The sequence below is a fragment of the Lysobacter sp. Soil_C_15 genome, assembly GCF_057657315.1.
Genome location: NZ_JBDGIR010000006.1, coordinates 245990 through 347273, shown reverse-complemented (window position 1 = coordinate 347273; position 101284 = coordinate 245990). Strand labels below are relative to the sequence as shown.

Sequence of the window (101284 nt, the reverse complement as noted above, 5' to 3'; positions counted from 1 at the left end):
AGGCCATCCCTGGCCTGGCTGCGCACGGCCCGCCTCCCTGCGGGCCGCCCTCCGGGGCTTCAGGGCGTTCTCGCGAGATCGAAACCGCGCCAAGCTTTTCACAGCAACAGCAACAGCAATCGTCACAGGCTCTTCTGCTGCCCGGCTAATGCTGCCCGGCTAACGCAGATCGTCAGCAGTCGTCGTTCTCGTAATGCACCTTTTCCAGCGTGTCCTCGATCTCCGTACGCTTCTTGGCCGAGGTCGGGGCCTGATCGAATCGCGCCGGCAGCAGGCGCTCGCCGTCGGGGCTGATCCACTTGCCTTTCAGCACCGAGCCGTCGCGCACCAGCATCAGCGCGCCGCTGACCCCGGCCGCGAGCCCGGATTCGACCATGGCCAAGTGCCCGCGCTCGTCGTTGCTGACCCGCAGCTCCAGCCATTGCGACACGCCGTCGTAACGATAAGCGGCGGTGATCAGGCGCGCCGTGCCGCCGCAGGGGGCCGGCTCGTCCTTGAGGTACATCGTCACCGCGCGCTCGCCGACCCGGCCCGCGTACTGCAGCACCGAGGTCTGGTCGCCGGCGCTGGCGGCGCGCGGCAACAGGGTCGCGGCCAACAAGGCGGCGGTGGGCATCCATGTCCTGAACGTCATGCGGTCACCTGAAGGTTTCATCGGAAAGGAATTGCGGCGGCGGCGAGCATGCCACAGCCGACGCGCCGTCGCCTTACACTGCCGGCATGGCCTCCTCCGCACGCGCCGCCCACGCCGCCGAAGCCGCAGCCGTCGCCGGCCAGATCCGCGACGCCTTCGCCGATTACCATGCCCGCTTCGCCGCGATCACACGCCGCGCCAAAGGCCGGTTCGAGCGCAGCGACTGGGGCGGCGCGCGCGACGACGCGGTCGAGCGCATCGAGCTGTACGACCGCTGCATCGCCGAAGCCAGCGACGCGCTGGAGGCGCGGCTGGGCGAACGCGATCGCGACCGGGCGCTGTGGTCGGCGGTGCATGCCGCCTACGCCGAAGCGGTCGCGCCTTTGCTCGACGGCGAGTTGTACAAGACCTTCTTCAACACCCTGACCCGGCGCTTCTTCAAGACCCGCGGCGTCGATGCGGCGATCGAGTTCGTCGCCCTCGACATCGAGCCGACCGACGCCATCACCCATCCGGTGGCGCGCCACAGCTATGCGGTGTCGGAGGAGCGGCTGGTCGACACCTTCGTGCGCGTGCTCGGCGACTATCCGTTCGCGGTGCCCTACGCGCACCGCACCCGCTGCGCGGCCGGGATCGCGGTGCGGCTGCAGGAAGACCTGCAGCACTGGGGCCCGCACCCGGTGCGCGCGGTCGAGCTGCTGGACACGGTGTTCTACCGCGAGCGCCGCGCCTACCTGGTCGGGCGGGTGTTCGGCGAGCGCGCGTTCTCGCCCTGCGTGATCGCCCTGGTCAACGACGGCGGCGCGCTGCGGGTCGACGCGGTGCTGACCCTGCGCAGCGAAGTGGTGCAGTTGTTCAGCTATTCGCGCAGCTATTTCCATGCCGACCTGGCCACGGTCGGCGATGCGGTGGTGTTCCTGCGCACCCTGCTGCCGGGCAAGCCGATCGACGAGCTGTACACCGTGCTCGGCCGGGCCAAGCAGGGCAAGACCGAGCGCTACCGCACCTTCTTCCGCCAGTTCGCCGCCCAGCCCGGCGAGCGCCTGATTCGCGCCGAGGGCGAGCGCGGCATGGTCATGGCGGTGTTCACCCTGCCCAGCTATCCGCTGGTGTTCAAGCTGATCCGCGACCGCTTCGCCTACCCGAAGGAGGTCGCGCGCGAGGATGTCGAGGCCAAGTACGCGCTGGTGTTCAAGCACGACCGCGTCGGCCGCCTGGTCGATGCGCAGCCGTTCCGGTTCCTGCGCTTTCCGCGCGCCCGCTTCGAGCCCGGCCTGCTCGACGAACTGCTGAGCACCTGCGCCAGCGGCATCAGCCTGGACGGCGACGACCTGGTCGTGCACCTGTGCTACGTCGAACGGCGGCTGCGGCCGCTCAACCTGTACGTGCGCGAGCAGACCCCGGAGGCCGCGCGCGCGGCGGTGATCGACTACGGCCAGGCGATCCGCGACCTGGCGCTGAGCAACATCTTCCCCGGCGACCTGCTGCTGAAGAATTTCGGCGTCTCGCGCCACGGCCGCGCGGTGTTCTACGACTACGACGAGCTGTGCCTGGTCACCGACTGCCGTTTCCGCCACGTGCCGCAGCCGCGCAACCACGAAGAGGAAATGGAGGCCGGGGCCTGGTTCTATGCCGCCGGGCAGGACGTGTTCCCGGCCCAGTTCCCGCGTTTCCTGGGCTTGTCGCCGCCGTTGCTGGGCGCGCTGATGCACGCGCACGCGGACATTTTCCGGGTCGAGTGGTGGCAGCAGGTGCAGGACGGGCTGGTGCACGGCCGGATCAACGACATCGCGCCGTATCCGTCGGAGCGGCGGTTGCCTTAGCGGCGGTCGGGACGCTGCGCGGGCGTCGGCGGGAAGAGCAAATCCCCCGCGCTGCCGGCCGCCGCCCGACTTCGTGCCCGCGCCGGGCGCTGGCCCCCTTTTCCAAAGGGGGCAACTTACCGCGTTCGGTCGCGTGCAAGCTTAGCGACCGCGATCCCCTTCGAGCTCTTGCTATTCCCCCTTTGAAAAAGGGGGCAGGGGGATTTGCTCTTGCTGTTCTCGGTCCAACCGATCTCAAGCGCACCCATGCGCATCGCCGCAGCCGTCGGCGCGCTGCGCGCTTTCCGGGGTGCGGGCGAACGCGGACCACCAGCGCGGCGCGGCGGCGGCCTTGGCCGCGACCTGCGGCGCCGCGGCCGGCGCGACCGGCGCGGCGGCGACGGCCTCGTCGTCGGCATCGCGCGGGTCGACGAAGTGGCCGTGCAGGAACATCAGGTTCTTGTAGACATTCATGGTCGGACTCCCGGTCCAGGGCCGTCGCGACGCCCCGTCGCGCACTGGCCAATTGAGTGATTCGCAAGGTACGCTCGCCCGGTACGGCGAAAAAGCGCGCCGTTTGCAAGCCAGACTTGAAGGGTGCTCAAGATGAACCGCCCCCCGCTGCATGCCCTGCTGGGCTTCGCCACCGCCGCCCGGCTGGGCAACCTGACCCGTGCGGCCGAGACCATGAACCTCACGGTCAGCGCGCTCAGCCACCAGATCCGCACCCTCGAAGACCGGCTCGGCCGGCGCCTGTTCGAACGCGGCCCGCGCGGGGTGCGGCTGACCCCGGACGGCGACCGGCTGCTGTCGGTGGTGGCGCCGCACCTGGATGCGCTCGACCACGCCCTGCGCCCCTACAGCCCGCGCCGCAACGACGTGCTGACCCTGAGCCTGATGGCCTCGATGGCCTCGTCCTGGCTGGTGCCGCGGCTGGGCGGCTTCGTCGCCCGCCATCCGCAGCTGGAACTGAACCTGTTCTCGACCTCGGCCCTGGTCGACTTCGATCGCGAGCCCGGCATCGACGCGGCCATGCGCGGCGGCTACGGGCGTTGGCCGGGACTGGTGATCGAGCATCTGTTCGACGAGACCCTGGTGCCGGTGGCCAGCCCGGCCCTGGTCGAACGCATGGGCGGCCTGCCGGCGCAGGAGGACCTGCACCGCTGGCCCCTGCTCGGCGATCTGTCGACCTATTGGCAGGACTGGTTCGACCGCTACGGCGGCAAGCGGCCGAACCGTTTCGTCGCCCACTTCGACGACTCCGAGACCATGCACCGCGCCGCGGTCGAAGGCCTGGGCGTGGCCCTGGGCCGGTTGGCGCGCACCCGCCTGCTGATCCAGAACGGCCAGCTGATCCCGCTCAGCCAGGGTCGGCTCAAGATCGATTGGGGCCATTACCTGGTGTATCCGGAGCGCTCGGTCGACCATGCCGGCCTGGAAGCCTTCCGCAGTTGGCTGCACGAACAGGCGCGCGACTACGTCGCGGCGATGGACTCGGACCTGGCCCAGCGCGGTGCGGCGCCCCCTGCCGCACTCGCCGCTGCACCGGCGAAAGCCGCACGCAAGCGCCGTTGACCTCGGCGCGCGCCGGCGCGTTTGCGGCACTGCGGTACCCGGCGCCGGAAGGCTTGCGGTAGGCTGGCGCCCTTTCCCGTTGCCCCGGAGTCCGTTGCATGGAACGTAACCGCCCCGCCCGCCTGTTGCTGTTGGCCGCGCTGCTGCCCGGCCTGAGCCTGGTCGCCCACGCCCAGAAGCCGGCCAAGGCCGACGCCGCCTCCCCCAAGGCGACGACCGCCGCCGAACCGGCCGCCAGCGCCGCGCTCAAGGCCGCCGTCGCCGGCAGCTGGCGCGACCCCAAGAACGTCGCCCGCGACGGCGCCCGCCATCCGCTGGAAACGCTGCAGTTCTTCGGCGTACGCCCCGACCAGACCGTCATCGAGATCACCCCGGGCGGCGGCTGGTATTCGGAGATCCTCGCGCCTTATCTGCGCGACCGCGGCCGCTACGTCGCCGCGGTCGTCGACCCCGACACCCAGTCCAACGCCGACTCGCGCAAGTACTACGCCAACGCCAAGAAGAACCTGGAAGCCAAGTTCGCCGCCGGCCCGGCGCAGTACGACAAGGCCGCGTTCGCGGCCTACGACAGCTACAAGCCGGCGTTCGGCGCGCCGGAATCGGCCGACGCGGTGCTGACCTTCCGCAACGTCCACAACTGGCGCAGCGCCGGCCAGGCCGAGGTGATGTTCAAGGGCTTCTTCGACGTGCTCAAGCCGGGCGGCACGCTCGGCGTGGTCGAGCACCGCGCCAAGGGCGACGTGCCGGCCGACGACAAGAGCGGCTACGTCGGCCAGGCCCAGGTGATCGCCCTGGCCGAGGCGGCCGGCTTCAAGCTCGAGGCCAAGAGCGAGGTCAACGCCAACCCGCGCGACACCAAGGACCACCCCAACGGGGTGTGGACCCTGCCGCCGGTGAGCCGTCACGACGCGGCCGACGCCGCCAAGTACCAGGCGATCGGCGAAAGCGACCGCATGACCTTGCGTTTCCGCAAGCCGCGCTGACCGCGACGCCGGCGGCGGTCCGAGCCGCCGCCGGCGCGATGTCCCAGGTCGCTCCGTGCTGATCGCGTTCAACAAACCCTATGGCGTGCTGTGCCAGTTCACCGACCGCAGCCAGCCGCCGCGGCCGACCCTGGCCGGCTACGGCCTGCCGCCCGGCGTGTACGCCGCCGGGCGCCTGGACCACGACAGCGAAGGCCTGTTGCTGCTGACCGACGACGGCGGCCTGGCGCATCGGCTCACCGACCCGCGCCACAAGCAGCCCAAGGTCTACTGGGTCCAGGTCGAAGGCGATCCCGACGAGGAACAGCTGCAGGCGCTGCGCAGCGGCGTCGAGCTCAACGACGGCCGCACCCTGCCGGCCCGGGTCGAACGCCTGGATACGCCGGCGCTGTGGCCGCGCGATCCGCCGGTGCGGTTCCGCAAGACCGTGCCCGACGCTTGGCTGGCGATCACCCTGCGCGAAGGCCGCAACCGTCAGGTGCGGCGGATGACCGCCGCGGTCGGCCTGCCGACCCTGCGCCTGGTGCGGGTCGCGATCGGCGGCCAGCGCCTGGACGGGCTGGCGCCGGGGCAGTGGCGGGTCTGCTGAGCGCGGCCCGGTGGGGCGCGGCTCAGTCGCGGCAATGCTGCCGCGCTTGCTCCATCGAGCGCACTTCGACCCCGCGGCAATGCGGGTACGGCAACACGCAGTCCAGGTAGGGCCGGGCGATCCGGCGCGAGGCCTGTTTGCTGGCGATGAGTTCCGGCGCGCCTGCCGCCGCGCGCGCGGCGCAGGCCGGATGACGTCCGCCGACGATATCGCGGCAGGCCTGCGGCGCGAGGTTGTAACGCTCCGGCGCACGCGCGCACTGCCCCAGCGCGGTGTCGCGCCACAACTCGATCAGGACCGCCTTCGGGATCGGCCGCTGCTCGATCTCGGCAAGGCGGTAGTCCTCGCGCCCGGGCGCGGCGAACCAGTGCAGGTAGACGAAGCCGCCGCCGGCGGCGAGGGCGATCAGCAGCAGGATCCGTTGCATGCGCGCGGCGGTGGGGACGGCGCGGCAGTATGACCGCCGCGCCGCGCGCATGCGCCGGTGCGACTCACTTGCGCTCGATCGGCACCGAGTTCGCCCCCGGCCGCGACACCAGCACCACCCCGCCCAGCACCACCGCGGTGCCGATCAGCTGGATCGCGCTGATCCGCTCGCCCAGCACCCAGGCGCCGAGAAACACCAGCGACACCGGCCCGATCACCGAGAACTGGGCCGCGGCGCCGGCGCCGAGCCGGCTCACTGCGGCCATGGTGAAGGTCACCGGCAGGAAGGTGCAGAACAGCGCGTTGGCAGCGGCGAAGGCGTAGACCTGCCAGGGCAGGCCGAACAGCGCCGAGGCGTCGCGCGCGAGCAGGTAGTGGACCAGCGTCGCCGCGGTCGACACCACCATCGCGCAGGCCACCAACTGCAGCGAGCCCAGCCGTTTCACCAGTTCGCCCGACATCGCCAGGTACAGGGCGTAGCTGACCGCCGCGCCCAGCACCAGGGCGCTGCCGAGCAGGACGTGGTCGCCCTCCACGCGCAGGTTCTCGACCATCACCAGGGTCACCCCGGCGTAGCAGACCGCCAGCGCGATCCACTCGCGCGCGGCGACCTTGCGGCCGTAGGCGAACAGGCCGATCAGCAAGACGATCGTCGGGTTGAGGAACAGGATCAGCCGCTCCAGCGACACCGGCACGTACTCCAGGCCCCAGAAGTCGAGCAGGCTCGACAGGTAGTAGCCGAGCACGCCGAGCACCGCGATCAGGCCCAGGTCGCGCCGGGTCGGCAGCGCGCCGCGGGCCTGGGCGCGGCGGGTTTCGCGCAGGCCCAGGGCCAGGAACAGCGGCAGCGACAGGCCCATCCGCAGCGCCAGCACGTCCAGCGAATCGACCCCGTAGCGGTACTGCAGCTTGGCCAGGATGGCCTTGGCCGAGAACAGCACCGCGCCGGTCGCCGCCAAGGCGATGCCGACCCGGCGCCCCCGGGCCGCGGCGTCGCCGGGCTCGGCCAGCGGCGTGGCCGATGCGCTCATGCCGGCGCGCTCGCCGCGTCGAGCGCGGCGATCTCCTCGGCGCTCAGCCGCAGCTGCGCCGCGGCCAGCAGTTCGCGCAACTGGGCGACGCTGGTCGCGCTGGCGATCGGCGCGCTGATCGAGGGCCGCGCCAGCAGCCAGGCCAGGGCGACCTGGGCCGGGGTCGCGGCGTGGCCGGCGGCGACCTGGTCGAGCGCGGCGAGAATGCGCAGGCCGCGCGGGTCGAGATAGCGCTCGACCTTGCCGGCGCGGACCCGGCTCTTGTCCAGGTCGGCGCGACTGCGGTACTTGCCGGTCAGAAAACCGCCGGCCAGGGCGTAGTAATTGAGCACCCCGAGCCCGCGCTCGCGCACCAGCGGTTCCAGTTCGGCCTCGTAGCCGGCGCGGTCGGCCAGGTTGTAGTCCGGCTGCAGGGTCTCGTAGCGCGGCAGGCCGTGGCGTTCGGCCAGGTCCAGGGCCTGCGCCAGGCGCGGCGCGCTGTAGTTGGAGGCGCCGATCGCGCGCACCTTGCCTTGTTCGATCAGGCGCGCGAACGCGCCCAGGCTGTCCTCCAGCGGCACCGAGGGGTCGTCCTCGTGGGCCTGGTAGAGGTCGATGGTCTCCACCCGCAGACGGCGCAGCGATTCCTCGGCCGCGGCGCGGATGTTGTCCGGCGCCAGGCCGCGGCGCGGGCCCCACTTGCCGACCTTGGTCGCGACCAGCAGCCGCTCGCGACGGCCGCCGCCCTGCGCCAGCCAGCGCCCGATCAGGGTTTCCGATTCGCCGCCGGCGTGGCCGGGCGCCCAGGACGAATACATGTCGGCGGTGTCGACCAGGTTGAAGCCGGCTTCGCTGAATGCGTCGAGCAGGGCGAAGCTGGTCGCGGCGTCGGCGCTCCAGCCGAACACGTTGCCGCCGAACGCGATCGGGGCCACGGCGAGGGGCGAACGGCCGAGCGGACGCAGGCGCATTGCGGATTCCTTAATCGAAGGACGTCCATGATGCGCCGCCGCAAAAGTCGCTGCGATACCCGGGTCGCAAACCGGACGTGCCGGCTGCGGCGTTTGGTCGCGCCGGCGGGGTGAACGGTTCATTTTTTTCGCCCGCAACTCCGCTTTTGGCATTGGGTTTCTGTTAACTTTCGGAACGCTCACGCGGGTTCATTTATGCGAATTCCACGTGAAAAACCCGCTCCTGGGGATTTTCGGACGTAATGAGCACTGCCGCGACATCCACCGGCCGGATCCTCGTCGTCGACGACCAAGCCGCCAACCTGCGCGTGGTCACCGCGCTGCTTTCGCGCCAGGGTTACGAAGTGATCGCCGCCGCCACCGGCGACGAGGCTTTGCGCCTGTACGCGCAGTCGCCGCCGGACCTGATCCTGCTCGACGTGATGATGCCGGGCATGGACGGCTTCGAGGTCATGGCCGCTTTGCGCGCCGATTCGCCGTTGCGCGTGCCGGTGGTGTTCGTCACCGCCGCCCACGACCGCGACCTGTTGCTGCGCGCTTTCGACGCCGGCGTGGTCGATTACGTCACCAAGCCGTTCCTGCCCGAGGAACTGCTGGCCCGGGTCAACGCTCACGTCGGCCTGAAACTCACCCGCGACCGCCTGGAACGGGTCGCGCGCGAGCGCGAGGAACTGGTCAACCTGGTCGCGCACGATCTGAAGAACCCGCTGACCAGCGTGCTGTTCGCCAGCGACCTGCTGCTGCACGACGGCTGCAAGCCCGAGCGCGTGCCGCGCTATCTGCAGATGATCCATGAGAGCGCCGACGATGCGCTGGGCTACATCCGCCACTACCTGGAAAGCCAGGCCGGCACCCGCGACCAGGCCGGCGCGCAGGGCCGCGCCGATCTCGGCGAGACCCTGGAGTGGCTGGTGCGGCGCTACGAGATGCAGCTCGACGCGCGCGGCATCCGGATCCAGGTGGTGCCGCCGCCGGCCAACGGCGCGGCGCTGGTGGCGATGGACGCGCGGGTGTTGCGCCAGGTCAGCGAAAACCTGGTCACCAATGCGATGAAGTACGCGCCCAACAGCGAACTGCTGCTGGCGGCGCGCAACAGCGCGCCCGGCTTCTGGCAGCTGATCGTCGCCGACCGCGGCCCGGGCATTCCGCTGGCGCGCCAGCGCGAACTCTTCAAGCCCTTCGTGCGCCTGCACGACGAAGCGCTCGACGACGGCCTGTCCAGCGGCCTGGGCCTGTCGCTGGCCAAGCAGATCGTGGTCAATGCCGGCGGCCAGCTGTGGTACGAGGAGCGCCGCAACGGCGGCTCGCGCTTCATCATCGAGTTGCCGGAAGCGGCCAAGTAGGCGCCGACCGCGCCGCCGCCCCCTGCAGGAGCGGCGTCCTGCGACGACCGCAGGCCGGGAGCCCCGCGCTCCACCCGACGAGGGCGAAGGAGCGGCGGGGATCGACCGGCCTGCGGCGTGCAGAAGGCGCGCAGACGAAGCGGGGCGCGCTTACTCGGCCGACTCTTCGCCGTTGCGCTGCGCGCTGCGGCGCCGGCCGCTGCCTGGCTCGGCGCGACGCGCATCGATGCGGCGCGCGCTGCCTTCGATCGGATCGCCCTCGGCCTGCTTGCGCGCCTTGCGCCGCGCGGCCGCGTACCACAGCAGGCCGGCGCCGGCGACCGCGGCCACCGCGATCACCGGGTTGCGGCGCACGAAGCCGCCGGCGGTGCGCGCACCGGCCTTGAGCGCGCCGAGCTTGGCGCCGGTTTCCAGCCACTGGCCGGCCTTCGGCGCGGCGTCCTTGAGGTTGGCGCTGAGCGCGTGGACCAATTCCATGGCGCGGTCGGGCAGGGATTCGAATTTGCTCATCGTTGCAGTCCTGTGATGAGGGAAAGGGGATCAGTGTCGATGCGATGCCGTTGAAATTCTGTGAGCGCAACCGCGCCGGTCCCGGCTCGCGGCTGAATGCCGGGCCGTCGCCGCGCACGGTCCGGGCCGCGCCGGCGACGCGCAGCGATCGCGCTGGATGATAAGCACCGGGCCCGGCGCACGACAGCCGTCGCGCCCGCGGCGGTCATGTGCCGCGCGGCTTGGCGCGATGGGTCGCGGTAGCGGTCCAGGGGTCGTCCGGCCAGGGGTGCTTGGGGTAGCGCCCCTTCATTTCTTTTTTCACCTCCGGATAAGTGCGCTCCCAGAAACCGCGCAAGTCCTGGGTGACTTGCAGCGGCCGTCCCGCCGGCGACAGCAGGTGCAGGGTCAGCGGCACGCGGCCGTCGGCGATGCGCGGGGTGTCGGCCAGGCCGAACAGTTCCTGCAGCTTGACCGCGAGCACCGGCGGCTGCGCCGCGCCGCGGCTGCCGTCGCCGCGGCCGCTGTCGGCCTCGTCGTCGTAGGCGTACTCGATGCGCCGCTCCATGCCCGAAGGCACCACGATCCGGGTCGGCGCCAGCGCCTCCAGCCGCTGCCGCCACGACCAGTCGGCGAGCGAGCGCAGGGCTTCGCCGAAGCCGGCCTCGTCGAGCGCGTCCAGCCGCGTCTTGCCGCTCAACGCCGGTTTCAACCAGCGCTCCAAGCCGTCGAGCAAGGCCGCGTCGGACAGATCCGGCAAGCCCTGCTCGCCTTCGGCCAACTCCGGCATCCACGCGCTCAGGCAGCGCATGCGCGCGCGCCATTGCTGCAACGACTCGGTCCACGGCAGCGCCTGCAGGCCGAGCTGGCGCACCGCGTCGACCAGGGCATCGGCGTAACGCGAAGGATCCGGCCGCGCCAGCGGACGGCTGTCGAGCACGATGCGGTCGTAGCGGCGCTCGCGCACCGCGGCGATGCCGCGCGCGGCGGCGTCCCAGACCACCCGGTCCTCGCTGACGAAACGCTGCGGAAATTCCCGTTCCAGCCGCGCCTCGTCCAGCGGCGCGGCGCGCAGGATGCGCGCGTCGCGCGGGTCGTCGCGCAACTCGGCGATCACCAGCCAGGGCTCGCCGTACACCGCGCTGTCGTCGAACAGGCGCGCGCTGCGGCCGTTGGCGAGCTGGTAGCGGTAGGGATCGCTGGGGTGCTGGCGCGCGATCCGGTCGGGAAACGCGTGCAGCAGCAGATCGCCCAATGCGTGCGCCGGCACCGAAGCCGGCGGCGCGGCGTCGACGCGCAGGCGTCGGCGCCATTGCTTGGCCGCCTGGTCCAGCGCGGCCAGGGCCGCGCGCGAGGCGTCGGCCGGCGCACGGCCGGCGCGGAACGCGGCCAGCGCCTGCCAGCGCGCAGCCAACGCGTCGCCGCCGCTGCGCAGCGGATCGCGCGCTTCGATCAAGGCCGCCAGATCGCAGGCCAGGGCGCGTTCGCGCGCGTCGCCCGGCGCCAGCAGCATCGCCGCCAGGCGCGGGTGGGTGCCGAGCGCGAGCATGCGCCGGCCGAAGGCGGTGACGGTCGCGCTCGCGCCGGCGCCCTCCAGCGCGCCCAATCGCAGCAGCAGCTCGCGCGCCGCCGCCATCGCCCCGCCCGGCGGCGGATCGAGAAAGCGCAGGCCGGCGTCGCCCCAGGCGGCCAGTTCCAGGCACAGGCCGGCCAGTTCGACCTGGGCGATTTCCGGCCGGCGCTGCGGTTCCAGGCGCTGCGATTCCGGCCACAGCCGGTAGGCCCAGCCTTCGGCGACGCGGCCGGCGCGACCGGCGCGCTGGTCGGCCGAGGCCTGGGCGATGGCGACCACGTCCAGGCGCGAAAAACCGCTGTTGGGGTCGTAGCGCGGTTCGCGCGCCAGGCCCGAGTCGATCACCACCCGCACCCCGGGCAGGGTCACGCTGGACTCGGCGACGTTGGTCGCCAGCACCACCCGGCGGCGGCCGTCGGGATCGGCCTGCAGCACCCGGCTTTGCTGCTCGACCGGCAACTCGCCGTGCAGGCTCAGCACGTCGATGCCGCGCAAGGCCTCGCTGCCGGCCAGGGCCGCGTCGGCGCGGCCGATCTCGCGCTGGCCGGGCAGGAACACCAGCACGTCGCCGGGGTGCTGCGCGGCGGCCTGGTCGACCGCGCGCCGCAACTGGTGTTCGAGTTTTTCCTCGCGCCGCGCCGGGTAGTGCGCGATCGTCACCGGATAGCTGCGTCCGGCGCTGCTCAGCCGCGGCGCGTCGAGGAATTGCGCCAGCCGCTCGCCGTCCAGGGTGGCCGACATCGCCACGATGCGCAGGTCCTCGCGCAGCGAGGCCTGCACGTCCAGGGCCAGGGCCAGGCCGAGGTCGGCGGCCAGGTGGCGCTCGTGGAATTCGTCGAACAGCAGCGCGCCGACCCCGTCCAGGGTCGGGTCGTCCTGGATCATCCGGGTCAGGATGCCTTCGGTGACGACTTCGATCCGGGTCCGCGCGGAGACCTTGTTCTCGAAGCGGATCCGGTAGCCGACGGTGTCGCCGGCGGCCTCGCCGCGCTGGCGGGCCATGAAGGTCGCGGCGGCGCGGGCGGCGACCCGGCGCGGTTCCAACATCACGATCTTGCGTCCGCCCAGCCACGGCGCGTCGAGCAGGGCCGGCGGCACCTGGGTGGTCTTGCCGGCGCCGGGCGGGGCTTCCAGCACCAGCCGCGGGTGCTCGGCGAGGCTGGCGCGGATCTGCGGCAGCAGGGAATCGATCGGGAAGGCGGGACTGTTCACCCGCGCAAGGATACGGACCGGCGGCGGCGCCCGGAATGGCGCGGCCGCCGGCGCCGGTCGCGCTAGTCCTTGAACTCGCCGCAGCCCATCAGCAAATGGGTCGGGTTCTTGACATCGTCGATCACCACGATCACCGCGTTGGCGTAGGTGTTCTCTTTGGCGTCCTGGCATGGTTCGCCCGGCCTGCTCGGCGCGATCAGCACGCTCATCGGCCGGGTCTGCATGCCGACCGTGATCGTGCCGGCCAGGGCGTAGCGCCCCTTGAGCAGGCCGAGCACCGGCAGGTCCAGCACCGGCACGGTCGACTTCAGGCCGCCGGCGGCCAGCAGCACGCCGCGCGGCTTGGTCAGACGGAACTCGGCCGCACCGGGCACGGTGCGCTGCAGCTGGATGTTCCACAACAGCTTGCCGACGTTGCCGCCCTCGAAGGGCTGGGCGGAGAAATCGAACTTGGGCTTGGCCGCTACGGCCGCTGCGACGGTCTGCTCGGCATGGCCGGGAACGGCCCAGCCCAGGATCGCGGCCAACAGCAAGGTGACGATACGCATGAGGATTTCCCTTGGCGGCCGGACGGCGCCTTCTACGCAACAACGCGGCGCAACGCAGGTCGTGAAAGTGCGGCTGCAGAAAAGCGCGCGGCGAATCGGCGCGGGCAAAGCGCGGACGTCGCCGGTGCGAACGCGATCGCTGTGCGGCTCCCGTCGGAGCCGGGGGCCGCGCGGCGCCGCAACGCCGCCGGGTTGGGTCGGGCGCGGCGAGCCTCTACACTGCGCGCTGCTCCGTTCCCGCTGTGCCCGCCCCATGCAACTGATCGACATCGGCGCCAACCTCACCCACGACAGCTTCGACCACGACCGCGAGGCGGTGCTGCAGCGCGCGCGCGAGGCCGGGGTGGCGCGGATGGTGATCACCGGCGCCAGCCGCGAGCATTCGCCCAAGGCGCTGGAACTGGCCCGCCGGCACCCGGGCGAATTGTTCGCCACCGCCGGCGTGCATCCGCATCACGCGGTCGAGTACACCGCCGAGTGCGACGCCGAAATGCGCGCCCTGTTGGCCCACGACGAAGTGGTCGCGGTCGGCGAATGCGGGCTGGACTATTTCCGCGACTTCTCGCCGCGCCCGGCGCAGCGGCGCGCGTTCGAAATGCAGCTGCAGACCGCAGTCGACACCGGCAAGCCGCTGTTCCTGCACCAGCGCGACGCCCACGCCGACTTCGTGGCGATGATGAAGAACTTCGACGGCAAGCTCGGCCCGGCGGTGGTGCATTGCTTCACCGGCACGCGCGAGGAGCTGTTCGACTACCTCGACCAGGACTGGCACATCGGCATCACCGGCTGGCTGTGCGACGAACGCCGCGGCCTGCACCTGCGCGAACTGGTCAAGCACATTCCGGCCGAGCGATTGATGATCGAAACCGACGCGCCCTACCTGCTGCCGCGCACGGTCAAGCCGGCGCCCTCGCACCGGCGCAACGAGCCGATGTACCTGGCCCACATCGTCGAGGAGCTGGCCCGCGACCGCGGCGAAGACGTCGCCGTCACCGCCGCCCGCAGCACCGCCGCCGCCAGCGCCTTCTTCCGCCTTCCCGCCTGAGCGCAATCCCCGCTGCGGTTGCGGTCGCTGCTGCCGTTCCGAATCCCCAATCCCCATTCCCAACGAAAAAGCCCCGATCGCCGGATCGGGGCTTTTCGTTACGCATCCGCTCGGATCAGTACTTCCATTCGAAGGCCAGGTTGTAGCGCCGGCCGAGAATGTCGTAGGTGCTGAACAGGTTCGCCGAAGTCTGGGCCGGGAACGGCGGGTCCTTGTCGAACAGATTGCTGACCGCCAGGCGCACCGTGGTGCGGTCGTTGAAGCGATAGCGCACGCCGCCGTTGAACAGCCAGTAATCGCCGACCTTGAGGATGTCGCGGGTTTCCGGCGTGTTGAGTACGTCGAACTCGGCGCTGCTGAGGTAGTTGGCCGACAGGTTGGCGCCGAACTTGCCCTTCTCCCAGGCGCCGCTGAACTGGTACTGGCGCTTGGAGGTGCCGATCTCGCCGACCGCCGGGTTCGGGCTGACGCCGGTGTTGTCGACGGTCAGTTCCTTCGGGAAGTAGCCGGTCACGCCGAAGGCGAAGCGGCCGAAGCGGTCGGTGTCGAAGCGGTACGACACTTCGGCCGAATACGCTTCCATGTTGAGGTACTTGCCGTTGACGAAGCCGCTGAGGAAGGTCGTGGCCTGGCCGGCGTTGGCCGGGCCGGTGCCGGGCGCGTTGCGGGTGATGCGGCTGCAGAACGCGTTCGCGTTCGGCACGTTCGAGGCGTCGAAATCGGGTGCGTCGAAGCAGGCGGTGGCGATTTCGGTCGCGGTCAGGTTGCTGATGACGTCGGTGATCTTGATCTTGTAGTAGTCGGCGGCGACGGTCAGGCCTTCCAGGAACGACGGCGCCCAGGTGAAACCGTAGGTATGCGAATCGGCCGACTCGTTGCGCAGGTTCGGATTGCCGCCCGAGATGCCCTGGATCGACGCGCCGTTCGCGTTGGAGTTGAAGCTGGTCAGGCCGTAGTAGCTGAGGAAGGCCTGGCAGTTGCGCGCGCGCACCGCCGGGTTGTTGCCGCCGGTGATGAAGCGCGAATCGCAGGGGTCGCCGGTGACGAACTGGAACGAGGTCGCCTGCGGCAGGAAGGACTCGGTGATCGCCGGCGCGCGCAGCGAGCGGGTGAAGTTGCCGCGGATTTCCAGGTCCTGGAACGGCTTCCACTGCAGGCCGTAGGTGTAGGTGTCGAACTTGCCGTTGACGCTGTTGTCGACCTGGCGGTACTTGCCGACCACGTCCAGCTTCTTCAGCAGCGGGATGTCGGCCTCCGGATTGACCAGCGGCAGCACGAACTCGCCGAACCATTCCTTGGTCGAGTACTGGCCCTGCAACGGGGTGATCGGCACCGAGCGGCCCAGGCCCTGGGTCAGGAAGGTGCCCGGATCGAACAGGCCGCTTTCCTTGCGGTATTCGTAACCGATGTTGTATTGCAGCGGGCCGCTCCACAGGTCGAACAGAGTGCTGGACAGGTTGACGTTGAAGACCTTCTGCTCCTGCAGCGCCTGCGACTCGGTGCGGGTGGTGACGTAGTTGCGCGCCGCCGCGCTGGGACGGCCTTCGCCGAACAGATCCAGCGGCACGCAGTTCGGGTCCGGACGCGGCGCGATGCCGCCCGGCACGACCACGCCGGCCACCGGCGCGCCGTTGCAGACCAGCTGGCCCTGGGCGTTACGCACCACATGCAGGGCGTTGACGAAGTTCTGCTGCACCAGCGAGGTGCCGTAGGCGCGCGAGTCGCTGCGGCCGTAGTTGGCCGAGGCTTCCCAGTAGAACACGCGTTCGGCGAGTTCGAAGTCGCCTTCCAGGCCGACCACGATGCGGCCGAGCTCGGTGGTGGCGCTGCCGTTGTTGGTGACCAGATCGCGCGAGGCGCGCGACAGGTTGAACGAGGTCACGCCCAGCCCCTGCAGGGTGGCGCGGGCCTGGTCGGACAGTCCGGCGTAGGTGGTCGGGAAGCGGATCATGCCGCTGGCGCCGGCGAACAACGGCGAGTTGTAGGCCCACTGGTCGACCAGCTCGGTGCTCTCGGCCGAGTAGAACGAGCCCTCCAGGAACACGTCGATGTTGTCGGTCAGGCCCCAGCGCGCGGTGGTGTTGAACGACATGCGCTTGAGGTCGGAGGTGATCTGGCCGGCCTCGACCAGGCTCAGGCCGTCGCCGCCGCTGGCGTCGGTGGCCGAAAACGGCGTGCCTTGGTTGTACGGCACCAGGTTGCCGCTGCGGTCGAAGCCCAGCACGGTGGCGGCGCCGGGGCCGAAGCCGTTGGCGATCAGATTGCCCGATCCGGGGCGGAACGCGCCGGTGGTCGGCAAGATCAGGCCACCGAACGGCGTGGTCCAGATGCGCCGGTCTTGGATCAGCACGCCGTTGGGGATGCCGTCGGTCGGACCGGTGTTGAACGGAATATTGGGGTTGTAGCGACCGTCGTTGGCCGGGGTGCGGCCCGGGAACAGGGTCGCCATCTGGGTGGCGTTGGGGTTGGTGGTGTTGAAGAAGCCTTCGCGGAAGTAGTCGCGCTCGCGCTGCAGCACGCCCTTCACGTTGTCGTAGGTCAGCGAGAAGGTGACGTTGCCGCGGCCGTCGTCGAAGTTGGCGCCGACCAGGGCCCAGACGTTGTAGCGCTCGTTGTCGCCCTCTTCGGTGACGCCGTAGTTGCCGCCGAACTGGACGCCTTCGAAGTCCTTGCGCAGGATCACGTTGACCACGCCGGCGATGGCGTCGGAACCGTAGGTCGGCGCGCCGCCGATGGCGATGTTCTCGACCCGCTCGACCATCGCGGTCGGGATCGCGTTGAGGTCGACCTGCACGCCGGGCGCGGCCGGTCCGAACAGGGTGGTCGGCGAGCTGGACACGTAGCGGCGGCCGTTGACCAGGGTCAGGGTGCGGTTGCTGCCGATGCCGAAGCGGTTGACGAAGTTGACGCCGGTGCCGAAGGTGGCCTGGCCGCCTTCCGGGGTCACGCCGACGCCGAAGCCGGGGATCTCGTTGAGCGCATCGGCGACGTTGGTCAGGCCGCGGTCGGCGATGTATTCCTTGGTTACGACGGTGGCCGGCTCGAGGGTGTCGAAGCCGGCGCGGCGGATGCGCGAACCGGTGACGACCATGCGGTCCAGGTCGGTCGGCGAACCGTCGGCAGCGGCCGGCTTGGACGTGGTCGCGGTTTGCGGAGCGGGCGCGGGCTCCTGCGCGAACGCCGGTGCGGCGATCACGGCGAGGATGCCGAGCAAGAGCGGACGGCGGCGCAGGGACGCGCGACGGGCCTGAGTCGTAACCATAAGTTTTCCCCCGGATGGACGGCCGACCGGACGGGTCGGAAGCGCATTAATAGATCGTTAAGTGGAAACTGCGCAAGCATCCGCTCGAAACGGCCGATTTATCTCCACAAGTAATTGATTTCATTGATCTAAAGACAGGTATCGAACGGTCGTTCTCTCAATCCATGGCAAACAATTGCGCCAAATACGGCAAACAAAAAGGCGGCACCCGCTCATTGTGGGCGCCGCCTTTTCCTGGCTAGCCGACGGGCCGCCCGGCGCAGCCGGCCGCGCCGACGGTCACTGGATAGCGAAGTAGCCGCAGCCGTACCACAGCGGCATCTTCGAGCTCTTGCCGGTGTCGAGGATCTGGATCGCGTAGGAGTAGGGCTGACCGTTCGGGCCATGCGAGCTGCCTTTGTTGTCCTTGCAGACTTCGCCCAGCTTCACCGGCGCCAACTGCACCGACACGTTGACCGTGGTTTTCAGCGCGACCTTGCCAGCCAGGGTGTAGCGGCCGTAGCCCTCGGCCTTCTGCTGCTGCAGCGGACCTGTGAGGACCTTGGACGCCTGCGGCACCTGCAGCTCGTAGCCGACCGAGTAGTCCTGGGCGGTGGTCAGCTTGACCTTCCAGTCGGTGTTGCCGCCACGGAACACCGGCGCGGGAAAGGTGATCTGTTGGGCCGCGACGGGAGCGGCGGCGAGCGCCGCGGCCAGGCCCAGGGCCGCGGCGGCGGCGACGGACGAAATACGCATCTAGGACTCCTCGTGGGTGGCGACAACCAGTCGCCGTAACGCAGCAAACGGCGCGCGGCGGCCAACGTGAAGCGCCGCCGGGTGCGGGACTGCGACCGATGCCGCGTCCGCACCCGCCGCGAACGCCGGCCCAGTCGCTAAGCTAGGCGCCGCACCGACGCCGGCTCGCGGCGCGGCGCTCCCCCGATCGCCCTGGATTTGCGCATGTCTCTCGCTCCGACCGCAGCGGCGCGTTCGCCGCTGCTCGTGCCGCTGGCGCTGGCCGCCGCCTTGTTCGCCGCCTCCGCGCTGTTCCTGCTGATCGGACTGATCGCGGTGCCCGAGGCGGTACGCGGCCAGCTCAAGCTGGCCCCGATCGTGTTGCAGTGGTTGTGCAAGGACGGCCTCCTGGTCGGCCTGGGCCTGGCCGCCGCCTGCGTGCTGACCCAGCGTCGCGGCGGTCCACGACGACCGATCGGCGCGGCGATCGGCGCGCTGTTGCTGGTGTTCGCGATCGGCCTGCTGTGGTCGGTCACGGTCGACGCCTGGCTGTACGGCCGCCTCGCTGCGCAGCGGCGCGAACTGGAGGCGGCGTTCGCGGCGTCGGGCGTGCTCAAGGCCGCGGCGCAGATCGCCCTGGCCTGGCCGCTGGCCTGGTGGATCGGTGGCCGCGGCGCGACCCCGGTGGTGTGGAGCGGGCGGGCGCGGCGCGCGATCGGCGCTCTGGTCGGCGGCGGCGTCTGCGCCGGCCTGGTGTTGGCGCTGCAGCAGGGCGCGGCCGGCTTCGCCGCGCTCGACGGCGACGGCCACCGCAGCGGCATGAGCGCGGTGGCCCTGGCGGTGGGCGCGGTGCTGGCGCTGGCCTGCGCGCTGTGGCCGCTGCGGTCCGGCCACGGCGCGCTGGTCGCGTTGGCGGCGGCGGCGCTGACCCCGCTGCTGTTGCTGGCCGCGGCGGTGCCGATGGCGCTGTACGGCCAGGCCCTGGACCTGCCGTTGCTGATCGCGCTGGCCCTGGCGGCGATAGTCGCAGCGCCGGTGCTGGCTTGGCTGTCGCTGCGCGCCTTGCATCGCCGCCTGCGGCCGGCCGCGCAGGGCGGCTGAGCGCCGCCGGGTCGAGCGACCCGCTCGCGTCGGATCAGTACATCGCCAAGTCGGCGCAGCCTTCCAGCTTGTCCATGCCGTCGACGCTGACCCGGATGCTGTTGCGATGGCGGCCGTCGCCGTCGTCGATGCATTCGGTGCGGTCGATCTCGATCGTCATCGGCTTGGCGCCCTGGGCGGTGGCCAGCTCGCCGCTGAGCACGATCAGGTCCGCCGGCGCATCGGCGGGCTGGCCGAGGTAGCGCGCCTGGCCGCTGGCCTTCTCGCTGCCGCTGCCCCAGGTCAGCTCGACCGTGTGGTTCATCTCGCCGGTGGCCTGGATCTGGACGCTCCAGTGCTCGCCGAAGCCTTTCAAGGCCGGCACCGGGCTGAGCTTGCCGACCTGATCGGCGCCGATCTTGCCCAGCGGCCGTTCGCCGCCGGCGGGCGAGGCGGCGGCAGGCGCGGCGTCCTCGCCCGCCGGCGCGGGTGCCGCGGGCCCGGCGGTCTTCGGCGTTTCCGGCGCGGCGCAGCCGGCCAGCAGGGCGGCGCACAGGGCCGCGGTCAGAAGGGTCGAACGCATGGGCAATCCTCGTGTCGGAAACGTCGCAGGCCGGAGCCGGGCCCGGACGGGGCTGGTGCGCGTCCCGGACTTGTAGCCCGGGCGCGGTGCAGATCGGATCAACGCGGCGTCAACAGCGCATCCAGTTCGGCGCCGACCTCGCGGCATTGGCCGCGGTCGCGTCCGGAATCGGCCGGCAGGCGCTGCAGGATCGCGTCCATCTCGCGCGCGCCGCGCCGGAACGCGTCGATATAGGCCGTCTCGTCGAAGCCCTCGCCGCGCGCTTGCGCTTCATGGCGGGCGGCGGCGAGCAGGGCCTCGGCGATCCGGCCGAGCCGTTCGTGCGGCTGGCCGCAATAGCGCGCCTGGGCCAGGCGCATGCCGTCCGCGGCATGCCGCGCCGAGGTTTCTTCCGGCGTCGGCGCCGCGACCGCAACCGCCGCCGGGACCAGGCCGAGCGCGCCGGCCAGCAACCAGGCGCGTGGACTCAACTGCGCAGACCCACGCCGCGCTTGAGCAGCCACAGGCCCAGCGACGACAGCGCGGCGACGAAGCCGAGCATCAGCGCATAGGCCACCCATAACGGCACGTCGCTGCTGCCGAGCAGGCCGTAACGGAACGCGTTGACCATGTAGAAGATCGGATTGGCGTGGGTCGCCGCCTCGGCCCAGGGCGGCAGCAGCTTGACCGAATAGAACACGCCGCCCAGATAGGTCAGCGGGGTCAGGATGAAGGTCGGCACGATCGCCACGTCGTCGAACTTCTTGGCGTAGACCGCGTTGACGAAGCCGGCCAGCGAGAAGATGGTCGCGCCGAGCAGGACGGTGGTGAAGGTCACCAGCGGATGCGGCACCCGCACCGAGGTGAAGCACATCGCGATCAGCAGCACGATCGCGCCGACCATCAGCCCGCGCAGCACCGCGCCGGCGACATAGCCCCACAGGATCACCCAGTTCGGCATCGGGCTGACCAGCAGCTCCTCGACGTGGCGGCCGAACTTGGCGCCGAAGAAGCTCGAGGAGATGTTGCCGTAGCTGTTCTGGATCACGCTCATCATCACCAGGCCGGGGACGATGAACTCCATGTAGCTGTAGCCGCCCATGTCGCCGATGCGCGAGCCGATCAGGCCGCCGAAGATCAGGAAGTACAGGGTCATGGTGATCGCCGGCGGCACCAGGGTCTGGCCCCAGATGCGCAGGATGCGCGCGACTTCGCGCCGGACGATGGTGCCCAGGGCGACCAGGTTGCGCCGCGCGGGCGAAAGCTCGCGCGCTTGCGCGGCGTCGGTGTGGCTGCTCATGCGGCGCTCCCGGTGGCGGCCGGCGAGGGCTGGGCGATCATGCGCACGAACAGCTCCTCCAGGCGGTTGGACTTGGTCCGCATCGAGCGCACCCGGATGCCGGCGTCGCCGAGCGCGGCGAAGACCCGGTTGAGATCCATCGCGCGCGGCATTTCCAGGTCCAGGGTGTGATCGTCGGCGGCGCTCAGGGTCGCGCCTTCGATCGCCGGCAGGGTCGCCGGCAGGCGGCCGTCGATGTCGAGCAGGAAGCCTTCGACGTCGAGCTTGGCCAGCAGCGCCTTCATCGGCCCCTGCTCGACGATCCGGCCCTGGTCGATGATCGCCAGGTTGCGGCACAGGCTCTCGGCTTCTTCCAGGTAATGGGTGGTCAGGATGATGGTGGTGCCGGCGGCGTTGATCTCGCGCAGGGTCTTCCACATGCCGCGGCGGATCTCGATGTCGACGCCGGCGGTGGGCTCGTCGAGGATCAGCAGGCGCGGCCGGGTCATCATCGCCCGGGCGATCATCAGCCGGCGCTTCATGCCGCCCGACAGGGTGCGGCTCATCTTGTCGGCCTTGTCCCACAACTGGGCGCGCTTGAGTTCTTCCTCGGCGCGCTGCAGGGCGACGGCGCGCGGCACGCCGTAGAAGCCGGCGTAGTTGACCAGGATGTCGAGCGGCTTCTCGAACATGTTGAAGTTCAGCTCCTGCGGCACCAGGCCGATCAGGCGCATCGCTTCGTCGCGGCGGCGGATGAGGTCGGTGCCGAAGATCTCCACCGAGCCGTCGCTGAGGTTGACCAGCGAGCTGACGATGCCGATCAGGGTCGATTTGCCGGCGCCGTTGGGGCCGAGCAGGGCGAAGAAGTCGCCCTCGGCGACGTCCAGGGACACGCCCTTGAGCGCCTGCACCTTGTTGTCGTAGGTCTTGCGCAGCTCGCGCACGCGCAGGGCGGGCACCTCGGCGGTGCCGGGCGGGACCGGACGGGGGCCCGTGGCGGGGGCCGTTGGCTGGGTCATCGTGGGAGGGTCTCGGATCGCTGGACCGCGGGCCTCGCGGCGAATGGCTTAGTATAGGCGGCCCCGTGGCGGCGCTCCGGCCACAGACTGTTGCGAAAATCCGCGTTGCGCAGCCCAGGACCGGTCCCCGGCCTCGCGCGACCGCCGCACCGGACCCTGCGCCCGGTCCTATTGCGCCCGCGGCCGCCCGCCGCGGGAGCACGATCGAGAAACGCGCTGCAATGAAGCAATTCCCCCTCAAGCTCGTGTCCCGCCGCATGCTGGCCCCGACCGTCGGCCACTACGTGTTCCTGCGCGACGACGGCGAGCCGCTGGATTTCGTCCCCGGACAGTTCATCCAGGTTCATTTCCAGTACGCCGACGGCACCGCGACCAAGCGCAGCTATTCGCTGGCGACCCTCCACGACCACGCCCTGGGCGCCGGCGAAACGGTCGAGATCGCGGTCAGCTTCGTGCCCGGCGGCGCCGCCACCGCGCTGTTCGAGGGCCTCGGCGACGGCGAGCAGGTCCAGGCCAGCGGCCCGTTCGGACGCTTCTGCCTGATGCCGGGCGACAGCAACCGGCGCTATCTGCTGATCGGCACCGGCACCGGCGTGACTCCGTACCGCTCGATGCTGCCGCAACTGGAAACCCTGATCCGCGAGCGCGGCATCAAAGTGGTGCTGCTGTTCGGCGCGCGCACCCCGGCCGAGCTGCTGTACGGCGACGAGTTCCGCGCCTTCGCCGACCGCCATCCCGAACACTTCCGCTTCGTCCCGTGTTTCTCGCGCGAGTTGCCCGAGCAGCCGCACGCGGACGTGCGTCGCGGCTACGTGCAGCAGTTCCTGGACGAGTTCGGCCCGGACCCGAGCAGCGACATCGCCTACCTGTGCGGCAATCCGAACATGGTCGATGCCTGCTTCGAAGCGCTCAAAGGCCACGGCCTGCCGGTGCCGCAGATCCGCCGCGAGAAGTACGTCTCGTCCAAGTAAACCGGGGGGGCGGCGCGGCGAGGGCCGCCCCGCCGCCGATGCCTGCGCCGCGAACGCCGGCGCCGAGTGCGGTCACATTTTTCCCGACCCGGGCGTCTGTCATCCTTGAAGGCGCACCGCCTTGGGGAAGAGACACGGACATGCACTCAGCACTTGCGTCACACCGACCGCGCGCCGTCGCGGTCGCCGGCCTGGCCGCGCTGCTCGCGGCGGCCGCCTTGAGCGGCTGCGGCGATCGCGGCCGCAGCGCCGACCAGCCTGCCGACGGCAGCGACAAACGCCGCTACGGCCGGATCGCGTTCGATCCTTGCACCTTGTCGACGCCGTACGCCAGCGGCACCTTCGCCGCGCAGTGCGCGCGCTTCCCGGTGCCGGAGAACCCGGCCCAGCCCAAGGGCCGCCAGCTCAGCCTCAATCTGGCCTGGCTGCCGGCCACCGAGGGCGCCGGCAGTCCGGACCCGGTGTTCTTCCTCGCCGGCGGTCCCGGCCAGGCCGCCACCAGCTCCTGGCCGATGGTCGATGCGGCGTTCCGCGAGGTGCGCAAGCACCGCCACGTGGTCCTGGTCGACCAGCGCGGCACCGGCAAGTCGGCCCCGCTGACCTGCGCCGAGGCCGTCGAAGGCGACCCGGTCCAGGACCCAACCGCCGCCCTCGACGCCTCGCTGCGCGCGATCAAGCGGTGTGCCCAGGGCCTGGCGGTGGATCCGCGCTATTTCACCACCACCGAAGCGATCGCCGACCTGGACGCGGTGCGTTCGGCGATCGGCGCCGACAAGATCAACCTGGTCGGCGTGTCCTACGGCACCCGCGTCGCCCAGCAATACGCGACGCGCTATCCGGCTCGGGTGCGCAGCCTGGTGCTCGACGGCGTGGCGCCGAACGAACTGGTGCTGGGCAGCGAGCACGCGCGCAACCTCGACAACGCCCTGGCCCTGCAGTTCAAGCTGTGCCAGCAGACCCCGGCCTGCCGCGCGCGCTTCGGCGCCGATCCGCGCGAGCAACTGCGCCAGCTGATGGCGCGGCTGCAGGCGGCGCCGGTCGAGATCGACTACCGCGATCCCAGCACCGGCGAGCAGAAGCGCGCGCCGATCACCGCCGGCCACGTGGCGATCCTGACCCGGATGTTCTCTTACGCGCCGGAAGCCGCCGCGCTGCTGCCGCAGGTGCTCAACGAGGCCGACCAGGGCCGCTACGCGCCGCTGATGGCGCTGTCGAAGATGCTCGAGACCCAGCTCGGCGACGAGATCAACTTCGGCATGCAGCTGTCGGTGAGCTGCGCCGAGGACGTCGACCTGTTCCGTCCCGACCCGGCCGACGCCGACACCGTGCTCGGCGACAGCCTGACCCGTTCGCTGACCGAGCAGTGCAAAGCCTGGCCGACCGGCACCCGGCCGAAGAACTTCCACGACCCGTTCAAGAGCGATGCGCCGGCGCTGCTGCTGTCCGGCGAGCTCGATCCGGTCACCCCGCCGCGCTACGGCGAGCAGGTGGTCAAGCGCCTGCGCAACGGCCGCCACCTGATCCTGCGCGGCCAGGGCCACGGCGCCTTGCGCATCGGCTGCACGCCCAAGCTGCTCGGCCAGTTCCTGGAAACCGCGAACGCCAAGCAACTCGATGCGCGCTGCCTGGACAGCCTGGGCTATGTGCCGCCGTTCGTCTCTTTCAACGGCTGGGAACCCTGAGGCGGGACTCGGGATTCGGGATTCGGGACTCGCAAAGCGGTTCGCCGCAACCTGCGCCCTGCATCCCGAAGCCTCCGATCCCCGCTCCGAGTCCCGAGTCCCGAAACCCGAGTCCCGATCATGATCACCGCCCACGATCTGCATAAATCCTTCAAGACCAAGACCGGCACGGTGCACGCCGTGCAAGGGGTCGACTTCGAGGCCCGCGACGGCCAGATCACCGGCCTGCTCGGCCCCAACGGCGCCGGCAAGACCACCACCCTGCGCATGCTCTACACCCTGATGCGGCCCGACCGCGGCGAAGTGCGGGTCGACGGCATCGACGCCGCGCGCGACCCGGCCGCGGTACGGCGCGCGCTCGGCGTGCTGCCCGATGCGCGCGGCGTCTACAAGCGCCTGACCGCGCGCGAGAACATCGCCTACTTCGGCGAACTGCACGGCCTGCCGCGCAGCATGGTCGAGGAACGCACCCGCGTCCTGGCCCGCGCGCTGGACATGGGCGACATCCTCGATCGCCAGACCGAGGGCTTCTCGCAGGGCCAACGCACCAAGACCGCGATCGCCCGCGCCCTGGTCCACGACCCGCGCAACGTGATCCTGGACGAGCCGACCAACGGCCTGGACGTGATGACCACCCGGGCGATGCGCGGCTTCCTGCGCGGCCTGCGCGAAGAGGGCCGCTGCGTGATCTTCTCCAGCCACATCATGCAGGAGGTGGCCGCGCTCTGCGATCGCATCGTGATCGTCGCCAAGGGTCAGGTCGTGGCCGCCGGCACCGCCGACGAACTGCGCGCGCTGACCGGCGAACCCAATCTGGAAGACGCCTTCGTCAAGGCGATCGGCAGCGAAGAAGGACTGCTCGCATGAACACCCGTTCCCTTTCCGCCATGTGGGCGGTGATCCACAAGGAACTGCTCGACATCTCGCGCGACCGCCGCACCCTGGCGATCGCCCTGCTGCTGGTGCCGTTGCTGTATCCGCTGCTGATGGCCGGCATGGGCTCGCTGGCCGAGAAACGCGCCCGCACCCAGCTCGACACCGAACTGCGCATCCCGGTGCGCGGCGCCGAGCATGCGCCGAACCTGATCAAGTTCCTCGCCACCCAGAACATCATCGCGATTCCGGCGCCGGCCGAACTCGACGCGGCGATCCACCGCCAGGACCACGACGTGGCCCTGATCGTGGCGACGGATTTCGCCGGCAATTGGAAGCAGGGTCGCCCGGCGCTGATCGAGATCGTCCAGGACAGCACCCGCCGCGACGCCGAGATTCCGAGCCGGCGCGTGCGCGCGGCCCTGGAAGGCTACAGCCGCCAGGTCGGTTCGTTGCGCCTGCTGGCGCGCGGCATCGCCCCCAACGTGGCCCAGCCGATCAACGTCGCCGACCGCGACGTCGCCACCGCCGAGGCCAAGCGCGGCCTGCTGCTGTCGGCGATGCTGCCCTATCTGCTGATCCTGACCTCGTTCATCGGCGGCGCGCACCTGATCATCGACGCCACCGCCGGCGAGCGCGAGCGCCAGTCGCTGGAGCCCTTGCTGGCCACTCCGGTCTCGCGCGGCGCGGTGGTCAGCGGCAAGATCGCCGCGGCCTGCCTGCTCTGCCTGCTGTCGCTATTACTGACCCTGCTCGCGTTCAAGCTCAGCGCGCAGCTCGGCCGCGGCCTGACCCAGATGCTCGACGTGCGCCTGGCGGCGATCGGCAAGATGCTGCTGATCCTGCTGCCGATGGCCTTCATCGGCACGACCTTGCTGACCCTGCTGTCGGCGACGGCGAAAAGCGTCAAGGAAGCGCAGAGCCACTTCACCTGGTTGTCCTTGCTGCCGCTGGTGCCGACTTTCGTGCTGATGGTCAATCCGGTGAAGACCCAGCTGTGGCAGTTCACGGTGCCGTTCCTGTCGCAGAACCAGCTGCTGCTGAAGGTGATCCGCGCCGAGGCGATCGACCCGTCGGTGTGGGCGGTGTACCTGGGCTCCAGCTTCGCCCTCGCCGGCCTGCTCTGGTACGCGGCGGTGCGCCGCTACCACAACGAGTCGCTGGCGGTGTCCGGCTGAGGTCCGCCCGGCTCGGAGCAGGTCCGCTCCGGCCCCGCGCGGGCCGGGCCGCGGACAAGAAAAAGCCCGGCGCGAGCCGGGCTTCTCTTTGTCGCGAGGCCATGCCCCGAAGTGCTGCGGATCAGCCGCCGCCCGGGTTGAAGCCGATCGTGCGGCGGGTGGTGACCGGCGACGGCACCGGCTGGAACCGCCACTTGCGCACCGCATTGACCGCCTCGCGATCGAACACCCGCGCCGGGTTGGAACGGACCACGCGCGCGGCGGTGACCGAACCGTCGGTGGCGACGGTGAACTCGACCTGGACCTCGCCGGACTGGCCGGCGCGCAGGGCTTCGGGCGGGTAACGCGGCGCCGGGGTCGAGACCGCGCGCAGTTCGCTCGGCGCCGCGGCGGCCGGAGCCGCGCGCTCGCTGGGCGCGGGCCGCTGGGCGGCGGCGCGTTGCTCGCTGGCGCGCTGTTCGGCGGCGCGTTGCTCGGCCGCACGCTGCTCGGCCTCGCGCTGGGTCGCCGCCTGACGCTCGGCGGCCTGCTGGGTCGCCAACTGCTGGGCGGCCTGCTGCTGCTGTTGCTGCTGCTGGAGCTGGCGCTGCTTCTCCAGCTCGGCCTGCTTCTTGGCCTGCTCTTCGGCGGTGAGCTTTTCCTGCTCGGTGCGCTTGGCCAGCGCGTCCTGGGCGGCGCCGACGCTGGCCTTGAGGCGGGCCAGGGCCGGGTGTTGCGGATCGGCGCGTTCGATCAGCGCCGACAGGCGCTGGGCTTCGCTGAAGTCTTCGCGGCCCACGCTCTGTTCGGTCGCGATGACCGTCATCGGCAGCAGGTCGGTCAGGGCGCTGGACGCGGCCGCGTCGGCCGGGGCCTTCTCGCGCAGGGCCAGGTAGTACTCGACCGCATTGTCCTCGGCCGGGGCGTACAGGCGGTTTTCGACATACGCCTTGCGCGCGGCTTCGCGCAGCTGGTCCACCGACATGGCCGATACCTTGGCCGAGACGGCGGTCTGCGCGGTCACCGCCGGGGCGGTGGCCGCAGCCGCGGGCGCCGCGTCCGTGGCGGGTGCGGCTTCTTCCTTCTTTCCGCAGGCCGCCAGCGCGCATCCGAGCGCGAACACGGCGGACAACTGCTTTACAGCGGACAGCCGGCTGTAGTGCCGGTCATTGTTGGCGACGATCATTGATTAAAAACTCCCCTGAAGTACGCGAGACCCGTCCGATACGGGGCCGGGCGCACGCCCGATAGGACGCGCTAGCGCGCCGCGTTTGTCAAGCGTTCAGGTTGGCGAAGTCCCCGCGATAGGCGTCAGATGCCGAGTGTGCCACCCATCGCGGCCATCACCGATACCGGGTGTGTCGGTTCGCCGGCCAGGGCGCGACCGGCCGCTCAGTTCGGCATCGGCGCGCGCCCGGCGGCCATACGGGGGCGCACCGGCGCCGGCCGAGGGCCGGTTCGGGGGCGACCCGGCGCGGCCGATCCGGCGGTCCGCGCCGGTCCGCCGGCGGCGCCGATCCGCCAGGATCCGCAAAGCCGTCGCGGCCCCGGTGCCGGACCGGCGCGAGCGCGACGCGGCGCCGGCCGCGGCCGGCCGGTTCCGCCTCCGTCCGACGTCGTTTCGACCTGGGTCCTCTAGAATCGGGCTTCTTGGCGACGGCCTCCGCGGACGGCCGATCACAGACAGCGCGATCACCACGGCAGGGAGCGGAACATGAGCATTCTGGGTTTCATCAAGGGCGAGCTGCTGGAAATCATCGAGTGGACCGATGACTCGCGCGACACCCTGTCGTACCGCTTCCCCGACGACGACAAAGAGATCAAGAACGGCGCCCAGCTGATCGTGCGCGAGTCGCAGCAGGTGCAGTTCGTCGCCGCCGGCCAGTACGCCGACCTGTTCGGTCCGGGCAAGCACACGCTCAAGACCGAGAACATCCCGATCCTGTCCACCATCCTGGGCTGGAAGTACGGCTTCAACTCGCCGTTCAAGTGCGACGTCTACTACCTCAACACGCGCCTGTTCACCGGCAACAAGTGGGGCACGTCCAACCCGGTGATGATGCGCGACGCCGACTTCGGCGTGGTCCGCCTGCGCGCCTTCGGCACCTACGATTTCCGCATCGTCGACCCGCCCAAGTTCCTCAAGGAAGTGGCCGGCACCGACCAGAATTTCCGCCTGGACGAGTTCGCCGACACCATGCGCTCGCGCATCGTCAGCGTGTTCACCGACGCCCTGGCCACGGCCAAGGTGCCGGCGCTGGACGTGGCCTCGCGTTACGGCGAGCTCGGCGAAGCGCTGCTGCCGGTGATCAATCCGGCGATGACCGCCAAGTACGGCATCGAGATCACCGCCTTCGTGCTGGAGAACGTGTCGGTGCCGCCGGAAGTGGAGAAGGCGATCGACGCGCGCTCGAGCATGGGCGCGGTCGGCAACCTCAACGACTACGTCAAGTTCCAGATGGGCAGCGCGATGGGCCAGGGCGGCGACGCCGCGGCCGCCGCCGCGGTGCCGGCGCAGATGGCGGTCGGCTTCGGCATCGCCCAGGAAATGATGCGCAGCATGCAGGGCGCCCAGCCCGCAGCGGCGCCGGCCACCGCGACGGCGGCGGCCGCCCATGCCGGCGCGCTGGAAGTGCTGACCCCGGAACAGGCCGCCGCGACCCTGGGCGTGTCGGTCGAGGACGTGATGGCGGCGATCGCCGCCGGCGACCTCAAGGCGCGCAAGATCGGCTCCGCCACCCGCATCGCCAAGTCCGCGCTCGAAGAATTCCTGCGCGGCTGATGGACAACGCCACCGTCGGCAAGCATCCCTGCCCGGAGTGCGGCGGGGATTTGCAATGGAATGCGACCAAGCAGGCGCTGGCCTGCCCGTACTGCGGCACCGTGGTGCCGTGGTCGCCGGCGCAGGAAGCGCAGGGCACGGCCGTGGTCGAACTGGACCTGGCACGGGCCTTGGCCGAGCACCCCAGCGAGCAGCGCGGCTACGGCGGCGACGCCGAGCGCCGCGAAGTGCAGTGCCGCAGTTGCAAGGCGATCTCGGTGTTCGTCGACGGCAAGGTCGCGCAGCGCTGCGAGTTCTGCGGCTCGCCCTCGATCATCGCCCACGAATCCCTCGGCGATGCGATCACCCCGCAGAGCGGGCTGCCGTTCAAGATCAGCGACGGCCAGGTGCGCGACGCGATCCGCAAGTGGTACGGCACGCGCTGGTTCGCGCCCAACCGGCTCAAGACCGCGGCCCTGACCGACACCCTCAAGGGCGTGTACCTGCCGTACTGGACCTTCGACGCCCACGTCGCCGCGCGCTGGCGCGCCGAGGCCGGCTACTACTACTACGAGACCGAGAGCTACACCGAGAACGGCCAGCGCCGCACCCGCGAAGTGCGCAAGGTGCGCTGGGAACCGGCCGCGGGCGCTTTGCAGCATTTCTTCGACGACGAACTGGTGCCGGGCACGGTCGGCGTGCATGCCGGGTTGCTGGAGCAGATCGGCCAGTTCCCGACCACCACCGACCTCAAGGCCTATTCGCCGGAATTCGTCCGCGGCTGGCTGGTCGAGCGCTATCAGGTCGACCTGCGCCGGGCGTCGGAACTCAACACCGAGTCGATGCAGCAACAGACCCGGCAGCTGTGCGCCAACGACGTGCCCGGCGACACCCACCGCAACCTGCAGGTCCAGGCCGACTACAGCGGCCGCACCTTCAAGCACATCCTGGTGCCGGTGTGGCTGGTCAGCTACACCTACGGCTCGCGCAATTTCCAGGTCCTGGCCAACGGCTACACCGGCACGATCGCCGGCGAGCGGCCCTACAGCTGGGTCAAGATCTTCTTCGCCGTGCTGGCGGCGCTGATCGCCGCGGCGATCGTGTTCGGCTTGTTCGGCGGCCAGCGCTGAAGACGCGCGAGCTTCCTGTAGGAGCGGCGTGAGCCGCGACAGGGGACGCGCAGTAACGACAACATCCTCGTCCATGATCGAAGCCGCGCACCGGCACCGGGGTGGGAGCGGCGCGAGCCGCGACCAACCGCAGCGGTGTACGCAAGCGCCGTAGCCGAAGACCAGCCGCGCGAGCGCTTGGAAAGCAGGGGCGCAGCGCCTGGCTTCGGCGGCTCGCGTGGCATGACACCGCTGCAGTTGGTCGCGGCTTGCGACCGGAGGAAATCCCCGTGGGACGCCGCTCCTACCCCCTAACCGCGACCGTTGTTGATTTCAAATCAACAGTAATTCGCTAGTCGGGCTATTTTTCGCCAGAGTCGGCTCGTCGACACTGCGCATCCGCGTCCGCAAGGCCCTGCGGCCCCGAGGGCCGCGCCGCCGAGACCCTCGCCATCGATACCGCCGGGCTTATCGTCGGCCGCCTGTCTTCTCCCGCTCCAATCGCAAGAGGTTTCCCCATGCGCATTCCCGCCTTCGGCCTCGGCACCTACCGTCTCAAGGGCCAGACCGTCATCGATTCGGTCCGCACCGGCCTGGAGCTCGGCTATCGCCATATCGACACCGCGCAGATCTACGGCAACGAAGCCGAGGTCGGCCAGGCCATCGCCGACAGCGGCGTGGCCCGCGACGCGCTGTTCCTGACCACCAAGATCTGGACCGAGAACCTGTCGCGCGAACGGCTGATCCCGAGCCTGCGCGAGAGCCTGGCCAAGCTGCGCACCGACCGGGTCGACCTGACCCTGATCCATTGGCCCGCGCCGGGCGGCGCGGTGCCGGTGGCCGAGTACATGCAAGCCCTGGCCGAGGCCCAGGACGCCGGCCTGACCGGCGCGATCGGCGTATCCAACTTCAGCATCGCCCTGTTGCGCGAAGCCTTCGCTGCGATCGGCGCGGCGCGCATCGCCACCAACCAGGTCGAACTGCATCCTTATCTGCAAAACCGCGCCCTGGCCGGGTTCGCCCACGAACACGGCCTGCACCTGACCTCGTACATGACCCTGGCCTACGGCAAGGTGCTCGCCGACCCCGTGTTGAGCGACATCGCCGCCCGACACGACGCCACCGTCGCCCAGGTTGCGCTGGCCTGGGCGATGCAACAGGGCTACGCGGTGATCCCGTCCTCGACCCGCCGCGAGAACCTCGCCGGCAACCTGCGCGCCCGGGACCTGCGCCTGAGCGAGGACGACATGGCCCGCATCGCCGCGCTGGACCGCGGCGAGCGATTGGTCGACCCGGAGGGATTGGCGCCGAAGTGGGATTGAGCGGCGACGCCCCGCCGTTGCCGTTGCCGTTGCCGTTGCCGTTGCCGTTGCCGTGAAGAGCTTGGCGTCGCCAACGAACTCGCGAGAAGACCTGAAGCCCCGGAGGGCGGGCCGCATGGATGCGGCCCGTGCGCAGCCAGGCCAGGGATGGCCTGTGCGGAGCAGCCCTGCGCCAGCCTCGTCCCATAGTGGCTCTTGATTCGAAACAGCCATGGCGTTTTCTTTGGTTACTTTTGACCGAAGGAAATCCCGTGGGACTTTGTCGCCTTGGACAAAGAAAGTGACCCGGCCGCTTGCGGACGGAAGCTTTGCTTTTGAGGCTTTTGAGGCTTTGGAAGCCTTCGAACGACAGACGCCGCGAGACCGCAAGAACGCGGTCGCGGCTTATGACCGAAGGAAATCGCCGTGGGACGCCGCTCCTACAGGGGCGTAGGACAAAGACGCGGCGAACGGGCGAGATGGCGGTCGCGGCTTGTGACCGAAGGAAATCCCTGTGGGGTGCCGCTCCTACCCCGCGATGGCCTTGGCCTTCGATCGATGGCGTCGGCCTTGGATTTTCTGCGCGTCCCGTGGTCGCGGCTTGTGACCGAAGAAAATCCCTGTGGGGCGCCGCCCCTACCACCGCGATGGTTTCGGGCTTCGATCATTGGCGAAAGGCGTTGATTCTTCTGCGCGTCCCCTGCCTGGTCGCGGCTTACGCCGCTCCTACAAGAACATCGGACAAAGACGCGGCGAGATTGAACGACGGCGGACGCGAATTGTGACCGAAGGAAATCCCCGCGGGACGCCGTTCCTACAGGGAGGCAACGGCGGCGATTCTTGCGCTTGTGGAAAGGATCGTTTGCCGCAACGGCGGTTTTTCCCCGCCCGTCCGCTCCCCACACTGATGCCATCGACTCCGCTTCCTACTCCGCCGCCATGCTCTTCACCCCCCACCGCCTCGGCCGCTTCGACACCGCCAACCGCATCGTCATGCCGCCGATGACCCGCTCCCGCGCCGCCCGCGGCGAGGTCGCCACCGAACTGATGGCGCAGTACTACGCCCAGCGCGCCAGCGCCGGCCTGATCGTCAGCGAAGGCACCCAGATCAGCCGCCAGGGCCAGGGCTACGCCTGGACCCCGGGCATCTACAGCGCCGAACAGATCGCCGGCTGGCGCCGGGTCACCGCCGCGGTGCACGCCGCGGGCGGACGGATCTTCGCTCAGCTCTGGCATGTCGGCCGCGTATCTCACGTCGCCTTGCAGGCCGATGGCGCCGCGCCGGTCTCGTCCTCGGCCCTGGTCGCCGACGGGGTCAAGGTATTCGTCGACCCCGAAGGCCGCGGCCCCGAAGCCGGGGTCGGCGAGATGGTCCAGCACTCGGCGCCGCGCGCGCTGCGCACCGATGAGATTCCCGGCATCGTCGCCGACTATGCCCAGGCCGCGCGCAACGCGCTGGAAGCCGGTTTCGACGGGGTCGAGCTGCACGGCGCCAACGGCTATCTGATCAACCAGTTCATCGATTCGCAGGCCAACCAGCGCAGCGACGAATACGGCGGCTCGCTGCCGAACCGGCTGCGCTTCCTGCGCGAGGTCGCGCAGGCGGTGGCCGAGGCCGTCGGACCCGACCGCGTCGGCGTGCGCCTGGCGCCGCTGACCACGCTGCAGGGCGCGGTCGACGACACCCCGCAGGCGACCTACCTGGCCGCGGCCAAGCTGCTCGACGAAATCGGCGTGGCCTACCTGCACATCGCCGAAGCCGACTGGGACGACGCGCCCGGCATGCCCGATGCGTTCCGCGAAGCGCTGCGGCTGATCTACCGCGGCAGCATGATCTACTCCGGCAAGTACACCAAGCCGCGCGCCGAACAGGCGCTGCGGGCCGGCTGGGCCGACCTGATCGGCTTCGGTCGCCCCTTCATCGCCAATCCCGACCTGCCGTATCGCCTGCAGCACGATCTGCCCCTGGCCGAAGGCGACCGCGCGCGTTATTTCGGCGGCGGCGCGCAGGGCTATACGGACTATCCGCGCGCCGCCTGAGCGCACGCGTGTTCCTGTAGGCGGGTTCCTGTAGGAGCGGCGTGAGCCGCGACAACCGCAGCGACGTGCGCGAGCGCGCTCGCCGAAGTCGGGACAACCGGGCTTCGTCTGGACCGGCTTCGCTTCGTAGAGACGCGTGGTATTTCACCGCTGCGGTTGTCGCGGCTGACGCCGCTCCTACACAAGCACAGCCGTACCAAAGCCAGACGCTGCGCTTAGTCGAGCAGCCCCTTGCGCAAGGCGTAGCGGACCAACTCGGCGGTATTGCGCACGTCGAGCTTGTCGAGCACGCGGGTGCGGTGGTTCTCGGCGGTCTTGGCGCTGATCTCCAGCTTGCGCGCGATTTCCTTGGTGGTCAGGCCTTCGACGATCAGGTGGAACACCTCGCGCTCGCGCGCGGTCAAGCGCCCGTAGGGATCCTCGACCGCGCGCTCGGGATGGCGCATCTGTTCGGCCATCGCCTTGGCCGCCTGCGGGCCGAAATGGCTGCGTCCGGCATGCAGGCTGCGCACCGCCGCCAGCAACTCGGCGGCGGCGCTGTCCTTGACCAGATAGCCGGCGGCGCCGGCGCGCACCGCCTGCAGCACGTATTCCTCTTCCTGGTGCATGGTCAGCACCAGCACCCGCGTCGCCGGCACCGCCTCGCGCAGGCGGCGCACCACTTCGATCCCGTTCAAGCCCGGCATCGACAGATCGGCGACCACCACGTCGGGATGGGTCGCGATCGCCAGCGCCACGGTTTCCGGACCGTCGGCGGCCTGGGCCACGACTTCGATCGCGCCACCGGCCTGGAGCAGGTTGACCAGGCTCTCGCGCACCAGGGTGTGGTCGTCTGCGATCAGTACGCGGATGAGCGGGTTCGGCATGGCCGCACGGTGCGCGTGGACCGGTGCGCCGTCAAGCACCTTCGGCTACCGCGGGCAAGGGCAGCACCGCGCGCAGGCGCGTGCCTTGGCCGGGCGCGGAATGGATTTCCAGCCGCCCGTCGTACAGGCGCAGCCGTTCGCGCATGCCGGCCAGACCGCTGCCGTCGGAACACGATGCGCTGCGCGGATCGTAGCCGCGGCCGTCGTCGGCGACCTGCAGTTGCAGCAGCCCGCCGCGCGCGACCAGGCGCACCAGCACTTGCCGCGCGCCGGCGTGCTTGAGCACATTGTTGATCGCTTCCTGTGCCACGCGGAACACCAGCGTCTGCAGATCGCCGTCCAGTACCGGCAGCTCGCCGATCTCCAGTGCGACCTCGATCCCGCCGGCTTCGCTCTGGCTGCGCGCCAGCCAGCGCAGCGCCGGCTCCAGGCCGAGATCGTCGAGGATCGGCGGCCGCAGCAGACGCGACAATTCGCGGGTGTCTTCCAGGGTGTCCGCACACAGGCCGATCGCCGCCTCCAGGCGCGCGCGCTGCGCCGGCGTCAGGCCGTCGCCGAGCTGGGCCAGGCGATGCTTGAGCGCGGTCAGGTTCTGGCCGATGCCGTCGTGCAGTTCGCGCGCCAGGCGCCGGCGTTCGTCTTCCTGCACCCGCCACACCGAACGGCCGAGACGACGGAACTCGCGTTCGTTGGCTTCCAGGCGTTGCAGCAGCTGCCGGTACTGGTCGCGGACTTGCGCCAGCGAACGCAGCGGATCGGCTTCGCCGCCGCCCGCATCGCCGGGCAGATCGGTGGACGGGTCGACGGACGAATCGACCGGCGGATCGATGGGACGGGAGGGCGTCATCGCATGGCCTCGGGTACGGCGCTCGCGACGCCATCGAAGCCGGCACGCAGATCCTCCGGCAAGCCGTCGCGCAAAACCCGCAACGCCGCCTCGGCCTTGGCCCGCGCGCTGCGCTCGCCAGCGACGTCGCCGGCGGCGGCATAAGCCTCGGCGCCGAGCCGGTGCAGCGCATGGGCACGGCGGAATTCGCCGCCGCGCAGGCGCTGCACGGCTTCGCGGTAGTGCGGCAGGGCCTGGGCGCTGTCGCCGGCGGCCAGCGCGCGCCGCATCGCCGCCTCCAGCCAGCCCAGGCGCAGACCGGCATGGCCCAGGCTCGCGCTGGCGCGATCCAGGTCGGCGGCGTCGCCCGCGCCCCGCGCCGGCGCCTGCTGCGCCTGCTCGAGCTGGATCTGCAGCTGCAGTTGGCGCACGCCGGAGGCCTCGGCGAGCCGGCGCGCCTGTTGCAGCGCGTTCGCGGCCTCGGCCGGACGGCCCTGCTGCGCGGCCAGCTGCGCCGCGAGCAGGTCGGCGATGGCGCGTTGTTCGCTGGACGCTTGCTGCATCGAGCCGCGGCGCCGGTCGAGCAGCGCGCGCGCGCGCGCCAAGGCGCGCGCGTCGAGCAGCGCCTGCACCTGCAGCAGTTCGACGTCGATCTGGCCGCGCAGGTCGTCGCGCTGGCGGAACAGCGCGCCGGCGCGTTCGGCCTGGCCGATCGCCGCGGCGACATGGCCTTGCAGCCACTCCAGCTCGGCCAGGTTGCGCCGGCTGACCGCCACTTCCTCGAGCATCTGCTGCTTCTCGGCGCTGGCCAGCGAGGCTTCCAGCAGGCGCCGCGCCAGCGCCCAGTCGCCGCGCGCGGCGGCGAGCAGGCCCAGGTTCTGTTCGGTGCGGATCCGCCCGGTCTGCTCGCCGAGCGCCGCATAGGCCTCGCCGGCCTGCTGCCAGTACACCTGGGCGTCGTCGTACAAGCCCAGTTGGTAATCGGCGAAACCGATGTTGTTGAGCGCCTGCGCGGTGCCGTGCGGGTCGTCGGCCCGGCGCCAGCTCTGCAGCGCGTTGCGGAACGCGTCCAGGGCGCCGCGGTAGTCGCCGCGCTCCTCGGCCAGCAGGCCGAGTTCGTTCTCGGTCGCGGCCAGGCCGGCGCGGTCGCCGAGTTCGACCTGCAGCGCGCGCGCCTGGGCCAACTGCGCGGCGGCCTCGTCGAAGCGGCCGGTGGTGGCCAGCACGTTGGCCAGGTTGCGCAGGCTGGTGGCCACGCCGCGGCGATTGCCGAGCGCGCGCCGCAGTTCGACCGCCTTGCGGTACTGCTCGGCGGCATCGGCGGACTGGCCCAGGCGGCCGTAGCCGACGCCGAGCGCGTTGACCGTTTCCGCCTCGCCGTGCAGGTTGCGGCTGCGCTTGAACAAGACCAGCGCGCGCACCAGGTAATCGTCGACCGCGCGCCGCGCCTGGCCCTGCAGGATCGAGAACTTGCCCAGTTCGTACCAGGCGCGCGGATCGTTGCCGTCGCGCTCGGTCAAGGCCTGCAGCGCGGCCACCGCGGCATTGAAGTCGCCGCCGGCGCCCTGGGCGCGGGCCAGTCGCAGGGCCGCCTCGGTGTCGTCGGGCGTGGCCGCCAGGGCCTGCCGCGCCAACGCCACGGCCTTGGGCGGATCGCCTTCGAGCAGGGCGTGCTCGGCATCCAGCCGGCGCCGCAGCCAGGCGCTGCTGCCGCGCGCCGCCTGGCCGCGTTCGATCGCGTCGAAGGCGGCGTCCTGTTCGCCCAACGCCATGGCGGCCTGGCCCTGGGCCAGCCACGCCGCGGCGTAGTCCGGCGCCGCCGCGGTGGCGGCGCGGTAGCCCTGCAGCGCCTGGTTCCAGCGTCCGTCCTGTTGCGCCAGCACCCCGGCGCCGTAGGCATCCAGCGCCGCGGCGGCCGCCGGCAAGGCCGGGTCGATCGCGCCGCCGTTGGCCAAGGCGGCACGCACCGCCGGCGCCGTCGCCCAGGCGCGCAGCGCCGCGAGCGGATCGGCGGCCTCGCCGCCGTCCAATACCTGCGCCGGTTCGGCGCCGTTGCGCAGCTGCGCCTGCAAGCGCCAACCGCCGGCGCCGCGGATCAGGCGCGGGCGCAGCACCCGGCGCGCGGCGGCCAGGCTGCGCGCCGCCTCCGGATCGGGCCGGGCGGCGCCGGTCGGATCGAGTTGGCGCAGCGCCTGCGCGCTGCGTTCGCCGTCGACCACGGCCACGCCCGGCTGGGCGGCGAGGGCGTCGCGCAGATGCGCGCCGAGCGCGGCCAGGCGCTCGGCCGGCAGCGCATCGGCGCCGGCTTCCAATGGCAGCACCAGCAAACGGTCCAGCGGCGCGGCGACGACCGGCGCCGGTGCCGGTGCCGGCGTGCGCTGCTGCCACCACCATGCGCCGGCGGCGGCGGCGGCCAGGACCAGCGCCAGCGCCGCCAGCCACCGCCCGCGGCGCGCGCCGCCGTCGCGCCAACCGTCGCGCGGCACCTCGCGCGCATCGATCGCGGCGATCACCGCGGCCGCATCCTGGAACCGGTGCGCCGGCGACGGCCGCAGCAGTTTATCGACCAGGCGCGCGACCCAGGCCGGCACCTCGGCGCGGCGTTCGCTCAGCGGCGGCGGCGTGCGCAGCATGCGCTGGGCCAGCACTTCGGTGACCGTGCCGCCGGCGAAGGGCAATTGCCCGGCGAGCATTTCGTACAGCATCAGGCCCAGCGCATACAGGTCGCTGCGCGCGTCGACCGGCTCGCCGCGGGCCTGTTCCGGCGACAGATAGTCCGGCGTGCCGATCACCGCGCCGGTCTGGGTGCGGCCGCTGCCGGCCAGCGAGCGGGCCACGCCGAAGTCGCTGAGATACGCACCGCCCTGGCGGTCGAGCAACACGTTGGCCGGTTTGACGTCGCGGTGGATCACGCCCTTGGCGTGCGCCGCGGCCAGCCCGGCGGCGAGCTGGCGGACGATCGCCAGGGCCTCGTCGACTGCGAACGCGCCGTCGCGGTCGAGACGGCGGTCCAGCGACTCGCCGTCGACGTAGTCCATGCTGATCAGCCAGCGGCCTTCGTGCTGGGCCAGGTCGTGGATCCGCACCACGTGCGGGCTGGACACCTGCCGCGCCAACAGCAGTTCCTGGCTGAAGCGCTCGAACGCCTCCGGCTTGTGCATCCATTCCGGGCGCAGCAGCTTCAGCGCCACCGGCACGCCCAGGGCCTGGTCGGTGGCGCGGTAGACCACGCCCATGCCGCCGACGCCGAGCAAGGCTTCGATCCGGAAGCGCCCTGCCAGCACGCTGCCCGGGGCCAGGTCGGCGTGGCTGTAGAGCCCGGTCGCGGTCGCGTCGGCGTCGGACCCGCCTGCGGAGCCGCCCGACATGTTCATCAGGCGTCCCCGTCGTGCGCGGCGAGAATCCCGTCCCAGGAGGCCGAAGCGAGCTGCGCATCCAGCTGCTCGCTGGTGCGGCACGCGGCGATCCACACCGCGGCGCCCTCGGTGAAGGCCTCCAGCAGTTCCAGGTCGAGCGTGGTGATGGCCGGCCCCGGGCGCACCCGGTCGGCGTACAGGGCGCCGAGGGTGCGTTCGCCGTCGAGCAGGGGCAGGCAGACCAGGGCGCTCAGGCCGGCGGCGATCACCGAATCGCGCGACGCCAGCCAGGCCTCGCGGCCGATGTCGTTGGCGACCACCGCGCGGCGCAGTTCCAGCGCCTTGCGCACCGCGCCGACGCTGCCGCCGAACTCGCGCGCGCCCAGCCGGGCCGGGTCCAGCGCCAGGCTGGCGCGGACGCGATAGCCGGCGCCGTCTTCGAGCAGGACGAAGCCGCGCTCGCACTGGGCCAGTTCGACCACCGCGCGCAGGCTGCCGTCGAGCAGGTCGCCCAGGCCCTGTACGCCCTCCAGGCGCGCGGTATGCGCGGCGGCGACGGCGCGGCGCGCGATCTGGCCGCGTTCGGCGGCGGCGATCTGTTCGTCGGCGAGCGGGGCGAACTCGCAGTACACATCGCCCAGGCGCAGCCAGCAGGTGCCGTCGAGGGCGAGGCCGCGCGCGCCGGCTTCGATGCCGTCGACGAAGCTGCCGTTCTTGCTGTCCAGGTCGCGCAGGCGCCACAAGCCCTGCTCGAACTCCAGCAGGGCGTGACGGCGCGAGATCGAGGCATGGGCGACGAACAAGTCGCAGTCCGGCGCGCGGCCGATGCTCACGGTCTCGCCCGGACGGAGCGCCCGGGCGATCGCGGCCTGGTCCGGCGGGTAAACGATCAAGCGCGCCTGCATCGGCTCATCTTAGCGCGCGCCCCGCGCGCCAGGCAGCGCCCGGCGGCGGCGCGCCGGCCGGGTCCGAAGCGGGCGGCTCAGGGACCGAAGTCGCGCAGGTAGGCGACGGAGAACTTCAGCGTCGCGGCGCCGGCGATCAGTTCGCCGGCGTGGTTGTCCAGGTCGCGCGCGGCGCGCCATTGGTCGCCCAGGTACAGCCCGGCGCGGGTCGTGGCGCGACTGCGGAAATTGTCCAGCGCGGCGATCGCGTCGGCGTAGTCCTCGCCGGCGACCGCGGTTTCGGCCTCGTCCAGCAGCAGGTCGAACGCGGCCTGTTCGGTCGCCGGCAACAGGTCGATGCGCGCGCGCAGCCAGGCGATCTTCTGCGCCACCACCGCGTCGGTGGCGCGCAGGTCCGGCAGGACCAGGAACTGGGAGAAACCGCCGGTGGTGCCGCGCGCGCGCACGCTGCCCGGCGCGACTTCGTCGGTAATGTCGCGGAACGCGCCGCCCAGCGGCGCCTTGAACAACCGGAACGAGCTGCCCGGCGCATAGCTCAGCGCGTGGGTGTGCACTTCGACCCGCACGCTGCGATGGAAACTCAGCCCGCCCAGGGTCGGCGGCTCGATGGTGATCAGCAGCGGGAACGCCGGGTCGAGCTGGGTCAGGCTCAGGTTCGGCAGGCGCGCGAGCAGGGCGGCGTCGGTCAGGCCGACCAGTTGCGCACTGATCCCCAGGCTGGAGGCGGACAGGCCGCTGGCGTCGTCGAAGCTCAGGGTCAGGTCGGCCAGCGGAACGCTGCCGGAGCCGACGGTCACCGTGGCGGTATCGCCGGACACCGTGACCGAGACCGGCACCGACTGCGCCGAGGCCAGGGACGAGACCAGCAGCAAAGCGGTCGCCGCGAACAACTTCCACGCCAGCGTCGGCTTGGCCATCGTGATCCCCCTGCGGGTCGTTGCACCGTCGCGGCAGGCTAATCGGAAATGTGATCCCTGTCTCTAGGTGTTTCCCCTCAGCGCGGACGGACGGCGCCGGTGCGGCGGCGGAGCGGCTGGTTGCCCGATTCAGGATCGCCGGCCGGGCCGACCGACGGCGCCCCCTGCCGCGAATGTCGCTCGCGGACCGCGAAGACCGCGCGGGCCGGGGCGAGCGGCCGGCGCGCGCCATGAGGGTTTCTCCCCAGGCGCGCTGAGGCGAATTCCCGATGGGATCGCCCGCAGGCGCTGCGAATACTCGATGAACGCCGTCCGTGGCGGTTCCGGAGCCTTTCGACATGCCTTCCCAGTTCGCGCGTCACACCCTTCGCGTCAGCGCCCTTGCCGCCGGCCTGCTCGCCAGCGGCGTCGCCCTCGCCGACGCCCACCTCGATCCGCAGCTGCTGTCGCGGATGGCCGCCGCGGCGTCGGCCGACCGGCTGCAGATCGTGGTCAGCTACGAGCAGTCCGGCCCGGTCACCGCCCCGCAGATCGCCGCGCTGAAGGCGCTGGGCATCGACACCGGCGTGACCATGCGCACCCTGCCGATCGCCGGCGCGCTGGCGACCCCGGCCGAGATCCGCGCCCTGGCCCAGCGCGACGACGTCGCTTCGATCTACTGGAACGCGCCGCTGCGCTATTACAACCAGCAATCGCGGCAGATTTCCGGCGCGGCCCGGGTCACGGACAACCCGGGCGATTTCGTACGCGCGATTCCCTATAGCGGCGCCGGGATCTCGGTGCTGGTCAACGACTCCGGCATCGACGCCAGCCACGACGATCTCAAGTTCCGCGAGCACGTGGTCGAGAACACCCTGGGCACCACCAACCTCAATTCGCTCGACGGCATGCTGCCGATCACCTACACCGAGGGCCTGATCAACACCGACCTCGGCTCCGGCCACGGCACCCACTGCGCCGGCACGATCGGCGGCAACGGCGCCAAGTCCAACGGCCAGCACCGCGGCGTCGCGCCGGGCGCCGACCTGGTCGGCTACGGCTCCGGCGCGGTGCTGCTGATCCTCGACGCGGTCGGCGGCCTCGACTACGCCGCGACCAAGCAGTTCAGCTTCCGCCACCCGATCCGGGTGACCAGCAATTCCTGGGGCAGCAGCGGCAAGTTCGATCCGCTCAACCCGGTAAACATCTCCACCTACGAGTTGTACAAGCGCGGCATCGTCAGCGTGTTCGCGGCCGGCAACGACGGCCCGGGCGAAGACACCCACAACCCCTACGCGCAGGCGCCGTGGGTGATCTCGGTCGGCGCCGGCGAGAAGGACGGCGTGCTGACCGGCTTCTCCTCGCGCGGCAAGCGCGGCGAGAGCGGCAGCTTCACCATGCCCGACGGCCGCCAGTGGACCTACGTCAACGAGCCCAGCGTGGTCGCCACCGGGGTCGACGTGGTCTCCACCCGCGCCCTGACCGGCGCGCTGCCGGCCACCGAAGCCCAGCACGACGCCGAAACCCTGCCCGCGGCGCAGCTGCCGTTCTACACCCACATGAGCGGTACCTCGATGGCCACCCCGCACGTGGCCGGCGTCACCGCGCTGATGCTGGAAGCCAATCCCAACCTGACCCCGGCCCAGATCAAGGCGATCCTGCAGCGCACCGCCAGCAACATGAGCGGCCGCCTGCCGTGGGAAGTCGGCGCCGGCCACATCAACGCCTACGCCGCGGTCGCCGAGGCGGCCGGCATCCGCTACGGCTTCGGCGGCACGGTCAACTACCTGCGCGCGTTCAACGCCAACGCCATCCTCTCCGGCGGCGTGCCGGACCTGCCGTTCTCGGTCGACTTCGCCCCGGTCGGCGCGGTCGAGGAACAGAGCTTCACCGTCGGCAGCGATATCGCCTGGGTCAGCGCCCGCGCCACCATCGGCGAGAACACCCTGGCCCTGGTGCTGACCGATCCGGACGGGATCAAGTACGGCTCCTCGATCGCCCTGCCGGTGCTCGGCGACACCGTCACCACCGGCGCCCCGGGCAAGCCGGGGGTGTGGAAGGTCAGCGTGCGCGGCATCGGTTCGCTGTCCGGCACCGACCTGGATCCGGCCAACGTCACCAACGGCTACGCCCTGCCCGGGACGGTCGAAGGCACCATCGGTTTCCTCAAGAGCGGCGGCTACACCGGTCTGGACGACGTCGCCAGCCATCCGGCGCGTCCGGCGATCGAATACGCCGTCGCCCACCGTCTGGTCGACGGCTACTCCGACCGCACGTTCCGCCCCGACGCCAACCTCAAGCGCAGCGAACTGGCGCAGTACCTGCTGATGGGCCAGAGCGTGCGCCAGCACCTGCCGTTCGACGGCCGCTCCAGCTTCAGCGACCTGGGCAGCGGCGATGCGCGCTATGCCTATGCCGAATCGGCGGTGGCCCGCGGCGGCGCGCTGCGCGACCTGAGCCAGGCCCAGGACGGGGTGATGGGCACCCTCAACGGCGCGTTCCGCCCCAACGACAACGTGACCCGGGTCAGCCTGGCCTACTCGCTGGTGCAGAGCCTGGCGCTGCAGAACGAAGCACGCGCCTTCAACGGCTCGCTGACCGCGTTCTACGACGGCAAGCGCATCCCGGTCGACGACGCGGCCACGATCCCGGCCAACCTGCGCGGCTACGTGCAGCTGGCGCTGGACCGCGGCCTGATCAACGCCCGCTTCGCCGTGACCCAGGGCCCGTTCGACCTGCAGCCCACCCTGCACGCCTACTTCGACCCCAATAAGACGATCAGCCGCGCCGCTTTCGCGGTGGCCGCGGGCCGCTACCTCGAGGCCTACCGCAGCGCAGAAGACTGACTCTCTCCCACCCGGGCAAGGACGCCCCTCACAACGGCCCGGCGGAGTTCCGGGCCGTTTTTTATTTGCCGATGCAGAAGCTGGAGAAGATGTGGCCGAGCAGGTCGTCGGCGCGCACCCGGCCGGTGATCTCGCCCAGCGCTTCGTGGGCCTGGCGCAGCGATTCGGCGGCCAGGTCGAGCATCTCGTGATCGAGTTGGGCGCGGGCGTCGTCGAGTTCCGCGCGCGCGCGCAGCAGGGCGTCGACGTGGCGGGCGCGCGCGGTGAACGCACCGTCGGCCGCGTCGGCGGCATCGCCCTGGGCCAGCGCGCGCAGCCGCGCGTGCAGCGCGTCCAGGCCAGCGCCGCTGCGCGCGGACACGAATACCCGGTCTTCGCCGCCGATGTCGGCCGGGGTCGGCGAGGCGTAATCGGATTCGATCAGATCGATCTTGTTGTAGACGTATAGCCGCGCCGGCACCTGGACGATGGCCTCGGCGACCGAGGCCAGGCCGCTGTCGGGATCGCGCGCGTCGAGCACGACGATGGCCAGGTCGGCGCGCTGCAGTTCGCCGACCGCGCGGCGCATGCCTTCGCGTTCGATGACGTCGCCGCCCTCGCGCAGGCCGGCGGTGTCGACCAGGGTCAGCTCGACGCCGTCTAGCTTGACCGTCTCGTGCAGCAGGTCGCGGGTGGTGCCGGCGATGTCGGTGACGATGGCGCGCTCGCTGCCGGCCAATGCATTCAACAGCGAACTCTTGCCGGCATTGGGCGGGCCGACGATCACCGCGTGCAGGCCGTCGCGCAGGCGCCGGCCGCGTTCGGCGGCGGCGAGCAGCGCGTCCAACGCGGACGAAGCGGCGCCGAGGCGCTGGCGCAACGCCGCGCCGCCGAGGGTGTCGAGCGGTTCGTCGGCGAAATCGATCGCCGCCTCGACGTGGACGCGGATCGCCAGCAGGTCGCCGGCCAGGGCTTCGACCCGGCGCGAGAATTCGCCGTCGAGCGCGCGCCGGGCGGCGCGCGCGGCGCGCGCATCGGCGGCGGCGATCAGGTCGGCGACGGCCTCGGCCTGGGCCAGGTCGAGCCGGCCTTCGAGGAAGGCGCGTTCGCTGAACTCGCCGGGGCGTGCGCGCCGCGCGCCCAGGGCGCAGACCCGCGCCAGCAGTTCTTCCAGCACCGCCGCACCGCCGTGGCCCTGCAGCTCGACCACGTCCTCGCCGGTGTAGCTGGCCGGCGCGGCGAAGTACAGGGCGATGCCGTCGTCGAGGACGGCGCCGTCGGCGTCGAGGAAGCGGGCGTAGTGGGCGTGGCGCGGCCGCAGCCGGCGCGCTGCGACCGCCTCGCCGATCGATTTCGCGCGCGGTCCGGACAGGCGGACGATGCCGACCCCGCCGGCGCCGGGCGCGGTGGCGACGGCGGCGATGGTGTCGCGGGCGGGGGCGTCGGTCATGGGCGACATGATAGTGGTCCGGCGGTGGCGGCCGTGAAAGCGCTGCTCCCTGTAGGAGCGGCGTGAGCCGCGACGACCGCAGCGGTCGAATACCACGCCGCAATCCGAAGCCGCGAATTCTTCCGAGGTAGGAGCGCCCCAAGTCGCGCCCCAGGGATCCGCAGAAAACCCAAGGCCGCCGTCGAGAATCGAAGCCCGAATCCGTCGCCGCGGCAGTACCGATGCAACCGCAGCGGCGCGGCCGTTGCCGCCGGAGCGGCGCGACCCGGGGTCGCGGCTTGCGCCGCTCCTACCCCGGTATCTGCGCAAACGCAAAGCCCGCCTGACGGCGGGCTTTGCGGAGATAGTCTGGCTGCGCTCGCAGCGAAGACTCAGCTCTTGTCCTTGCCGCTGCCCGCCGGTTGCTCGGCGTAGCGCTTGGTGGTCAGCCACTGCTGCAGCAGGCCCAGGCCGCCGTTGGCGACTTGGTACAGCACCAGGCCGGCCGGCAGGAAGGCCAGGATCACGCCGAAGATCAGCGGCATGAACTGCATCATCTTGGCCTGGGCCGGGTCCATGCCGGTCATCGGGGTCAGCTTCTGGGTCGTCCACATGATCGCGATGTTGATCACCGGCAGGACGAAGAACGGATCGCGCGCGGTCAGGTCCTGGATCCAGGCGAACCACGGCGCATGGCGCAGCTCGACCGACTCGGCCAGCATCCAGTAGAGCGTCATGAAGATGATGATCTGCGGCAGCACCGGCAGGCAGCCGCCGACCGGATTGATCTTCTCCTTCTTGTACAGCTCCATCAGCGCCATCTGGAACTTCTGCTTGTCGTCGCCGTAGCGCTCCTTGAGCTGGGCGACGCGCGGCTGGAACTTGCGCATCTTCGCCGCCGACTTGTACTGCGCGGCCGACAGCGGATACAGCGCCAGCTTCAGCAGCACCACCAGGCCGACGATCGCCCAGCCCCAGTTGCCGAACAGGCCGTGCAGCTTGTCGAGCAGCCAGAACAGCCAGTTGGCCAGGGTGGCGAAGATGCTGTAGCTGCTGAAGTCGACCGCGCGGTCCAGGCCCTGCACGCCCTGCGCTTCGATCTGCTTGACCAGCTTGGGGCCGACCCACAGGCGCGCTTCGGTCGCGGCCTTGGCGCCCGGGGCGACGTTGAGGCCCGGGCCGAGGTCGCGGATCAGGTACTGCGGCGCGCCGCCGGCGCTGAGCTGCTCGAGCGAGAACTGGCCCGCGTCCTTCTCGCCCGGAATCCAGGCGGCGAAGAAGTGGTGCTGGAGCATCGCGATCCAGCCGCCGGTGACCGACTTGTCGAGCTTGCCGTCCTCGGCGAACTTGTCGAACTTGCGCTTCTCGTACTTATCGGTCGGGCTGTACCAGGCCGCGCCCTGGAAGCTGTATTGCTCGGGGCTGAAGGGGCCCTTGTGGGCCAGCTCGCGCGGCACGCGGCTGAGCTGGCGGTAGACGTAGCCCTGCCACGGCGCGGCGCCGGCGTTGCTGACCTCGTCGCGCACGCGCACGGCGTAGTCGCCGCGGCGGAAGGTGTAGGTGCGCTGGATGCTGACGCCGTTGGCGCCGGTCCAGACATAGGGCACGGCGATCTCGTTGGTGCCCGAGGCCATGACCAGGTTGCGCTGGGTGCCGGCGTAGCGGAACCCCGACTCGTGGGTCGGCGCCGGGTTGCCCTGGCTGACCCAGCCGCTCTGGGCGACGAAATACAAGGTCGAGTCGCTGGCCAGCAGCCGCATCGGCGGGCTGTCCTTGGCCGAGGTCACCGGGTACTTGAGCAGGTCGGCCTCGCTCATCTCGCCGCCGCGCAGGTTGACCTTGAGCACGTCGGTGGTGACGGTGACCAGGCCGTCGCTGCCGGCCGGCGCGGCACTGACCGCGGCGCCGGGGGCGGCCGGGGCCGGCACGGCGTTGGGCGCGCCGGGCACGCCGGCGGCGCTGGTCGCCGCGCTGGCGGCCGCGGGCACGCTGCTGGCCGGCGCCAGGGCGGCCGGCGGCGGCGCCGGCGGAGCCGACTTCTCCTTGCCCCATTCCATCCACAGCAGGGTCGCCACCATCAGCCAGGCGAGGATGAGGAAAGCACGGGTCTGATTCATGGGCAGCAGGCAGGCTCAGCCGGGACCGGAGTCCGGCGTGGGGGCGGAAGGGGAAGCGGCCGGCATTGTGCCGGTCGCGGCAGTCGCGGGCAATGCAAGGCCGGGCCAGGCACCGGCGCGCTTGAGCAGACTGCGGAAATGGGCGCGCAGTTCCTCGCCGCTGCAGCGCGAGGCGCCCGGACGGGCGACCAGGACGTAGTCGCCCGGAGCGAGTTCTTCGCGCAGGTGGCGGAACGTGTCGCGCAGTACGCGCTTGATGCGGTTACGGCCGACCGCATGCGGATCGACCTTGCGCGAGATCGCCAAGCCCAGGCGCGCCGGCACGGCCGGGTCGGCCTGGAAATGCAAAGCGAGCACGGGCAGCGCCACGCGCCGGCCATGCTTGAAGATTCGGTCGAAGTCCGAACGCGCGCGTACCCGCGCGGTGCGCGGGAAGCGGGTCGAATTCATCGCAGACGCTCAGGCCGCGCCGCGCCGGATCGTCGCGATCGGCGCAGACGGCTGAAACGGCTTAGGCGCAGAGACGCTTGCGGCCCTTGGCACGACGACGGGCGAGAACCTTGCGGCCGTCGGCGGTCGCCATGCGGGCACGGAAACCGTGGTCGCGCTTGCGCTTGAGGTTGCTGGGCTGGTAGGTGCGCTTGGTGGCCATGATCGGCTCTACAAGAATGACGGCGAGAGGACCGCGGATTCTAGAGGTGTCCCCGACCCCGGGTCAAGCCTTTGTTTGGCTTGGTGTTTACGCCGGAACCGAGCCGCGGCCCCACAGCCTGTGCATGAACCTGTGGATTAGTCCTGTTCCGGACCCGGTCGCGATGGTAGTCTGACCGACCCCCCGGCCCTGTTCGGCGCGATGTCCGCATCGTGCGCACGGCCGCTTTCGTCTGCTGCGCCGCCAGGCCGGCCGACCGAGTCAGTTACACGCATAAGAAGACGCATTACAGATGGAAGCCTGGCCCCGCTGCCTCGAACGCCTCGAAGCCGAATTTCCGGTCGAGGACGTACATACCTGGTTGAAGCCGCTGCAGGCCACGCGCCGCGACGACGTGACCGTGCTGTACGCGCCCAACGCCTTCGTGGTCGAACACGTGCGCGAGCGCTACCTGGCGCGGATCCGCGAGCTGCTGTCGTATTTCGCCGGCAGCGGCGAGGTCAGCCTGGAAATCGGCTCGCTGCCGCGGGTAGCGCCGATCGCGCCGCCGGCCGAGCTCGCGCCGATCGGCACCGCCGCGCCGCGACCGGTCGCCAGCGCACCGGTCGAACCCTTCCAGGGCAATCTGGACACCCATTACACCTTCGACAACTTCGTCGAAGGCCGCAGCAACCAGCTCGGCCGCGCCGCCGCTTGGCAGGCGGCGCAAAAGCCCGGCGAGCGCGCGCACAACCCGCTGCTGCTGTACGGCGGCACCGGCCTGGGCAAGACCCATCTGATGTTCGCCGCCGGCAACGCCATGCGCGACGCCAATCCGGCGATGCGGGTGATGTACCTGCGTTCGGAACAGTTCTTCAGCGCGATGATGAAGGCGCTGCAGGACAAGACCATGGATGCGTTCAAGCGCCAGTTCCAGCGCGTCGACGCGCTGCTGATCGACGACATCCAGTTCTTCGCCGGCAAGGACCGCACCCAGGAAGAGTTCTTCCACACCTTCAATGCGCTGTTCGACGGCAAGCAGCAGATCATCCTGACCTGCGACCGTTATCCGCGCGAGGTCGAAGGCCTGGAGCCGCGGCTGAAGTCGCGCCTGGCCTGGGGCCTGTCGGTGGCGATCGAGCCGCCCGACTTCGAGACCCGCGCCCAGATCGTGATCTCCAAGGCCAAGGAACGCGGCGCCGCGATTCCCGAGGAAGTCGCCTTCCTGCTGGCCAAGAAGATGCGTTCGAACGTCCGCGACCTGGAAGGCGCGCTCAACACCCTGACCGCCCGGGCCAACTTCACCGGCCGCGCCGTCACCGTCGAGTTCGCCCAGGAAACCCTGCGCGATCTGCTGCGGGCGCAGCAGCAGGCGATCGGCATCCCCAACATCCAGAAGACCGTGGCAGACTACTACGGCCTACAGATCAAGGACTTGTTGTCGAAACGGCGGACGCGTTCGCTGGCCCGGCCGCGCCAGGTCGCCATGGCGCTGACCAAGGAGCTGACCGAGCACTCGCTGCCGGAAATCGGCGACGCCTTTGCGGGCCGCGACCACACCACCGTGCTGCACGCCTGCCGGCAGATCCGCACCTTGATGGAAACCGACGGCAAGCTGCGCGAGGATTGGGACAAGCTGATCCGCAAGCTCAGCGAGTGAGTTCGACCGCGCTGCGGTTCGCGCTCATCCGAGGAGATCGCAAGACCGCTGCTGCAGTACCGCTGTGCATGATGTCGGATCGGCCGGTTCGGCCGCGCCGGCTCGCCGTTCCAGGGCCTGCGCGCCTCGTGGCTGCGCTGGCCCGGTTCGAGCGGTCCGGGTCGCGGGCCCACGCTCTTCGGTCCCGGCGACCGCGTTGCTGGCCTGATCGGCCCGCCGCAGCGCCGATGGACACAAGGTACCGGCTAAGTGGTTGTCGCGAAAGGCATAAGTACGGGGATGATGTTCGTACAAGCTGTGGATAAATAAGCAGCGGGCGATCCGCCCATTTTTTATCCACAGCTTCTACCGTCTTCCCCAGGCCGCTTCCAACAGGGTTCTGAGTAGCGAAAAGCTCTTATGAATCAAATAGTTAATTTGGTTTTCCAGTGATTTTCGCTGCTCCATCACCACCAAGCTTTTGATTTATACATCTCTTTTGTTTTGGGCTTAGTCCCACAGACGGCCAAGGGGTCCGCATGCGTTTCAGCCTGCAACGCGAAGTCTTTCTCAAGCCGTTGGCCCAGGTGGTCAATGTCGTCGAACGCCGGCAGACCTTGCCGGTCCTCGCCAACCTGCTCGTCCAGGTCAACGACGGGCAGCTGTCGCTGACCGGTACCGACCTGGAAGTCGAAATGATTTCCCGCGTCGCGGTCGACGACGCGAAGGACGGCGAAACCACGATCCCGGCGCGCAAGCTGTTCGAGATCGTCCGCGCCCTGCCCGACGGCAGTAAGGTCACCGTCAGTCAGACCGCCGAGAAGATCACCGTGCAGGCCGGGCGTTCGCGCTTCACCCTGGCCAGCCTGCCGGCCAACGATTTCCCGTCGATCGACGAAGTCGAAGCCACCGAACGCGTGCGCGTGCCGGAGGCGGCGTTGAAGGAACTGATCGAACGCACTGCGTTCGCGATGGCCCAGCAGGACGTGCGCTACTACCTCAACGGCCTGCTGTTCGACCTGCGCGAATCCAGCCTGCGTTGCGTCGCCACCGACGGCCACCGCCTGGCGCTGTGCGAAGCCGCGTTCGAAGGCGGTTCGCAGACCAAGCGCCAGATCATCGTGCCGCGCAAGGGCGTGCAGGAACTGCAGCGCCTGCTCGAAGGCGGCGAACGCGAGCTGGAACTGGAGATGGGCCGCGGCCACATCCGGGTCAAGCGCGACGATGTCACCTTCACCAGCAAGCTGATCGACGGCCGTTTCCCAGATTACGAAGCGGTGATCCCGATCGGCGCCGACCGGGAAGTGCGGATCGAGCGCGAAACCCTGCGCGCCTCGCTGCAGCGCGCGGCGATCCTGTCGAACGAGAAGTACCGCGGCGTGCGCATCGAAGTCTCGCCGGGCCAGCTGAAGATCAGCGCGCACAACCCGGAACAGGAAGAAGCGCAGGAAGAAGTCGAAGCCGACACCAAGGTCGACGACCTGGCGGTGGGCTTCAACGTCAACTACCTGCTGGACGCCCTGAGCGCCTTGCGCGACGAGCACGTCGTGCTGGCCCTGCGCGACGCCAACTCCTCGGCGCTGGTGCGCGAAGCCTCGAACGAGCGCTGCCGCCACGTGGTCATGCCGCTGCGCCTCTGACGCGTAAGCCCCGGAGCCGGAGTCATCCGGTTCCACGTGGAACACGAAACGCCCGGCTCTGCCGGGCGTTTTCGTTTCCGGCCCTGCAGGAACGGCGTCCCCAGGCTTTTTTCAGCGTCACAAGTCGCACGCCCTGCCACGCAGGCAATCCAAGGCCTGCGTTCCCCCGAGGCCCGAGTCCGCGCGCTGTAGGAGCGGCATAAGCCTCGCCCTCGGGCGCGCAGCCGCCTCAAGGCTTGCGATTCCTAACCGAAGCCCGAATCCCCCGCTGTAGAAGCGGCGTAGGTCGCGACCCCGGGAGGACAGCCGCCCCAAGGCCTACGATTGCTAATCGAAGCCCGAATCCCCGCCGGTACAAGAACCAAGCAAGTCAGCCCTCCGGAACCCGAGTCCTCAGCCGTCGGTCGGCTACCCGCGACGGTGTTGCTGGATTCCTCCCCGGCAAACGCATGCGTTTGCGGCCTACGCCCTCGCTCAGCGACACAGCCAAGCCGAACAAGCACTTAGGCCGCCGGTGCCGCTCTTTCGAAGGCCCTCCGAGCCCCATGCCGACCTGGGCGCTTCGCCGAACCTCGGCCATGGCCCCTCCGGCCCCGGGTCCGATCTGCCATCATTTCCCGATGCATGTGACCCGCCTGGACGCCCGCGGCTTGCGCCGCTTCGCCGAAGTGAGCCTGTCGCCGGCGCCTGGGATCAACCTGATCACGGGCGAGAACGGCGCGGGCAAGACCAGCCTGCTCGAAGCCCTGCACCTGATGGCCTACGGCCGCAGCTTCCGCGGCCGGGTCCGCGACGGGCTGATCCGCGCCGGCGATCCGGCCCTGGAAGTGTTCGTCGAATGGCAGGAAAGCCGGCGCGAGCCGCGGCGCAAGGCCGGGCTGCGCCACAGCGGCCAGGACTGGGTCGGCCGGCTCGACGGCCAGAGCGTGTCCCAACTGGGCGAACTCTGCGCCGCCCTGGCCGTGGTCAGCTTCGAGCCCGGCAGCCACGCCCTGATCACCGGGCCCGGCGAAATCCGCCGGCGCTATCTGGATTGGGGCTTGTTCCACGTGGAACCAGACTTCACTCCGCTGTGGCGTCGTTATACCCGGGCGCTCAAGCAGCGCAACGCCCTGCTCAAGGCCCGGGCCCGGGACGGGCAGCTGGATGCCTGGGACCACGAGCTGGCCGAGGCCGGCGAACCGTTGAGCCGGCGCCGACAGCATTATCTGGAGGAGCTGCAGCCGCGGTTCACTGCCTTGGCGGCCGAACTGGCCCCGGGTTTGGGCGCGATCCGCCTGGACTACCTGCCTGGCTGGCGCCGCGACGAGTTTCCGCTGGCCGATGCCCTGCTGCTGGCGCGCGAACGCGACCAACAGCAGGGATTTACCTCGGTGGGGCCGCATCGCGCCGACTGGCGCATCGGCTATGGCACGATTCCCGGGCGCGAGGCCTTGTCGCGCGGGCAAGCCAAGCTGGTCGCGCTGGTCGCCCTGCTGGCGCAGGCCGAGCAGCACGCCCAGGCCCTGGGTGAGTGGCCGGTCATCGCGCTGGACGATCTGGCCTCGGAGCTGGACCGCCGGCACCAGCGGAGGGTGCTCGAGCGCCTCATCGCCAGCCGTGCCCAAGTCTTCATCACCGGCACCGAGCCGCCGCCGGCCCTGGCCGAGATGGAGGTCGCGGTTGCTCGGTTCCACGTGGAACATGGAACTTTGCGGTCGGAATGATCCACGCGGACCTGTGAAACCGGCTCGGTTCGACCGGTTCGTGATGTTCCACGTGGAACGGCGCATTCCCGCGGGCCGCCGCCTCTCAGTCGACCCGTTCCGGCACGCACGTCCCTGAGACCCGCCGATCAGGGAGGAGGCCTTGCCATCGCTCCGTTCGCCGTCGTTCGCCTGCTGCCCGGCCTGCTGCGCCGCCCCGGCCCAGGCCCTGGCCGACCTCGATTCGCCCAGCCGGGCCCGGGCCGGCTCGTGCACCCGGGTCGCGGTGCTCGGCAGCATCCATCTCTGCGCCCTGCCCAGGGACTTCGATCTCAGGCCCCTGCAGCCGCGGCTCGATCGCCTGGCGGCCCTCAATCCTCAGGTCATCGCGGTCGAAGCCCGGTCCGGCGAGCGCTGCGACCGCCTGCGCCGGCATCGGACCCTGCCCGAGGGTGCCGACGACACCTGCTGCCCCGAGACCGAGGCCGCGCGCCGGGCCACCGGATCGGAGCTCCCCGCCGCGGTCGCCGAGATGCGTCGCCGCTACGCGGTCTGGCCGGCGCGCCCGACACCGGCCCAGCGCCGTGGACTGGCCGCCGCGCTGCCGGCCGCGGGCGAGCGCGCCCCCGGCCCTGGCCCAATGGCTGCAGCTGCCGGCGGCCCAACGCCGCGCCGGCGACGGCCTGGACGCGGCGTTGGCGGCGCAGCTGCGGACACTCGCCGACACCGCACGCAACGGGAGCTCCGCCGTCGGCGCCGCCTTGGCGGCGCGCCTGGCCTGCAGCGTGTCTACGCGGTCGACGACCACAGCGCCGACCGGCTGTTCGCCGACATGGGGCCGGGGGACCAGGCCGCGATCGGCGCGGTCCGCCGGGGGACGCCCTCCCTTACCTCGAGCGCTGGCAGGCCTTGCTCGACCGCGTCGACCTGTAACGTTTCCTCAACGGCAGCGAAGCCCAGCGGGGCGGGATCGCCTCGGACCTCGGCGCCGTCCTGCGCGATGCTTCGGCCGAGCGCTACGGCCGCCAGTACGCGGCCTGGCGGGAAGCGCGCAATCTGCGCACGGCAGCGAACCTGCGCGAAGCCTTCGGCAACCGCCCCGGCGTGCGCGTGCTGAACATCGTCGGCGCTACCCACAAGCCCTATCTGGACGCCTGCCTGGGCCGGATGCGCGACCCGGACGCGGTCGGCGTGGGCGCTCTGCTCGCGCCTGGGACGCGCTGAGAGGCCGCCGTCCGGCGCGGGGCTGGGGCCCCAGAGGGGAGGGGGCGCGAGGTGCTATAATTTCCGCTGGATCCCAATAGCTAATGTCTGGCCGGGCGCCGCTGTGCGATCTGGCCGGCGACAGCCTTTGCAGCCGACTCGAAGCGAATGACCGACGACACTATCCCGACCCCGCCCTCGACCACGTACGACTCCAGCAAGATCACCGTGCTGCGCGGCCTGGAAGCCGTGCGCAAGCGGCCGGGCATGTACATCGGCGATGTGCACGACGGCACCGGCCTGCACCACATGGTGTTCGAAGTCGTCGACAACGCGATCGACGAAGCCCTCGCCGGCCATGCCGACGACGTGGTCGTGACCCTGCACACCGACGGCTCGGTGTCGGTCTACGACAACGGCCGCGGCATCCCGGTCGACATCCACAAGGAAGAAGGCGTGTCCGCGGCCGAGGTGATCCTCACCGTGCTGCACGCCGGCGGCAAGTTCGACGACAACAGCTACAAGGTCTCCGGCGGCCTGCACGGCGTCGGCGTGTCGGTGGTCAATGCGCTGTCCGCGCACCTGTGGCTGGACATCTGGCGCGACGGCCACCATCACCAGCAGGAATACGCGTTGGGCGAGCCGGTGTATCCGCTCAAGCAACTGGAAGCCTCGAGCAAGCGCGGCACCTTGCTGCGTTTCCTGCCGGCGGCGGAAATCTTCACCGACATCGAGTTCCACTACGACATCCTGGCCCGCCGCCTGCGCGAGCTGTCGTTCCTCAACTCGGGCGTCAAGATCACCCTGGTCGACGAGCGCGGCGAAGGCCGCCGCGACGTGTTCCAGTACGAGGGCGGCATCCGTTCCTTCGTCGAGCACCTGGCCCAGGTGAAGACCCCGCTGCACCCGAACGTGATCGCGGTGTCGGGCGAAATGAACGGCATCTCGGTGGAAGTCGCCCTGCAATGGACCGACGCCTACCAGGAAACGATGTTCTGCTTCACCAACAACATCCCGCAGAAGGACGGCGGCACCCACCTGATCGGCTTCCGCGCCGCCCTCACCCGCACCCTGACCAACTACATCGAGCAGAGCGGCCTGGCCAAGCAGGCCAAGATCGCCCTGTCCGGCGACGACATGCGCGAAGGCATGATTGCGGTGCTGTCGGTCAAGGTGCCGGACCCGAGCTTCTCCTCGCAGACCAAGGAAAAGCTGGTCAGTTCCGAGGTCCGCCCGGTCGTTGAGAACACGTTCGGCGCACGTTTGGAGGAGTTCCTCCAGGAACACCCCAACGAAGCCCGCGCCATCACCGGCAAGATCATCGACGCCGCGCGCGCGCGCGAGGCCGCGCGCAAGGCGCGCGACCTGACCCGCCGCAAAGGCGCGCTGGACATCGCCGGCCTGCCCGGCAAGCTCGCCGACTGCCAGGAGAAAGATCCCGCGCTCAGCGAACTGTTCATCGTCGAGGGCGACTCCGCAGGCGGCTCGGCCAAGCAGGGCCGCAACCGCAAGACCCAGGCGATCCTGCCGCTCAAGGGCAAGATCCTCAACGTCGAGCGCGCGCGTTTCGACCGCATGCTCGGCAGCGCCGAAGTCGGCACCCTGATCACCGCGCTCGGCACCGGCATCGGCAAGGACGAGTACAACCCGGACAAGCTGCGCTACCACCGCATCATCCTGATGACCGACGCCGACGTCGACGGCTCGCACATCCGCACCCTGCTGCTGACCTTCTTCTACCGGCAGATGCCGGAGCTGATCGAGCGCGGCCACATCTACATCGGCTTGCCGCCGCTGTACAAGATCAAGCAGGGCAAGAACGAGATCTACCTCAAGGACGACGCGGCGCTGGACCAGTACCTGGCCGGCAACGCGGTCGAGGGCGCCGCGCTGATTCCGGCCGCGGGCGAGCCGCCGATCGAGGGCGCGCAGCTGGAGAAGCTGCTGCTGGCCTACGCCGGCGCGCGCGAGGCGATCGTGCGCAGCGCGCACCGCTACGACTCCAACGTGCTGCAGGCGCTGATCGACGCGCCGCCGATCGATTCGGCGCACACCCCCAGCCGCGAGACCCTGGACCGGATCGAAAAGCAGCTCAACGAGAGCGGCCTGGGCAAGCCGCGCTATGCGCTGCAGCTGCATCCCGGCGACGAGAACCGCCAGGGCGCGCTGCTGATCGTGCGCGACCACATGGGCCAGCAGCTCAAGCAGGTGCTGCCGCTGGCCGCGTTCGAAGGCGGCGAACTGCGCGCGTTGCGCGAAGCGGCGTCGATGTTGAACGGCCTGGTCCGCGACGGCGCGCAGATCCTGCGCGGCAACCGCGCCCAGGCGGTGGCCAGCTTCGCCGGCGCCCAGGCCTGGCTGCTCGACGAAGCCAAGAAGGGCCGCCAGATCCAGCGCTTCAAGGGCCTGGGCGAGATGAATCCCGAGCAGCTGTGGGACACCACGGTCAATCCGGAAACCCGCCGCCTGCTGCAGGTGCGGATCGAGGACGCGGTCGCCGCGGACCAGATCTTCAGCACCTTGATGGGCGATGTGGTCGAACCGCGCCGCGAGTTCATCGAGGACAACGCGCTCAAGGTGGCCAATCTCGACGTCTGAGCCCCTGGCCGGCGCGGATGCGCCGGCCGATCCGGCCCGGTCGAGCCTGCCGGCGGCGCTCGGCGGCTTCGCGATCGACCTGTTTTTGGCGATCGCGGCCTTGCTGGCCTTTGCCCTGCTTGGCGGCGTGGCTTGGACTTTCGTCTTAGGCGTGCAGGGCGTTCCCGCCGACCGGGCGATGCCCGGACCCGGCGCGATGATCGCGCTCAGCCTGCTCGCCACCGGCCTGGCCGCGTTGCTGGTGTATGCCCTGCGCCGCCCCGCCAGTCGCGCCGAACGCCGCGCCTCGCTGCAGGCCTGGCGCAATCCCTGGACCTACAGCTGGGTCGCGGCGACGGTGATCGCCTGCGTCGGTTTCAGCGCACTAGTGGGCTTGGCCGCACAGTCGTTGCAGATCGAGATGCAGCCCAGCAACGCCGTGCTCGGCGAGGCGATCCGCCGCCATCCCTGGCTGCTGCTGCTGTTCGCCGCGCTGGTCGCGCCGGCCTACGAAGAGTTGCTGTTCCGGCGCGTGCTGTTCGGCCGATTGTGGGCCGCCGGCCGGCCCGGCCTCGGCCTGGCGCTGAGCTCGTTCGCCTTCGCCCTGGTCCACGAACCGCCCGGTCTGGGCGCCAGCCACGGCCTGGGCATGCTGTTGCTGTGGGCCGTGTATGCCTTTATGGGCGCCGCTTTCGCTTGGGTTTACCGGCAAACCGGCAGCCTGTGGGCCGCCTACGCCGCGCACGCGCTCAACAACCTGATTGCCGGTGCGGCCCTGCTGACGGCCGGCGGCTGATCCAACCCGCCGTTGACGATCGGTTAATCCGGGCAGGGCTACAAAAGTCCATCGCTTAGGGGAATCTTCGATGAAACGCATCCTGCTCGGTCTGTCGATCGCCGCCGTCGTCGCTGCCTGCGCCACCACGACTTCGCCGACCGGCCGCACTCAGCGCATCGGCGCGGTGTCGCAGGAGCAGCTCGATCAGATGGGCGCCAAGGCCTTCGCCGACGCCAAGAGCAAGCAACGCCTGAGCGGCGATGCGCGCCGGAACGCTTATGTGCGCTGCGTGGTCAATTCGATCACCCAGCAATTGCCGCAGGGCTGGCAGGCGAACTGGGACGTGGCCCTGTTCGCCGACGACTCGCCCAACGCCTTCGCCCTGCCGGGCGGCAAAGTCGGCGTGAATACCGGCATTTTCGCCGTCGCGCGCAATCAGGATCAGCTCGCTGCGGTGATCGCGCACGAGATCGGCCACGTGGTCTCGCGCCATCACGACGAACGCATCACCCGGCAGATGAGCGCGCAGATCGGCCTGGGCGTGCTCGGCAGCCTGGTCGGCGCGCGCTACGGCGAAGGCATGGCCAGCACCGCCAACCAGCTCGGCGGCGCGGCCTTGCAGACCGCGTTCCTGCTGCCCGGCTCGCGCACCCAGGAAACCGAGGCCGACGTGGTCGGCCAGCGGCTGATGGCGCAGGCCGGCTACGACCCGCGGCAAGCGGTGAACCTGTGGCAGAACATGATCGCGGCGAGTACCTCGCGCCCGCCGCAATGGCTGTCGACCCACCCCGATCCGCAATCGCGCATCCACGAATTGGGTGCACGCGCGGGCGCCCTGGTGCCGACCTACGAGCAGGCCCGCGCGGCCGGCCGTACGCCCAAGTGTGGTTGATAAGTATTCGTTATTGACGATTTTTGGCGGCTGCAACCTGTATCGCGCCGGCCCAAGTTTCTGATAGCTTGGCGGCCCCTTGGCCTTGCGCCGTTCCTCCGCGAGGCCCCGGGCCAGCGGCCGCTCAGCCCTTCGAGGTGTGTCATGAACAAGCAAATCAGTCGCCGCAACAGCCTGCTCGCCGCCGCCATCGGCGCGGTGCTCGTGTTCGGCGCCGTGTCTCAGGTCAACGCCCAGACCGCCTCCGAGCGCAGCGCCCAGCGCCGCGCCGCCAAGGACAACGAACGCAAGAGCGGCGCCTCGCAGGCCAAGGTCGAGAACGCCTACCCGAACGCGACCCGCACCCCGCCGGAAGCCAAGGCGTCCTCCAAGGGCGGCGCCAAGCTGCAGAAGATGATGGACTTCTACGACAAGGAGAAGTCCGCCGAAGCGCGCGCCGCGGCCGACGAAATCCTCGCCAACACCGCGCTCAACGCCTACGAGCGTTCCTTCGCCGCGCAGATCGGCGCGCAGTTGGCCTACGACGCCGACGACAGCAAGGCCGCGATCGCTTACCTCAAGCAAGCCATCGAGCTCAATGGCCTGGACAACAACGGCCATTTCAATTCGATGTTCATGATGGCGCAGCTGCAGCTGCAGGAAGACCAGTACGCCGATTCGCTGGCGACGATGGATCGCTTCCTCGCCGAGACCAAGAGCACCAAGCCCGAGCACCTGATCGTCAAGGGCAATGCGCTGTACCGCATGGACCGCTTCGCCGACGCGGCCAAGGTCATCAAGCAGGCCATCGACGGCTCGCCGGAGCCCAAGGGCGAATGGCAGCAGCTGCTGATGGCCAGCTACATGGAAAACAACCAGGGCGCCGAAGCGGCGAAGATCGCCGAAGCGCTCGCGGCCAAGAACCCGGGCGACAAGCGCGCGCAGATGAACGTCGCCGCGGTCTACTCGCAGGCCGACCAGCTCGACAAGGCCGCCGCCGTGCTCGAGAAGCTGCGCGCCGCCGGTCAGTTCACCGAAGACAAGGATTACCGCCAGCTCTACGCGACCTACCTGAACCTCGACGGCAAGGAGAAGGAAGCGGCGACGGTGATCAACGAGGGCCTGGAAAAGGGCATCCTCAAGCCGGACTACCAGGCCTACGTGGCCCTGGCCCAGTCCTACTACTTCTCCGACCAGCAGGGGAAGTCGATCGATGCATACAAGAAAGCGGCTCCGCTCGCACCGGACGGTGAGACGTACCTGAATCTCGCCCGCGTGCTGTGGCAGGAAGACCGCATTCCCGAGGCCAAGGAAGCCGCCAAGCAGGCGATCGCCAAGGGCGTGAAGAAGCCCGACGACGCCAACAAGATTCTCGCGCTGAAAAGCAAATAATTTGGCGAAGAGATGACCATCCGCGCTTGGAACCTGTGACGCGGTTTGGTATATGCTAGGAGGTTCCCGCGACTGGAAACGGTTGCAGGAACCGAACGATGGCCCGCGGCGCCCAGGCGTCCGGAAACACCTCCCGAGCTGACGGCATGACGCAAGACCTCGAACTCCAAGTTAGGAATGATGACGACCGCGAAGGATTGAACTGGGCACGCATTGCCGGTATCACCTGCGCGATCGCCGTGCATGCCGCGGCGCTCCTGTTGTTGCTGGCCCCAATGACGCCGCCTGCCCAACAGCAGGAGGAAGAGCAGGTGACGATGGTGAACATCATCAAGCCGCCGCCGCCGCCCCCGCCGCCGCCGCCGCCGCCGCCGGAGCCGCCGAAGGAGATCAAGCAGCCTCCGAAGGAGCTGTCTCCGCCGCGCCCGACCCCGACGCCTCCGCCGCCGGACCAGCCGCCGGTCGAGAATCTGGACCCGAGCCCGATCGATCCGCCCGCGCCGCCGCCGGCTCCGCCCGCGCCGCCGCAGGTCGCCAGCGACATCGGCTCCAGCGTCGACCCGTCTTCGCGCCGGTTGAACCCGCCGAAGTACCCGCCGACCGAAGCCCGTCAGGGCGTGGGCGGCACCGTAGTCCTCGTGATCAGCATCGACGCCCAGGGCAACGTGCTGGACGTGCAGGTCGAAAAGTCCAGCCGTAACCGCAATCTGGACCGCGCAGCCATGGATGCCGCCCGCAAGTGGCGCTTCAACCCCGAAGTGCGCAACGGTCAACCGGTCGCCAGCCGCGTCCGCGTACCCGTGGATTTCGTCCCGCCGAACTGATCGGGTTCGGTTGGACAGCTAGTTGTTTCGACAGCTAGTCGTTGCGTTAGTTCCATGTAAAACCTTTCTTCCTTTCCACGACATTCAAAGGTAAGCGTCATGCTGCAGCAAACCACTACCGCCGCCGCCGGAGGCTCCAACGCTGAAGCGCTCCAGCAGATGAGCTTTTCGCATCTGTTGCAGAACTTCGACCTCGTCGGCTGGATCGTGTTCATCACGCTCACGCTGATGTCGGTTCTGTCGGTCTACTGGATCGTCATCAACTTCGTTAAGAATCTGCGCCTGCGCGGTTCGTCGGACCGCGTCGTCAGCACGTTCTGGGAAACCCCGAACGCCCAGGACGCGATCCGTTACATGGAAGAGCAGCCGCGCAGCGAGCCGTTCTCCAAGATCGCCCTCGACGCCGCCCAGGCCGCCGCTCACCACCAGCGCCACGAAGGCTCGCGCCTGGTCGAGTCGCTGAACCGCTCGGAGTTCGTCGACCGCGCCCTGCGCCAGGCCGTCACCCGCGAGAGCTCGCGCCTGGAAGCCGGCCTGACCGTGCTCGCCACCGTCGGCTCGACCGCTCCGTTCGTCGGTCTGCTCGGCACCGTGTGGGGCATCTACCACGCCCTGCTGCGCCTGGGCGCCTCGGGCGAGTCCTCGATCCAGGCCGTGGCCGGCCCGGTGGGTGAAGCGCTGATCATGACCGCGATCGGTCTGTTCGTCGCGATCCCGGCCGTGCTCGCCTACAACTTCTTCGTCCGCCTGAACCGTGTCACGAACAACAAGTTCGACACCTTCGCGCACGACCTGCACGACTTCTTCGCCACCGGCTCGCGCGTCGGCGAAGTGGCCGGCAAGCGCTAATAGCACCACCTAGCCTTCTCAATAGCGTAGTTGGAGTTCGGACATGGCCTTTAGTGCAGGCAACGACAGCGGCGGCCCGATGGCCACCATCAACGTCACGCCCCTGGTGGACGTGATGCTGGTGCTGCTGATCATCTTCATGATCACCGCACCGCTGATGACCCATAAGGTCGAGATCAAACTGCCCGAAGCCACTCTCGCCAAGCCTGAGGAGGCGCCGAAGACGCCGCCGATCACCCTGGCCATCCAGGAGAGCGGCGCGATCTACTGGAACGACGAGCCCGTCACCATGGATCAGCTGGAAAGCCGTCTTTCGGTCGAAGCGCAGAAGACCCCGCAGCCGCAGATCAACGTCCGCGGCGACCGCACCGCCAAGTACCGCATCGTCAACAGCGTGGTCACGGTGGCGCAGAAGCAGGGCATGCGCAAAGTCGGCTTCGTCGCGATCAAAGAACGTTAATCGGAGACAAGAGACATGGCTTTCAGCAACAACTCCGATAGCGGTGCGATCTCCGACATCAACGTCACTCCGCTGGTCGACGTGCTGTTGGTGCTGCTGATCATCTTCATGGTCACGGCCCCGACGGTGTCCTACCCGATCGACGTCAACCTGCCGCAACCGACGTTGAACCCGCCGCCCCAGACGCAGGAGCCGCCGCCGCCGATCTCGCTGCGGATCGACGCGACCGGGACGGTGTTCTGGAACAACAACCCCACGCCGCTGCAGGCGATCCCGGGGATGATGAAGGAAACGGTTCAACGCGATCCCACCAATCAACCTCTGCTAGAAATCGACACCAACGACGATGCCGAATACGGCATCCTCGCCAAGGTGCTGGCTTACGCCAAAAACGCAGACATGAAAAAGATCGGTTTCGTCCAGAAGTAAGCTCTACGCCGAAACCGACGCTTACCGTCGTGAAACGCCGCCCGCTTGGGCGGCGTTTTTTTTTGCCCGCGACACTCGCGATCGGCGCCGCGCAGCCGATCCGCGGGATCGGGGCGGAGACCGGCTCGGTGCGTTCGGCCGCCAGGACTCGGCCCGGTACGGCCGCATGCGCCGTCGCCGCGTGGCCGCCATGGCAATGAGCCGGGCCGGTCGTGCATCCCGGCGACGAAACGAATGAGACTCGCTTGCGTTATTTACTGTGACCGGATTAACGTAAATCCGGGCAGCCCGCCCCAGGATGGAGGTGCACATGGCCGGTTCCAGGTTCTCCGCTCCCGCTTACGCCGGCAACGCGCCGGTGGCCGAAATCAACGTCACGCCCCTGGTCGACGTGATGCTGGTCCTGCTGATCATCTTCATGGTCACCGCGCCGGCGCTGACCGGAAAAATCGACCTCGGCCTGCCGTTCGCCAATACGACCGAGGCCGAACCACCGCCGAAGGCCAGCTTGATGGTGCGCCAGGACGGCGGCTTCGAGCTCGACGGCCGCAGCCTGGCGAGCGGCGAACTACGCGCGGCCTTGCAGGCGCTGGCGCGCAGCGCGCCGGACACGGTGCTGGAAATCGGCGCCAACGCCGATGCCGACTACCAGGGCTTCGCCCACGCTTTGTCGGCCGCGCAGGACAGCGGGATTCAGAACATCTCCACTGCGTCGCGCTGAGTCCGACACCAGAAAGACGCGACGGCCGCCATCGCGCGGCCGTCGTCGTCCGCCGTATCTCGTGTAGGAGCGGCGTCCCACGGGATTTCCTCCGGTCATGGGCCGCGACAACCGAAGCGAAGAAATACCACGTCGCCTGCCGAAGCCCGGTCGGTCGGCGGTTGGATAAAAACGCTCGTATGCCTGGGCTTCGGCTGCGACGCTCGCGTACGCCGCTGCGGCGGGTCGCGGCTGACGCCGCTCCTACAGGCAAGCGTTCATCCGGCTTCGCCGATCACCCGCAGATAAGCGCGCACCGTCGCGTCGAGGCCTTGGTACAGGGCCTCGCCGATCAGGGCGTGGCCGATCGACACTTCGAGCACGTTCGGCACGCCGCGCAGGAAGGCGCCGAGATTGGCCTGGCTGAGGTCGTGACCGGCGTTGACGCCGAGCCCGGCGGCCTGGGCGCGGCGCGCGGCCGCGGCGAAGGCGGCGACCGCGCTGTCGCTGCGGCCTTGGGCGTGGGCTTCGGCGTAGGGCCCGGTGTACAGCTCGACCCGGTCGGCGCCGAGCGCGGCGGCCAGCTCGATGCCGGCGCGATCGGCATCGGCGAACACGCTGACCCGGCAACCCAGCGCGCGCAGCTCGGCGACGCGCGGGCGCAGGGTTTCGGCGTCGCGGATGAAATCGAAGCCGTGGTCGGAGGTGAGCTGGTCGTCGCCGTCCGGGACCAGGGTCGCTTGCGCCGGGCGAGTGCGCTGGCACAGCTCGAGCAGGCCCGGGTAGCCGTCGCGCGGCGGCGCGAAGGGATTGCCTTCGATATTGAATTCCACGCCGCGCTCGCGGGTCAGCTCGGCCAGCGCGTATACGTCGTCGGCGCGGATATGGCGGGCGTCGGGGCGCGGATGCACGGTGATGCCGTGGGCGCCGGCCTCCAGGCAGGCGCGCGCCGCGCGCACGACATCGGGTTCGGCGCCGCCGCGCGAGTTGCGCAGCACGGCGATCTTGTTGACGTTGACGCTGAGCACGGTCATGCGCACAGCCTAACCCGCCGCGTGCGTCGCGGCGAGCGGCGCACGCGGCGGGTCCAATGCGGCGGGATGCGCAGGGCCGACCCGGCGCGCAGGGAAAGCGACGACCGCGGTCGCGGCCGGACTCAACGCGGCGCGTTGTCCGCCTGCGACGCCGCCGCGGCGAGCTTGCGCGCTTCGGCCTGCTCGCGCAGACGGCGAAGCTCGACCGGGTCGATGATCACCGACACGTCGCGGCTGGTGCTGTCCAGGCGCCGCGCCAGCAGGCTCATCACGCCCGCGATCAGCAGGCCGAGCGCGGCCAGCAGGCTCAGTGCGAGGATCGCCGGCGAGTTGGTCTTCAGCGCCAGCACGAAGGCGGCGGCGGCCAGCAGCAGATAAACCCAAGGCATTGCGCGTACTCCCTGACGTAGGCTCCGACTCCGGACCGGCGCGGCGGTCCGGCCGCCCGGTACCGGCCTGGGCGGCCGGGCGGGTCCGATTCGAGTTTAGCGCGGCTCGGCGACCGCAACAGCCGGTGCGCGCCGCGGATGCGACCGGCGGCACAACCGGCTAGAGCAACGGCGAAACCAGCCGCGCCAGGGCCTCCGGCAGGCGGGCGCGCCACAGCGAGCGGTTGCGGTCGGGGCGCACCCGCGGCGCCCGCGAGCATTCGTCCTGGATCAGCGCCGCCAGCTCGCCGGCCACGCCGGCGTCGTAGAACATCACCGAAATCTCGAAGTTCAGGCGGAAGCTGCGATGGTCGAAATTGGCGCTGCCGATGATCGCCATCTTGTCGTCGCACAGCAGCGCCTTGGTGTGCAGCATGCGCGGGCCGTACTCGTGGATCTTGACCCCGGCCTCGAGCAGTTCGTCGAAGTAGGAACGCGCCGCATAGGTGACCAGGCGGCTGTCGCTGAGCTTGGGCACCAGCAGGCGCACGTCCAGTCCGCCCAGCGCGGCCGAGGTCAGCGCCATGCGCGCGGCCTCGCTCGGGACGAAGTACGGCGTGACCAGCCAGACCCGGCGCTGGGCGGCGTGGATCGCGCCGACGTGCACGCGGTGGATCGCCTCCCAGGGCGAATCCGGCCCGGAGCTGACTACCTGCGAAGCGACGCGTCCGGGCTGCGGCGGCGGATGCTGGATCTTCAGCGGCGGTTGGCCGGTGGCGTAGCACCAGTCCTCGGTGAAGACCAGATCGAGCTCGCGCACCACATCGCCTTCCAGGCGCAGATGCAGGTCGCGGTAGGCGTCCTCGCGCAGGCGCTCGTCTTCCTCGTCGGTGATGTTGATCCCGCCGGTGTAGCCGACCAGGCCGTCGATGACCACGATCTTGCGATGGGTGCGCAAGTTCAGCCACGGCCGCCGCCAGAACCAGCGCAGCCTCATCGGATGGAACCAGGCCACTTCCGCGCCGGCCTCGAGCAGGGGCCGGATGAAGCGCCGCGAGGTCTGGCCGGAGCCGACCGCGTCCATCAGCAGGCGCACCTTGACCCCGGCCCGGGCGCGCTCGATCAGGGCATCGCGCAGCGCGGTGCCGGTGCGGTCGGGCAGATAGATGTAGTACTCCAGATGGATGTGGTCGCGCGCCTGGGCGATGTCGGCCAGCAGCGCGGCGTACTTGGCGCCGCCGTCGATCAGCAGGCGCGCCTGGGTCGCCGTGGTCGGCGGCAGTCCGGTGGTGGCCTGGCCGAGCTTGGCCAGTTCGATCGCTTCCGGCGACGGCGTCAGCCCCGGCGGCGGCGCGGGCAGCGAGGCGCGGGCGCGCACCCGGCGCAGGCGCTGGCGATGGATGCGCAGCGGGCCGAAGAAGTAATAGATCAGGAAGCCGATGTAGGGCAGCACGGCCAGGCTGATCAGCCAGCTGATCGTCGCCACCGGCTCGCGCTTCTGCAGCACGATCCACAGGCTCAGCCAGACCAGGTACACGGCCCAGCCGATGGTCAGGTACAGGCCGAGGCGGGGAATGGCGAGCAGGTCTTGCCAAAGATCGGGCAGCAGGTCCAGCACGTTGGGCGACTCCATTGCTGAGCGGCGCCGCCGGTGCGGCCGCGCGCGGCCTAGGCTAGCCCGCCGGCCCGGGCCGGCATAGTCCGCCGGCCGGGCGTTTAGCGGCCGCGGCGACTGCGCGGGCCGGCAAAGACCGCGCTGGCGGCGCCGAGTTAGGATGCGGCCACGCCCGCCAGACCACAGGAAGGTCCCGCATGTTCCGCCGGCATCTCGTCGCCATCGCCCTGCTCTTCCCGCTCTCCTCGCCGGCATCGGCCGACACCGCACCGCGCAGCGTCGACGTGTCGGCGTCGGCCGAGATCAAGGTCGTGCCGGACGTGATCCTGCTCGACGTCGGCGTCGAAACGCGCCATGCCCAGCTCGACCAGGCCAAGCGCAGCAACGACGACAACGTCGCCCAGGCGCTGGCCTTCCTCAAGCGCAGCGGGGTGCCCGACAAGGACGTGCAGACCGACTTCATCAGCATCGAGCCCAGCTACCACGCCGACTATTCGCTGACCCGACCGCAGATCTACATCGTGCGCAAGAGCATCGGCATCAAGCTGAGCCGCATCGGCGATCTGGAGAAGGTGCTGACCGGCCTGTTGTCGAGCGGTGTGCAGTACATCCACGGCATCGAGTTCCGCACCACCGAACTGCGCAAGCACCGCGACGCGGCGCGCGCGCTGGCGGTGCAGGCGGCGAAGCAGAAGGCCGATGCCTTGGCCGCCGAACTCGGGGTGCGGCGCGGGCCGGTGCTGAACGTATCGGAGTCGTACGCCGGCGGCTGGTGGCGCAGCGGCAGCCGCTGGGGCGGCGGCATGAGCGGCGGTCAGATGATGCAGAACGTGATGCAGAACAGCGCCGGCGGCGGCGAGTCGGCCGACGGCGAGACCCTGTCGGTGGGCCAGATCAGCGTCAGCGCCTCGGTCAGCACCCGCTTCGCGATCGAATAGCGGCTGCGCCGAGCCGGGCTCGGACCCGGGCATTCGGCCGGCGCCGGGCGCCGGCCGAGCGCATTCAGCCTGTCGGCGCGGCGCCGCCGGAACCCAGCGATCCGGTGGCGTCGCGGATTCTGCGACGCAGGCGGCGTAGGCTGCGCGGATGGACTCGGCGCGCAAAACCCTGACCAATCTGCAACCGGCGGCGATCAAGGGCCGCGGTTCGGCGTCCTACCTGGCCGGCCGCTACGAGGTGCGCACCGCCCACGGCGAGGACGACGGCTGGGGCTCGCTGTACGCGGACGCCGAAACCGAGTCGCGCCCGGACACCCGGGTCAGCGAGGAAACCGCGCGCAGCATCATCAGCCGCAACGATTCGCCCGACATCGCCTTCGGCCAGTCGCTCAATCCTTATCGCGGTTGCGAACACGGCTGCGTCTATTGCTTCGCCCGGCCCTCGCACGCCTACCTGGAACTGTCGCCGGGGCTGGACTTCGAAACCCGGCTGTTCGCCAAGGTCAACGCCGCCGAACGGCTGCAGACCGAACTCGCCCGCCCCGGCTACGTCTGCTCGCCGATCGCGCTGGGCATCAACACCGACTCCTATCAGCCGATCGAGCGCCGCTACCGGATCACCCGCGGCGTGATCGAAGTGCTCGACGCCTGCTCGCATCCCTTCAGCCTGCTGACCAAGAACGCCTCGGTGGTGCGCGATATCGAGGTGCTGGCGTCGATGGCGCAGCGCCGGCTGGTGTCGGTGTATTTCTCGGTGACCACGCTCGACAACCAGTTGTCGGCGCGGATGGAGCCGCGCGCCTCGGCGCCGCACGCGCGGCTCAAGGCCATGCGCGCCCTGGCCGAGGCCGGGGTGCCGGTCGGGGTGATGGTCGCGCCGGTGATTCCGATGATCAACGACGGCGAGATCGAACGCATTCTCGATGCCGCCCACGCGGCCGGCGCGCGCGCCGCCGGCTACGTGCTGCTGCGCCTGCCGCACGAACTCAAGCAGGTCTGGCGCGACTGGCTGCAGCTGCACTACCCCGATCGCGCCGCGCATGCGATGAGCCTGATCCAGCAGATGCGCGGCGGCAAGGACTACGACTCGGCCTTCGGCAAGCGCCAGCGCGGCGAGGGACCGTTCGCGCAACTGATCGCACAGCGCTTCCGCAAAGCCTGGCGCCAGTACGGCTTCGGCCGCCTGCCGGCGCTGGACACCGGCGCCTTCGTGCCGCCGCGCAAGCCGACGCCGCAGCTGGATCTGTTCTAGGGCCGCGACAGGCCGCGATCGGGCTGCGGCCGGGATCAGGGCGCGTCGGCGCAGATCGGGCCGACCGGGGGCGCGGCCTGCGCCTCCGCGGCGGGCTCGTGCGCCGAAGCATCGCCGAGCAGGACGTACGACAGCCCGGCGATCGCCGCGGTCAGCGCGGCCAGGGCATACATCAGCCAGGCGAACGCGCGCTCGTAGCCCTGGCGCAGCGCGACCGCGTCCACTCCCGGCAGCAGCGCCTGCGCGCGCGCCGCGTCGCCGGTGGCCAGGCGTTGCGCCGCTTCGCCCAGCGCCGCGCCGGCGCCGGGCGCGAGCGCCTGCAACCGCCACTGCAGCAGACCGGCCAGGGCCGCGGCGACCACCGCGATGGCGATGCCTTCGCCCGACACCCGGCTGGCGCCGAACACGCCGGCGGCCATGCCGGCGCGTTCTTTCGCCACCACGCTGATCGCCAGGCCGTCCATCAGGCCCCATGGAATCGCCGAACCGGCGCCGATCAACAGCAGCGGCGCGACCCAGTCCGCGCCGCTGCCGTGGCCGGCGATCGCGCCCAGCCAGACCAGCCCGGCCGCGGCCGACAACAGGCCGGCCGCGCACAGCACGCCGGCGGCGATGCGATGGCTGAGCAGCGCCGCCGCGAACGGCACCAGCAGCATCGGCGCCGACAGCGCCATCATCAGCGCGCCGGCCTCGATCGCGCTGTAGCCGTGCAGGCCGATCAGCCGCATCGGCAGCACGATGATCAGGGCCAGATAGGCGAAGCCGGTGCCGATCGGCAGCAATTGCGCGCCGACGAAACGCGGCAGGCGGAACAGGCTGAGGTCGAGCATCGGCCGCGCCGCGCGGGTTTCCACCCGCACGAACAGCGCCAGCAGCAGGCCCGCCCCGCCCAGGGCCGCAAGCACCCAGGGATCGGACCAGCCGCGTTCCGGCGCCAGCAGCACGCCGACGGTGAGCGCGGCCAGCAGCGCGGTGGAACTGAGGCAGCCCGGCCAGTCCAGCCCGCGCGCGTCGGGATCGCGCGACTCGCGCATGCGCGGCACGCCGAACGCGCTGGCCAGCACCGCGATCACGAGACTGGACAGGAACACCGCGCGCCAGCCCTGGCTTTGCACCAGCCAACCGGCGAGGCTGGGACCGAACGCCAGGCCGATGCCGAACGCGGTGCCGAGCAGGCTGAAGGCGCGGATCCGCGCCGGGCCGTGGAACTCCTGCGACAGCGCGGCATTGCCGCCGGCCAGGGCCAGCGCCGCGGCCACGCCCTGCAGCAGACGCAGCAGGTTCAGCGCCAGCAGGTTCGGCGCCAGCGCCAATAGCAGCGACACCAGGGCGTAGGCGACGATGCCGGTGGCGAACACCCGCTTGCGGCCGTAGCGGTCGGCCAGGGTGCCCGCGGCCATCAGGCAACTGCCGAAGGCGAGCATGAAGGCATTGGTGATCCAGTTCAGCGCCACCGGGCTGCCGCCGAGTTCGGCGGCGATGGCGGGAATGGCGACCGGCGGGCCGGTGAAACTCAGCGGCAGGACCAGGCCGGCGAGGCTGACGGCGCCCAGGACCAGATAGCGATCCAGGCGTCCGGCCGGGCGGTCGGCGGAAACGGAAGCGGAAGCGGACATGAGGCGGGGCCGAGCGGGGCGTTACAGCCTAGAAGCGCCGTAATACTGGAAAAACAGGCGGCCGATCCGCACTTTGTGGAACAATTTTCCGCAATCGATCGCTCAGGATTCCCGCCATGGACAAACTCGGCAGCCTGCTCGCCTTCGTGCGCACCGCCCAGACCCGCAGCTTCGTCGGCGCCGGGCGTCTGCTCGGTCTGTCGTCTTCGGCGGTCGGCAAGAGCGTGGCCAAGCTCGAACAGCAGCTCGGCGTGCGCCTGCTCCAGCGCAACACCCGTAACGTGCGCCTGACCGAAGAGGGCCAGGCCTTCTACGAACGCTGCCGGCCGCTGCTGGACGAGCTGGAAGAAGCCGAGGCGATGCTGACCCATGCCATGCAGGCGCCGCGCGGGCGCCTGCGCATCGGCCTGCCGACCGCCGGCTACCGGTTCCTGATGCCGGTGCTGGAAGCGTTCCGCCGCCAGCATCCCGAGGTGCTGCTGGAGCTGGACTTCAACGACCAACTGGTCGACGTGGTCGAGGGCGGCTTCGATGCGGTGATCCGCAGCGGCGACATGCCCGACTCGCGGCTGCGCGCGCGCCGGTTGGGGCCGTTCTGCTTCATGCTCTGCGCCGCGCCCGACTACCTGCGGCGCCGCGGCGAACCGCGCCGGCCGGTCGAGCTGGAAGCGCACGACTGCATCCACTATCGCTTCGCCAGCAGCGGCAAGATCCAGGAGTGGTCGTTGCGCCTGGAGCCCGGCGAGTCGCCGCCGCACCTGCCCTCGGCGCTGGTGTGCAACAACATCGAGGCGGCGGTATCGGCGGCGGTGCACGGGCTGGGCATCGTCTACACCACCGATTTCATGGTCCGCGAACTGCTCGCCGACGGCCGCCTGCGCCGGGTGCTGCCGGGCTTCGAAGCCCAACGCGGGCAGTTCTGGGCCTTGTGGCCGGAGCATCGGCTGATGTCGCCGAAACTGCGGGTGTTCCTGGATTTCATCGGCGAGCGGCTGTTCCGCCATCCGCCGGTGGCCTGAGCCGCTCGGCTGGCGCCGGGCGCCGCGGCCGGACGACAATGCCGCACGCCGCGGGCCGGATCGTCGCCCGCGCAGGAAGCGGCGGCTGCGATCGCGCGCCGCCATCGGATTCATCGCATCGAAAGGATTTCGCATGCTTCGTCTGTCTGCGTTCCGTAGCTGTCCGTTCCGTCTGTACTCGTTGCGTTGGTGCTCGGCCGCCGTGCTGAGCCTGGCCCTGTCCGGCGCGGCGACCGCCGCCACCGCGCCCGGTTTCGATTGCCGGCAAGCGCGCAGCGCGGTCGAGCGGCGCATCTGCGCCAGCGCCGAGCTGTCGCAGCGCGATGCCGAGCTCGATCGCCTGTACCGGCAGATCCAGGCCGAAACCGCCGGCGTCGACGGCGCCAGCGGCCGCCGCATCGACCCGCTCGCGGCCGGCCAGGCCGCCTGGCTCGCCGAGCGCGATGCCTGCGCCGACGAAGCCTGCCTGGCGCGCGCCTACGACCGGCGCATCGCCGCGCTGCGTCGCGACTGGGCGCAGGCGCTGGAGGCGCCGGCCACGTCTGCGACGACCGTGTCCGCGCCGGCCGCATCGGCGTCCGCCTACCGCTACGAACGCCACGGCGATTTCGAGGCGTTCTTCGCCGACTTCCGCCGCGCGGTCGCCGCCGACGATCGCGCCGCGGTCGCGCGCATGAGCGCCCGGCCGTTCGCCGACTACGCCACCGGCCTGAGCTGCGTGAACGTCGAGGACGGCTGCTCGGCGCAGGAGCTGCGCGCCAGCCGCAGCAGCCTCACCGCGGACGAATTCCGCGCCAAGTACGAACGGGTGGTGTCGCCGGCGGTGCGCAAGGCGCTGCGCGAACGGCGCATCCGCGCCTACGACCCGGCCGTCGACGAGGTCCGCGCCGAGAACGGCGAAGTCGAGGCGGTCGGTCCGATCGCGCCGGGCGAGTACCTGCTCGAGAACGAGGACCACTTCGAGGAGCGGGTGTTCCGCAAGATCGACGGCGCCTACAAGCTCGCGCGGGTGCCGTTCTATCCCTGAGCGACAGCCCGGACGCGACGATCTCGAACCGGACTTGCAACGGCCGGACAAGAAAAAACCCCCGTCCTCATGGACGGGGGCGCAAAGACAGCCAATCAGCGCGTTGACACGGGTAGATCTCAGCTCTTGCAGCTCAGGCCCTTGGAGCCTTCCGGCAGCGGCACGGCCACCGCTTCCCAGGCGCAGGCCACGGTCTTGACCGCGCTGGCCTTGAGCAGGCCCTTGTCGACCAGGTCCTGGGCGGCGTTCTGGGTCGCTTCGCGCGCCTGCGGGTAGCTGGACTGCGAGGTCAGGTACAAGGTGTTGGCGCGGTACCAGATCTGCCCGGCGGTGTTCGGCGTCAGGCCCTTCAGGCCGGTGGCGCCGTTGCAGACCAGGTCGGCCGGCAGCAGGGTCTTGCGGTGCGACTTGGGCACCTTCTGGCCTTCGGCGAGCAGGTAGAAGAAATGATTGCCGACGCCGGAGGTGTAGTGCGGGTCTTCCCCGGTGAAGCCGCCGGCCGGATAGCAGTCGAACGAACCGCTGCCGTCCTCGGCCACGTCGAGGCTGGGCTTGAACATGTAGCGCAGCGGCTTGCCGTCCAGCATCACGTTCTCGCCGATCAGGTAGTCCGGCGGATCCTTCGGGCTGTTGTCGAAGAACTCGACCAGGGTGCCGTGGATGTCGGACGTGGCTTCGTTGAGGCCGCCGGCATCGCCGGAATAGGCCAGGTTCGAGGTCGCCTGGGTCACCCCGTGCGACATCTCGTGGCCGGCCACGTCCAGCGCCACCACCGGGTTGGAGATGCCGTAGTCGCCGTTGCCGTAGACCATGCGCTTGGCTTCGCCGTCCCAGAACGCGTTGGTGCCGCCGGCGTCGATGAAATAGAAGATCGAGAAGGTGACGTTGACGAAGCTCTGCACGCCCTTGTCGTCGCCGAAGATGCCGACCCGATCGTAGAGCTTGTTGTAGTAGTCCCAGGTCTTGGACACGCCGTAGTGGGCCTCCACGCCGGTGCGCTCGATATTGGACATCTGCTCGTTGCCCCACAGATTGTCCTTGTCGAACATCGGCGGCGCGCTGAAGTCGCCGCCGCCGAAGTACAGGTCGACCACGGTGCCGCCGGTGTTGTGCAGGGTGCCGCCGCCGCGCTTGTCGTCGCGCAGCAGGAAGCCGGCGCCGCGGCCGCCGCTTTCCTCGGCGCCGACCTTGCTGGTCGAGATCGCGACCTTGCCGCGGGTGATGGTGTAGCCCTGCCCTTCGACCGACTCGGCGCTGTAGATGCGGCTGTCGCGGCCGAGCAGGCTGCCGTCGCCGGCGTCGACGTAGATCAGGTCGTGGACCGGGCGTTCGAATTTGTTCAGGCCGCGGAAGGTCACCTCATAGGCGAGGCGCGGCTGGTTGTCCTTGGCGAAGTACACCACGCGCGAACTCGGCGTCTGCATGAAGCGGCCGGCGAAATGCACGCCGGCGTCGGCGATGGCCTGGCCGGCGGACAGCTTCGGCGTCGGCGCGGCGCCGCCGCCGAGCTGCAGGTCGAGGCTGCGGCTGACCGAGCGCAGCAGGCCGTCCTTCATGTGCGCGACCAGGTCGCCGCCGATCACCGGCAAGCCCTGGTAACTGCGGTCGAAACGCACGTGCTGGCTGCCGTCGGTTTCGACCACCAAGTCGCGCGGGCGGTACTGCTCGGCGTCGACCGCATCACGGCTTGCCTGCATGCCGGCGGCGCCGGCTTGGCGGATTTTCTCGGCTTGCAGCAGGTCGCGCGCGCGCACCACCAACGGGTGCGTCTGCAGCCGATCGGCGGGCGTGGCGCCTGAGCGGGCAGGGGCCGCAGCGAAAGCGGAGAAAGCGCGCGGCGCCGTCGCGGCGGCTCCGGCATTCGCGATCTGCGCCGAATGCGCGGCGTTTCCGGCGCCGGCCAGACCGGGCGCGCGATCGCTGCCGTACTGCGTCGCCACCCAGGCGGTGGCGGTGGAACCGGTGATCGCCAACAGGATCGAGGCGGTCAAGATACGTTGCTTGCTGGACATGCAGTTTCTCCGAGTCGTAGACCAAATTAAGGAAAAGACCAGCCAATGCCCGTTGCGCGAACGCAAAAACACGGTCGCGCAATGGGGTCGTGCACGTAAGGCGAAGGTCTTGCATGCCGCGAACGGGGCGTCGCATGGCGGCGGCGCCCGTCTTGAGCCCCTCCCCATAGCTTCGAACGCGCGCCGGCTTCGCTCCCCTACCCGAGCGATGCCGAGTCGAAGCGAGGAATTCCCGAATTGGGATCGGCGTCAGAGTGCGGACGCGCGCGGCGATCGGATCGTTTCGACGGAAACGGCTACCGCCGCATGACGTGGATGCGCGAAGGCCAACGGCCTTCTGTAGGAGCGGCGTGAGCCGCGACCAACCGCAGCGGTGTACGTAAGCGTCGCCTACGAAGCCCAGGCCTTCGGCCGCATGGCGGTCGACGCCCCGGCTCCGAGCCGCGACCTGGCGTCGCAGCGCTCGGCCTGTTGCGGCTCATGACCGGAGCAATTGCCGTGGGCTGCCGCTGCCGCAGACGAGCCTTGCGCGGATGCGCTCAGGCCGGCGACGGCATGATGTGCGACAGATAGACCCGCTCGTCCTCGAAGATCCGGATCGCGATCGGCCGGCGCAGCTGCATCGACAGGTGGAAAGCCTCGGCCTTGGCGGCGGCCGAAGCCGCGGCGGCGTCGCCGTAGCGTTCGTCGGAAACCTCGCAGGCCAGGCGCCGGCCCTGGTAGTCGCGTTCGCTCAGTTGCACGGTGTAACGCTTGGCCGCGTGATGCATCCGTCCCCGTCCTTCGTTCGGCCGCGCGACCGGCATGGCGCCGCGCACCGCGCAACTGGCGCGGCGCGGCTACCTTGGCCGAAGCCGACGGCCAAGGCTCTCAGGAGAGCGCGCGCCGTGGGGTCAGAAATTTCCTACTTGCGGCTAGGATTCGCGCCCCGACGCGAAGCCCGTCGCACTATCCCGACAGCGGCCACAGCGGTCCGTCCAGCCACAGCCAGCGCGCCATCCAGGCGCAGACCAGGGCGATCAGCGCGGTCAGCGGCAGGCCGATGCGCAGGAAATCGGCGAAGCGATACTGGCCTGGGCCCAGGATCAGCAGATTGCCGTGGTGGCCGATCGGGGTCAGGAAGGCGACCACCGCGCCGAGCGCGGTGCAGACCACGAACGGCGTCGGCGGCAGGCCCAGAGACTGCGCCAGCGAGACCGCGATCGGACCCAGCAGCACCGTGGTCGCCGCGTCCGACAGGATCTGGGTCAACAGCGCCGCCACCGAGAACATCACCAGCAAGATCGCCAGCGGCGACCAGTGCGCGATCAATTCCAGCATCGCCCGAGCCAGCAACTGCGCGGTGCCGGTCTGCTCCATCGCCACGCCGAGCGGGATCACTCCGGCGATCATCACGAAGATGCGAACGTCGATCTCGCGATACGCCTGCTCGACGTCGACGCAGCGCGTGGCCACCATCGCCACCGCGCCGAGCAGGAAAGCCAGCGGCGCCGACAGCCATTCGGTGGCCGCGGCGACCACGGTCGCGGCCAGGATCGCCAGCGCCAGCGGGGCGCGCACGCGCCGGCGCGCTTCGCCGGCGAACGGCACCAGCATCAGGAAACCGTGGTGCGCGGCGAGTTCGGCGAACCGCGACGGCCTGCCCCACAACACCAGCAGATCGCCTTCGCGCAGCCGCGCGTCGGCCAGGCGCGGCGCGACCGCGCCTTGGCGCCGCCACAGGCCGGCGATCACCGCGTTGAAGCGGCGGGCGAAGTCCAGCTCGCGCACGCTGCGGCCGATGAACTCCGAACCCGGCGCGATCACCGCCTGGACCAGCTGCGGCTCGCCGTCGCCGTCGCTGCTGACCCGCTCGCCGAAGCGGGCGATGGCGTTGAGATCCAGGCCGGCGTCGTCGTGCAGCGAGGCCAGCGCGTCGGCGGAGGCTTCGACCAGCAACACGTCGCCGCTGATCAAGGGGCTGCTCGGGCCCAGGTCCTGGCGGCGCTGGCCGTCGCGCAGCCAACCGGTGAGGACGAAGCGGTCGCCCAGCGCTTTCTGCAGTTCCGCCAGCGGCCGCGTGCTCCAGCGCGAGCCTTCGACGATCAGCAATTCGGTGCGGTAACGGTCCAGGCGCAGATAGCCGTCGTCGCCGTGATCGGCGCCGTGCTTGGGAAGCACCCAGCGGGTCAACAGCATGTAGATCACGCCGACCGCAACCAGGGCCAGGCCGATCGGAGTGATCGAGAAGATGCCCAGACCCGGCGAACCCGAGCGTTCGATCAGGTTGTCGGCGAGCAGGAAGGCCGGCGCGCTGACCAGGGTCAGGGTGGTGCCCAGCGAGGCGGCGAGCGACATCGGCATCAGCAGGCGCGAGGCCGACAGGCCGCGCGCCTTGGCGAAGCGGGTCAGGATCGGCAGCATCATCGCCGTGACCATGACGTGGTGGGTGAACGAAGACAGCGCCGCCACCGCCGGCATGGTCACCGCGATCGCCCGCTGCTCGCTGTGGCCGGCGGCCCGGGCGATCCATTGTCCCAAACGTTCGGTGATGCCCGTCGCAGCCAGGCCGCCGGAGATCACGAATACCGCCGCGACGATGATCGCCGGCTCGCTGGCGAAGCCCGACAAGGCCTGCTTGGCGTCCAATACCCCGGTGATCACCAGGGCCAGCAGGGTCAGCATGGCGGTGATGTCCACGCGCAGGCGTTCGCTGACGAACAGATACAGCGCGCCGGCGAGTATCAGCAGAAAAACGATCTGTTGGAGGTCCATCTCGGCATTGTCGGCGAACCGGCCGTGACCGTGCCGTGGCGGCCATCCACCCTCCCGTCACGGTTGCAGCCGTTACAATTCCGGGTCACCACACCCGAGCCCTTCGTTCGCCGACCGCCCCGATGAGTCCGTCGCCCGCCCCGAAGCCCGCCCACCCGGCGGGGGACGACCGCTTCCGCCAGGCGATGACGGCCTCGAACATCGGCATGGCGATCGTCTCGCTCGAAGGCATCTGGCTCGAGGTCAATCCGGCCCTGTGCGCCCTGCTCGGCTACCGCATCGACGAACTGCGCGGCCATCACTACAGCGAAGTGACCCACCCCGACGACCTGGAGATCAGCCGCAACCTGGTCGCGGCCCTGGTCAACGGCAGCCTGGCCTCGGTCGACGAGCACAAGCGCTATCGGCACCGCGACGGCAGCGACGTGTGGGTCCAGCTCAACATCGCGGTGATGCGCGACGAAGACGGCGCGCCGCAGTACTTCATCTCGCACATGCGCGACATCCGCGGCGAACGCGCCGCCGGCCTGGCGCTGAGCGCGCGCGCCGAAGCCAACGGCGCGGCCCTGGACGCCAGCCAGCGCCAGTTGCAGTTGTTCGCCGACGCGGTCTCGCACGACCTGCGCGCGCCGCTGCGCTCGATCGAAAGCTTCTCGGCGCTGTTGCACGAGCGCGCGGCCGAGCGCCTGAACGAGACCGACCGCGACTACCTGGCCCGGATCCGCGCCGCGGCCTCGCGCATGACCAGCCTGCTGGCGGCCTTGAACGAGCTCTCGCACGCGACCCGCACCGAGCTGCGGCGCGAGGCGGTCGACCTGAGCCTGCTCGCCGACTGGGTCGGCGCCGAGCTGCAGGACGCCCACCCGGCGCATCGCGCCCAGATCCAGGTCCAGCCGGGCTTGCAGGTCGAAGGCGACGAGCGCCTGCTCAAGCTGATGCTGACCCAGCTGCTGCACAACGCCTGGAAGTTCTCCAGCCAGGGCCTGGCGCCCGGCGAGGCGGTGCGGATCGAAGTCAGCGGCACGGTCGAGGACGGGCGCCTGAGCCTGGCGGTGCGCGATCACGGCTCGGGTTTCGACATGCGCTATGCTCATAAATTATTCGAGCCCTTCCAGCGCCTGCACGGGCCGGACCAGGGCGGCGGTCACGGTTTGGGCCTGGCGATCGCGCAGCGCATCGCCGAACGTCACGGCGGCCGGCTGCGCGCGCAGTCGCAAGCCGAGGCGGGCAGCACGTTCATCGTTGAATTGCCGGTCGTCGCGGCCGGCGGGGAAGACGCATATGCATAAGGAAATCCTGCTGGTCGAAGACAACCCCGACGACGTCGAGCTGACCCGGCTCGCCTTCGACGAGGCCAAGATCGCCAACAGGCTGGTGGTGATGGGCGACGGCGCCGAGGCGCTGGATTACCTGTTCGCCCGTGGCCGCTATTCCGATCGCGATCCCAACGACCTGCCCTCGATCGTCCTGCTCGACCTCAACCTGCCCAAGGTCGACGGTCGCGAGGTGTTGCAGGCGATCCGCGCCCACGAACCGACCCGGACCCTGCCGGTGGTGGTGCTGACCACCAGCACCGAGCCCTTCGATGTCGAGGCCAGCTATGCGCTGGGGGTCAACAGCTACATCCAGAAGCCGGTCGACTTCGAGCAATTCGTCTGGGCGGTGAAGCAGGTCGGGCTGTACTGGCTGGTGCTGAACCATCCGCGGCATCCGTGATGCAGGCGGGGTTGGCTCATGGCGGCAGCTGACAGCGACAGCTGACAGCTAACAGCAAATCCCCCTGGCCCTTCCGGCCGGCAGGCATAGCCTGCCGGCGTTCGATCGTGCGCGAACCTGCGGTTCGCAAGCGCAGGCTCTCACCCTTTTTCAAGGGGGGGGGAAGCCTGCGGGGGGGGAAGCGCGATCCGCGCAGGCTTGCGGCGGACGCGACGATTCGCCGGCGAGATCTCGTCGATGCTCACGACAGTTGGCCCCCTTTGGAAAAAGGGGCGGGCGCCTGCGGCAGGACTTGCGCCGGCGTCGTGGCGGCGCCGGGGGATCTGCTTCTGGCGTGGCGAGCAGCGCGCCGTGCCGGCCTCACTTGCCGCCGAACAATCGCTCCGCGCGCTGGAACAGGATCCAGCTGGTGGCGATGTACTTGTCGCCGCCCTTGGGCCGGTTGCCGCGATGAGTGTGGGTGAACGCCGCCGGGGCGATCAGCAGGTCGCCGGCGCGCGGGGCGATCTTGCGCTGCTGGTAGAGGAATTCGGTCTCGCCTTCCTCGAAGCCGTCGTTGAGGTAGATCGTCCACAGCACGTGCCGGTGCAGCGTTTCCGCGCCCTGATCGCGCGGGTACAGCTCGCAATGCCAGTACGGGTAACCGCCGCGGTCGGCGGTGTAGCGCTGCAGGTTGATCGCGCCCGGACGGAACACGGTCTGGGCGATCGGCGCCAGCGCGTTGTCGTCCATCTGCGCCATGCGCTCTGGCGTGAGCCGGTGGCGCTTGCCGTCGGCCGACGGCGCTTCCAGCATCAGCGGCGCGATCATGGTGTGCGGGTAGCGGCGCAGGTACTGCAACAGGCCGCGGAACACCGCCAGGTTGAGTGCGATCTCGATGTCCTTCCAACCCTCGCGGTTGGTGATGGTGAGGTCGCGGCTGTCCTTGAGGTCGGGCATCACGCCGCCGCCGACCCGGCCGGGTTCGCTGTCGCGGCTGGCGTCGAAGCGGCGCACCAGGTCGGCGCATTGCTCGCGGCTCAGCGCTTCGGGATAGACCTCGATGAAGTCGGCCGGGGCATCGATCGTCGCGGACATGGCGGTTCGGGGCTGGACGGGAGCGCCATCCTCGCACGGGCGCAAGGTTGCAAAGAAGCAACGTCCGCCGCCGCCGCCGCCATCCGACTCCGGGATGCGCGCGCAAGCCTGATTTGACGCGGTTTTGATCTTGCTGAGCGAGTCGCGGACAGCTCGCTGACTCCGGCCGCCGCGCTTGAGCCCAGTAACGCCCGTGCAACGTTTCCTTTCCGTTAATCCGCGGCGCAGCCATTGCCCGGCAAAAATTGCTTGCCGATTCAGACGCTTGCGAGTTGGCACGACTTTAGCGTCAAACCCCTCACCACCGGCCCGCCATGCGGCCGTCGCGACCACCGTCGCCTTGGGGAACCGCCATGCACGCCCGCTGCTCGACCGATCGGAGTTCGTCGCATCGTCGTCTGCGCTTTGCGCTGGCCTGCGCCGGCGCGGCACTGGTGTTGGCGGCCGCAACCGTCCGAGCGCAGGCGCCGGCCGACGAGCACCGCGACACCACCGTGGTCGTCGCCCGTACCGTCCACCCGCGCATCGCCTATCGCGCCCTGCCGGCGCAGGACAACCCGATCCACACCGAGGCCACCACGTTCCCGGGCCAAGTCTTCCACGGCACCCTCGACCGCTCGCTGTCGCCCCTGGTCGACGACGCCGAGCTCGGCCAGCACGGTTCCACCGGACTGAGCCCGACGGCGGCCACCCGGCAGCTGAGCGAATTGCTGGCGCCGGCCGATGCGATCGGCGGCCCGGCCGGCCAGCGCAGCGCGCTCGGCGCGTCCGCCGCCGCTCCGATGGGCCCGACCGCCAGCGTCGGCGGCGCGGTCACCAGCGCCACCGCCGGCATCGGCGATCTGGTCACCGGCAGCGTCATGCAGGCGCTGTCGCCGCAGGGGAGCGGGCGATGAGCGCGCCGCGCACCCGCGCCGAGCGCATCGCGCCGCTGTGGCTGGCGGTGTGCCTGCTGGCGACCGCGGTCGCCACCGACACCCGCGCCGCCGAGCCCGCCCCGGCACGCGATCAAGCGCGCATCGAGGCCGGCGCCGCGCAGCGCCTGCAAGGCCGCGCCGCGGTCAGCCAGGCCGCCGGCAGCGGGCAGATGCAGGTCAATCTGGCGACGATCGCCCACGCGCCGGACGGCCTGGCCTTGGCCGGCGCGCAGATCGCCCAGCATGGCGACGCCGCCGCCGCGCCGGCGCGCGAAGCGCGCGCGCACATCCAGACCGGCGCGTTCGCCGATGGCCACGGCCTGTTGTCGGTGAACCAGAGCGCCGGCGCCGGCAACGCCCAGGCCAACCTGTTCGCGGTCGGCCGCGGCGCGATGGCGTCCGGACTGGACGATGCGGTGCTGGCCGATGTCGCCGGCGCCGCGTCCGTGCCCGCCGATCCGGCCGCCGCCGCCTCGCCGCTGCGCGAGGCCTCGATCGCCGAAGGCGCCTTCCATGGCGGCCAGGGCGTGCTGCAGCTCAACCAGACCGCGGGGGCCGGCAACGCGTCGGCCAACGCCATCGTGCTCCGACTGCCCGGGGGCCTTCCTTAGAACAAAGCGGCAGAGACCAAGGCAATAACCACCACCACCAGGAGAGAGGCCATGAAAGTCCATTTCACCCTGCTTGCCCTCGCACTCGGCGTCGCCATCGCCGCCCCCGCCTATGCCGAAGGCGACGATGCCGATATCTACAGCAACACCAGCGTCAGCAACCGCATCGGCGTCTGGGGCGGAGCCAAGGTCCGCGGCAAGATCTACATCAAGTCCGAATCGGCCGCGACCGTCGATCAGGACCAGAAGACCCTCGGCAACTCCTCCTGGGGCGACGGCGACCACGACGCCCATCTCGGCGACAGCGCGCTGTCCGACGCGCAGGGCAACATCGGCGCCAACGTCGCTGCCGGCGTCGGCAACGCCCAGGCCAACGACACCGCCCTGTCCGCGGTCGACGGCGAAAAGGTGTTCGCTTCGGCGATGACCTTCAACAGCCAGGCCTCGGTCGGCAACTTCGCCTACTCGGGCGTGGACGACACCTACTACAGCGCCACCCTCGACGGCGACGCGCTGTCCAACGCCAAGGGCAACATCGGCGTGAACGTGGCCGCGGGCGTCGGCAATGCGCAGACCAACGCGATGGCCGCCTCGGTCAACAGCTCCGGCCGCATCGCCAAGGCCGCGTCCGACAGCGAGCAGACCAGCTTCCTCAACGAGCTCGCCGCCGACTGCGACCTGGACACCTTCGCCACCCTGGCCGGCAGCGCGCTGTCGGGCGCGCAGGGCAACATCGGCGCCAACGTCGCCGCCGGCGTCGGCAACCTGCAGCACAACGGCCTGTCGATCGCCACCGCCTCTTGCGGCAGCTGCGATTGATCCGCACACGGCCGCGGCCGCATCGGGCCGCGGCCGTTCCGCTCCAGGCACCGCTACGGAGAATGGTCATGAAACTTCATCACACCCTGCTGGCCGTCGCGCTGGTTTCCAGCCTGGCGCTGCCGGTCTGGGCCGAAGGCGACGACGCCGACATCCATAGCTCGACCCGCGTCGGCAACCACATCGACGTGAACGGCCGGGTCAAGGTACGCGGCAAGATCAAGATCGCCTCGCAATCCTCGGCGACGGTCGATCAGGACCAGAGCGCCGAGTACAACGTGTCGCTCGGCGACGGCGATCACGACGCCCACCTCGGCGACGACGCGCTGTCCGACGCGCAAGGCAACATCGGCGTCAACGTGGCCGCCGGCGTAGGCAACGTCCAGGCCAACGACACCGCCCTGTCGGCGGTCGACGGCGAAAAGGTCTTCGCCTCGGCGATGGTGTTCAGCAGCCAGAGCGCGCACGACAACTACGCCACCACCAACACCGACCACACCTACTACAGCGCCACCCTGGACGGCAACGCCCTGTCCGCCGCCAAGGGCAATATCGGCGTGAACGTGGCCGCGGGCGTCGGCAACGCCCAGAGCAACGCGATGGCCGCCTCGGTCAACAGCTCGGGCCGGCTGGCCCTGGCCGCGGCCGACAGCGAGCAGAGCGCGATATCCAATCTGCTCGACAGCGAAGGCCGCCGGATCAGCCTGGACCTGTACGCCACCCTGGGCGGCAGCGCCCTGTCCGGCGCGCAGGGCAACATCGGCGTCAACGTCGCCTCCGGCGTCGGCAATCTGCAGCACAACGGACTGTCGATCGCCACCGCCTCCTGCGGCGCTTGCGCGCCTCCGCCCCCGCCGCCCCCGTGCGGCAGCGGCTGCGGCGACTGAGCCGCAGCGCGATCCGCGGCGGTCGCCCCCGGCCGTCGCGGATCGTCCCCTCCGTCCGCATCGAACCCATCGGCTCCTTCCGCCGCCATGAGCAGATCGCTCCGCCTGATCGCCACCTGCTTCTGCGCCCTGCTCGTCGCGGGCGCGGCGCATGCGCAGTCGCCGGGCGAACGCAGCGTGCCGGTCGACGTCACTCGTCTGGTCGGCAACGGCGCGGTGCCCGGGATCAAGCCGATGCGTACGATGCGCGATCTGCGCTACCGCGACTTGATGCAGCAGCGCTACGACTTCAGCTGCGGCTCGGCGGCGCTGGCCAGTCTGCTGCACTACGGCTACGGCCTGGAGGTCAGCGAGGCCGAGCTGATCAAGAAGATGATGGTCGGGGTCGATCCGAAGGAAGTGGTGCGCAACGGGTTCTCGATGCTGGACATGAAGCGTTACGTCTCCAGTATCGGCATGCGCGCGCACGGTTTCCGGATCGAACCCGACGCGCTGTACCGCTTGCAGATGCCGGTGATCGCCCTGCTCGATCTGAAGGGCTATCGCCATTTCGTGGTGGTCAAGGGCGCCGCCGGCGGACGGGTGTTCGTCGCCGATCCGGCGCTGGGCCACCGGGTCATGCCGGAAGCCGATTTCGTCCGCGGCTGGAACGGCATCGTGCTGGCGGTGGTCGGCGACCGGCCGATGCGCGCCGATTCCTATCTGGTCAACCAGCGCAGCTCGCCGGCGCTGGAGCGACGCGTGGACGCGCTCGACCGCGCCACCACCCCGCCCCGGGTGGTCGAGTTCGGCCTGGTCGTTACCGATCTGTTCTGAAACGCAGGATGCGTACCGATTGCGAGGTGCCCGATGAACTGTCCATCCCCCTGTGCCATGTTCGCGGCCCTCGTGGCAGCGGCGGCCGCGGTCCAACCCGCGGCCGCCCTGCCCCCTCTGAAAGTCGACTTGGTCGATGAAGCGACCCTGGCGACGATCAGCGGACGGTACTTCGGCGCGCAGATGCTGGTCGGCCTGCGGGTCGACCTGGTGTCGAGCCTGCACACGCCGCAGCAAGGCCTGGCCAGTGCCCGCGGCTCGATGGTGGTGCAGCGCGACGGCGGAGGCTTCTCGGTGCAGGTCGACGCGCGCAGCCAGGCCGAGGCCGGTTCCGGCCTGCCCGAGGCGACGCCGGCGACCGCCAGCGGCGCCGAGCAGGTATCGGTGCAGGGCATCGGCCAGATCGCGCAGATCGCCGGCGACCGCAACCGCCTGTCCAACCTGACCCGGATCGGCTTCGTCGACAGCGTCGACGCCAGCGGCTTCAACGGCCAGACCCAGGCCGCTTCCAGCGCCGGTCCGATGGCCGCGCAGGTGACCTTCCTCGACGGCGGCGTGCAACTGGGCGTCGCCGGCGCGGGCGCGAGCCTGCAGCAGCGGCTGGACCCGGCCGCGGGCGGCGGCATCGTCCAGTTCGGCCGCATCGCCGGCAACGACCTGGCCGGCAGCAATAGCCTGCAACTGCAGTTCGTCAGCGCGCCGATCGCGCCGCAGCTGAGCCAGCAACTGGGCCTGCAACAAGCTTTGGAAAGCCTGCGCGCGCTGCCTCGCTGAGCGCTCCCTCTCCTCTTGCCACGGACGCCAAGACCATGCGCCCAGCCCTAGCACCCCTGTCGGTCGCGCTCATGCTCGCGATCGCGTTTCCGGCCGTCGCCGACGAACCGGACGCCGGCCCGGCCCCATCCCTGCACCAGCGCATGCTCGAAATGAGCCGCGAACTGGCTAGGCAGCGCGCCGAGATCGAACGCCTGCGCCAGCAGGTCGACGAGATGGAACTGAGCCAGCGCGGGCGCGGCCTGAGCGGCGAGGCCTCGATGCAGGACAACGCGGCCAAGCTCGCGCGCACGGTGGCCGAGGAGGCCCAGCGCAAGGCCTCGGCCACCGCCAACGAGGAGGAGGCCCGGGTCGCGCAGAGCGCGCAGGACGGCACCGTGCAGATCGGCCAGACCCAGCGCGACGAGGACGCCCAGCGGCGCGAGCAGGAAAAGGCCCTGGTGGTGCGCGAGCATGCGCCGCTGTTCCAGCGCAAGTTCACCTTCGACGCCGGCTTCAGCTACAGCTACTACGACCGGCGCCAGCTCGCGCTCAGCGGCTTCCTGGCCCTGGACGCGATCTTCCTGGGCAGCATCAACCTCGACCAGACCAAGGCCACCGTCGGCACGCTGGAGCTCACCGGCCGCTACGGCCTGACCGACCGGCTCAGCGTCGAGGCCAGCGTGCCCTACGTCTACCGCGACTCGCGTTTCGTCAGCGGCGGCGCCGGCGGCGCGTCCAGCGTGGTCAGCGAAGTCAGCATGCGTTCGCAAGGGCTCGGCGACGCCAGCGCCGCGGTGTACTACCAATGGGTCAAGGAATCGCCGCGCTGGCCCGACATCGTCACCAGCCTGCGCGTGCGCGCGCCGACCGGGCGCGATCCGTTCGGGCTCAAGCTGATCCAGCCCGACGACGACAACAACAACCTCAACATTCCGGAGGAGCTGCCGACCGGTTCGGGCGTATGGAGCGCGACCTTCAACGTATCGGCGCTGCGCACCTACGACCCGGTGATCCTGTTCGGCAACATCGGCTACACCTACAACCAGCCGACCGACTTCGACGACATCTCGCCGGTGCTGGAGCAGGTGTCGCCGGCCGAGGTCGCCTTGGGCAACACCATCCAGCTCAGCGGCGGCCTGGCGATCGCGCTCAACGACCGGTCGGCGATCAGCTTCAGCGTCGCCACCGCGCAGACCGGCGCCACCCACACCACCGCGCCGGGCGGTCCCAAGCGGCGTGTTCCGGGCAGTTCCAGCAACAGCACCACGCTCAACATCGGCGCCAGCTACGTGTTGCCGTCGGGATGGACCCTCAACGGCCAGCTCGCCGCGGGACTGACTCCGGACGCGCCGAACTTCGTGTTTTCGATGCGCGGTTCCAAGTCGTTCTGAGCCGGGGCGTCGCGAGAGGGAAGACAGGGGAGAACAGGGGACAGCGCCGCGGGGGCGGCGCGATCATCCACCGCATCGAGTTTCGCGCTGCAGCGCCGTTCCGGCGCGGGCGCCGGGGCGAAAGTGTGAGGCTTTCGCCCTCTTTTTCGTCCGCTCCCGGCGCTCAGGCGGCGCAGTCGGGGCCGTCGTCGTCGACGCCGCCCCGATCGAAGCGGGCTTGAATGGCGCGCACCCGCGCCCGGGTCGATTCCAGTTCGCCTGCGGCGGCGCGCATCGCCGCGATCGGATCGTCGATGCCGAAACGCCGGTGCAGGACCTTGCGTTCGCGTTCGTTGAGCCCGGCGAACAATTCCATCAGCCAGGCATTGAGTTCTTCGTCGTGCTCGCTCATGGCCGCACTCGGTGATGGCGCCGAAGCGGCGCCGCGAATGGGATGGGAACCGGACGTTCGGGCAGCCGGTTCAGGCGGTTCGCGCGTCCTGCTCGGCGTCGTCGTCGCCGCAGCGCATGCCCAGCTTCAGCATCAGCCGGTACAGCGTCACCCGCGATACGCCCAATTCGCGCGCCGATTCGCCCAGGCGCTGGCGATTGCGCTTGAGCGCGCGCTCGATCGCTTCGCGGGTGGCGACATCGCGGGCTTCTTCCAAGGTCATCGGCCGCTCCGCGGCCGCATCGCCGATGCGCAGGTCGGCGGCGGTGATGTAGCGCCCCTCGGCCATGACCACGGCCTGGCGCACGCGGTTGATCAGCTCGCGCACGTTGCCGGGCCAGGCATGGCGCTGCATGGCCTGGCGCGCGCAGGGCGAGAAGCCCTTGAAGCCGCGCCGGCCTTCCTGCGAATAGCGGCGCAGGGCGTGGTCGGCGAGCAGGTCGATGTCGGCGCCGCGCTCGCGCAACGGCGGCATCTGCATGCGCAGCACGCACAGGCGGTGATACAGGTCGGCGCGGAACCGGCCGGACGCGACCGCGGCGTCGAGATCGTGGTGGGTCGCCGAGACGATGCGTACGTCGACCGGGATCGGGCCTTGGCCGCCGACCCGCTCGATGGTGCCCTGTTCGAGAAAGCGCAACAGCGAGGTCTGGCTGTCCAGCGGCAGGTCGCCGATTTCGTCCAGGAACAAGGTGCCGCCATGGGCCAGCTCGATCCGGCCGAGCTTGCGTTGCTGCGCGCCGGTGAAAGCGCCGCGCTCGTAGCCGAACAGTTCGGACTCGACCAGGTTGTGCGGGATCGCGCCGCAGTTGATCGCGACGAAAGGCGCACGGCTGCGCGAGGAATGCCGGTGCAGGGCCATCGCCGCCAGTTCCTTGCCGGTGCCGGTTTCGCCGGCGATGAACACCGGCGCATCGCTGCCGGCGGCCTTGCCGAGCATGCGGCACAGGGTGCGCACGCCCTCGCACTCGCCGATCATGCCGTCGACGTGATGGTGTTCGGCGCCGCGGTACTGGCCGCAGGACAGCGCCGCCATGCCATGGCCGTGGCCGATCACCGTATGCAGCACCGCCTCGGGGCAGGGCAGGGTGACGTAGTCGTAGCAGTAGTCGCGGATCAGCCGCCGCACCAGCGCATCGCTGAGCTGCTCGGCATGGATGCCGGCGATCCAGCCCGCGTTGGCAGCCGTCAGGGCGGAACTCAGTTCGCCGAGGTCGCGAGCGCTGAAGCCTTCGCGCAAATCCACCAGCACCGCGTGCGGGGTGTGCGGGCTTGCGTGCAGCATGCGCAGGGCGGCGCGCGCGTCGGCGGCGCGGCGCAGACTCCAGCCCAGGCCCCGCAACGCGGTCAAGGCGTGCATGCGCCCGACCCCGCCGGGGCTCAAATACAACAGCTCGCGCGGGCTTTCCGGCGCCGTCGCGAACGGCGCCGGCAACGTCTTGGCCGCGTGGCGACCCCCCAGGTCGCGCTGTGCTTGGTTCGACATCGCAGGTTCCCCACCGGCGCGAACGCGCCATGAACTACCGCAAGTCTTTATGTAAACGAAGATAACAGCCGAGTGCGGACAATGTGATGGGCGTCCGACATACGGTAAGAATTTGTGCTAAGCGGCGGCCGGACCGAGGGCGCCCGGCCGCCTGGGTTCAGACCCCCGGTGAGGGGCGGAACCCGGTCCTATCCCTGTTCAGCATCGTAATCGAGGTGGTAGCGCACCGCCGTTTCGACCTCGCGCTTGCTGCCGAGGAACACCGGTACGCGCTGGTGCAGGCCGGTCGGCTGCACTTCCAGCATGCGCTGACGGCCGGTGCTGGCGGCGCCGCCGGCCTGTTCGACCAGCAGGCTCATCGGGTTGGCTTCGTACATCAGGCGCAGCTTGCCGCCCTTGTCGGCGCACTTGGCGTCGAGCGGATAGCTGAAGATGCCGCCGCGGGTCAGGATGCGGTGCACGTCGGCGACCATCGAGGCCACCCAGCGCATGTTGAAGTCCTTGCCGCGCGGGCCTTCCTTGCCGCTCAACAGGTCGGCGACGTAGCGCTGCATCGGCGGCTGCCAGTGGCGCTGGTTGGACATGTTGACCGCGAATTCCTTGGTTTCCTCGGGGATCCGCATGTCGCGCGTGGTCAGCACGAAGCTGCCGACCTCGCGGTCGAGGGTGAAGGCGTGGGTACCGTGTCCGATGGTCAGCACCAGCATGGTGCTGGGGCCGTAGGTGGTGTAGCCGGCGCAGACCTGCTCGGTGCCGGGCTGGAGGAAGTCCTTGTCCTCGGCCTGGGTCACGCCGTCGGGCGCGCGCAGCACCGAGAAGATGGTGCCGACCGAGATGTTGACGTCGATGTTGGACGAGCCGTCGAGGGGATCGAACAGCAGCAGGTAGTTGCCGCGCGGGTAGACGTCGGGAATCGGATGCGAGGTGTCCATCTCTTCCGAGGCCAGGCCGGCGAGATGGCCGCCCCAGGCGTTGGCTTCGAGCAGGATCTCGTTGCTGAGCACGTCGAGCTTCTTTTGCGCCTCGCCCTGGATATTGCCCGTGCCGGCGTCGCCGAGCACGCCGCCGAGGGCGCCCTTGCCGACCGCGATCGAGATGGTCTTGCAGGCGCGGGCGACGACTTCGATCAGCAGGCGCAGGTCGGCGTTGATGCGGCCGGCGCGCTGTTCTTCGATCAGGTAACGGGTCAGGGAGATGGCGGAGCTGGGGCTGGGCGTGGGTACGGCGGACATGGGCTCGGGGCGGTGGCGGCGAGGGGCGCCATTGTCGCCGATGCCGGGCCGCGCGGCGCCTCGTCGCCGGCCCGCGTTCAGCTCGGACGCAGGCCGTCGGCTTCGCGGCGCAGGTGGCGCTCGGTCACGCCGAAGGCATGGGCGACCTCGCGCAGGCTGCGGCCGCTGCGGATCGCGGCGCGGATGCCGACCCGGCGCAGGCCGACGAACACGCCCCAGGCCGAAGGAATCTCGATGGTGCCGGCGGCGCTGGCGCGATCGAGCAACTGGCGATGGGTCAGCGGATCCAGCGGCAGGCCCATGCGCGAGGAACAGGCGGCGCGGCCGCGCGGCAGGTACAGCCGGCGCCCGCCGTGGCGGTGCACCAGCCCCAGCATCGCGCCGAAGCCGGCCTTGCCGGCCACCTCGGCGGCGACCCACGGCAGCGAGGCCAACACCTCGATGTGATGCTCCTCGCAGAACCGGCACAGGGACTCGAACTCGGGCGAGTCCGGCTCGGGCAGGCCGGCGAAGCAGGGTTGCGGGGCGCGCGTGGCGTCGCTGTGCAGAGTGAGTACGAAGTTCATATCCGGCAGAACGCTGCGGCGCCGTATTCGTGAAGCGATGCGCGCGGCGGCGATCGCGATGGGCTTCGCGCCGGCTGCGCCCCCCGAGCGCGCTGGGCGGGCGATCCGCATGTCGCCGCCGCGACGGCGTCGCTACAAGTTCGGTCTGCGGCGTCGTGCCGCAACGGGAGGCCGCTCCCGATCACGCGGCGCCATGGGAGAACACCGACATGCCCTATCAGATCTTTCAATGGAACGACGACCCGCTGGCCATCCCCGAGCGCTACTGGGCCAGTGCGCAAGGCGTGCCGCCGGAGGGCGGCGACGTGGTCGACACGGTGCGCTTCACCCAGTTCACCTCCTGCATCGGCATCCTCGCCAGCAGCGGCGAGGGCGAGGACACGCAGGTGGTCGGCATCCACCTGTCGTTGATGGACGCGAACGACAACTGGTTCGATATCGGCGCGGCGCAACAGGTCATGGCGGTGCTGGCGAACTATCCGGACAATCGCTGGATCGTCGGCCAGACCACGATCTGGGAGGACACCGATACGGTCAGCGCCGCCTACCAGTACCTGGTCGACCAGATCGGCGAAGCCAACTACCTGTCCGCCGACGACGGCTACTACTCCGGCGCGATCAACCAGGTCGACGAGCTGGAAGCCCGCTACGTCGCAGCCTGAGGCCGCGGCGGCGCTACCATGGCGGCGTCGCCCGACGCCACGCCGCCTTGCTTCCGACCGCCGCCACCGCCGAATCCGCGCCGCGCCGCAAAGTCCTGCACATCGACATGGACGCGTTCTACGCCTCGGTCGAGCAGCGCGACGACCCGGCCTTGCGCGGCCGGCCGGTGGTGGTGGCCTGGCGCGGCGCGCGCTCGGTGGTGTGCGCGGCCAGCTACGAGGCGCGCAAGTTCGGCGTGCGCTCGGCGATGCCGGCGGTGCGCGCCGAGCGGCTGTGCCCGCAGGCGGTGTTCGTGCCGCCGGACTTCGTCCGCTACAAGGCGGTGTCGCGCCAGGTGCGCGAGATCTTCGCCCGCCACACCGACCTGATCGAGCCGCTGTCGCTGGACGAGGCCTACCTGGACGTCACCGCGACCAAGACCGGCCTGCCCTCGGCCACCGCCACCGCCGAAGCGATCCGCGCCGCGATCCGCGAGGAGACCGCGCTGACCGCCTCGGCCGGGGTCGCGCCGAACAAGTTCCTGGCCAAGATCGCCTCCGACTGGAACAAGCCCGACGGCCTGTTCGTGATCAAGCCGCACCAGGTCGAGGCCTTCCTGGCGCCGTTGCCGGTAGGGCGTCTGCCCGGGGTCGGCAAGGTGATGGAGCGCAAGCTCGCCGAACTCGGCGTGGCGGTGGTCGCCGACCTGCGCGCGCTGGGGGCGTTGGCGCTGGAGCAGCGCTTCGGCCGCTGGGGCAGGCGCCTGCACGAACTGTCGCAGGGCATCGACGAGCATCCGGTCGAGCCGGAGCGGCCGACCTTGCAGATCTCGTCCGAGGACACCTTCGCCGAAGATCTGCCGTTGGAGGCGCTGGACGAGGACATCCGCCGCCTCGCCGAAAAGACCTGGGACGGTTACCGGCGCGAGTTGCAGCGCACCCCGGGACGGATCGCGCGCACCGTGGTGCTCAAGCTCAAGACCGCCGACTTCCGCATCCTCACCCGCAGCCTGACCGCTGCGCAGCCGCCGGCCGGTGCGGACGAACTGGCGCGGATCGCCGCCGCGCTGCGCGGCCGGGTCGAGCTGCCCGCGCAAACCCGCTACCGACTGGTCGGGGTCGGCCTGTCGGGGTTCGTGCGCGAAGACGAGGCCCAGCCGCAGTCGGACCTGTTCGACGATCGCGACGCGACCGCCGGCGACTGAGTCAGGCCGCGGCGGGTTCTTCCATCCGCACCACGTAGCGCACCGCGTCCATCCGCACCGCGCGCAGCGGCGCGTCCACCTGGCGCGCGGCCTCGCTCCACAGCGGCGACTGGCATTGCAGGTTCAGGCAGCCGAAGCGCTGCGCGGCCTCGCGCGCCAGGCGGAACAGCTCGACCTCGATGCCCCGGTCGCGCCACGGCGCGCGCAGGTAGGGGTCGTCCAGGTGCAGGCAGTAGGCGCGTTCGAGCATCGAGAAGCCGGCGGTGGCGCTGGCGTAGCCCACCGCCTGGCCGTCGACCTCGGCGATCCAGGCCCAGGCGGCGTACGGCGGCTCGAACAGCACTTCCAGCAGCTCCAGCGCATCGCTGCGCGGCGGTCCATAGGGGCGCCGTTCCAGCGCGCGCTGTTCGATGTGCTCCTGGCACAGCGCGATCAGCAAGGCGGCGTCCTGGCGCTGGACGGGACGGACCACCAGGCCGGCGGCGGCGTTCGCGCCGGAGGGGGCGGCGGCGGGCTGGGCTTTCATCGCGGGGGCTCCTGAAAGGCGGGGACTGAAAGGGCGCAAGCGGGATTCGCCGGCGGCCCGGGCGCAGCGGGCGCGGTAGCATCGGCGGCGAGCGCCGGACCGCGGGCGCTCGGCCCGGACCAAGGCATCCTGCGCCCGGGCTTTTAAGAACTTTTTAATCGTGCCGGCGCACAGTGCGTCCGGTGCAGCGACGCAACGACGCAGACGGACGGAGCATGAAGATCCTGTTGGTGGAAGACGACGCCATGCTCGCCGAGGCGGTGCGCACCGGCCTGCGCCACGACGGCGGCCGGGTCGACTGGGTCGCCGACGCGCCGTTGGCCAAGACCGCGCTGGTCGATCACGACTACGACGCGGTGGTGCTCGACCTGGGCCTGCCCGGCGGCAGCGGCTTGAGCGTGCTGGCGACCCTGCGCAACCGCTACGACGCCACCCCGGTGCTGATCGTGACCGCGCGCGACAAGCTCAGCGAGCGCATCGCCGGGCTCGACGCCGGCGCCGACGACTACATCGTCAAACCCTTCCAGCTCGACGAGCTGGGCGCGCGGCTGCGCGCGGTGATGCGGCGCAGCCAGGGCCGGGTGTCGCCGGTGCTCAGCTGCGGCAGCGTGGTGCTGGACCCGGCGCGGCGCCTGGTGACCCGCGACGGCGAACCGGTCGCGCTGAGCGGCCACGAGTTCCGCACCCTGATGCTGTTGCTCGAACGCCAGGGCCGCGTGGTCACCCGCGAGCAACTGGAGGAAGCGGTGTACGGCAGCTCCGGCACGATCGAGAGCAACACCATCGCGGTCTACGTGCACCAGTTGCGGCGCAAGCTCGGCGAGCCGCTGATCGTGACCGTGCACGGCTACGGCTACCGCATCGGCGGTGGCCCGAATTGAGCATGCGGCGCCATCGCCCTGCCGGCGCCGCGGACGCGAGCGCGGCCGACCCGGCCACCGCCGATGTCGCGGACTGGCGCGAACGCCGCCGCCAGGCGCGCCGCGAGCATTGCCGGCGGATGCGCGAATTCCCCGGCGGGCGTTCGCTGCGCTGGAAACTGACCTGGGTGTTGATCAAGGCGGTGCTGCTGGCCTGGTTCGTCTGGCTGAGCTGCCAGGTCTGGCAACTGGGCCGCGAGCACACCGGCATGCTCGACAATTCGCTGCGCGAGATCGCCGAGCAGGTGCTGGGTTCGATGCCCGAAGGCTTGGACCGCCTGCCCTCGCGCGACCCGGCGCGGCCGACGCTGCCGATGGAGGCCGACCGCAAGATGAGCTTCCAGGTCTGGGCCAACGGCCGCAACGTGGTGTATTCCGCGGCGGCGCCGCTGCAGCCGCTCAACCCTGAGTTCAAGGACGGTTTCGCGCGCCGGATCATCGACGGCGAGCGCTGGCAGGTCTACACCCTGACCGATCCGCAGCGCGGCCTGGTGGTGCAGGTCGGCCGGACCAAGCGCATGGCGATCGAGGAACTGCAGGGCTGGATCGTCGGCAGCCTGCTTGCGGCGGCGCTGATCCTGGTGTTGTTCGCGCTGGCCACCTGGCTGGTGATCGGGCGTTCGCTGCGGCCGATCACCGCGCTGCGCGACATCCTGCGCCAGCGCCAGCCGCTGGACCTGACCCCCTTGCCGACCCAGGCCTTGCCGAGCGAGTTCCGGCCGCTGGTCGACGCTTTCAACGGCCAGCTCGAGCGCGTCGACGCCGCGGTCCAGCACGAGCGCCGCTTCATCGCCGACGCCGCGCACGAGCTGCGCACGCCGCTGGCGGTGCTGAGTACCCACGCCGAACTGGCCCTGCGCGCGACCACCCTGGAAGACAAGAACGGCGCCCTGCAGCGGCTCAACGCCGGGGTCCAGCGCGCGGCGCGGCTGTCGGAACAGTTGCTCGACCTGGCCCGGCTGGACGCCGGCGAAGAGTCGGTGCGGCTCAAGCCGCTGGACCTGTCGGATCTGATCGTGCTGGTGATCCGCGACTTCGAGACCCTGGCGCGCGAGCGCCGCCAGCGGATCAGCCTGCGCACCGGGCCGTCGCCCTTGCTCGGCGACGTCGACCAGCTCGGCATCCTGCTGCGCAACCTGCTCGACAACGCGGTGCGCCATGCCGGCGCCGACGGCCAGATCGCGGTCAGCTGCACCCGCGGCGACGACGGCGCGGTCGAACTCAGCGTCGCCGACAGCGGCTGCGGGGTCGCGGCGGAAGATTGCGAACGGATTTTCGACCGCTTCTACCGCGCCCCGGGCAGCCCCGACGGCGGCAGCGGCATCGGCCTGTCGCTGGTCGCGCGCATCGCCCAGACCCACGGCGCGCGGATCGAATGCGGCCCGGGCCTGGAGCGCGGCAGCGACGACCCGCGCGGCCCGGGCCGCGGCTTCGAGGTGCGGCTGCGGTTCCCGGGACCGCCGGCGGCTTAAGCGCTGGGGCGACAGCAACGGCAACGGCAACGGCAACGGCGACAGCAACAGCAACAGCAACAGCAAATCCCCCCTGCCCCCCTTTTTCAAAGGGGGGAACAGCAAGCTGCATCGCGGTGGAAGTAGCGGCCTCGCGATCTCCGTGGATGTCGTGGAAGCCCGACCGCAGCGGATCCACCCGAAGCATTCCCCCCTTTGAAAAAGGGGGGCCAGGGGGATTTGCTTTTGCTTCGATTGCGAAAATCCCCCTCCCCGCCGCCCTGCTGACAACAAGCTGGCAGCAGCCCCCGCGCACAGTGTCGCGGTGCGATCGGCACGGCAGAGGGGTGCGGCATGGACCGGCAGCGACGGACGATCCTGCGTTTGGGGGCGAGCGCGCAGCTCGCGGCGTGGGCGACGCTGTTGCCGACAGGCGCGGTTGCCGGCGGCGCAGGCGCCGCCGCCGCTGCGAGCGCAAACGGCACCGGCGACGATGGCGAGCGCGACGGCCGCCACGATTTCGACTTCTATCACGGCCGCTGGCGGGTCGAGAACCGGCGCCTGGCGCAGCGCCTGGCCGGCAGCGACGACTGGATCGAGTTCGAAGCCAGCGACGAATGCCGGCCGGTGCTCGGCGGGCTGGGCAGCGTCGACCGCTACCGCACCGACTGGAACGGCGGCATCGAGGGCTTCGCCCTGCGCCTGTACCGGCCGCAGAGCCGGCAATGGCACGTGTACTGGGCCAGCGACCGCGACGGCGTGCTCGAACCGCCCCTGGTCGGCGGCTTCCGCGACGGCGTCGGCCTGTTCGAGGGCCTGGAAGCGCACCAAGGCCGGATGCTGCGCGCGCGCGCGACCTGGTCGCAGATCCGCGCCGACAGCGTGCACTGGGAACAGGCGCTGTCGCCCGACGACGGCCGCACGTGGGAAACCAACTGGGTCATGCGCATGACCCGCATCGACTGACCCGCATCGACCGACCGCATCGACCGACCCCATCGACCGACCCGACCAGGAGACCGGCGCCATGACCGCCACCGCAGCCCAATCGACCCTCGCCGCCTCCGCGCGCGACGACGGCCGCCACGACTTCGACTTCCTGCACGGCCGCTGGCAAGTGCGCAACGAACGCCTGCGCGAGCGCTTGAGCGGCAGCGACGACTGGGAAACCTTTCCGGCGCTGCAGACCTGCGCGCCGGTACTCGGCGGACTCGGCAACGTCGACGCCTTCGTCAGCGACTGGGACCGACCCGGCGCGCCGGGCCGTTTCGAAGGCATGACCCTGCGCCTGTTCGATCCGGTGCGGCGGCAGTGGAGCATCTACTGGGCCGGCAACCACGACGGCGTGCTCGAACCGCCGGTGGTCGGCGGCTATCGCGACGGCGTCGGCCGCTTCGAAGGCGAACTCGAACACGCCGGCCGCGCGGTGCTGGCGCGTTTCGTCTGGAGCGGCATCAGCGCGAACACCGCGCATTGGCACCAGCAGTTCTCCAGCGACGGCGGACGCAGTTGGGAAACCAACTGGCATATGTGGCTGCGCCGCTGCGGCGACGACGGCCGCCTGCTGCACGAGGACGCAGTGATCGAGCTACGCCGCTATCGCCTGCAGCCGGGACGGCGCGAGGAACTGATCGAGCTGTTCGAGCGCGAATTCGTCGAGCCGCAGGAAGCGGTCGGCATGCATTTGATCGGCCAGTTCCGTGACCTCGACGACGACGACCGCTACACCTGGATCCGCGGCTTCCCCGACCACACGCTGCGACGCAGCGCGCTGGAAGGCTTCTACGGCGGGCCGACCTGGAGGCGCCACCGCGAAGCGGCCAATGCGACCATGGTCGACAGCGACGACGTGCTGATGCTCAAGCCGGCCTGGCCGGGCGCGGGCTTCGCCGCGGCCGCGCAGACGCGGCCGGCGCCGGGCGCGCCCGTGGAAGCCCGACCCGGGCTGATCCTCGCCGGCGTCTGCGCCCTGGCTCCGGCCGCGGCGGCCGGCTTCGCCCGCGCCTTCGAACGCGAGTTCGCTCCTGCCCTGCGCGCGTCCGGCGCCGAGTTGTTGGGCGTGTACCTCAGCGACGACACGCCGAACAAGTTTCCGCGTTTGCCGGTGCGCGAGGACGGCCCGCACCTGGTCTGGTTCGCGCGGGTCGAAGACGCGTCCGCGGCGGCACGGCTGCAGGCCGACCCGGCGTGGCGCGCGCATTGGGCCCAGGCCGAGCGCGAGGCCCTGCGCGGGCCGCCGGAGTGGCTGCGTTTGGCGCCCACGCCGCGTTCGGAGCTGCGCGGGTGAACCCGCGCCGCTGCGGTACCGCTGCGCTTGAGCGCGGCGCGGCGGCGCGGGATCATGCCGCATGCGCCGCGCCGACCGCCTGTTCCTGCTGATCCACGCCCTGCGCGGCCGCCGCCATGCGATCACCGCCCAGCAACTGGCGCAGACCCTGGAAGTCTCGCTGCGCACGATCTACCGCGACGTCGCCGACCTGCAGCGCTCCGGCGTGCCGATCGAAGGCGAGGCCGGAGTCGGCTATCTGCTGCGCAAGGGCGCGGACATCCCGCCGCTGATGTTCAACCCCGACGAGCTCGAGGCCCTGGTGGTCGGCACGCGCTTCGTGCGAGCCTTCGGCGGCGAGCGCCTGGGCCGCGGCGCCACCGCCGCCTTGCTCAAGATCGAGGCGGTGCTGCCGCCCGAGCTGCGCGCCCGCAGCGCCCGCACCCGCATCTTCGCTCCGCAGTTGGACAACCGCATCGAGGCCAGCGGCCTGATCGACGCGCTGCATGCGGCGGTGCTGGAACAGCAGGTGCTGCGCCTGAACTATCGCGACAGCGAAGCGCGCAGCAGCGAACGCGAGATCGAGCCGTTGTGCCTGTCGTTCTGGGGCGGCAGCTGGACCCTCGGCGCCTGGTGCCGGCTGCGCACGGGCTTCCGCAGCTTCCGCCCGGACCGGATCGCCGACTACGCCGCCACCGGCGAGCGCTTCGGCGAATCGCGCGAACGCGGTCTGGACGCTTACCTGCGTTCGGTAGGCGGGCAGGGATTGGAGCCGGTGTAGGCACAGAGGCGGAACTGAAGTGCTCCAAGCGATGCTTCCTTGGGGCGTGTCGCGAACCATTGCCCCCTTTCAAGAAGGGGCAAGCGCCCGGTGCAAGCGCGAAGTCCGATCGGACGGGCGGCGCGGGGGATTTGCTTTTCGCATGCAACATCAAGAGCAAATCCCCCCTACCCCCCTTTTTCAAAGGGGGGAACAGCACGGGCTTGCGCAACGACAGTCGCCCTGTTTTGCTCTTCCCGAGTCCCGAGTCCCGAGTCCCGAGTCCCGAGTCCCGAGTCCCGAGTCCCGAGTCCCGAGTCCCGAGTCCCGAGCCCCGTCCCTCAGCGGATCCGCACCGCTTCCAGCCGCGCCAGCTTGTCCGGGTTGCGCATGATGAAGATGTCGCGCAGGCGGTCGTCGTCGTCGTAGCCGAAGCTGATCGCCGCTTCGATCTTGCCGTCGCGTTCCAGGATCACGCCGCGCGAGCCGTTGAGGTCGACGAACAGCCAGCGGTCGTCGCGGCAGGCCGGGTGCAGCACGGCCTGGATGAAACCCAGCACCGCGTCGCGGCCGTGCAGGGCTTCGGCCACCGCGGCGACCTTGCCGCCGCCGTCGGCGCGCAGGGCGATCTGTTCCGACAGCAGCGCGGCCAGCGGCGCGGTGCGGCCCTCGACCAGGGCGGTCTCGAACGCGGCCAGCAGCTGCTCCTGCTGCTCGGCCGGGGTGACGTGGCGGACCTTGGACCGTTCGACATGTTCGCGCGCGCGCTGGACCAGCTTGCGGCACGCGGCTTCCTCGATGTCCAGGGTCTGGGCGACATCGGCATAGGACTGTTCGAAGATCTCGTACAGCAGATAGGCGGCGCGCTCCTTCGGCGTCAGCCGCTCCAGCAACAGCAGGAACGCGGTCGACAACGACGAGGCCAGGGCCAGCTGCTGCTCGGGCTGGTCGGCGCTCTCGGCCTGGATCGGTTCGGGCAGCCAGGAGCCGACATAGTCGACCCGGCTGCGGTGGGCCGAACGCAGCAGATCGATGCAGCGTCGGGTGCAGGCCGTGGTCAGCCAGGCGGCCGGATTGTCGATGCCGTTGCGCTCGGTGTTCTGCCATTTCAGGAAAGTGTCCTGGACCGCGTCCTCGGCGTCGGCGCGCGAGCCGAGGATGCGGTAGGCCAGGCCGGTCAGCATCGGCGCGGTCTGGGCGAACAGGCGGTGGTCGTCGTCGGCGGTCATGATCGATTCCTCGGTGCGGCGCGGATGATAGCCAGCGCCGCGGCCTTTGCCGACGCGTACGGCTCCGCAGCGCGCGGTACGCAGCGTCCCGCGTTCAGTGCTTGGAGACCTGCAGCCGGTTCCACAGGTTGATCATGCCGACCAGCGAGGTCAGCGCGCCGATCTGGGCATCGTCGTAGTGGGCGCGCAGTTCGCTGCGCAACGCGGCGTAGTCGCTGCGCTCTTCGATCCGGGTCAGCGCCTCGGTCCAGGCCAGCGCGGCGCGTTCGGCCGGGCTGAAGTCGCCGACGTGGCGCCACACGGTCAGGTGATCCAGGCGGGCCTGGGTTTCGCCGTCGGCGCGCGCCTCGCGCAGATGCATCCTGATGCAAAAGGCGCAGCCGTTGAGCTGGGAGGCGCGCAGCTGGATCAGATGGTAGACCGCGCGCGGCAGCCCGCGTTGGTCGATCGCGGCCTGGACGCTGCCGTGGACGGCGCCGAGCTGGCTGAGGATCTCGGGGATTTCGCGTTCGTACTTGATGGCGTCGGTCTGGCTCATGGGGCGCTCCGGCATGGTTTGGATGGGCTGACACCGGTTCGACGATCCAGCCCGCCGGCGTGTGACATCCCCGCGGAAAAATTTCCCGCGCCTGTGGGGGCGACGTGAGCCGCGGCGATGCCCGCGCTACAACGACGCGGCCGATCCACCGCGCATGGGCAGCACGGCGGCAACGGCTTCGGTGAGCGGCGACGAAAGCCGGTTGTCTGCGCATCCCCGGTCGCGGCTTGCGCCGCTCCTACAGGCGGGGCATGCTCCTGCGGGTCCCGAGTCCACAATCCCCAACATCAAATCACCCGCAAGGTGATCGCCTTCAGCACCGCCCGGGTGCGGTCGCGGGTGTCGAGCTTTTCCAGGATCGTCGAGACGTAGTTCTTGACCGTGCCTTCGGCCAGGAACATGGCGCGGGCGATTTCCTTGTTGGAGTAGCCGCCGGCCATCAACCGCAGCACCGAGACCTCGCGTTCGGTGAACAGCGCGCGCGGGGCGTCGTCGGCGTGGTAGCGGTAGCGCGCGCGCACCGGCTCGGTGCTGACCGGTTGCAGCAGGGTCTCGCCGGCGGCGACCCGGGCGATGGCGTCGCGCAGGTCTTCCGGGGCGGCGTCCTTGAGCAAAAAGCCCTGGGCGCCGGCTTCGGTCGCGCGCAACAGCAGCTCGCTGTCGTCGAAGGTGGTCAGCAGCAACACCGGCGTGGCGTCGCCGCGCTCGCGCAGGCGCAACAGGGCGTCGATGCCGTCCAGGCCAGGCATGCGGATGTCGCTGAGGATCACATCGACGGAGGTGTCGGCGAGGCGGTCGAGCAAGGCCTGTCCGTCGTCGGCCTCGAACGCGATCTGCAGGCCCAGCCGCTCGAGCAGGGCGCGCAGGCCGGCGCGGACCAGGGTCTGGTCGTCGGCCAGGGCGAGCCGGATCGGCGCGCGCGGTGCGGTCGCGGCGCTCATGCCGGCCGTTCCGATGTGGGCCGCTCCAATGTGGGCCGCTCCGAGGTGGGAAGCTCCGCCTCGATCCGCAGCGCCCCGCGCGCATTGGCAGCCAGCTGCAGGCGGCCGCCGAGCGCGGCGATGCGTTCGCGCATGCCGGTCAGGCCGTTGCCTTCGCGCAGCGCGCCGCGGACCCGGCCGTCGTCCTCGATCGACACTCGCAAGCGACCGGGTTCGGCCCGGACCTCGACCCGCACCCGCTCGGCCTCGGCATGGCGCGCGCTGTTGGTCAGCGCTTCCTGCACCAGCCGCAACAGAGCCTCGGCCAGGGCCGGATCGGTCAGGTGCAGGCGCGGGTCGATGTCCAGGTCCAGCACCGGCCGCGGCAGCGGCGCGGCCAGCGCGCGCAGCGCGGTGGCCAGGTCCAGCCCGCGCGCGTCGCGCAGGGCCTGGACCACGTTGCGGATATCGCCGAGCAGTTCGACCGCCAGTTGCTGGGCCAGTTGCACCTCGCGGCGCTGGCCGAGCCCGGGTTCGGCGGCGAGCGCGCGTAGGTTCAGGGTCATCGCGGTGAGCTTGTGCCCGGCTACGTCGTGCAGCTCGCGCGCGACCCGCAGGCGTTCGGCATCGCGCGCGCTGTCGGCCAGCAGGGCGCGGGTGGCGAGCAGATCGGCGTTGACCAGGGCCAGGCGGTCGCGGGTCTGCTCGGCGCTGCGCGCGTAATGCGCGACCAGCGCGGCGAAGCTCTGGAAGCCGGCGAAGATCAGGGTGACGATGAACGGCGCGCCGTGGCCGGCCTGGCGCAGGATCAGGTACAGGGCCAAGTTGAGCAGCAACGCGATCGCCAGCACCGGCCGCGGCGGCAGGGCCATGGCCAGGTGCGCGGCGACGATCACCAGCAGTGCCGGCGCGGCGCCGCCGGCCGGCGCCAGCCAGACCACCGCCAGCGCGCTCAGGCATTCCGGCACGAACAGCCACGCGCGCCAGCTCGGCCGCGACGGCGGCAGCAGGTCGTGGCCGAGGAAGCAGGCCAGGAACAGCGCCATCGCCAGCCATTGCGCGGCGCGCTCGGCATCGTCGTCGTAGCGCAGCGACAACAGCACCGCCAGCCAGGTCAGCACGGCGGGCAGGTTCAGCGGTTGCAGCAACGAGCGCAGGCGGCCGGACATGGCCGGATGCTGCGCGCGGCGCCGCGCGCAGGCAATGGCCGCGCAGCAGAAAGTGACTTCCGGCAGGGTCGATCGACGACTCCTGGCCCCTGTGCCGGCGCCGGCCGCGACGCAGCATGGTCCGGCGCCCATCACTTTCACCGCGGGCGCCCTACCGGAGCCGCCGCCATGTTGTCCGCCTACGATTGGATCAAGACCCTGCACATCGCCGTCGGCGTGGTCGCGCTGATCGGGTTCTGGAGCGCCGGCCTGGCGCGCAAGGGCAGCCCCCTGCACCGCCGCGCCGGGCGGATTTTCCTTTTGGCGATGACCGGGATCCTGATCACCGGCGTGCCGATGGCGGCTTACAAGCTCGAACAAGGCCATCCGGTCACCGGCGCCTTTCTCGGCTATCTGCTGGTGATCACCGCTA

At 70.2% G+C, this 101284-nt stretch carries 91 protein-coding genes (1 of these 91 only partly in view); 49 read left to right on the top strand and 42 right to left on the bottom strand.

The annotated features are described in order from the left end of the window. Positions 1-172: 172 nt before the first annotated feature. Positions 173-634 carry a hypothetical protein gene (locus tag AC3A57_RS16335; RefSeq protein WP_487579879.1) on the bottom strand — a complete coding sequence of 154 codons (462 nt, stop codon included), beginning with the start codon at positions 632-634 and terminating at the stop codon, positions 173-175. 86 nt (positions 635-720) lie between these two features. On the opposite strand from AC3A57_RS16335, the gene aceK reads away from it, so the two are divergent. Then, entirely contained in the window at positions 721-2457 is a 1737-nt protein-coding gene (gene aceK, locus AC3A57_RS16330) for a bifunctional isocitrate dehydrogenase kinase/phosphatase (RefSeq protein WP_487579878.1), read from the top strand. Between the two features lie 234 nt (positions 2458-2691). Here the strand turns inward: aceK and AC3A57_RS16325 are convergent, their stop codons facing one another. After that, positions 2692-2910 (bottom strand): hypothetical protein, encoded by a 219-nt coding sequence (locus AC3A57_RS16325; RefSeq protein WP_487579877.1) that lies wholly within the window; start codon positions 2908-2910, stop codon positions 2692-2694. Between the two features lie 132 nt (positions 2911-3042). On the opposite strand from AC3A57_RS16325, the gene AC3A57_RS16320 reads away from it, so the two are divergent. The 3 genes from AC3A57_RS16320 (at position 3043) to AC3A57_RS16310 (ending at position 5583) form a co-directional block, all read left to right on the top strand. Next, positions 3043-4011, top strand: a complete 969-nt coding sequence (locus tag AC3A57_RS16320) for a LysR substrate-binding domain-containing protein (RefSeq protein ID WP_221670637.1) — start codon at positions 3043-3045, stop codon at positions 4009-4011. A 98-nt stretch (positions 4012-4109) separates the two neighbouring features. Then, on the top strand, positions 4110-4994 hold the full coding sequence (locus AC3A57_RS16315) for a class I SAM-dependent methyltransferase (protein ID WP_487579876.1): 885 nt from the start codon (positions 4110-4112) through the stop codon (positions 4992-4994). A gap of 55 nt (positions 4995-5049) precedes the next feature. Further along, positions 5050-5583, top strand: a complete 534-nt coding sequence (locus AC3A57_RS16310) for a pseudouridine synthase (protein WP_487579875.1) — start codon at positions 5050-5052, stop codon at positions 5581-5583. Between the two features lie 22 nt (positions 5584-5605). Here the strand turns inward: AC3A57_RS16310 and AC3A57_RS16305 are convergent, their stop codons facing one another. The 3 genes from AC3A57_RS16305 to AC3A57_RS16295 all read right to left on the bottom strand — a co-directional run bounded on the left by AC3A57_RS16305 (position 5606) and on the right by AC3A57_RS16295 (position 7990). After that, entirely contained in the window at positions 5606-6010 is a 405-nt protein-coding gene (locus AC3A57_RS16305) for a hypothetical protein (protein WP_487579874.1), read from the bottom strand. 64 nt (positions 6011-6074) lie between these two features. Beyond that, positions 6075-7040, bottom strand: a complete 966-nt coding sequence (locus AC3A57_RS16300; RefSeq protein WP_487579873.1) for a DMT family transporter — start codon at positions 7038-7040, stop codon at positions 6075-6077. Beyond that, the gene (locus tag AC3A57_RS16295) at positions 7037-7990 is read right to left on the bottom strand and encodes an aldo/keto reductase (protein ID WP_487579872.1); all 954 of its coding nucleotides are present in this window, start codon (positions 7988-7990) and stop codon (positions 7037-7039) included. Before AC3A57_RS16295 ends, AC3A57_RS16300 begins: the two co-directional genes overlap by 4 nt. 242 nt (positions 7991-8232) lie before the next feature. Between AC3A57_RS16295 and AC3A57_RS16290 the strand changes: the two genes are divergently transcribed. Beyond that, entirely contained in the window at positions 8233-9333 is a 1101-nt protein-coding gene (locus AC3A57_RS16290; RefSeq protein WP_487579871.1) for a hybrid sensor histidine kinase/response regulator, read from the top strand. 150 nt (positions 9334-9483) lie between these two features. Here AC3A57_RS16290 and AC3A57_RS16285 read toward each other — a convergent pair whose 3' ends face one another. The 3 genes from AC3A57_RS16285 to AC3A57_RS16275 all read right to left on the bottom strand — a co-directional run bounded on the left by AC3A57_RS16285 (position 9484) and on the right by AC3A57_RS16275 (position 13155). Next, the gene (locus tag AC3A57_RS16285; RefSeq protein ID WP_221670643.1) at positions 9484-9843 is read right to left on the bottom strand and encodes a hypothetical protein; all 360 of its coding nucleotides are present in this window, start codon (positions 9841-9843) and stop codon (positions 9484-9486) included. 205 nt (positions 9844-10048) lie between these two features. After that, positions 10049-12607 (bottom strand): ATP-dependent helicase HrpB, encoded by a 2559-nt coding sequence (gene hrpB, locus AC3A57_RS16280; RefSeq protein ID WP_487579870.1) that lies wholly within the window; start codon positions 12605-12607, stop codon positions 10049-10051. A gap of 62 nt (positions 12608-12669) precedes the next feature. Then, complete coding sequence (locus tag AC3A57_RS16275) at positions 12670-13155, bottom strand: hypothetical protein (protein ID WP_487579869.1); 486 nt, start codon at positions 13153-13155, stop codon at positions 12670-12672. Positions 13156-13408: 253 nt separating this feature from the next. Between AC3A57_RS16275 and AC3A57_RS16270 the strand changes: the two genes are divergently transcribed. Then, entirely contained in the window at positions 13409-14200 is a 792-nt protein-coding gene (locus AC3A57_RS16270) for a TatD family hydrolase (RefSeq protein WP_487579868.1), read from the top strand. 115 nt (positions 14201-14315) lie between these two features. Here the strand turns inward: AC3A57_RS16270 and AC3A57_RS16265 are convergent, their stop codons facing one another. Both AC3A57_RS16265 and AC3A57_RS16260 read right to left on the bottom strand, forming a co-directional pair. Further along, the gene (locus tag AC3A57_RS16265; RefSeq protein ID WP_487579867.1) at positions 14316-17462 is read right to left on the bottom strand and encodes a TonB-dependent receptor domain-containing protein; all 3147 of its coding nucleotides are present in this window, start codon (positions 17460-17462) and stop codon (positions 14316-14318) included. 279 nt (positions 17463-17741) lie between these two features. Beyond that, positions 17742-18197, bottom strand: coding sequence for a hypothetical protein (locus AC3A57_RS16260; protein ID WP_487579866.1), 456 nt, complete (start codon positions 18195-18197; stop codon positions 17742-17744). Between the two features lie 204 nt (positions 18198-18401). On the opposite strand from AC3A57_RS16260, the gene AC3A57_RS16255 reads away from it, so the two are divergent. Further along, positions 18402-19277, top strand: coding sequence for a hypothetical protein (locus tag AC3A57_RS16255; protein ID WP_487579865.1), 876 nt, complete (start codon positions 18402-18404; stop codon positions 19275-19277). Positions 19278-19311: 34 nt separating this feature from the next. Here AC3A57_RS16255 and AC3A57_RS16250 read toward each other — a convergent pair whose 3' ends face one another. From AC3A57_RS16250 to AC3A57_RS16235, 4 genes are all read right to left on the bottom strand, one after another. Then, positions 19312-19839, bottom strand: a complete 528-nt coding sequence (locus AC3A57_RS16250) for a hypothetical protein (protein WP_487579864.1) — start codon at positions 19837-19839, stop codon at positions 19312-19314. 98 nt (positions 19840-19937) lie between these two features. Continuing rightward, complete coding sequence (locus AC3A57_RS16245; protein ID WP_487579863.1) at positions 19938-20309, bottom strand: hypothetical protein; 372 nt, start codon at positions 20307-20309, stop codon at positions 19938-19940. Next, positions 20306-21118: an ABC transporter permease gene (locus AC3A57_RS16240; protein WP_487579862.1), complete on the bottom strand. Its 813-nt coding sequence runs from the start codon at positions 21116-21118 to the stop codon at positions 20306-20308. Before AC3A57_RS16240 ends, AC3A57_RS16245 begins: the two co-directional genes overlap by 4 nt. Next, a complete protein-coding gene (locus AC3A57_RS16235) occupies positions 21115-22041 on the bottom strand; it encodes an ABC transporter ATP-binding protein (RefSeq protein ID WP_487579887.1) in 927 nt (308 codons plus the stop codon). The genes AC3A57_RS16240 and AC3A57_RS16235 overlap by 4 nt, the downstream gene beginning before the upstream one ends. A 296-nt stretch (positions 22042-22337) precedes the next feature. Between AC3A57_RS16235 and AC3A57_RS16230 the strand changes: the two genes are divergently transcribed. The 4 genes from AC3A57_RS16230 to AC3A57_RS16215 all read left to right on the top strand — a co-directional run bounded on the left by AC3A57_RS16230 (position 22338) and on the right by AC3A57_RS16215 (position 26820). Then, positions 22338-23087 (top strand): ferredoxin--NADP reductase, encoded by a 750-nt coding sequence (locus AC3A57_RS16230; RefSeq protein WP_487579861.1) that lies wholly within the window; start codon positions 22338-22340, stop codon positions 23085-23087. A gap of 140 nt (positions 23088-23227) precedes the next feature. Then, entirely contained in the window at positions 23228-24769 is a 1542-nt protein-coding gene (locus tag AC3A57_RS16225) for an alpha/beta hydrolase (RefSeq protein WP_487579860.1), read from the top strand. A gap of 120 nt (positions 24770-24889) precedes the next feature. Continuing rightward, positions 24890-25636 (top strand): ABC transporter ATP-binding protein, encoded by a 747-nt coding sequence (locus tag AC3A57_RS16220; RefSeq protein WP_487579859.1) that lies wholly within the window; start codon positions 24890-24892, stop codon positions 25634-25636. After that, a complete protein-coding gene (locus AC3A57_RS16215; RefSeq protein ID WP_487579858.1) occupies positions 25633-26820 on the top strand; it encodes an ABC transporter permease in 1188 nt (395 codons plus the stop codon). The genes AC3A57_RS16220 and AC3A57_RS16215 overlap by 4 nt, the downstream gene beginning before the upstream one ends. Before the next feature lie 121 nt (positions 26821-26941). Here the strand turns inward: AC3A57_RS16215 and AC3A57_RS16210 are convergent, their stop codons facing one another. Then, positions 26942-27985, bottom strand: coding sequence for an energy transducer TonB (locus AC3A57_RS16210; protein ID WP_487579857.1), 1044 nt, complete (start codon positions 27983-27985; stop codon positions 26942-26944). 528 nt (positions 27986-28513) lie between these two features. Here AC3A57_RS16210 and AC3A57_RS16205 point away from each other — a divergent pair. From AC3A57_RS16205 to AC3A57_RS16190, 4 genes are all read left to right on the top strand, one after another. Next, positions 28514-29581 carry an SPFH domain-containing protein gene (locus AC3A57_RS16205; protein ID WP_487579856.1) on the top strand — a complete coding sequence of 356 codons (1068 nt, stop codon included), beginning with the start codon at positions 28514-28516 and terminating at the stop codon, positions 29579-29581. Continuing rightward, complete coding sequence (locus tag AC3A57_RS16200) at positions 29581-30690, top strand: TFIIB-type zinc ribbon-containing protein (protein WP_487579855.1); 1110 nt, start codon at positions 29581-29583, stop codon at positions 30688-30690. Before AC3A57_RS16205 ends, AC3A57_RS16200 begins: the two co-directional genes overlap by 1 nt. Before the next feature lie 497 nt (positions 30691-31187). Continuing rightward, positions 31188-31991, top strand: a complete 804-nt coding sequence (dkgB, locus tag AC3A57_RS16195; protein ID WP_487579854.1) for a 2,5-didehydrogluconate reductase DkgB — start codon at positions 31188-31190, stop codon at positions 31989-31991. A gap of 918 nt (positions 31992-32909) precedes the next feature. After that, complete coding sequence (locus tag AC3A57_RS16190) at positions 32910-34010, top strand: alkene reductase (protein ID WP_487579853.1); 1101 nt, start codon at positions 32910-32912, stop codon at positions 34008-34010. Positions 34011-34225: 215 nt separating this feature from the next. Here the strand turns inward: AC3A57_RS16190 and AC3A57_RS16185 are convergent, their stop codons facing one another. From AC3A57_RS16185 to AC3A57_RS16165, 5 genes are all read right to left on the bottom strand, one after another. Further along, a complete protein-coding gene (locus AC3A57_RS16185; RefSeq protein WP_221670662.1) occupies positions 34226-34876 on the bottom strand; it encodes a response regulator in 651 nt (216 codons plus the stop codon). 31 nt (positions 34877-34907) lie between these two features. Further along, positions 34908-35723, bottom strand: a complete 816-nt coding sequence (locus AC3A57_RS16180; protein WP_487579852.1) for a sensor histidine kinase — start codon at positions 35721-35723, stop codon at positions 34908-34910. Continuing rightward, entirely contained in the window at positions 35720-39076 is a 3357-nt protein-coding gene (locus AC3A57_RS16175; protein WP_487579851.1) for a protein kinase domain-containing protein, read from the bottom strand. Before AC3A57_RS16175 ends, AC3A57_RS16180 begins: the two co-directional genes overlap by 4 nt. Beyond that, positions 39076-39963 (bottom strand): FHA domain-containing protein, encoded by an 888-nt coding sequence (locus tag AC3A57_RS16170; protein WP_487579850.1) that lies wholly within the window; start codon positions 39961-39963, stop codon positions 39076-39078. Before AC3A57_RS16170 ends, AC3A57_RS16175 begins: the two co-directional genes overlap by 1 nt. Before the next feature lie 77 nt (positions 39964-40040). Then, positions 40041-40880, bottom strand: a complete 840-nt coding sequence (locus AC3A57_RS16165) for a DUF6689 family protein (RefSeq protein WP_487579849.1) — start codon at positions 40878-40880, stop codon at positions 40041-40043. A 338-nt stretch (positions 40881-41218) separates the two neighbouring features. Between AC3A57_RS16165 and AC3A57_RS16160 the strand changes: the two genes are divergently transcribed. Then, entirely contained in the window at positions 41219-43705 is a 2487-nt protein-coding gene (locus AC3A57_RS16160) for a S8 family peptidase (protein WP_487579848.1), read from the top strand. A gap of 61 nt (positions 43706-43766) precedes the next feature. Here AC3A57_RS16160 and mnmE read toward each other — a convergent pair whose 3' ends face one another. The 4 genes from mnmE to rpmH form a co-directional block, all read right to left on the bottom strand. Then, positions 43767-45134 (bottom strand): tRNA uridine-5-carboxymethylaminomethyl(34) synthesis GTPase MnmE, encoded by a 1368-nt coding sequence (gene mnmE / locus AC3A57_RS16155; protein WP_487579847.1) that lies wholly within the window; start codon positions 45132-45134, stop codon positions 43767-43769. Between the two features lie 371 nt (positions 45135-45505). Beyond that, positions 45506-47230, bottom strand: coding sequence for a membrane protein insertase YidC (gene yidC / locus AC3A57_RS16150; RefSeq protein WP_487579846.1), 1725 nt, complete (start codon positions 47228-47230; stop codon positions 45506-45508). A gap of 15 nt (positions 47231-47245) precedes the next feature. Continuing rightward, entirely contained in the window at positions 47246-47680 is a 435-nt protein-coding gene (gene rnpA, locus AC3A57_RS16145; protein WP_487579845.1) for a ribonuclease P protein component, read from the bottom strand. A gap of 61 nt (positions 47681-47741) precedes the next feature. Next, positions 47742-47882: a 50S ribosomal protein L34 gene (gene rpmH, locus AC3A57_RS16140; protein ID WP_036139660.1), complete on the bottom strand. Its 141-nt coding sequence runs from the start codon at positions 47880-47882 to the stop codon at positions 47742-47744. Between the two features lie 292 nt (positions 47883-48174). Here rpmH and dnaA point away from each other — a divergent pair, with 292 nt between their 5' ends. From dnaA to recF, 3 genes are all read left to right on the top strand, one after another. After that, positions 48175-49521, top strand: a complete 1347-nt coding sequence (dnaA, locus tag AC3A57_RS16135; RefSeq protein ID WP_487579844.1) for a chromosomal replication initiator protein DnaA — start codon at positions 48175-48177, stop codon at positions 49519-49521. Positions 49522-50039: 518 nt separating this feature from the next. Next, a complete protein-coding gene (dnaN, locus tag AC3A57_RS16130; protein ID WP_487579843.1) occupies positions 50040-51140 on the top strand; it encodes a DNA polymerase III subunit beta in 1101 nt (366 codons plus the stop codon). Between the two features lie 620 nt (positions 51141-51760). Next, positions 51761-52846, top strand: a complete 1086-nt coding sequence (gene recF, locus AC3A57_RS16125; RefSeq protein WP_487579886.1) for a DNA replication/repair protein RecF — start codon at positions 51761-51763, stop codon at positions 52844-52846. Between the two features lie 768 nt (positions 52847-53614). Here the strand turns inward: recF and AC3A57_RS16120 are convergent. Beyond that, positions 53615-53962 (bottom strand): hypothetical protein, encoded by a 348-nt coding sequence (locus AC3A57_RS16120; protein ID WP_487579842.1) that lies wholly within the window; start codon positions 53960-53962, stop codon positions 53615-53617. Positions 53963-54196: 234 nt separating this feature from the next. On the opposite strand from AC3A57_RS16120, the gene gyrB reads away from it, so the two are divergent. The 9 genes from gyrB (at position 54197) to AC3A57_RS16075 (ending at position 62929) form a co-directional block, all read left to right on the top strand. Then, the gene (gene gyrB / locus AC3A57_RS16115; protein ID WP_487579841.1) at positions 54197-56626 is read left to right on the top strand and encodes a DNA topoisomerase (ATP-hydrolyzing) subunit B; all 2430 of its coding nucleotides are present in this window, start codon (positions 54197-54199) and stop codon (positions 56624-56626) included. 178 nt (positions 56627-56804) lie between these two features. Next, positions 56805-57401 carry a CPBP family intramembrane glutamic endopeptidase gene (locus tag AC3A57_RS16110; protein ID WP_487579840.1) on the top strand — a complete coding sequence of 199 codons (597 nt, stop codon included), beginning with the start codon at positions 56805-56807 and terminating at the stop codon, positions 57399-57401. 70 nt (positions 57402-57471) lie between these two features. Beyond that, entirely contained in the window at positions 57472-58275 is an 804-nt protein-coding gene (locus AC3A57_RS16105) for a M48 family metallopeptidase (RefSeq protein WP_487579839.1), read from the top strand. A gap of 144 nt (positions 58276-58419) precedes the next feature. Continuing rightward, complete coding sequence (locus AC3A57_RS16100; protein ID WP_487579838.1) at positions 58420-59646, top strand: tetratricopeptide repeat protein; 1227 nt, start codon at positions 58420-58422, stop codon at positions 59644-59646. Positions 59647-59792: 146 nt separating this feature from the next. Beyond that, positions 59793-60470 (top strand): energy transducer TonB, encoded by a 678-nt coding sequence (locus AC3A57_RS16095; RefSeq protein WP_336132925.1) that lies wholly within the window; start codon positions 59793-59795, stop codon positions 60468-60470. Between the two features lie 99 nt (positions 60471-60569). Then, the gene (locus AC3A57_RS16090; protein WP_064748119.1) at positions 60570-61319 is read left to right on the top strand and encodes a MotA/TolQ/ExbB proton channel family protein; all 750 of its coding nucleotides are present in this window, start codon (positions 60570-60572) and stop codon (positions 61317-61319) included. A 43-nt stretch (positions 61320-61362) separates the two neighbouring features. Then, complete coding sequence (locus AC3A57_RS16085) at positions 61363-61779, top strand: ExbD/TolR family protein (RefSeq protein ID WP_487579837.1); 417 nt, start codon at positions 61363-61365, stop codon at positions 61777-61779. A 15-nt stretch (positions 61780-61794) separates the two neighbouring features. Beyond that, positions 61795-62208, top strand: a complete 414-nt coding sequence (locus AC3A57_RS16080) for an ExbD/TolR family protein (RefSeq protein WP_064748121.1) — start codon at positions 61795-61797, stop codon at positions 62206-62208. 310 nt (positions 62209-62518) lie between these two features. Next, positions 62519-62929 (top strand): ExbD/TolR family protein, encoded by a 411-nt coding sequence (locus tag AC3A57_RS16075; RefSeq protein ID WP_487579836.1) that lies wholly within the window; start codon positions 62519-62521, stop codon positions 62927-62929. Positions 62930-63186: 257 nt separating this feature from the next. Here AC3A57_RS16075 and AC3A57_RS16070 read toward each other — a convergent pair whose 3' ends face one another. The 3 genes from AC3A57_RS16070 to cls form a co-directional block, all read right to left on the bottom strand. Then, positions 63187-63942 carry a pyridoxine 5'-phosphate synthase gene (locus tag AC3A57_RS16070; RefSeq protein WP_487579835.1) on the bottom strand — a complete coding sequence of 252 codons (756 nt, stop codon included), beginning with the start codon at positions 63940-63942 and terminating at the stop codon, positions 63187-63189. 122 nt (positions 63943-64064) lie between these two features. Further along, positions 64065-64331, bottom strand: coding sequence for a hypothetical protein (locus AC3A57_RS16065; RefSeq protein WP_487579834.1), 267 nt, complete (start codon positions 64329-64331; stop codon positions 64065-64067). A 160-nt stretch (positions 64332-64491) separates the two neighbouring features. Then, positions 64492-65943, bottom strand: coding sequence for a cardiolipin synthase (gene cls, locus AC3A57_RS16060; RefSeq protein WP_487579833.1), 1452 nt, complete (start codon positions 65941-65943; stop codon positions 64492-64494). A gap of 179 nt (positions 65944-66122) precedes the next feature. Between cls and AC3A57_RS16055 the strand changes: the two genes are divergently transcribed. Both AC3A57_RS16055 and AC3A57_RS16050 read left to right on the top strand, forming a co-directional pair. Then, positions 66123-66863, top strand: a complete 741-nt coding sequence (locus AC3A57_RS16055) for an SIMPL domain-containing protein (RefSeq protein WP_221670691.1) — start codon at positions 66123-66125, stop codon at positions 66861-66863. Between the two features lie 148 nt (positions 66864-67011). Further along, complete coding sequence (locus AC3A57_RS16050; RefSeq protein WP_487579832.1) at positions 67012-68115, top strand: PA0069 family radical SAM protein; 1104 nt, start codon at positions 67012-67014, stop codon at positions 68113-68115. A 35-nt stretch (positions 68116-68150) separates the two neighbouring features. On the opposite strand, the gene AC3A57_RS16045 is transcribed toward AC3A57_RS16050, so the two are convergent. Then, on the bottom strand, positions 68151-69731 hold the full coding sequence (locus tag AC3A57_RS16045) for an MFS transporter (protein ID WP_487579831.1): 1581 nt from the start codon (positions 69729-69731) through the stop codon (positions 68151-68153). 116 nt (positions 69732-69847) lie between these two features. Between AC3A57_RS16045 and AC3A57_RS16040 the strand changes: the two genes are divergently transcribed. Together AC3A57_RS16040 and AC3A57_RS16035 are read left to right on the top strand one after the other, a co-directional pair. After that, positions 69848-70750, top strand: coding sequence for a LysR family transcriptional regulator (locus tag AC3A57_RS16040; protein ID WP_487579830.1), 903 nt, complete (start codon positions 69848-69850; stop codon positions 70748-70750). A gap of 133 nt (positions 70751-70883) precedes the next feature. After that, positions 70884-71777, top strand: a complete 894-nt coding sequence (locus tag AC3A57_RS16035; RefSeq protein ID WP_487579829.1) for a lysozyme inhibitor LprI family protein — start codon at positions 70884-70886, stop codon at positions 71775-71777. A 119-nt stretch (positions 71778-71896) separates the two neighbouring features. On the opposite strand, the gene AC3A57_RS16030 is transcribed toward AC3A57_RS16035, so the two are convergent. The 3 genes from AC3A57_RS16030 to AC3A57_RS16020 form a co-directional block, all read right to left on the bottom strand. Then, a complete protein-coding gene (locus AC3A57_RS16030) occupies positions 71897-73789 on the bottom strand; it encodes a M4 family metallopeptidase (protein WP_487579828.1) in 1893 nt (630 codons plus the stop codon). A 539-nt stretch (positions 73790-74328) separates the two neighbouring features. Next, entirely contained in the window at positions 74329-74559 is a 231-nt protein-coding gene (locus tag AC3A57_RS16025) for a hypothetical protein (protein WP_487579827.1), read from the bottom strand. Positions 74560-74737: 178 nt separating this feature from the next. After that, a complete protein-coding gene (locus tag AC3A57_RS16020; protein ID WP_487579826.1) occupies positions 74738-76543 on the bottom strand; it encodes an SLC13 family permease in 1806 nt (601 codons plus the stop codon). A gap of 122 nt (positions 76544-76665) precedes the next feature. On the opposite strand from AC3A57_RS16020, the gene AC3A57_RS16015 reads away from it, so the two are divergent. Together AC3A57_RS16015 and AC3A57_RS16010 are read left to right on the top strand one after the other, a co-directional pair. Continuing rightward, positions 76666-77832 (top strand): sensor histidine kinase, encoded by a 1167-nt coding sequence (locus tag AC3A57_RS16015; protein ID WP_487579825.1) that lies wholly within the window; start codon positions 76666-76668, stop codon positions 77830-77832. Then, positions 77825-78259, top strand: a complete 435-nt coding sequence (locus AC3A57_RS16010; RefSeq protein ID WP_064748134.1) for a response regulator — start codon at positions 77825-77827, stop codon at positions 78257-78259. Before AC3A57_RS16015 ends, AC3A57_RS16010 begins: the two co-directional genes overlap by 8 nt. A gap of 360 nt (positions 78260-78619) precedes the next feature. Here AC3A57_RS16010 and AC3A57_RS16005 read toward each other — a convergent pair whose 3' ends face one another. Then, a complete protein-coding gene (locus tag AC3A57_RS16005) occupies positions 78620-79336 on the bottom strand; it encodes a 2OG-Fe(II) oxygenase (protein ID WP_221670701.1) in 717 nt (238 codons plus the stop codon). 353 nt (positions 79337-79689) lie between these two features. Between AC3A57_RS16005 and AC3A57_RS16000 the strand changes: the two genes are divergently transcribed. The 7 genes from AC3A57_RS16000 to AC3A57_RS15970 all read left to right on the top strand — a co-directional run bounded on the left by AC3A57_RS16000 (position 79690) and on the right by AC3A57_RS15970 (position 85533). Continuing rightward, positions 79690-80232: a hypothetical protein gene (locus AC3A57_RS16000; protein ID WP_487579824.1), complete on the top strand. Its 543-nt coding sequence runs from the start codon at positions 79690-79692 to the stop codon at positions 80230-80232. After that, positions 80229-80864, top strand: a complete 636-nt coding sequence (locus tag AC3A57_RS15995) for a hypothetical protein (protein ID WP_487579823.1) — start codon at positions 80229-80231, stop codon at positions 80862-80864. The genes AC3A57_RS16000 and AC3A57_RS15995 overlap by 4 nt, the downstream gene beginning before the upstream one ends. Before the next feature lie 51 nt (positions 80865-80915). Beyond that, a complete protein-coding gene (locus AC3A57_RS15990) occupies positions 80916-81683 on the top strand; it encodes a hypothetical protein (protein WP_487579822.1) in 768 nt (255 codons plus the stop codon). A 68-nt stretch (positions 81684-81751) separates the two neighbouring features. Further along, entirely contained in the window at positions 81752-82570 is an 819-nt protein-coding gene (locus tag AC3A57_RS15985) for a hypothetical protein (RefSeq protein WP_487579821.1), read from the top strand. 87 nt (positions 82571-82657) lie between these two features. Then, entirely contained in the window at positions 82658-83386 is a 729-nt protein-coding gene (locus tag AC3A57_RS15980; protein WP_487579820.1) for a C39 family peptidase, read from the top strand. Between the two features lie 129 nt (positions 83387-83515). Next, positions 83516-84160: a hypothetical protein gene (locus AC3A57_RS15975; RefSeq protein ID WP_487579819.1), complete on the top strand. Its 645-nt coding sequence runs from the start codon at positions 83516-83518 to the stop codon at positions 84158-84160. A 71-nt stretch (positions 84161-84231) separates the two neighbouring features. After that, positions 84232-85533, top strand: coding sequence for a transporter (locus AC3A57_RS15970; RefSeq protein ID WP_487579818.1), 1302 nt, complete (start codon positions 84232-84234; stop codon positions 85531-85533). A gap of 163 nt (positions 85534-85696) precedes the next feature. Here the strand turns inward: AC3A57_RS15970 and AC3A57_RS15965 are convergent, their stop codons facing one another. The 4 genes from AC3A57_RS15965 to AC3A57_RS15950 all read right to left on the bottom strand — a co-directional run bounded on the left by AC3A57_RS15965 (position 85697) and on the right by AC3A57_RS15950 (position 89247). Continuing rightward, entirely contained in the window at positions 85697-85924 is a 228-nt protein-coding gene (locus AC3A57_RS15965; RefSeq protein ID WP_487579817.1) for a hypothetical protein, read from the bottom strand. A gap of 70 nt (positions 85925-85994) precedes the next feature. Next, entirely contained in the window at positions 85995-87449 is a 1455-nt protein-coding gene (locus AC3A57_RS15960; protein ID WP_487579816.1) for a sigma-54 dependent transcriptional regulator, read from the bottom strand. A 188-nt stretch (positions 87450-87637) separates the two neighbouring features. Then, positions 87638-88681, bottom strand: a complete 1044-nt coding sequence (locus AC3A57_RS15955; protein WP_487579815.1) for a class 1 fructose-bisphosphatase — start codon at positions 88679-88681, stop codon at positions 87638-87640. Positions 88682-88758: 77 nt separating this feature from the next. Continuing rightward, positions 88759-89247 carry a hypothetical protein gene (locus AC3A57_RS15950; protein ID WP_487579814.1) on the bottom strand — a complete coding sequence of 163 codons (489 nt, stop codon included), beginning with the start codon at positions 89245-89247 and terminating at the stop codon, positions 88759-88761. A 209-nt stretch (positions 89248-89456) separates the two neighbouring features. Here AC3A57_RS15950 and AC3A57_RS15945 point away from each other — a divergent pair, with 209 nt between their 5' ends. Both AC3A57_RS15945 and dinB read left to right on the top strand, forming a co-directional pair. Next, a complete protein-coding gene (locus tag AC3A57_RS15945; protein ID WP_487579813.1) occupies positions 89457-89909 on the top strand; it encodes a hypothetical protein in 453 nt (150 codons plus the stop codon). Between the two features lie 47 nt (positions 89910-89956). Beyond that, entirely contained in the window at positions 89957-91093 is a 1137-nt protein-coding gene (gene dinB / locus AC3A57_RS15940) for a DNA polymerase IV (RefSeq protein ID WP_487579812.1), read from the top strand. 1 nt (position 91094) lies between these two features. Here the strand turns inward: dinB and AC3A57_RS15935 are convergent, their stop codons facing one another. Then, positions 91095-91619, bottom strand: a complete 525-nt coding sequence (locus tag AC3A57_RS15935; protein ID WP_487579811.1) for an N-acetyltransferase family protein — start codon at positions 91617-91619, stop codon at positions 91095-91097. A gap of 215 nt (positions 91620-91834) precedes the next feature. Between AC3A57_RS15935 and AC3A57_RS15930 the strand changes: the two genes are divergently transcribed. The 5 genes from AC3A57_RS15930 (at position 91835) to AC3A57_RS15910 (ending at position 97037) form a co-directional block, all read left to right on the top strand. After that, complete coding sequence (locus AC3A57_RS15930) at positions 91835-92500, top strand: response regulator transcription factor (RefSeq protein WP_221670715.1); 666 nt, start codon at positions 91835-91837, stop codon at positions 92498-92500. A gap of 2 nt (positions 92501-92502) precedes the next feature. Further along, positions 92503-94011, top strand: a complete 1509-nt coding sequence (locus AC3A57_RS15925) for an ATP-binding protein (protein WP_487579810.1) — start codon at positions 92503-92505, stop codon at positions 94009-94011. Between the two features lie 333 nt (positions 94012-94344). Beyond that, positions 94345-94956: a hypothetical protein gene (locus AC3A57_RS15920; protein ID WP_487579809.1), complete on the top strand. Its 612-nt coding sequence runs from the start codon at positions 94345-94347 to the stop codon at positions 94954-94956. 61 nt (positions 94957-95017) lie between these two features. Further along, the gene (locus AC3A57_RS15915) at positions 95018-96277 is read left to right on the top strand and encodes an NIPSNAP family protein (RefSeq protein WP_487579808.1); all 1260 of its coding nucleotides are present in this window, start codon (positions 95018-95020) and stop codon (positions 96275-96277) included. A gap of 61 nt (positions 96278-96338) precedes the next feature. Then, positions 96339-97037: a helix-turn-helix transcriptional regulator gene (locus AC3A57_RS15910; protein ID WP_487579807.1), complete on the top strand. Its 699-nt coding sequence runs from the start codon at positions 96339-96341 to the stop codon at positions 97035-97037. 320 nt (positions 97038-97357) lie between these two features. Here AC3A57_RS15910 and sigJ read toward each other — a convergent pair whose 3' ends face one another. The 4 genes from sigJ to AC3A57_RS15890 form a co-directional block, all read right to left on the bottom strand. Then, positions 97358-98245 (bottom strand): RNA polymerase sigma factor SigJ, encoded by an 888-nt coding sequence (sigJ, locus tag AC3A57_RS15905; RefSeq protein WP_487579806.1) that lies wholly within the window; start codon positions 98243-98245, stop codon positions 97358-97360. Positions 98246-98339: 94 nt separating this feature from the next. Beyond that, positions 98340-98783, bottom strand: coding sequence for a carboxymuconolactone decarboxylase family protein (locus AC3A57_RS15900; RefSeq protein ID WP_487579805.1), 444 nt, complete (start codon positions 98781-98783; stop codon positions 98340-98342). A 287-nt stretch (positions 98784-99070) separates the two neighbouring features. Continuing rightward, positions 99071-99724 carry a response regulator gene (locus AC3A57_RS15895; protein ID WP_221670722.1) on the bottom strand — a complete coding sequence of 218 codons (654 nt, stop codon included), beginning with the start codon at positions 99722-99724 and terminating at the stop codon, positions 99071-99073. Further along, positions 99721-101004 (bottom strand): sensor histidine kinase, encoded by a 1284-nt coding sequence (locus tag AC3A57_RS15890; RefSeq protein ID WP_487579804.1) that lies wholly within the window; start codon positions 101002-101004, stop codon positions 99721-99723. The genes AC3A57_RS15895 and AC3A57_RS15890 overlap by 4 nt, the downstream gene beginning before the upstream one ends. A 36-nt stretch (positions 101005-101040) precedes the next feature. Between AC3A57_RS15890 and AC3A57_RS15885 the strand changes: the two genes are divergently transcribed. Beyond that, a protein-coding gene (locus AC3A57_RS15885) for a DUF2306 domain-containing protein (RefSeq protein WP_487579803.1) crosses the window boundary here: on the top strand, positions 101041-101284 show its start. The gene runs 473 nt beyond the window's last position; the window shows 244 of its 717 coding nt (coding positions 1-244); its start codon is at positions 101041-101043; its stop codon lies off the right edge, out of view.

Excerpts from the sequence above, each read along its gene's own strand:
- AC3A57_RS16335 (WP_487579879.1), bottom strand. The coding sequence starts at position 634 with ATGACGTTCAGGACATGGATGCCCACCGCCGCCTTGTTGGCCGCGACC.
- aceK (WP_487579878.1), top strand. The coding sequence starts at position 721 with ATGGCCTCCTCCGCACGCGCCGCCCACGCCGCCGAAGCCGCAGCCGTC.
- AC3A57_RS16325 (WP_487579877.1), bottom strand. The coding sequence starts at position 2,910 with ATGAATGTCTACAAGAACCTGATGTTCCTGCACGGCCACTTCGTCGAC.
- AC3A57_RS16320 (WP_221670637.1), top strand. The coding sequence starts at position 3,043 with ATGAACCGCCCCCCGCTGCATGCCCTGCTGGGCTTCGCCACCGCCGCC.
- AC3A57_RS16315 (WP_487579876.1), top strand. The coding sequence starts at position 4,110 with ATGGAACGTAACCGCCCCGCCCGCCTGTTGCTGTTGGCCGCGCTGCTG.
- AC3A57_RS16305 (WP_487579874.1), bottom strand. The coding sequence starts at position 6,010 with ATGCAACGGATCCTGCTGCTGATCGCCCTCGCCGCCGGCGGCGGCTTC.
- AC3A57_RS16300 (WP_487579873.1), bottom strand. The coding sequence starts at position 7,040 with ATGAGCGCATCGGCCACGCCGCTGGCCGAGCCCGGCGACGCCGCGGCC.
- AC3A57_RS16295 (WP_487579872.1), bottom strand. The coding sequence starts at position 7,990 with ATGCGCCTGCGTCCGCTCGGCCGTTCGCCCCTCGCCGTGGCCCCGATC.
- AC3A57_RS16290 (WP_487579871.1), top strand. The coding sequence starts at position 8,233 with ATGAGCACTGCCGCGACATCCACCGGCCGGATCCTCGTCGTCGACGAC.
- AC3A57_RS16285 (WP_221670643.1), bottom strand. The coding sequence starts at position 9,843 with ATGAGCAAATTCGAATCCCTGCCCGACCGCGCCATGGAATTGGTCCAC.
- AC3A57_RS16275 (WP_487579869.1), bottom strand. The coding sequence starts at position 13,155 with ATGCGTATCGTCACCTTGCTGTTGGCCGCGATCCTGGGCTGGGCCGTT.
- AC3A57_RS16270 (WP_487579868.1), top strand. The coding sequence starts at position 13,409 with ATGCAACTGATCGACATCGGCGCCAACCTCACCCACGACAGCTTCGAC.
- AC3A57_RS16265 (WP_487579867.1), bottom strand. The coding sequence starts at position 17,462 with ATGGTTACGACTCAGGCCCGTCGCGCGTCCCTGCGCCGCCGTCCGCTC.
- AC3A57_RS16260 (WP_487579866.1), bottom strand. The coding sequence starts at position 18,197 with ATGCGTATTTCGTCCGTCGCCGCCGCCGCGGCCCTGGGCCTGGCCGCG.
- AC3A57_RS16255 (WP_487579865.1), top strand. The coding sequence starts at position 18,402 with ATGTCTCTCGCTCCGACCGCAGCGGCGCGTTCGCCGCTGCTCGTGCCG.
- AC3A57_RS16250 (WP_487579864.1), bottom strand. The coding sequence starts at position 19,839 with ATGCGTTCGACCCTTCTGACCGCGGCCCTGTGCGCCGCCCTGCTGGCC.
- AC3A57_RS16240 (WP_487579862.1), bottom strand. The coding sequence starts at position 21,118 with ATGAGCAGCCACACCGACGCCGCGCAAGCGCGCGAGCTTTCGCCCGCG.
- AC3A57_RS16230 (WP_487579861.1), top strand. The coding sequence starts at position 22,338 with ATGAAGCAATTCCCCCTCAAGCTCGTGTCCCGCCGCATGCTGGCCCCG.
- AC3A57_RS16225 (WP_487579860.1), top strand. The coding sequence starts at position 23,228 with ATGCACTCAGCACTTGCGTCACACCGACCGCGCGCCGTCGCGGTCGCC.
- AC3A57_RS16220 (WP_487579859.1), top strand. The coding sequence starts at position 24,890 with ATGATCACCGCCCACGATCTGCATAAATCCTTCAAGACCAAGACCGGC.
- AC3A57_RS16215 (WP_487579858.1), top strand. The coding sequence starts at position 25,633 with ATGAACACCCGTTCCCTTTCCGCCATGTGGGCGGTGATCCACAAGGAA.
- AC3A57_RS16210 (WP_487579857.1), bottom strand. The coding sequence starts at position 27,985 with ATGATCGTCGCCAACAATGACCGGCACTACAGCCGGCTGTCCGCTGTA.
- AC3A57_RS16205 (WP_487579856.1), top strand. The coding sequence starts at position 28,514 with ATGAGCATTCTGGGTTTCATCAAGGGCGAGCTGCTGGAAATCATCGAG.
- AC3A57_RS16200 (WP_487579855.1), top strand. The coding sequence starts at position 29,581 with ATGGACAACGCCACCGTCGGCAAGCATCCCTGCCCGGAGTGCGGCGGG.
- dkgB (WP_487579854.1), top strand. The coding sequence starts at position 31,188 with ATGCGCATTCCCGCCTTCGGCCTCGGCACCTACCGTCTCAAGGGCCAG.
- AC3A57_RS16190 (WP_487579853.1), top strand. The coding sequence starts at position 32,910 with ATGCTCTTCACCCCCCACCGCCTCGGCCGCTTCGACACCGCCAACCGC.
- AC3A57_RS16185 (WP_221670662.1), bottom strand. The coding sequence starts at position 34,876 with ATGCCGAACCCGCTCATCCGCGTACTGATCGCAGACGACCACACCCTG.
- AC3A57_RS16180 (WP_487579852.1), bottom strand. The coding sequence starts at position 35,723 with ATGACGCCCTCCCGTCCCATCGATCCGCCGGTCGATTCGTCCGTCGAC.
- AC3A57_RS16175 (WP_487579851.1), bottom strand. The coding sequence starts at position 39,076 with ATGAACATGTCGGGCGGCTCCGCAGGCGGGTCCGACGCCGACGCGACC.
- AC3A57_RS16170 (WP_487579850.1), bottom strand. The coding sequence starts at position 39,963 with ATGCAGGCGCGCTTGATCGTTTACCCGCCGGACCAGGCCGCGATCGCC.
- AC3A57_RS16165 (WP_487579849.1), bottom strand. The coding sequence starts at position 40,880 with ATGGCCAAGCCGACGCTGGCGTGGAAGTTGTTCGCGGCGACCGCTTTG.
- AC3A57_RS16160 (WP_487579848.1), top strand. The coding sequence starts at position 41,219 with ATGCCTTCCCAGTTCGCGCGTCACACCCTTCGCGTCAGCGCCCTTGCC.
- mnmE (WP_487579847.1), bottom strand. The coding sequence starts at position 45,134 with ATGACCGACGCCCCCGCCCGCGACACCATCGCCGCCGTCGCCACCGCG.
- yidC (WP_487579846.1), bottom strand. The coding sequence starts at position 47,230 with ATGAATCAGACCCGTGCTTTCCTCATCCTCGCCTGGCTGATGGTGGCG.
- rnpA (WP_487579845.1), bottom strand. The coding sequence starts at position 47,680 with ATGAATTCGACCCGCTTCCCGCGCACCGCGCGGGTACGCGCGCGTTCG.
- rpmH (WP_036139660.1), bottom strand. The coding sequence starts at position 47,882 with ATGGCCACCAAGCGCACCTACCAGCCCAGCAACCTCAAGCGCAAGCGC.
- dnaA (WP_487579844.1), top strand. The coding sequence starts at position 48,175 with ATGGAAGCCTGGCCCCGCTGCCTCGAACGCCTCGAAGCCGAATTTCCG.
- dnaN (WP_487579843.1), top strand. The coding sequence starts at position 50,040 with ATGCGTTTCAGCCTGCAACGCGAAGTCTTTCTCAAGCCGTTGGCCCAG.
- recF (WP_487579886.1), top strand. The coding sequence starts at position 51,761 with ATGCATGTGACCCGCCTGGACGCCCGCGGCTTGCGCCGCTTCGCCGAA.
- gyrB (WP_487579841.1), top strand. The coding sequence starts at position 54,197 with ATGACCGACGACACTATCCCGACCCCGCCCTCGACCACGTACGACTCC.
- AC3A57_RS16110 (WP_487579840.1), top strand. The coding sequence starts at position 56,805 with ATGCCCGGACCCGGCGCGATGATCGCGCTCAGCCTGCTCGCCACCGGC.
- AC3A57_RS16105 (WP_487579839.1), top strand. The coding sequence starts at position 57,472 with ATGAAACGCATCCTGCTCGGTCTGTCGATCGCCGCCGTCGTCGCTGCC.
- AC3A57_RS16100 (WP_487579838.1), top strand. The coding sequence starts at position 58,420 with ATGAACAAGCAAATCAGTCGCCGCAACAGCCTGCTCGCCGCCGCCATC.
- AC3A57_RS16095 (WP_336132925.1), top strand. The coding sequence starts at position 59,793 with ATGACGCAAGACCTCGAACTCCAAGTTAGGAATGATGACGACCGCGAA.
- AC3A57_RS16090 (WP_064748119.1), top strand. The coding sequence starts at position 60,570 with ATGCTGCAGCAAACCACTACCGCCGCCGCCGGAGGCTCCAACGCTGAA.
- AC3A57_RS16085 (WP_487579837.1), top strand. The coding sequence starts at position 61,363 with ATGGCCTTTAGTGCAGGCAACGACAGCGGCGGCCCGATGGCCACCATC.
- AC3A57_RS16080 (WP_064748121.1), top strand. The coding sequence starts at position 61,795 with ATGGCTTTCAGCAACAACTCCGATAGCGGTGCGATCTCCGACATCAAC.
- AC3A57_RS16075 (WP_487579836.1), top strand. The coding sequence starts at position 62,519 with ATGGCCGGTTCCAGGTTCTCCGCTCCCGCTTACGCCGGCAACGCGCCG.
- AC3A57_RS16070 (WP_487579835.1), bottom strand. The coding sequence starts at position 63,942 with ATGACCGTGCTCAGCGTCAACGTCAACAAGATCGCCGTGCTGCGCAAC.
- AC3A57_RS16065 (WP_487579834.1), bottom strand. The coding sequence starts at position 64,331 with ATGCCTTGGGTTTATCTGCTGCTGGCCGCCGCCGCCTTCGTGCTGGCG.
- cls (WP_487579833.1), bottom strand. The coding sequence starts at position 65,943 with ATGGAGTCGCCCAACGTGCTGGACCTGCTGCCCGATCTTTGGCAAGAC.
- AC3A57_RS16055 (WP_221670691.1), top strand. The coding sequence starts at position 66,123 with ATGTTCCGCCGGCATCTCGTCGCCATCGCCCTGCTCTTCCCGCTCTCC.
- AC3A57_RS16050 (WP_487579832.1), top strand. The coding sequence starts at position 67,012 with ATGGACTCGGCGCGCAAAACCCTGACCAATCTGCAACCGGCGGCGATC.
- AC3A57_RS16045 (WP_487579831.1), bottom strand. The coding sequence starts at position 69,731 with ATGTCCGCTTCCGCTTCCGTTTCCGCCGACCGCCCGGCCGGACGCCTG.
- AC3A57_RS16040 (WP_487579830.1), top strand. The coding sequence starts at position 69,848 with ATGGACAAACTCGGCAGCCTGCTCGCCTTCGTGCGCACCGCCCAGACC.
- AC3A57_RS16035 (WP_487579829.1), top strand. The coding sequence starts at position 70,884 with ATGCTTCGTCTGTCTGCGTTCCGTAGCTGTCCGTTCCGTCTGTACTCG.
- AC3A57_RS16030 (WP_487579828.1), bottom strand. The coding sequence starts at position 73,789 with ATGTCCAGCAAGCAACGTATCTTGACCGCCTCGATCCTGTTGGCGATC.
- AC3A57_RS16025 (WP_487579827.1), bottom strand. The coding sequence starts at position 74,559 with ATGCATCACGCGGCCAAGCGTTACACCGTGCAACTGAGCGAACGCGAC.
- AC3A57_RS16020 (WP_487579826.1), bottom strand. The coding sequence starts at position 76,543 with ATGGACCTCCAACAGATCGTTTTTCTGCTGATACTCGCCGGCGCGCTG.
- AC3A57_RS16015 (WP_487579825.1), top strand. The coding sequence starts at position 76,666 with ATGAGTCCGTCGCCCGCCCCGAAGCCCGCCCACCCGGCGGGGGACGAC.
- AC3A57_RS16010 (WP_064748134.1), top strand. The coding sequence starts at position 77,825 with ATGCATAAGGAAATCCTGCTGGTCGAAGACAACCCCGACGACGTCGAG.
- AC3A57_RS16005 (WP_221670701.1), bottom strand. The coding sequence starts at position 79,336 with ATGTCCGCGACGATCGATGCCCCGGCCGACTTCATCGAGGTCTATCCC.
- AC3A57_RS16000 (WP_487579824.1), top strand. The coding sequence starts at position 79,690 with ATGCACGCCCGCTGCTCGACCGATCGGAGTTCGTCGCATCGTCGTCTG.
- AC3A57_RS15995 (WP_487579823.1), top strand. The coding sequence starts at position 80,229 with ATGAGCGCGCCGCGCACCCGCGCCGAGCGCATCGCGCCGCTGTGGCTG.
- AC3A57_RS15990 (WP_487579822.1), top strand. The coding sequence starts at position 80,916 with ATGAAAGTCCATTTCACCCTGCTTGCCCTCGCACTCGGCGTCGCCATC.
- AC3A57_RS15985 (WP_487579821.1), top strand. The coding sequence starts at position 81,752 with ATGAAACTTCATCACACCCTGCTGGCCGTCGCGCTGGTTTCCAGCCTG.
- AC3A57_RS15980 (WP_487579820.1), top strand. The coding sequence starts at position 82,658 with ATGAGCAGATCGCTCCGCCTGATCGCCACCTGCTTCTGCGCCCTGCTC.
- AC3A57_RS15970 (WP_487579818.1), top strand. The coding sequence starts at position 84,232 with ATGCTCGCGATCGCGTTTCCGGCCGTCGCCGACGAACCGGACGCCGGC.
- AC3A57_RS15965 (WP_487579817.1), bottom strand. The coding sequence starts at position 85,924 with ATGAGCGAGCACGACGAAGAACTCAATGCCTGGCTGATGGAATTGTTC.
- AC3A57_RS15960 (WP_487579816.1), bottom strand. The coding sequence starts at position 87,449 with ATGTCGAACCAAGCACAGCGCGACCTGGGGGGTCGCCACGCGGCCAAG.
- AC3A57_RS15955 (WP_487579815.1), bottom strand. The coding sequence starts at position 88,681 with ATGTCCGCCGTACCCACGCCCAGCCCCAGCTCCGCCATCTCCCTGACC.
- AC3A57_RS15950 (WP_487579814.1), bottom strand. The coding sequence starts at position 89,247 with ATGAACTTCGTACTCACTCTGCACAGCGACGCCACGCGCGCCCCGCAA.
- AC3A57_RS15945 (WP_487579813.1), top strand. The coding sequence starts at position 89,457 with ATGCCCTATCAGATCTTTCAATGGAACGACGACCCGCTGGCCATCCCC.
- AC3A57_RS15935 (WP_487579811.1), bottom strand. The coding sequence starts at position 91,619 with ATGAAAGCCCAGCCCGCCGCCGCCCCCTCCGGCGCGAACGCCGCCGCC.
- AC3A57_RS15930 (WP_221670715.1), top strand. The coding sequence starts at position 91,835 with ATGAAGATCCTGTTGGTGGAAGACGACGCCATGCTCGCCGAGGCGGTG.
- AC3A57_RS15925 (WP_487579810.1), top strand. The coding sequence starts at position 92,503 with ATGCGGCGCCATCGCCCTGCCGGCGCCGCGGACGCGAGCGCGGCCGAC.
- AC3A57_RS15920 (WP_487579809.1), top strand. The coding sequence starts at position 94,345 with ATGGACCGGCAGCGACGGACGATCCTGCGTTTGGGGGCGAGCGCGCAG.
- AC3A57_RS15915 (WP_487579808.1), top strand. The coding sequence starts at position 95,018 with ATGACCGCCACCGCAGCCCAATCGACCCTCGCCGCCTCCGCGCGCGAC.
- AC3A57_RS15910 (WP_487579807.1), top strand. The coding sequence starts at position 96,339 with ATGCGCCGCGCCGACCGCCTGTTCCTGCTGATCCACGCCCTGCGCGGC.
- sigJ (WP_487579806.1), bottom strand. The coding sequence starts at position 98,245 with ATGACCGCCGACGACGACCACCGCCTGTTCGCCCAGACCGCGCCGATG.
- AC3A57_RS15900 (WP_487579805.1), bottom strand. The coding sequence starts at position 98,783 with ATGAGCCAGACCGACGCCATCAAGTACGAACGCGAAATCCCCGAGATC.
- AC3A57_RS15895 (WP_221670722.1), bottom strand. The coding sequence starts at position 99,724 with ATGAGCGCCGCGACCGCACCGCGCGCGCCGATCCGGCTCGCCCTGGCC.
- AC3A57_RS15890 (WP_487579804.1), bottom strand. The coding sequence starts at position 101,004 with ATGGGCGCCGGACCATGCTGCGTCGCGGCCGGCGCCGGCACAGGGGCC.